General features: G+C 61.9%; 103 protein-coding genes, 1 tRNA gene, 4 pseudogenes and 1 riboswitch (2 of these 109 only partly in view). Of the genes and pseudogenes, 69 read left to right on the forward strand and 39 right to left on the reverse strand.

The features are described from left to right. Together U5O12_RS01130 and U5O12_RS01135 are read right to left on the reverse strand one after the other, a co-directional pair. Positions 1–950, reverse strand: the 5' portion of a protein-coding gene (locus U5O12_RS01130) for a hypothetical protein (RefSeq protein WP_322576859.1). Its footprint begins 505 nt before the window's first position; 950 of the gene's 1455 nt are visible here — the first part of the coding sequence; the start codon lies at positions 948–950; its stop codon lies beyond the left edge, outside the window. Then, on the reverse strand, positions 947–1375 hold the full coding sequence (locus tag U5O12_RS01135) for a type IIL restriction-modification enzyme MmeI (protein ID WP_322576860.1): 429 nt from the start codon (positions 1373–1375) through the stop codon (positions 947–949). The genes U5O12_RS01130 and U5O12_RS01135 overlap by 4 nt, the downstream gene beginning before the upstream one ends. A 57-nt stretch (positions 1376–1432) precedes the next feature. Between U5O12_RS01135 and U5O12_RS01140 the strand changes: the two genes are divergently transcribed. Next, entirely contained in the window at positions 1433–1864 is a 432-nt protein-coding gene (locus U5O12_RS01140; protein ID WP_322576861.1) for a PACE efflux transporter, read from the forward strand. Between the two features lie 11 nt (positions 1865–1875). Continuing rightward, on the forward strand, positions 1876–2271 hold the full coding sequence (locus U5O12_RS01145; protein WP_322576862.1) for a hypothetical protein: 396 nt from the start codon (positions 1876–1878) through the stop codon (positions 2269–2271). Between the two features lie 76 nt (positions 2272–2347). Here U5O12_RS01145 and U5O12_RS01150 read toward each other — a convergent pair whose 3' ends face one another. Both U5O12_RS01150 and U5O12_RS01155 read right to left on the reverse strand, forming a co-directional pair. Continuing rightward, positions 2348–3004, reverse strand: a complete 657-nt coding sequence (locus U5O12_RS01150; RefSeq protein ID WP_322576863.1) for a LysE family translocator — start codon at positions 3002–3004, stop codon at positions 2348–2350. A 35-nt stretch (positions 3005–3039) separates the two neighbouring features. Beyond that, positions 3040–3852: a helix-turn-helix transcriptional regulator gene (locus U5O12_RS01155; RefSeq protein ID WP_322576864.1), complete on the reverse strand. Its 813-nt coding sequence runs from the start codon at positions 3850–3852 to the stop codon at positions 3040–3042. A 95-nt stretch (positions 3853–3947) separates the two neighbouring features. On the opposite strand from U5O12_RS01155, the gene U5O12_RS01160 reads away from it, so the two are divergent. The 4 genes from U5O12_RS01160 (at position 3948) to kdpE (ending at position 11230) form a co-directional block, all read left to right on the forward strand. Then, positions 3948–5180, forward strand: coding sequence for an MFS transporter (locus U5O12_RS01160; protein WP_322576865.1), 1233 nt, complete (start codon positions 3948–3950; stop codon positions 5178–5180). 4378 nt (positions 5181–9558) lie between these two features. Next, positions 9559–9714 (forward strand): hypothetical protein, encoded by a 156-nt coding sequence (locus U5O12_RS01165; protein WP_322576866.1) that lies wholly within the window; start codon positions 9559–9561, stop codon positions 9712–9714. A 332-nt stretch (positions 9715–10046) separates the two neighbouring features. Beyond that, positions 10047–10523 (forward strand): sensor histidine kinase, encoded by a 477-nt coding sequence (locus tag U5O12_RS01170; protein WP_322576867.1) that lies wholly within the window; start codon positions 10047–10049, stop codon positions 10521–10523. A gap of 5 nt (positions 10524–10528) precedes the next feature. After that, entirely contained in the window at positions 10529–11230 is a 702-nt protein-coding gene (gene kdpE, locus U5O12_RS01175; RefSeq protein ID WP_322576868.1) for a two-component system response regulator KdpE, read from the forward strand. On the opposite strand, the gene U5O12_RS01180 is transcribed toward kdpE, so the two are convergent. Then, positions 11227–11730, reverse strand: a complete 504-nt coding sequence (locus U5O12_RS01180) for an Lrp/AsnC family transcriptional regulator (RefSeq protein WP_322576869.1) — start codon at positions 11728–11730, stop codon at positions 11227–11229. The two genes, kdpE and U5O12_RS01180, sit on opposite strands and share 4 nt — an antisense overlap. A 109-nt stretch (positions 11731–11839) precedes the next feature. On the opposite strand from U5O12_RS01180, the gene hppD reads away from it, so the two are divergent. From hppD to phhA, 5 genes are read left to right on the forward strand one after another with little or no spacing between them, the layout of a single operon-like run. Continuing rightward, positions 11840–12937 (forward strand): 4-hydroxyphenylpyruvate dioxygenase, encoded by a 1098-nt coding sequence (gene hppD, locus U5O12_RS01185; protein ID WP_322576870.1) that lies wholly within the window; start codon positions 11840–11842, stop codon positions 12935–12937. A gap of 27 nt (positions 12938–12964) precedes the next feature. Next, on the forward strand, positions 12965–13510 hold the full coding sequence (locus tag U5O12_RS01190; RefSeq protein WP_322576871.1) for a VOC family protein: 546 nt from the start codon (positions 12965–12967) through the stop codon (positions 13508–13510). Further along, entirely contained in the window at positions 13507–14793 is a 1287-nt protein-coding gene (gene fahA, locus U5O12_RS01195) for a fumarylacetoacetase (protein WP_322576872.1), read from the forward strand. The genes U5O12_RS01190 and fahA overlap by 4 nt, the downstream gene beginning before the upstream one ends. An 11-nt stretch (positions 14794–14804) precedes the next feature. Then, on the forward strand, positions 14805–15119 hold the full coding sequence (locus U5O12_RS01200) for a 4a-hydroxytetrahydrobiopterin dehydratase (RefSeq protein WP_416221414.1): 315 nt from the start codon (positions 14805–14807) through the stop codon (positions 15117–15119). Further along, a complete protein-coding gene (gene phhA, locus U5O12_RS01205; protein WP_322576873.1) occupies positions 15116–16027 on the forward strand; it encodes a phenylalanine 4-monooxygenase in 912 nt (303 codons plus the stop codon). Before U5O12_RS01200 ends, phhA begins: the two co-directional genes overlap by 4 nt. 171 nt (positions 16028–16198) lie before the next feature. On the opposite strand, the gene U5O12_RS01210 is transcribed toward phhA, so the two are convergent. Together U5O12_RS01210 and U5O12_RS01215 are read right to left on the reverse strand one after the other, a co-directional pair. After that, positions 16199–16720 carry an STM3941 family protein gene (locus U5O12_RS01210; protein WP_322576874.1) on the reverse strand — a complete coding sequence of 174 codons (522 nt, stop codon included), beginning with the start codon at positions 16718–16720 and terminating at the stop codon, positions 16199–16201. Positions 16721–16912: 192 nt separating this feature from the next. After that, positions 16913–17371, reverse strand: a complete 459-nt coding sequence (locus U5O12_RS01215) for an Lrp/AsnC family transcriptional regulator (protein WP_322576875.1) — start codon at positions 17369–17371, stop codon at positions 16913–16915. 129 nt (positions 17372–17500) lie between these two features. Here U5O12_RS01215 and U5O12_RS01220 point away from each other — a divergent pair, with 129 nt between their 5' ends. Beyond that, entirely contained in the window at positions 17501–19132 is a 1632-nt protein-coding gene (locus U5O12_RS01220) for an aminotransferase class V-fold PLP-dependent enzyme (protein WP_322576876.1), read from the forward strand. A gap of 44 nt (positions 19133–19176) precedes the next feature. Next, complete coding sequence (locus tag U5O12_RS01225; protein WP_322576877.1) at positions 19177–20961, forward strand: thiamine pyrophosphate-binding protein; 1785 nt, start codon at positions 19177–19179, stop codon at positions 20959–20961. Between the two features lie 415 nt (positions 20962–21376). Here the strand turns inward: U5O12_RS01225 and U5O12_RS01230 are convergent, their stop codons facing one another. Next, positions 21377–22288: a hypothetical protein gene (locus tag U5O12_RS01230; RefSeq protein WP_322576878.1), complete on the reverse strand. Its 912-nt coding sequence runs from the start codon at positions 22286–22288 to the stop codon at positions 21377–21379. A 130-nt stretch (positions 22289–22418) separates the two neighbouring features. On the opposite strand from U5O12_RS01230, the gene U5O12_RS01235 reads away from it, so the two are divergent. Both U5O12_RS01235 and U5O12_RS01240 read left to right on the forward strand, forming a co-directional pair. Beyond that, on the forward strand, positions 22419–23993 hold the full coding sequence (locus tag U5O12_RS01235) for a winged helix-turn-helix domain-containing protein (protein ID WP_322576879.1): 1575 nt from the start codon (positions 22419–22421) through the stop codon (positions 23991–23993). 53 nt (positions 23994–24046) lie between these two features. Continuing rightward, positions 24047–26200 carry an NAD(P)-binding protein gene (locus tag U5O12_RS01240; protein WP_322576880.1) on the forward strand — a complete coding sequence of 718 codons (2154 nt, stop codon included), beginning with the start codon at positions 24047–24049 and terminating at the stop codon, positions 26198–26200. Between the two features lie 132 nt (positions 26201–26332). Here the strand turns inward: U5O12_RS01240 and U5O12_RS01245 are convergent, their stop codons facing one another. The 6 genes from U5O12_RS01245 to U5O12_RS01270 form a co-directional block, all read right to left on the reverse strand. After that, a complete protein-coding gene (locus U5O12_RS01245) occupies positions 26333–27934 on the reverse strand; it encodes an ABC transporter substrate-binding protein (RefSeq protein WP_416221421.1) in 1602 nt (533 codons plus the stop codon). A 53-nt stretch (positions 27935–27987) separates the two neighbouring features. Beyond that, positions 27988–28974, reverse strand: coding sequence for a peptide ABC transporter ATP-binding protein (locus U5O12_RS01250; protein ID WP_322576882.1), 987 nt, complete (start codon positions 28972–28974; stop codon positions 27988–27990). Further along, entirely contained in the window at positions 28971–29948 is a 978-nt protein-coding gene (locus U5O12_RS01255; RefSeq protein WP_322576883.1) for an ABC transporter ATP-binding protein, read from the reverse strand. The genes U5O12_RS01250 and U5O12_RS01255 overlap by 4 nt, the downstream gene beginning before the upstream one ends. A 21-nt stretch (positions 29949–29969) precedes the next feature. Then, a complete protein-coding gene (locus U5O12_RS01260; protein ID WP_322576884.1) occupies positions 29970–30869 on the reverse strand; it encodes an ABC transporter permease subunit in 900 nt (299 codons plus the stop codon). Next, positions 30869–31879, reverse strand: a complete 1011-nt coding sequence (locus tag U5O12_RS01265; protein WP_322576885.1) for an ABC transporter permease subunit — start codon at positions 31877–31879, stop codon at positions 30869–30871. The genes U5O12_RS01260 and U5O12_RS01265 overlap by 1 nt, the downstream gene beginning before the upstream one ends. A 170-nt stretch (positions 31880–32049) precedes the next feature. Next, positions 32050–32484 carry an SWIB/MDM2 domain-containing protein gene (locus tag U5O12_RS01270; protein WP_094480519.1) on the reverse strand — a complete coding sequence of 145 codons (435 nt, stop codon included), beginning with the start codon at positions 32482–32484 and terminating at the stop codon, positions 32050–32052. A gap of 177 nt (positions 32485–32661) precedes the next feature. Between U5O12_RS01270 and rraA the strand changes: the two are divergent. Then, positions 32662–33184, forward strand: a pseudogene (gene rraA, locus U5O12_RS01275) (ribonuclease E activity regulator RraA). Here the strand turns inward: rraA and U5O12_RS01280 are convergent. After that, positions 33168–34124 (reverse strand): DMT family transporter, encoded by a 957-nt coding sequence (locus tag U5O12_RS01280; RefSeq protein ID WP_322576886.1) that lies wholly within the window; start codon positions 34122–34124, stop codon positions 33168–33170. The pseudogene rraA and the gene U5O12_RS01280 overlap by 17 nt on opposite strands. Positions 34125–34250: 126 nt before the next feature. On the opposite strand from U5O12_RS01280, the gene speB reads away from it, so the two are divergent. Next, the gene (gene speB / locus U5O12_RS01285) at positions 34251–35171 is read left to right on the forward strand and encodes an agmatinase (RefSeq protein ID WP_322576887.1); all 921 of its coding nucleotides are present in this window, start codon (positions 34251–34253) and stop codon (positions 35169–35171) included. Positions 35172–35180: 9 nt separating this feature from the next. Beyond that, the gene (locus tag U5O12_RS01290; protein ID WP_322576888.1) at positions 35181–36482 is read left to right on the forward strand and encodes an FAD-binding oxidoreductase; all 1302 of its coding nucleotides are present in this window, start codon (positions 35181–35183) and stop codon (positions 36480–36482) included. A gap of 20 nt (positions 36483–36502) precedes the next feature. Here the strand turns inward: U5O12_RS01290 and U5O12_RS01295 are convergent, their stop codons facing one another. Then, on the reverse strand, positions 36503–37990 hold the full coding sequence (locus U5O12_RS01295; protein WP_322576889.1) for a PLP-dependent aminotransferase family protein: 1488 nt from the start codon (positions 37988–37990) through the stop codon (positions 36503–36505). Positions 37991–38161: 171 nt separating this feature from the next. On the opposite strand from U5O12_RS01295, the gene U5O12_RS01300 reads away from it, so the two are divergent. The 18 genes from U5O12_RS01300 (at position 38162) to U5O12_RS01385 (ending at position 58160) form a co-directional block, all read left to right on the forward strand. Next, on the forward strand, positions 38162–39529 hold the full coding sequence (locus tag U5O12_RS01300; protein ID WP_322576890.1) for a glutamine synthetase family protein: 1368 nt from the start codon (positions 38162–38164) through the stop codon (positions 39527–39529). 26 nt (positions 39530–39555) lie between these two features. Continuing rightward, positions 39556–40950: an aspartate aminotransferase family protein gene (locus tag U5O12_RS01305; RefSeq protein WP_322576891.1), complete on the forward strand. Its 1395-nt coding sequence runs from the start codon at positions 39556–39558 to the stop codon at positions 40948–40950. A gap of 111 nt (positions 40951–41061) precedes the next feature. Continuing rightward, positions 41062–42222 carry an extracellular solute-binding protein gene (locus U5O12_RS01310; RefSeq protein ID WP_322576892.1) on the forward strand — a complete coding sequence of 387 codons (1161 nt, stop codon included), beginning with the start codon at positions 41062–41064 and terminating at the stop codon, positions 42220–42222. A gap of 87 nt (positions 42223–42309) precedes the next feature. After that, positions 42310–43410, forward strand: coding sequence for an ABC transporter ATP-binding protein (locus U5O12_RS01315; RefSeq protein ID WP_322576893.1), 1101 nt, complete (start codon positions 42310–42312; stop codon positions 43408–43410). 8 nt (positions 43411–43418) lie between these two features. Beyond that, positions 43419–44339, forward strand: a complete 921-nt coding sequence (locus tag U5O12_RS01320) for an ABC transporter permease (RefSeq protein WP_322576894.1) — start codon at positions 43419–43421, stop codon at positions 44337–44339. Between the two features lie 10 nt (positions 44340–44349). Then, positions 44350–45201: an ABC transporter permease gene (locus U5O12_RS01325; protein ID WP_322576895.1), complete on the forward strand. Its 852-nt coding sequence runs from the start codon at positions 44350–44352 to the stop codon at positions 45199–45201. A gap of 45 nt (positions 45202–45246) precedes the next feature. Next, on the forward strand, positions 45247–46716 hold the full coding sequence (locus tag U5O12_RS01330; protein WP_322576896.1) for an aldehyde dehydrogenase: 1470 nt from the start codon (positions 45247–45249) through the stop codon (positions 46714–46716). A 99-nt stretch (positions 46717–46815) separates the two neighbouring features. After that, positions 46816–48144 carry a type III glutamate--ammonia ligase gene (locus tag U5O12_RS01335; protein ID WP_322576897.1) on the forward strand — a complete coding sequence of 443 codons (1329 nt, stop codon included), beginning with the start codon at positions 46816–46818 and terminating at the stop codon, positions 48142–48144. A gap of 296 nt (positions 48145–48440) precedes the next feature. Further along, positions 48441–49772, forward strand: a complete 1332-nt coding sequence (gene aceA, locus U5O12_RS01340; RefSeq protein ID WP_322576898.1) for an isocitrate lyase — start codon at positions 48441–48443, stop codon at positions 49770–49772. A 274-nt stretch (positions 49773–50046) separates the two neighbouring features. Continuing rightward, positions 50047–51960, forward strand: coding sequence for a threonine--tRNA ligase (gene thrS / locus U5O12_RS01345; protein ID WP_322576899.1), 1914 nt, complete (start codon positions 50047–50049; stop codon positions 51958–51960). Between the two features lie 88 nt (positions 51961–52048). Next, the gene (gene infC / locus U5O12_RS01350; RefSeq protein ID WP_322576982.1) at positions 52049–52642 is read left to right on the forward strand and encodes a translation initiation factor IF-3; all 594 of its coding nucleotides are present in this window, start codon (positions 52049–52051) and stop codon (positions 52640–52642) included. Positions 52643–52838: 196 nt separating this feature from the next. After that, positions 52839–53042 (forward strand): 50S ribosomal protein L35, encoded by a 204-nt coding sequence (gene rpmI, locus U5O12_RS01355; RefSeq protein WP_094481090.1) that lies wholly within the window; start codon positions 52839–52841, stop codon positions 53040–53042. Between the two features lie 25 nt (positions 53043–53067). Further along, positions 53068–53427: a 50S ribosomal protein L20 gene (gene rplT / locus U5O12_RS01360; RefSeq protein ID WP_094480549.1), complete on the forward strand. Its 360-nt coding sequence runs from the start codon at positions 53068–53070 to the stop codon at positions 53425–53427. 137 nt (positions 53428–53564) lie between these two features. Next, complete coding sequence (pheS, locus tag U5O12_RS01365) at positions 53565–54635, forward strand: phenylalanine--tRNA ligase subunit alpha (protein WP_322576900.1); 1071 nt, start codon at positions 53565–53567, stop codon at positions 54633–54635. 53 nt (positions 54636–54688) lie between these two features. After that, positions 54689–57124 (forward strand): phenylalanine--tRNA ligase subunit beta, encoded by a 2436-nt coding sequence (gene pheT, locus U5O12_RS01370; protein WP_322576901.1) that lies wholly within the window; start codon positions 54689–54691, stop codon positions 57122–57124. Between the two features lie 34 nt (positions 57125–57158). Next, the gene (locus U5O12_RS01375; protein ID WP_105260972.1) at positions 57159–57494 is read left to right on the forward strand and encodes an integration host factor subunit alpha; all 336 of its coding nucleotides are present in this window, start codon (positions 57159–57161) and stop codon (positions 57492–57494) included. Positions 57495–57596: 102 nt separating this feature from the next. Beyond that, the gene (locus U5O12_RS01380) at positions 57597–58046 is read left to right on the forward strand and encodes a MerR family transcriptional regulator (protein WP_322576902.1); all 450 of its coding nucleotides are present in this window, start codon (positions 57597–57599) and stop codon (positions 58044–58046) included. Between the two features lie 37 nt (positions 58047–58083). After that, positions 58084–58160, forward strand: a tRNA-Pro gene (locus tag U5O12_RS01385). A gap of 95 nt (positions 58161–58255) precedes the next feature. Here the strand turns inward: U5O12_RS01385 and U5O12_RS01390 are convergent. The 8 genes from U5O12_RS01390 to U5O12_RS01425 are packed head-to-tail and all read right to left on the reverse strand — an operon-like array spanning position 58256 to position 63688. Further along, positions 58256–58585 carry a hypothetical protein gene (locus U5O12_RS01390; protein WP_322576903.1) on the reverse strand — a complete coding sequence of 110 codons (330 nt, stop codon included), beginning with the start codon at positions 58583–58585 and terminating at the stop codon, positions 58256–58258. Beyond that, the gene (locus U5O12_RS01395; protein ID WP_322576904.1) at positions 58572–59150 is read right to left on the reverse strand and encodes a thymidine kinase; all 579 of its coding nucleotides are present in this window, start codon (positions 59148–59150) and stop codon (positions 58572–58574) included. The genes U5O12_RS01390 and U5O12_RS01395 overlap by 14 nt, the downstream gene beginning before the upstream one ends. A 39-nt stretch (positions 59151–59189) precedes the next feature. Continuing rightward, on the reverse strand, positions 59190–60080 hold the full coding sequence (locus U5O12_RS01400) for a phosphatase PAP2 family protein (protein WP_322576905.1): 891 nt from the start codon (positions 60078–60080) through the stop codon (positions 59190–59192). 45 nt (positions 60081–60125) lie between these two features. Then, the gene (locus tag U5O12_RS01405; protein WP_322576906.1) at positions 60126–60707 is read right to left on the reverse strand and encodes a hypothetical protein; all 582 of its coding nucleotides are present in this window, start codon (positions 60705–60707) and stop codon (positions 60126–60128) included. Beyond that, positions 60704–62119: an exonuclease domain-containing protein gene (locus U5O12_RS01410; protein WP_322576907.1), complete on the reverse strand. Its 1416-nt coding sequence runs from the start codon at positions 62117–62119 to the stop codon at positions 60704–60706. The genes U5O12_RS01405 and U5O12_RS01410 overlap by 4 nt, the downstream gene beginning before the upstream one ends. A gap of 4 nt (positions 62120–62123) precedes the next feature. Beyond that, entirely contained in the window at positions 62124–62669 is a 546-nt protein-coding gene (locus U5O12_RS01415; RefSeq protein ID WP_322576908.1) for an NUDIX hydrolase, read from the reverse strand. A gap of 6 nt (positions 62670–62675) precedes the next feature. Continuing rightward, the gene (locus tag U5O12_RS01420) at positions 62676–63371 is read right to left on the reverse strand and encodes a fumarylacetoacetate hydrolase family protein (protein WP_322576909.1); all 696 of its coding nucleotides are present in this window, start codon (positions 63369–63371) and stop codon (positions 62676–62678) included. Positions 63372–63385: 14 nt separating this feature from the next. Continuing rightward, a complete protein-coding gene (locus U5O12_RS01425; protein ID WP_322576910.1) occupies positions 63386–63688 on the reverse strand; it encodes an antibiotic biosynthesis monooxygenase in 303 nt (100 codons plus the stop codon). Between the two features lie 72 nt (positions 63689–63760). Between U5O12_RS01425 and maiA the strand changes: the two genes are divergently transcribed. Then, positions 63761–64414, forward strand: a complete 654-nt coding sequence (maiA, locus tag U5O12_RS01430; protein WP_322576911.1) for a maleylacetoacetate isomerase — start codon at positions 63761–63763, stop codon at positions 64412–64414. Next, the gene (gene pgeF, locus U5O12_RS01435) at positions 64411–65223 is read left to right on the forward strand and encodes a peptidoglycan editing factor PgeF (protein ID WP_322576912.1); all 813 of its coding nucleotides are present in this window, start codon (positions 64411–64413) and stop codon (positions 65221–65223) included. The genes maiA and pgeF overlap by 4 nt, the downstream gene beginning before the upstream one ends. On the opposite strand, the gene U5O12_RS01440 is transcribed toward pgeF, so the two are convergent. Next, positions 65155–65472: a hypothetical protein gene (locus tag U5O12_RS01440; protein WP_322576913.1), complete on the reverse strand. Its 318-nt coding sequence runs from the start codon at positions 65470–65472 to the stop codon at positions 65155–65157. The genes pgeF and U5O12_RS01440 overlap by 69 nt on opposite strands. 92 nt (positions 65473–65564) lie before the next feature. Here U5O12_RS01440 and phaC point away from each other — a divergent pair, with 92 nt between their 5' ends. The 3 genes from phaC to phbB all read left to right on the forward strand — a co-directional run bounded on the left by phaC (position 65565) and on the right by phbB (position 69338). Beyond that, positions 65565–67298 (forward strand): class I poly(R)-hydroxyalkanoic acid synthase, encoded by a 1734-nt coding sequence (gene phaC / locus U5O12_RS01445; RefSeq protein ID WP_322576914.1) that lies wholly within the window; start codon positions 65565–65567, stop codon positions 67296–67298. Positions 67299–67336: 38 nt separating this feature from the next. Then, positions 67337–68515, forward strand: coding sequence for an acetyl-CoA C-acetyltransferase (locus U5O12_RS01450; RefSeq protein ID WP_322576915.1), 1179 nt, complete (start codon positions 67337–67339; stop codon positions 68513–68515). 85 nt (positions 68516–68600) lie between these two features. Continuing rightward, positions 68601–69338 carry an acetoacetyl-CoA reductase gene (phbB, locus tag U5O12_RS01455; RefSeq protein WP_322576916.1) on the forward strand — a complete coding sequence of 246 codons (738 nt, stop codon included), beginning with the start codon at positions 68601–68603 and terminating at the stop codon, positions 69336–69338. Positions 69339–69429: 91 nt separating this feature from the next. On the opposite strand, the gene U5O12_RS01460 is transcribed toward phbB, so the two are convergent. Further along, positions 69430–70185 (reverse strand): hypothetical protein, encoded by a 756-nt coding sequence (locus U5O12_RS01460; protein ID WP_322576917.1) that lies wholly within the window; start codon positions 70183–70185, stop codon positions 69430–69432. Positions 70186–70369: 184 nt separating this feature from the next. On the opposite strand from U5O12_RS01460, the gene U5O12_RS01465 reads away from it, so the two are divergent. Then, entirely contained in the window at positions 70370–71662 is a 1293-nt protein-coding gene (locus U5O12_RS01465) for an HD-GYP domain-containing protein (protein ID WP_322576918.1), read from the forward strand. Continuing rightward, complete coding sequence (locus U5O12_RS01470; RefSeq protein WP_322576919.1) at positions 71659–74088, forward strand: EAL and GGDEF domain-containing protein; 2430 nt, start codon at positions 71659–71661, stop codon at positions 74086–74088. The genes U5O12_RS01465 and U5O12_RS01470 overlap by 4 nt, the downstream gene beginning before the upstream one ends. Here the strand turns inward: U5O12_RS01470 and U5O12_RS01475 are convergent. From U5O12_RS01475 to zapB, 3 genes are all read right to left on the reverse strand, one after another. Beyond that, positions 74085–74900, reverse strand: a complete 816-nt coding sequence (locus tag U5O12_RS01475; RefSeq protein WP_322576920.1) for a sulfite exporter TauE/SafE family protein — start codon at positions 74898–74900, stop codon at positions 74085–74087. The two genes, U5O12_RS01470 and U5O12_RS01475, sit on opposite strands and share 4 nt — an antisense overlap. Before the next feature lie 245 nt (positions 74901–75145). Then, positions 75146–75490: a cell division protein ZapA gene (locus tag U5O12_RS01480; RefSeq protein ID WP_322576921.1), complete on the reverse strand. Its 345-nt coding sequence runs from the start codon at positions 75488–75490 to the stop codon at positions 75146–75148. Beyond that, the gene (zapB, locus tag U5O12_RS01485; RefSeq protein WP_322576922.1) at positions 75487–75711 is read right to left on the reverse strand and encodes a cell division protein ZapB; all 225 of its coding nucleotides are present in this window, start codon (positions 75709–75711) and stop codon (positions 75487–75489) included. The genes U5O12_RS01480 and zapB overlap by 4 nt, the downstream gene beginning before the upstream one ends. Before the next feature lie 36 nt (positions 75712–75747). After that, a riboswitch (cobalamin riboswitch) is annotated at positions 75748–75984 on the forward strand. Between the two features lie 71 nt (positions 75985–76055). Between zapB and U5O12_RS01490 the strand changes: the two genes are divergently transcribed. From U5O12_RS01490 to U5O12_RS01600, 22 genes and pseudogenes are all read left to right on the forward strand, one after another. Then, complete coding sequence (locus U5O12_RS01490) at positions 76056–77903, forward strand: TonB-dependent receptor domain-containing protein (RefSeq protein ID WP_322576923.1); 1848 nt, start codon at positions 76056–76058, stop codon at positions 77901–77903. Between the two features lie 8 nt (positions 77904–77911). Beyond that, positions 77912–79350: pseudogene (locus U5O12_RS21090) on the forward strand (cobyrinate a,c-diamide synthase). Continuing rightward, positions 79347–80207, forward strand: coding sequence for an ABC transporter substrate-binding protein (locus tag U5O12_RS01505; RefSeq protein WP_322576924.1), 861 nt, complete (start codon positions 79347–79349; stop codon positions 80205–80207). The pseudogene U5O12_RS21090 and the gene U5O12_RS01505 overlap by 4 nt, the downstream one beginning before the upstream one ends. Further along, entirely contained in the window at positions 80204–80779 is a 576-nt protein-coding gene (cobU, locus tag U5O12_RS01510) for a bifunctional adenosylcobinamide kinase/adenosylcobinamide-phosphate guanylyltransferase (RefSeq protein WP_322576925.1), read from the forward strand. Before U5O12_RS01505 ends, cobU begins: the two co-directional genes overlap by 4 nt. A 167-nt stretch (positions 80780–80946) precedes the next feature. Beyond that, on the forward strand, positions 80947–81870 hold the full coding sequence (locus tag U5O12_RS01515; protein WP_416221415.1) for an ABC transporter substrate-binding protein: 924 nt from the start codon (positions 80947–80949) through the stop codon (positions 81868–81870). Further along, a complete protein-coding gene (locus U5O12_RS01520; protein ID WP_416221422.1) occupies positions 81870–82955 on the forward strand; it encodes a FecCD family ABC transporter permease in 1086 nt (361 codons plus the stop codon). Before U5O12_RS01515 ends, U5O12_RS01520 begins: the two co-directional genes overlap by 1 nt. A gap of 14 nt (positions 82956–82969) precedes the next feature. After that, positions 82970–83782: an ABC transporter ATP-binding protein gene (locus tag U5O12_RS01525; RefSeq protein WP_322576984.1), complete on the forward strand. Its 813-nt coding sequence runs from the start codon at positions 82970–82972 to the stop codon at positions 83780–83782. A gap of 64 nt (positions 83783–83846) precedes the next feature. Next, entirely contained in the window at positions 83847–84524 is a 678-nt protein-coding gene (locus U5O12_RS01530) for an energy-coupling factor ABC transporter permease (protein WP_322576927.1), read from the forward strand. A 12-nt stretch (positions 84525–84536) separates the two neighbouring features. After that, positions 84537–85106 carry a cob(I)yrinic acid a,c-diamide adenosyltransferase gene (cobO, locus tag U5O12_RS01535; protein ID WP_322576928.1) on the forward strand — a complete coding sequence of 190 codons (570 nt, stop codon included), beginning with the start codon at positions 84537–84539 and terminating at the stop codon, positions 85104–85106. 1 nt (position 85107) lies between these two features. After that, on the forward strand, positions 85108–86001 hold the full coding sequence (locus U5O12_RS01540; RefSeq protein ID WP_322576929.1) for a helical backbone metal receptor: 894 nt from the start codon (positions 85108–85110) through the stop codon (positions 85999–86001). A gap of 20 nt (positions 86002–86021) precedes the next feature. Then, the gene (gene cobW, locus U5O12_RS01545) at positions 86022–87083 is read left to right on the forward strand and encodes a cobalamin biosynthesis protein CobW (protein ID WP_322576930.1); all 1062 of its coding nucleotides are present in this window, start codon (positions 86022–86024) and stop codon (positions 87081–87083) included. 17 nt (positions 87084–87100) lie between these two features. Beyond that, the gene (gene cobN / locus U5O12_RS01550) at positions 87101–90844 is read left to right on the forward strand and encodes a cobaltochelatase subunit CobN (RefSeq protein WP_416221416.1); all 3744 of its coding nucleotides are present in this window, start codon (positions 87101–87103) and stop codon (positions 90842–90844) included. Between the two features lie 75 nt (positions 90845–90919). Further along, positions 90920–91949: pseudogene (locus tag U5O12_RS01555) on the forward strand (ATP-binding protein). After that, complete coding sequence (locus U5O12_RS01560) at positions 91928–92626, forward strand: vWA domain-containing protein (RefSeq protein WP_322576931.1); 699 nt, start codon at positions 91928–91930, stop codon at positions 92624–92626. Before U5O12_RS01555 ends, U5O12_RS01560 begins: the two are co-directional and overlap by 22 nt. Before the next feature lie 56 nt (positions 92627–92682). Beyond that, positions 92683–93033: a DUF1636 domain-containing protein gene (locus tag U5O12_RS01565; protein ID WP_322576932.1), complete on the forward strand. Its 351-nt coding sequence runs from the start codon at positions 92683–92685 to the stop codon at positions 93031–93033. A 298-nt stretch (positions 93034–93331) separates the two neighbouring features. After that, positions 93332–94006: an adenosylcobinamide-phosphate synthase CbiB gene (cbiB, locus tag U5O12_RS01570; RefSeq protein WP_322576933.1), complete on the forward strand. Its 675-nt coding sequence runs from the start codon at positions 93332–93334 to the stop codon at positions 94004–94006. 4 nt (positions 94007–94010) lie between these two features. Then, positions 94011–95000 (forward strand): aminotransferase class I/II-fold pyridoxal phosphate-dependent enzyme, encoded by a 990-nt coding sequence (locus U5O12_RS01575; protein WP_322576985.1) that lies wholly within the window; start codon positions 94011–94013, stop codon positions 94998–95000. A gap of 2 nt (positions 95001–95002) precedes the next feature. Then, positions 95003–95800 carry an alpha/beta hydrolase gene (locus U5O12_RS01580; protein WP_322576934.1) on the forward strand — a complete coding sequence of 266 codons (798 nt, stop codon included), beginning with the start codon at positions 95003–95005 and terminating at the stop codon, positions 95798–95800. Continuing rightward, entirely contained in the window at positions 95797–97398 is a 1602-nt protein-coding gene (locus tag U5O12_RS01585; protein ID WP_322576986.1) for a cobyric acid synthase, read from the forward strand. The genes U5O12_RS01580 and U5O12_RS01585 overlap by 4 nt, the downstream gene beginning before the upstream one ends. Before the next feature lie 23 nt (positions 97399–97421). Then, complete coding sequence (gene cobT / locus U5O12_RS01590) at positions 97422–98510, forward strand: nicotinate-nucleotide--dimethylbenzimidazole phosphoribosyltransferase (RefSeq protein ID WP_322576935.1); 1089 nt, start codon at positions 97422–97424, stop codon at positions 98508–98510. An 11-nt stretch (positions 98511–98521) separates the two neighbouring features. After that, positions 98522–99391, forward strand: coding sequence for an adenosylcobinamide-GDP ribazoletransferase (locus tag U5O12_RS01595; protein ID WP_322576936.1), 870 nt, complete (start codon positions 98522–98524; stop codon positions 99389–99391). Continuing rightward, positions 99388–99942, forward strand: a complete 555-nt coding sequence (locus U5O12_RS01600) for a histidine phosphatase family protein (protein ID WP_322576937.1) — start codon at positions 99388–99390, stop codon at positions 99940–99942. Before U5O12_RS01595 ends, U5O12_RS01600 begins: the two co-directional genes overlap by 4 nt. A gap of 16 nt (positions 99943–99958) precedes the next feature. On the opposite strand, the gene U5O12_RS01605 is transcribed toward U5O12_RS01600, so the two are convergent. Genes U5O12_RS01605 through U5O12_RS01620 form a run of 4 tightly spaced genes read right to left on the reverse strand, consistent with a single transcriptional unit; the run spans position 99959 to position 103081 of the window. Further along, entirely contained in the window at positions 99959–100762 is an 804-nt protein-coding gene (locus U5O12_RS01605; RefSeq protein ID WP_322576938.1) for a transporter substrate-binding domain-containing protein, read from the reverse strand. Positions 100763–100801: 39 nt separating this feature from the next. Continuing rightward, entirely contained in the window at positions 100802–101623 is an 822-nt protein-coding gene (locus U5O12_RS01610; protein ID WP_322576939.1) for an HDOD domain-containing protein, read from the reverse strand. 10 nt (positions 101624–101633) lie between these two features. After that, a complete protein-coding gene (nth, locus tag U5O12_RS01615) occupies positions 101634–102278 on the reverse strand; it encodes an endonuclease III (RefSeq protein ID WP_322576940.1) in 645 nt (214 codons plus the stop codon). Beyond that, positions 102278–103081 (reverse strand): HDOD domain-containing protein, encoded by an 804-nt coding sequence (locus tag U5O12_RS01620; protein ID WP_322576941.1) that lies wholly within the window; start codon positions 103079–103081, stop codon positions 102278–102280. The genes nth and U5O12_RS01620 overlap by 1 nt, the downstream gene beginning before the upstream one ends. Positions 103082–103203: 122 nt before the next feature. On the opposite strand from U5O12_RS01620, the gene U5O12_RS01625 reads away from it, so the two are divergent. Beyond that, positions 103204–104391: a PLP-dependent aminotransferase family protein gene (locus U5O12_RS01625; protein ID WP_322576942.1), complete on the forward strand. Its 1188-nt coding sequence runs from the start codon at positions 103204–103206 to the stop codon at positions 104389–104391. A 12-nt stretch (positions 104392–104403) separates the two neighbouring features. Next, on the forward strand, positions 104404–105132 hold the full coding sequence (locus U5O12_RS01630) for a YoaK family protein (protein WP_322576943.1): 729 nt from the start codon (positions 104404–104406) through the stop codon (positions 105130–105132). Positions 105133–105137: 5 nt separating this feature from the next. Here U5O12_RS01630 and U5O12_RS01635 read toward each other — a convergent pair whose 3' ends face one another. Next, positions 105138–105728, reverse strand: a complete 591-nt coding sequence (locus tag U5O12_RS01635) for a response regulator (protein ID WP_322576944.1) — start codon at positions 105726–105728, stop codon at positions 105138–105140. Positions 105729–105844: 116 nt separating this feature from the next. Between U5O12_RS01635 and U5O12_RS01640 the strand changes: the two genes are divergently transcribed. Together U5O12_RS01640 and U5O12_RS01645 are read left to right on the forward strand one after the other, a co-directional pair. Then, positions 105845–106492 (forward strand): DsbA family oxidoreductase, encoded by a 648-nt coding sequence (locus tag U5O12_RS01640; RefSeq protein ID WP_322576945.1) that lies wholly within the window; start codon positions 105845–105847, stop codon positions 106490–106492. 100 nt (positions 106493–106592) lie between these two features. Further along, the gene (locus U5O12_RS01645) at positions 106593–108149 is read left to right on the forward strand and encodes an alkaline phosphatase D family protein (RefSeq protein ID WP_322576946.1); all 1557 of its coding nucleotides are present in this window, start codon (positions 106593–106595) and stop codon (positions 108147–108149) included. A 287-nt stretch (positions 108150–108436) separates the two neighbouring features. Here the strand turns inward: U5O12_RS01645 and U5O12_RS01650 are convergent. The 5 genes and pseudogenes from U5O12_RS01650 to mfd form a co-directional block, all read right to left on the reverse strand. Then, a pseudogene (locus U5O12_RS01650) lies at positions 108437–109240 on the reverse strand (alpha/beta fold hydrolase); the annotation flags it as partial. 1414 nt (positions 109241–110654) lie between these two features. Beyond that, entirely contained in the window at positions 110655–111377 is a 723-nt protein-coding gene (gene serB / locus U5O12_RS01655) for a phosphoserine phosphatase SerB (protein WP_322576947.1), read from the reverse strand. A gap of 59 nt (positions 111378–111436) precedes the next feature. Beyond that, positions 111437–112003, reverse strand: coding sequence for a hypothetical protein (locus U5O12_RS01660; protein WP_322576948.1), 567 nt, complete (start codon positions 112001–112003; stop codon positions 111437–111439). Beyond that, a complete protein-coding gene (locus U5O12_RS01665; protein WP_322576949.1) occupies positions 112000–113406 on the reverse strand; it encodes an AAA family ATPase in 1407 nt (468 codons plus the stop codon). Before U5O12_RS01665 ends, U5O12_RS01660 begins: the two co-directional genes overlap by 4 nt. A gap of 164 nt (positions 113407–113570) precedes the next feature. Continuing rightward, positions 113571–114712 carry the 3' end of a transcription-repair coupling factor gene (gene mfd / locus U5O12_RS01670; RefSeq protein ID WP_322576950.1) on the reverse strand. Its footprint extends 2341 nt past the window's final position, so the window shows 1142 of its 3483 coding nt (coding positions 2342–3483); its start codon lies beyond the right edge, outside the window; it ends in the stop codon at positions 113571–113573.

Here is a 114712-nt window from a genome sequence, read left to right on the forward strand (position 1 = left end):
CCGTGCCAATATCCCCACAGGGCGCTTCGTAACCCGTATTTGTCATAACTCTGGAAGATTGACTCAGCGACACGTTGTAACGAATCGGGTGAAATCCACCATTGGCGTTGCATATCAAGTGGAGCAGGCGGTTGCGCAACCAATTTAGTCGCTGCACCACCTAACGTGGCTGGGCTGATTGCCTCCAGCTGGATCAGGTCCCATTTTTCATTGAAACTTGAATGCCCGAGGTATACAAGGTACTGTCCCAGAGCAAACGAAAGTGCACCGCGTAGCTTCTCGCGAAATGATGCGTCAGGGCATCCCTTGTAAAGGATGTACCCCGGCATTTCAATGTTCGCAATAGACTTTTTATGGAGTGTGCCAACGAATATATCCATGCCGTCTATACGAAGGTGTGCACAAGCTAGACTAGATGAGCGGCTCTCCACCGACGCATTCATCGAGATTTCAAAATCATCAGCACGGAATTTATTAGATATGGTTTCCGTATCTGTCGAATCCACAATATGGGGCCAGTGGTAAGCATTGGGAACGCTTTCAAGCCAGTCCATCGTGTATGCAGACTCACCGACCCTCGCCGAAGTCCAGGTTAGCGCGTGAATGGACGAAGTTTCTGTGGTTTGACCACCAGTTTCTGTGCTTGTGTAGGTTCTGCGCAGGCCCTGTGGCACTAGGCCAACTGCAGTTGCCGTGCCCAAATATTCGTTTTTAAAAGTGATCTGATTCGTTAACTCTTGCACGGTCCCCAAAGGTGGGTGAGTTGCAGTAGACCTACTATTGTTGCCTGAGGTCGTTTCGAGAATGAGGTTTAGCTCAGCATCGCGTCTGATGGTGAAGCTTGAAATTGGGCCGTGAAGTGGTCCCCAGTCTGCAATTGAGCAGTGTTTCGACTGAACGATCTCGCTGAAGCATTCCCATTCGATTGGGTGCTGAAACTGCTGATTCACGCCTGTCCCCTCCAGATGTCATGTTTTTGCTTCGCTGGTGCCAAAGCTTTCAATGTTTCCAGAATGCGGGGCAGGCTTTGCTTCTGGGGGCCACGGCCCTCGGCAGAGGGTAGGGCGCGGGCGCGCAAGAGGCCGTCGTCAAAGCCTTTGGTGGCGGGGCTAGCCTTGACTTTTTTGGCCTCTAAAACAAAGTGGCCTTGGCGGTAGCAATCAATGCGGCCCGCGCTGGTGCTGCCGTCGCCGTGGCTAAAGGTGATGGGCCGCTCAAACATGTAGTCCAGCTCATGCGTGGGCGGGGCCACACCGATCAGGGCGCACAGCTCAATGAGAAAGCTTTGTGCGGTGGAGAGTTCAGAGGCGGTTTTGCCGGTCCAGCGGGCAATGAATTGCGAGGCTGCGGCTTGGTTGGTGTGGTGTTCTCCCATGCAGAAGATGATAGCGGCGTGCTTTTGCGAGATCCCGACCCCTTACCATGCACCCCCATGTCTCCCCTTCAACGTCGCATTCTCCAAGCCGCCCTGTACGAAAGCATTGCCATCGCGGTGGTCACGCCCACGCTGGCGCTGGCCTTCTCCCATCCCCCTGGTTCGGCCTTTGCGCTGTCTGCCGTCATGTCCAGCATTGCGCTGGCGTGGAACTACATGTTCAACAGCCTGTTTGAGCGCTGGGAGGCGCGGCAGACGGTGAAAGGGCGCTCGCCCGCGCGGCGGTTCGCACATGGCATCGGGTTCGAGGGCGGGCTCGCCATCATCCTGGCGCCGGTAATGGCCTACTGGCTGGACATCACCCTGTGGGCCGCGCTGGTGGCGGACTTCGGGTTGCTGCTGTTTTTCTTTGTCTACACCGTGGGCTTCACCTGGGCCTTTGACAAAATTTTCGGGCTGCCTGCGTCGGCCCAACCATCATCGACCTGAAGGAGTAAGCCATGCAAGGGATTGCCAACGCCTTGAAGTGGATCATGCTGGTGTCGGGCCTGCTGACCTGCACCATGTTCTATGCCGCCATCGACCCGCAGGGCGCGCTGCGCCAGACCTTTGGCACTACGCTGGAGGGGCCGCTGGCCAACATCGTGGTGCGCAACTGGGGCGTGCTGATTACGCTGGTGGGCGTGCTGTTGATCTACGGCGCCTACCGGCCCGCCAGCCGCCCGCTGGTGTTGGTTGTGGCCATCGTCAGCAAGCTGGCCTTTGTTGGGCTGGTGCTGGTGTATGGCCAAGCGTATCTGGGGACGGCTGGGCTGGCCGTTGGCTTTGACCTGGTGGTGGTGGGCCTGTTCATCGCGGCCCTGCTGCACATGCGCAAAGCGCCGTTGCAGCGCTAAATAAGCATCAAATAGGCCTCTAGACCCCGTGATATATGCGCGAGTAGCTTCTGTTTTTATAGCAATGTGCGGCCGCTCAGGCGGCCACCTTGTTCTTCAGGCGCAGCAGGCTCAGGCCCAGCAGCACAAACAGACCGCCCGAGACGCGGTTGAACAAACGCTGCTTGCGCGGGTTGGCCAGCTGGCCTTTGAAGAGGCGCGCCACCACCACATAAAACAAATGCGACAGCAATGACATCACCACAAAGGTGCAGGTCAGCACCGCCACTTGCTCCAGCACTGGCGCATCGGCGGTGATGAACTGCGGGAACAACGCCGAGAAAAACAAGATGGCTTTGGGGTTGGTCAGTGCCACGCCCATGCCTTGGCCATAGAGCCGGCGGGTCATGGCTTTGTCGGCCGGCGTGCCCGCCTCTGGGGTGGCCCCAGCGGCCGCAGCAAATGACACCGTTTGGCTGCGCCACTGCCTGATACCCAGGTAAATCAAATACAAGGCACCGGCCACCTTGAGCACCGTAAACGCCAAGGCCGATACCGCCAGGATGGCACCCATGCCGGCCATGGCCACGCCCGAGATGATGAACAGGCCCGTGGCATTGCCCAGCGAGCTGGCCACCCAGTCCCGCTTGCCATGCGCCATGGCGTTGGACACCGCCAGCAGCACACCTGGGCCGGGGCTGAAGGTGACCAGAAACGCGACGCCACAGAAGACCAGCCAGTTGGAGAAGTGCATGAAGATGTCCTTTGAAACGATGGAAGCTGCCGGGCTCAGCCAGTGACCTTGAAATGGCTGGGTGCCTTGCCCATGCTTTGCTTGAACATGGCAGAGAACGCGCTGTCGCTGGCGTAGCCCGCAGCCGCGGCCACCTGGGCAATGGGCACGCCACGCGCCAGCTGGGGCAGGGCGTGGGCCAGCACCGCCTGGGTACGCCATTGTTGGTAGCTGGTGCCCAGTTCGTCGCGGAACAGGCGGGCCACGGTGCGTTCGCTGGCGCCCACGTCTGCCACCCATTCCTTGAGTTGTGATTTTTCGGCCGGGTCGCGCAGCACGGCTTCGCACAGGGCGCGCAGGCGCTTGTCGCCGTGTTCGGGGTGGGGCATGGGCACACCCAGGGCCTGCGTGTCCGAGCGGGCCATCCCGTCGGCCGTTAGGGCCATGAGGGCGTCGTCCCGCGGGCCGGGCTCGCTGCCCTCCAGCGCATGCACCAGTTCGCGCAGCAGCTTGCTCACCACCAGCACACGGCACTCGGTCCAGCTGGCGGGCAGCACGCTGGGGTCCACGTCCACCGTGCGTAGCTCAGCGGTTTCCAGCACCACCACGTTGTGCTGCACGTGGGGCGGAATCCACACCGCGCGGCTGGGCGGCACGATAAAGGTCATTTGCCGTTCACCCTGTGTCACCGTCACCTGCATGAGGCCGCTGGCGCAGTAGGTGAACTGCGACCAGGGGTGCTGGTGGGGTTCGATGTGCGCGTCCATGGCCAGCGAGCGGGAACGGCTGCGCACCGGGCGCTGGGCCGTGGGGGGGCGCTGGGCCGAGGTGTCAAACGACACAGGTTGGAGCGGTGCCTTGCGTTTCATGGGCGTTGATCGTTGGGTCAGGTTTGGCGGAATTTCGACAATTATTGTCTTTTTGTCGTAATCAAGAAGTCGCGCCCGACCGTACGATGCCGCTCATGACCAGCGCAACCCTCACCACCGCCCCCGCCGCACCTTCCGTTCCCATCAAGCAAGACGCCACCGTGATTGGCCTGGTGGGCCTGGCCCATGCCAGTTCGCACTTTGGCCACCTGATCTTGCCGCTGCTGTTTCCGGTGTTCATGCAGGAATTCGGGTTCAGCTATTCGCAGCTGGGGCTGCTGATGACGGCTTTCTTCGTGGTCTCGGGTGTGGGCCAAGCCTGCGCAGGCTTTGTGGTGGACCGCTTTGGTGCGCGCCCGCTGATGTTCATGTCGCTGAGCCTGTTTGTGGTGGCCTGTGTGATCGCCTCGTTGGCGACTGGCTACCTGGGCCTGATGCTGGTGGCCGTGCTGGCAGGGCTGGGCAATGCCACGTTTCACCCGGTGGACTTCACCATCCTGAACCAGCGCGTGTCTGCGCCGCGTTTGGGTTACGCCTTTAGCGCCCATGGCTTGAGTGGCAATTTGGGGTGGGCATTGGCGCCCGTGTTCTTTGCGGGCCTGGGCGCGCTTATCGGCTGGCGGCAGACGTACCTGGCCGCTGCGGTGTTGTTTGTGGTGGTGATTGGGGTGCTCGCCTCGCAGCGCCAGCACCTGCTCACCACCGTAGCCCGCAAGCCAGAGCCAGTGGCGGGCGGACCCAAGGCCGAGCACAACATGGCCTTCATGAAGCTGCCGGTGGTGTGGTGGTGCTTTGGCTTCTTTTTGCTCTCCACCATGACGCTAGCCGTGGTGCAGAGTTATGCCGTGTCCATCCTCAAGGCCATGCACGGCGTGAGCTTTGAGGCGGCCACTTACACCATTTCGTCGTACATGCTGTGCGGCGCGGTGGGCATGTTCATTGGCGGCTTTGTGGCGGCCAAGTCCCAGCATTCCGACCGCGTGGTGGCCTGGGCCATGGCGGCCGGTGCGGTGCTGCTGGCCCTGTGTGGCACCGGCTGGCTGGGGGGCACCGGCACCATGGTGGTCTTGGCCATTACCGGCTTTGCAGTGGGCATTGGCGGCCCCTCGCGCGACATGATGATCAAGAAGGCCACGCCCAAGGGCGCAACAGGCCGCGTCTACGGCCTGGTGTATTCGGGCCTGGACACCGGCTTCGCCATTTCGCCGGTTGTCTTCGGCGTGTTTATGGACCGCGGCTGGTATGGCGCCACGCTCATAGGCGCGGCCCTGGTGCTGTTGCTCAGCGTGGTTGCGGCGCTGGGTGTGGGGTTGCGTACCGCCAAGTAAACCGCACGATATCCCGCAGCGGCGGGATCAGCAGCGTAAAGCCCGCGGATGCGGGCTTTCGCTTTCTGCTATCTAAACCCCGTTTCGGCCTGCACCTTATCGATTTGATGCAGGAGAAATGATGGAAACGGTGAACACATTGCATGTGGTCTACGGCCTGGGCGGCACCTGTGCTGCCTTGTTGGGCGATTGGTGTTGGCTGGTGGCGGGAGGATTTAAATGAGAGCTCGGCTTGGGGGCTGCTGGCCCTCTTTCGATGCTCGACGATTGGCCTTGGGTGGTTGGGCGTCTGAGTCGGGCGCAAAGGGGCTGCTGCGGCTGGAGGGCCTGTTCCGGGCGAGGCACCGCCGACAGTCAGCGGAGGCAGTCACGCTGGCGCTGTGGCCTACGCGTGGGGTGTGGGTGTTTTGTGCAGTGGCAAGGGTGCCGCCGGTGGGGCGTGTGGTGTGGTGGTGGTGTCCTGGGGGTTTGCGGGGTCGCTGGGTCGAGATGTGGGCGGCGGTGAAAACTTCGTGCGGCGGATTGGGTGGTGTTTGTGTTCGGGCTGCCGCGGGGGGTGGAACTTTGGGTCGACGGTCCGCGGTGTGTTGCGTGTGGGTGGGCAGGGGTGGGCGGGCGTGTCAGGACTGGCTTAAAAGGTCCGTGGGAGGTAGAAGAGTGGGCGAGGCGCCTGGGACGAAAGGGGCCGGTGGAAGACCAGGAAGAAAGCTGGGCGGTGGCGTAGGGCTTCAAGTGTGGGCGATGGGGTGGTCGGCGCCCTCGCTCGTTGACGGGCTGGGCTGGCGCCTGGGGCGGTCGTGGTGGAGGGGTGGGCGGGTGGGCGTGGGGCGATGACGGTGATGTTTGTGTGCCGTGGTGGCTTGCCGGAGAGAAATGGGACCCATTGGGATGGGTGTGGCGCCGCCGCGCCGAGGGCGGAAATGGAAGGGGGGAAACGGGCCCCGCGGCGTGCGGTGCGGCTTGGGTGCGGTGATGCTGTGCTGCGGGGGTGGTGGTGATGAGTGGGTGAGTGGTGTTTGGGGCGTGGGCCCGGCCTGTCGGTGCTGTCTTCGCTCGGAGGTTTTGCGGCCGTGTGGCGCCCCGATCGGGGAGCGGGGGAGGTGGTGGTGGCGGTGCTGGGGAGATGGGTGTGGGGGTGGAGGCCGGTGCGGCGGGCCCCCCGCCGGCCGCAGGAGGGGGGCGCGGCGCGCGGGCGGGCTGGGGGTGGGCGTGTGTGGGGTGCTGGGGTGGGGCCGCCGGCCCCCTGGCACCTTCGGCGGGGGCTGGTCGGGGTGCGTGTGGGCCGGAAGCGGGGGGGGGTGGGAGGTGTGGGCGTGGGGGGGAAATGCGAGAACGTGGCCACGGTCGCGCCGTGTGGGCCGCGGGGGTGGTGGGACGGGGGGTCTTGGGTGCCGTGGGTGAGGATGAAGGCGGTCGGTGTTGGTTTGGCGTGGCGGGCTGTGGTTCCCGTGCGCGGGGGTGGCGGGGGAGGAGCTCGTAAGGGAGAGGGGGCAGAAAGAGGGCAAGGTCGGGGTGGAGAGGGGAGGGCGATGTGGTGGGTCGGCGGCGTGGTGGCGGGAAGTAGGGGTGGCGGGAGGCGCTCGGGGCGGGGGGGAGTCGGGTGGCGACTGCCTCCGTCACTGGTGGTGCGGGTGTTGTCCGTGGTGGTGTGCGATTGGTGTGACGGCGAGTGTTTCTGGCGATGATGGATGGTGGAGGCGCGCGCGGAGCCCCATGAAGTGGCGTTGCTTTTGCTGGTGGCGCTGCTCGTGGTGGTCACGGTCCGCTGTGCCGTTTCTTTGGTGGGGCGGGGGGTGGCCCGTGGTAGCTCCTGCTTGCTTGCTGGTGTGCTGTCCCACTTGGGGCGTGTCGGGGAGGGTGGCCGGCGTGAGCGTGTGGGATGTGTTGCCGGGCGGGGTGGGGGGGGGCGATGTGGATGGTTGTGTGGAAGCCGGCCCCCCGGCCCGCGGCGGTGTTGGGCGCTGCGTGGCAGTGGCGGCGGCCTGGCGATGACGCGGGGCCGCAGCTCGGCGGCCAAGAAGGTGAGATCGAGCCGTGGTGGCCAAGAAGGGTGCCGCGCAGCCGTGGGGCATGGAGTGCGTGCCGAGGCGCCCGCTGGAGGGCGCGGTGGACGCGGCGAAGGTGGAAGCAGGCCCTGGGGTGTGGAGCGGAGGGGCGGGGCGCCGGGCCGTGGTGATGGGGCAGGTGTGGGATTGGGAGCTAAGGACATGTGGGCGGTATCAGGAACGGTTTGGCGGCTGCGCGATGGGCATAAGAGGTGATGTCTGGCGACAAGGGCCGCTGGCCGAGCCGGGTGGACGTTGGCGAGCCACGAAGACGCGGGTGGGCGAAGGCGGTGGAGTGGGCGGGTGGCGTGGCGGCCGATGTGGCGTGGCATGAAGGGCGGCGGCAAGAGGCCGGAATATGGTGGACGGCCCCGGTGGGAGATGTGGAGAGGCAGGCGTGTGTGCACGCGGTTCGTCGCTTGCGACGGTGGCGTTTTCGCCTTCGGCCTTTTGTGGCCTCGAGTTGGCGGCCTAATGTGTGGCGGGCGCCTGGCTTTTGTCGGCCGTGATTTTAGGTTGTGTGGTGTGTTCGGGCGTAAAGGGTGAGTGGTGGGTGGGCGTGTGCGCCGCTGGCTCTTGGTTGGGGGGTTGTCGTTGGTGGTTGCGTGGTGTGTCTGGTTTGGGTCTCAGAAAAAAAGGGGGTGGTTTTGGCCGGTCCCGGCGTGGCCCGTGGTGGTGGGTGGCGGCCGTTTCCAGAGGCCCTGGCAGCGCCGCGACGGCGGTCGGCTGGCTGTCGGCCAGAATTTAGCGCCAGGCCCTCGGGGTCGCCCCGGCCCCGGCCCGTGCCCAAAAGTGGGCGTTGGCGGCTCCACAGGGACCGCTGCCGGGTGGTGGGCAGCCAAGGCCGCCTGGGCCCTGCGCGCCGCCGCCCTACACCCGCGCCCGGCCGGTGGAGCTAGTGGCGCCGGCCGCGGGCTGGCCCGTGCCCCGCCGGGCGCAGTACGGGGTGGCGAGGCCCGCAGCGCGGAGCGGTGAGGCGCTGGTGGCACACACCCGAGTGGTGGTGGGGGTGCCGTGGTGTGCTGTGGGCGCTGGACGCAACGCGTTGGCTGCGTTGGTTGCGTGGGTAGGTGGGTGTGGTGGTGCCTGCTGATGGCATGGGCCCCGTGGGCGAAGGCACAAACCCAGGAAATGCCCGTCCCGAAGTGGGGTCCGGGCCGCGTGCGCGTGGCCCAGGAGGCGAGGCAGCAGGGCGGCAGCTGCGATTTGGCGCATGGGGCGTGGGTAAAACCTACGCATGTAAGCGCCGCACACGTGCGAGGGTGGGCGCGGGTGCTGGTGGGTGTGGTGGAAACCCATGGCCGCAAGGACACATGGGCTTAGACCGGCTGAAGTGCTGCCCGAAGGTCGCGGGGGTGGTGGAGTGGATTGTGCGGCCTGGCGGCAGCCCGACGGGTGGTGGCGGCTGGCCCAAGCGCGGCGCGCCAGGTGGGGGTGTGGGTGTGGGCGGGCCGTGGGCGGCGGTGGCTTGGGGGGCCGGGGCTAGGGGGTTGGGTGAATGAGCGGGCGGGTGGGGGGGGGTGGTGGGTGTCGGCGTGGGGGCGGGGGGGTCGGAGGCGCGCGCCGAACTGAGGCGGGGGCGTGGGGCGGGAGGGGCGCGAGTGGGTGGGGGTCGGCGCGAGGGCCCGGCGCGGATGGGGGGGGGGGTGGGCCAGGAGGGGCCGATGGGTGGCCGGGCGTGGCGGGCAGCTATGTGCGGGCTGGGCTTGGGGGGCGGAGGCGGGGGCGGGTGGCGTGGGGGTGGGGGGCGGTGGGGGGAAGTGCTGGGGGCGCGCCGTGGCGGGTGTGGGCCGCCGTCGGCCGGCGTGGCTGGGCGGGTAGCGCCCGCGCCGGTGCGTGGCGGGTTGGTGGGGGTAGGCTTGACTGATGCGTGCGGTGGGCGCTTGGGTCGGTGGATGCCTTGCGGTGGCGCCGATGGGCGCGTTATGGTGGTGGGTGGAGCGTGCCTGCTCCCCCGTGTCCGGCTTGTGTGGTTTGTGGCCATCGTGTGTTGTTTTTGTGGGGGTGGTGTGGGGGGTCAAGCTGGGGGGGGGCGGCGCGGAGCGGTGCTGTGGTGGTTTCGTTCGATTTTTTCTGTCCGCGTTGTGTTTGCGGTGAGTGAGTGGTTCTGGTTCCTGTGTGTGCTGGTGGTGGGTTTGCTGTTGGCAGCTCCGGCCAATTTGCGTTTCTCGGCGATGGGGTGCGCGCGAGCGGCGTGCGGCTGTTGGCTGCGCGACCGTTGCCGCGCTGATGAGAGGTGGTGGATTGGGGGAGGCGGCCGGGAGCGCATTGGGGGAGGCCAAGATGTTGTTGCAGATGGTCGCGACCAACCGTTGTCCTAGTGCAGGGGCCTCGTGCCAGCATTGCCGTTGGGCCTTCCACAACGGCCAGCGCGCTGGGGTGGCTACGTCCACCCCGGCTGGCATGTGCCGCTGAGCCCCATGCGGGTGCGCGGCGTGCTGGCGCTGCGCCCGGAGCAAGCACGTTGGTTGTCGATTCCCGAGAGGTGAGCAACTCGACCGCTGGCCAGGCAAATTGCGATTGATTGGAGCGTGTGCATATGTGGAAGTCGCGGGGGCGCAGTGGTTCAAATGGAGTCCGAGCGCCTGCGCAACACCCTGTGGGCTGCCATGTCGCACGATGTGCGCACGCCGCTGAGGCGCTGATTGGTCAAGGGAGTCGTTGGCCAGCTCGGAGCCACTGACCCCCAACCAAAAGGGGCTGCCGACGCTATCAGCCACGAGGCGCGCGAGCTAAGCGCGCTGGTGGGCAACCTGCTGGAGATGGCGCGCCTGGAGCGGCCAGGTGGAGCTGCGGCTGGGTGGAGTCGGTGGAGGAGGTGGTGGGCAGTGCGATCCGCGCAGCGCGGCATGCGCTGGGCCCACTGGCTGTGCACACCACGATTGCATCCGACCTTCCGTTGGTGGAGTTTGATGCAGGGTTGATCGAGCGTGTACTGGTCAATCTGATGGAAAACGCAGCCAAGTACGGCGTAAACACGCCGCCGAGCACGCCCGCTGTGGAGGTGTCGGCGCAGGCAGGCCAAGACAGTCTGGAGCTGCGTGTACGTGACTATGGTCCGGGATTGCCGCCGGCCAGCCTGGGGAAGGAAGCGGATTTGTTCGAAAAATTCACCCGCGGAAAAAATGAATCCACCACACGCGGTGTGGGGCTGGGTTTGGCCATTTGCAAAGCCATCGTTGATGCGCACAAAGGTCGTATTGCGGCCCGCAACGCCGATGGCGGTGGTGCAGAATTCACTATCACTTTGCCACGGCGATCTCCGCCGCTGGCGCCCACCGAAGCCGACGAACTCTGAGCCCCATGTCTACCCCTGCGCCCGTTGCCGTACTGATTGAAGACGAGCCCCAGATCCGCCGCTTTGTGCGCCTGGCGCTGGAGGCCGAAGGCTGGCAGGTGTTTGAGGCCGAGACTGCGCAGCATGGCCTGCGCGATGCCGCCACCCGCAAGCCCGACCTGCTGGTGCTGGACCTGGGCCTGCCCGATGGTGACGGGCTGGACGTGATCCGTGATGTGCGCAACTGGTCGGCGGTGCCCATTGTGGTGCTGTCGGCTCGCAGTGACGAGAGCGACAAGATTGCCGCGCTGGATGCGGGTGCCGATGACTACCTGACCAAACCCTTTGGCGTGGGCGAGCTGCTGGCCCGTGTGCGCGCCAATCTGCGCCGCCCGCGAGCCGCGAGTACCGAGGGCAAACCGGACGAGTCCTTGTTTGTATTTGGTGCGGTAGAGGTGGACCGCCAGGCCCGGCTGGTGCGCCGCGCGGGCACCGAGGTGCACCTCACTCCCATTGAATACCGTTTGCTGCTGGTGCTGGTGGCCAACGCGGGCCGCGTGCTGACGCACCGCCAGTTGCTGCGCGAGGTGTGGGGCCCGTCGCATGCCGCGCAGAGCCACTACCTGCGCATCTACATGGGCCACCTGCGGCAAAAATTGGAGGCCGACCCCAGCCAGCCGCAGCATCTGTTGACGGAAACCGCGGTCGGTTATCGGCTGATGGTCTAAGTGGTGCGCTTGAGGTGCTCCAAGGGCAGCTCCGTGCTGCTCTTGATGCGGGCCAGCACGATGTTGGAGCGGATGCTGCCCACGCCCTGGATGCGGGTCAGGCGGCGCAGCACTTGTTCGGACAGCACGCTTAAGCTCGCCGCCACGATCTGCAAGATGTAGTCCGATTCACCAGCCACCGAATAACACTCCAGCACCTCGGGAAAGCTGGCAATCTCGCGCTCAAACGCCAGGCCTTCGTCGCCGCTGTGGCGGGTCAGCGTCACATACGAAATAGCGCGCACGCCCAGGCCAATGGCGGCAGGTTCCAGCAGCGCCACATAGCGGCGGATGATGCCGCTGGCCTGCAGGCGCTGCACCCGGCGGCTCACCTGCGAGGCCGATAAATGCACCTGCTCCCCAATTTGCTGATGGGTGGCATGGGCATCGCGTTGCAGTGCAGCAAGAAGACTGATATCAAAGCTATCCAGCAGCGAATCTTCATATTTCTCTGTTTTCATGCACAAATTATGCATGGGCGGCACCTGCTGGGCCTGCAACTTGCACACCCTTTGCGTGTCCAATTGACCACAATCAAGGCTTCAAGAACAGCGTTTGAGGAGCACAGCCATGGCCAATGCAACAGGTGATTTGTTTGACAACCCGATGGGCCTGATGGGCTTTGAGTTTGTGGAGTTTGCATCGCCTCTGGCGGGCGTGATCGAGCCCATATTCGAACGCATGGGCTTCACGCTGGTGGCCAAACACCGCTCCAAAGACGTGGTGCTGTACCGCCAGGGCGGCATCAACTTCATCGTCAACCGCGAGCCCAAAAGCGTGGCCGGTTACTTTGCCGCCGAGCACGGCCCCAGCGCTTGTGGCATGGCCTTCCGTGTGAAGGACTCGCACCTTGCCTACAAGCGCGCACTCGAATTGGGCGCCCAACCTGTGGAGCTGCGCCCCGGCCCCATGGAGCTGAACCTGCCCGCGATCAAAGGCATTGGTGGCGCGCCGCTGTATTTGATTGACCGCTATGAAGACGGCAAATCCATTTACGACATCGACTTCGAATTCATCGAAGGTGTGGACCGCCACCCCGTGGGCCATGGCTTCAGCGTGGTCGACCACCTGACGCACAACGTGTACCGCGGCCGCATGGCGTACTGGGCAGACTTCTACAGCAAGTTGTTCAATTTCCAGGAAATCCGCTACTTCGACATCCAGGGGGAATACACCGGCCTCACCTCCAAAGCCATGACCGCGCCAGACGGCTTGGTCCGCATTCCGCTGAACGAAGAAGCGCGCCAGGGTGGCGGGCAGATCGAGGAATTTCTGATGCAGTTCAACGGCGAGGGCATCCAGCACATCGCCCTGCTGTGCGAGGACTTGCCCGGCGCCATCGACAAGCTGCAGATGGCGGGCATTCCGCTGCTCACCGCCCCCAACGACGTGTACTACGAAAACTTGGAAGCCCGTCTACCGGGGCACGGCCAACCGGTGGGTGAGTTGCAGGCACGCGGCATTCTGCTGGACGGAACCACCGAAGGCGGTCAGCCGCGCCTGCTGCTGCAAATCTTCTCGCAGCCGCTGCTGGGCCCGGTGTTTTTCGAGTTCATCGAGCGCAAGGGCAACTACCGCGAGGGCTTTGGCGAAGGCAACTTCAAGGCCCTGTTCGAGTCGCTGGAGCGCGACCAGATCAACCGCGGCGTGCTTGAAGCGGCCAAGTAAACCCGGACGGACCGAGGAGACAACACCATGAAAATCGACCGCATCCACCACGTGGCCTACCGCTGCAAAGACGCCAAAGAAACCGTGCTCTGGTACCAGAAGATGCTGAACATGGACTTTGTGCTGGCCATTGCCGAAGACGTGGTGCCCAGCACCAAGGCACCCGACCCGTACATGCACATCTTCATGGACGCGGGCATGGGCAATGTGCTGGCCTTCTTTGAGCTGCCCACGCAGCCCGAAATGGGCCGCGACCCGAACACGCCTGAGTGGGTGCAACACATTGCCTTCCGCGTGAAGGACCGGGCCGAGCTGCTGGAGTTCAAGGCGCACCTGGAGGCGCAGGGCGTGGATGTGCTGGGCGTGACCGACCACGGCATGTTCCACAGCATCTACTTCTTCGACCCCAACGGCCACCGCCTGGAACTGGCCTGCCCGGACCCGGAAGAGACCGCCAAGATCGCCCAGGCCGACGCCGTGAAATGGGCCATGCTGGAAGAGTGGAGCGTGACCAAGCGCGCGCCCAAGCATGCCGCCTTTCTGCACGCCAAAGAGCTGGGAGCCAAGGCATGAGCGCTGCGCTGACGATGCTGAACGCCACGCACGACCCCGCCACGCAGAGCTGGGTGGAGAGCGCCAACGCGCCGGGCACCGACTTCCCTATCCAGAACCTGCCGTTTGGCCGCTTCCGCCACAACCCGCTGGAACCCTGGCAGATTGGCGTGGCCATTGGCGACCGCGTGCTCAACCTGCACGCCACGGGCCTGATCGACCACAACGACATGCAGCGCCTGATGGCCATGCCCGTAGCCCAGCGCCGCGCGCTGCGCCTGGCCATTTGGGAAGGGCTGCGTGAAGGTTCTGCCCTGCAGAAGGTGTGGGCCGATGCGCTCTTGCGCCAGACCGAGGTGGAGCTGGGCCTGCCCTGCGCGGTGGGCGACTACACCGACTTTTACACCGGCATTCACCACGCCACCACGGTGGGCAAGCTGTTTCGCCCCGACAACCCGCTGCTGCCCAACTACCAGTGGGTGCCCATTGGTTACCACGGCCGGGCCAGCAGCATTGGTGCCAGCGGCCAGCAGTTCCACCGCCCGCGTGGGCAAACGCTCAAGCCCGGCGCCAGCGTGCCCGACTTTGGCCCCACCGCGCGGCTGGACTATGAATTGGAAATGGCGGCCTGGGTCGGCACGGGCAATGCGCTGGGCGCTCCTGTTTCCATAGCAGAGGCGGAGGAGAACATCTTCGGCATCACGCTGCTCAACGACTGGAGCGCACGCGATGTGCAGGCCTGGGAGTACCAGCCGCTGGGCCCGTTTCTGGCCAAAAACTTTGCCACCACCGTGTCGCCCTGGCTGGTGACCATGGAGGCGCTGGCGCCGTTCCGCGCCGCGTTTGAGCGGCCTGCGGCCGACCCGCAGCCCCTGGCCTATCTGGACTCCGCCCACAACCGCAGCGCAGGCGCTATCGACGTGCAGCTGGAAGTCTGGCTGCAAACCGTCGCCATGCGCGAGGCGGGCAGCGCGGGTGTGCGCCTGTCGCAATCGAACCTGCGCGACGCCTACTGGACGCTGGCGCAGCTGCTGACCCACCACACGGTGAACGGTTGCAACCTGCGCGGTGGCGATGTGCTGGGCACCGGCACCTTGTCTGGCCCCAAGCCGGAGCAGGGCGGCTCGCTGTTGGAGCTGAGCCAGGGCGGCAAGCAGCCCATCACCCTGCCCAACGGCGAGACGCGCACCTTCCTGCAAGACGGCGACACCGTAATCCTGCGCGGCAGCTGCGAACTCGCGGGCGCGCGCCGCATCGGTTTTGGTGACTGCCGTGGCACCGTGCTGGCCGCGCGTGCTCTGTGAAGGAGGTAACCGTGCAACGCATTGACCCCAATACCTTCAACACCCTGCAGCCCGAGTGGAGCCACTGGCACTTCAGCGCAGAGCGCGGGGGCCTGATGACGCGCACCCTGGTGTTTGCCGACTTTGCGCAGGCCTTTGGCTTTATGGCCCAGGTGGCGGTGATGGCCGAGAAGCGCAACCACCACCCCGAGTGGTTCAACGTCTACAACCGCGTCGATATCACGCTCACTACGCACGATGCGCAGGGCCTCTCGCAGCGCGATCTGGATCTGGCGCGCTGTATCGATGCGGTGTTTGCGGGCCGGCCTCAGGCGATGTCGCCATGAACGCCCAACCCGCCGCTGCCAAACACGGCCTCGCCGCAGGCCTGTCGCCCACGCGTACCGACTGGACCATCGACCAGGGCTGGAAAAACTACACCGCGCATGAGCACGCTACCTGGAAGACGCTATTCGAGCGCCAAACCGCGCTGCTGCCCCAGCTGGCCTGCCGCGAGTTTGTAGAAGGCATGCGTGCGCTGCCTCTCAGTGCAGACTCCATCCCCGAGTTCGCTGCGCTGAATGAAGTGCTAAAGCCCCGCACCGGCTGGCAGGTTGTGGCCGTGCCGGGCCTGGTGCCCGACGAAGTGTTTTTTGACCACCTGGCGAACCGCCGCTTCCCCAGTGGCAACTTCATCCGCAGCGCCGACCAGCTGGACTACCTGCAAGAGCCTGATGTGTTCCATGACGTGTTCGGCCACGTTCCCATGCTCATGCACCCGGTCATGGCGGACTTCATCCAGCTCTATGGAGAGGCGGGTTTGCGCGCCCAGCGCATCGGCAAACTCACCGAACTGGCGCGCGTGTACTGGTACACCGTGGAGTTCGGGTTGGTGAAGGAAAAGGTGAAGGCTGAGGCTGGCGTTGAAGATGCTTTGCGCATCTACGGCGCGGGCATCGCTTCCTCATTCACCGAGAGTGTTTTTTCGGTGCAAAGCCCATCACCGCACCGCATCGGTTTCGATCTGGAACGCGTGATGCGCACCAACTACCGCATCGACGATTTTCAGGAATGCTACTTTGTGTTGGACAGCTTGGACGACCTGCTGGCCTTGGCCCGCATCGACTTTGACCCCATTTATGAACGCCTGAACAGCGGGCCTAACTATGCGCCGGGGGATTTGCTAACCACCGACCGAGTGTTTCAGTGCGGGGATGGGGGTTATGTGCGGGGTCAGGCGACTGCGGTAGGCTGACTTTTAGAGAATTTGGCCTCTAGCCCTTGTAGATATTGCGTAAGCAACTACAAAAATAGTGGTGCTTCGGTGAAGTCGCAGAGGGTTGCGAGGTATGCGGAAGCTTACGTTGGGCCACTTCAGACCCGAACCGAGAGTGCTACCCCAGTTCGAATCAACTTGAGTCTGGTGTTAGGCATTTGGTATTTGTCTATCCATCTGCTGGTACTGGTGTACATGCGCAATCAATTCTTCGACAGGCATTGATAAGGTGACCTGTGGGATGGTTACCAAATAGCCAACCCATGACGAATTGGTCTTCATCAGTATTCGCTTGAATGCAGATACTTTTGCCAGGTATTCCTCTGGGTTCCGAAGCGATAAGCCCAGAAACTTTTGCTTTTGAAATGTGAAAATTCCAGCACTAACTATGTCTGACCATGGAATGAATCCAGCCGCTAGAGCTGACGCATTGTCCGTTATCCCGACGCTATCGATGATCACGGCTGGCTTATTTGAGAATAGTCGGGTTAGTGCAAATAGCCCTGTCTTACCGAAAAAAGCAACACCCAACAAAGCGATAACTTTTCCTGTGATTCCTATCTCTTTGAGCGGAAGCAAAAGCATCAATGAACCAGCAGCTAATAGCGTCAAGGACCCAAGAAGGTTCAGAAACGCACGACTGCGACTTGGGTAAATGATGGTGGGAGCCATGGTGGTACGCGTAATGCCTAGCTTAATGTCCAGAGTTCAGTGTAAATGCGTTGCCAGCTACCAAACATCCCCAAACGGGCGATTCACTGCCCCGACTTTCTGCAACGGGGGGAGATGGCACCTCCCGGTGCAATTGAGAATATTTTTAGAAATATCCGCCCCTAGCCACCGTGGATATTGCGCAAGCCGCTATCACAAAGGTAGCACCGTAGTGCTCTTGATCTCCTCCATCGAAAACGCCGAAGACACCCCCGCCAGTTGCGCGTTCTGGATCAGGCGCTTGTAGACGCGGTCGTAGCCTGCAATGTCGGCGGCTACGACCTTCAGCAAGTAGTCCACATCGCCGCTCATGCGGTGGAATTCCATCACCTCCGGCATGCTGGAGACCAAGGCGGCGAACTTGCGCAGCCAGGCTTCGTCGTGCCGGTTGGTGCGCAGGCTCACAAACACCGTCACCGGCAGGCCCGCCTGGGCGCGGTTGACGATGGCTACGCGCTTCTCGATCAGGCCGGATTCCTCCATGGCCTTCACCCGCTTCCAGCAGGGCGTGGCCGACAAGCCTACTGTCTCGCCCAGCTGAGCGGCCGAGAGCGTGCCGTCTTGCTGCAGTGCCCCCAGGATGGCGCGGTCCATGCGGTCTAGTTCTTTCATGCTGTTGTTTTGCTAAATTGGAGAATATTCATTCTACAAATGAGCGATATTGAGGTAAATGGAGAATGAATGTTCGGCACTTGCAAAACTAAGATTTGGAGCATTCCTGCCAGCTTTGTGAGAACCGCCATGCACGCACCCGCCCACGAGATTTACCTGGACTGCAACGCCACCACACCGGTGCTGCCCGATGCGCGAGACGCCGCCCTGCGGGCCCTGATGGGCCAGTTTGGCAACCCCAGCAGCAGCCACAGCACCGGCCTGCGCGCCAAGGCGCTGCTGGACGGCGTGCGGGCGCAAGCCGCGCGGGTGCTGGGCACGGGCGATGGGCAGTTGCTGTTTGTGAGCGGCGCAACCGAGGGCATACAGACTGCCGTGTTGTCGTCCCTGTGCGCGGTGCGTGCGCGGCGCGATGCGGGCGAGCCGGTGGACGGCCCGATTCTGTTGGGTGCCACCGAGCACAAAGCCGTGCCCCAGGCCGTGGCGCACTGGAACCGCCTGCTGGGCCTGAACTTGCCGGTGCTCACCGTGCCGGTCAACACCCAGGGCCTGCACGACATGGCCTTTTTGGCACAACACCTGCCGGGCGCGACGCTGCTGTGCACCATGGCCGCCAATAACGAGACCGGTGTGGTGTCTGACATCGCAGGGATCGAAGTCGCGCTGCAGGCCAGCGGCTCCTGCGCGCTGTGGCTGGTGGACTGTGTACAGGCGCTGGGCAAGCTGGACCTGAACCTTGCGGGCACCCGCATCGACTACGCGCCGTTCTCAGGCCACAAGCTGTATGCGCCCAAGGGCATTGGCATGCTCTATGTGCGCGCTGGCAGCCCCTACACCGCGCTGATGGCCGGTGGTGGACAAGAGGGCGGCAGCCGCGCCGGCACTGAAAACATGCCCGGCATTGCCGCGCTGGGTGCGGTGCTGGACGTGTTGGCGCAGGGCGGGGCAGGGGTGTTTCGCTCCCATGCCCAACTCGCCCGCGACCGGGCGCGCTTGGCCGATGCGCTGCGTGCGGCGTTCCCGGGGGTGGTGTTCAACATGCCGTTTGATGGCAGCCTGCCCACTACGCTCAACTTTTCGGTGCCCGGCATCAGCAGCAAAACCCTGCTCAATGTGTTTGATGCCGCGGGCATGCGCATCAGCGCGGGAAGCGCCTGCAGCGCGGCCAAGGCCGAGCCCAGCTATGTGCTGCAGGCCATGGGCTTGCCGGAGTGGCAAACCGAAGGGGCTGTGCGCTTGTCGATAGGCGCCACGGTGGATGACGCCTTTATCGACGAAGCCTGCGCTCGTATCGCCCGGTGTGGGCAGGTGTTGCGCGCGTCGGGTTGTGGGGACCGTGTGGCGTCGCCCGACCTGGTGCCGGTGGTACCGCCCCATGGGGCCAGCGCCAAGGCGTGCCCAGACGCTGCTGCGCAGCTGGGGACAGAAGTGGGTGCCGTGTCGGCCCCGGCGCTGTCTGCCTTTTTCCAGCTATACCCGGATGCCCGTTTGGTGGATGTGCGCGATGTGGCCGAGCACCAAGCGGGCCACAATCTGCTGCCCTGGCCCGACAGCCTGACCCTGCAAGCCCCGGCGCTGAACTTGCCGCTGGAGACCTTGCGCCGCAGCGGTCTGGCGGAGCTGCCGCAGGCAAGCGGACCACTGGTGCTGTTTTGCCGCAGCGGTGCCCGCAGCCAGCAGGCGGCTGCGTTGTTGCGCGCCCGCGGGCACGGCCAGGTGTGGCACCTGGAGGGCGGGCTGGCCTTGGCAGAAATGGCATAGGGTCGTGCGCAAAACGCATGCCTTGCAGCGGCACAATGGCGGACATGCAGACACACCATTCCTCCCCTGAAAAGTCATCCCCTCAACTCGCCGGCCACTTGCTGGTGCAGTGCCTGGTGGAACAAGGCGTGACCCACGCGTTTGGCGTGCCCGGCGAAAGCTACTTGGCGGTGCTGGATGGCTTCCATCTGTACCGCGACCAGATTCAGTTTGTAGTGAACCGGCAAGAGGGCGGCGCCGCCTTCATGGCCGAGGCCCATGGCAAGCTGACCGGGCGTCCGGGCATCTGCTTTGTGACGCGAGGGCCGGGCGCCACCAACGCCAGCATTGGCGTGCACACGGCGTTTCAGGATTCCACCCCCATGATTCTGTTGGTGGGCGACGTGGCCAGCGACCAGCGGGACCGCGAGGCGTTTCAGGAGATGGACTACCGCGTGATGTTTGGCCCCAGCGCGCTGGGCATGGCCAAACGGGTGGAGCGCATTGACGATGCGGCGCGCATTCCCGAGTACATAGCCCGCGCCTTTGCCACCGCCATGAATGGCCGCCCTGGCCCCGTGGTGCTGGTGCTGCCCGAAGACATGCTGACGCAAACCCTGGTGCCCGATGCACGCGGGCGACTGCCCCAACCGTTGCCGCGCGTGGAGCCGGTGGAGGCCTGGAGCGACCCCGGTGCCCTGCGGGATCTGCGCCAGCTGCTATTAAAAGCAGAGCGCCCCTTTGTCATTGCGGGTGGCGGTGGCTGGACGCCGCAGGCTGCGCAGGCCTTGCAGCGGTTCGCTGAAAACTGGCACCTGCCGGTGGGCAATGCCTTCCGCTTTCAGGACACCTTTGACAACCACCACCCACAGTACGCGGGCGACGTGGGCATCGGCATCAACCCCGCGCTGGCCAAGCGCATCCGCGAGAGCGACTTGATCATCGCCATTGGCCCGCGCTTGGGCGAGATGACCACGGGCGGCTACACCCTGCTGCAGGCACCCAAGGCCGCGCAGACGCTGGTGCATATCCACAGTGATGCCGAAGAGCTGAACCGCGTGTACCAAGCCGACCTGGCCATCCATGCCAGCATGCGCGCCGCAGCCCGCTCGCTGGAAGTGCTGACTGCGCCGGTGAACCTGCCTTGGGACGCCTGGACCGCAGGTTGCCACGCCGACTACGAAGCCAACCTGGTGCCCAGCACCATCAAGGACTTGCCGGCGGACAACGAGAACGGCCTGGTGGACATGCCCAGCGTGATTGCCACGCTGCAAAAGCACTTGCCGGCCGATGCAGTGCTGACCAATGGTGCTGGCAACTTTGCCAGCTGGCTGCACCGCTTCTACCGCTACACCGGGCTGGTGCACGGCCACAAGACCCAGCTGGCGCCCACCAACGGCGCCATGGGCTACGGCGTGCCGGCGGGCATTGCGGCGGCCATCACCAGCAAGGGAATCGCCGGTCAAGCCGGCGAGGGTCGTGTCGCCTTCACCATTGCCGGTGATGGCGACTTTTTGATGAACGGCCAGGAGCTGGCTACCGCCGTGCAGCATGGTGCCAAGAGCATCATCCTGCTGCTCAACAACGGCATGTACGGCACCATCCGCATGCACCAGGAGCGCGAATACCCGCAGCGTGTGGCGGGCACAGCGCTCAACAACCCCGACTTTGCGGCGCTGGCGCGCGCCTATGGCTACGCGGGCGTCACCATCCGCAAGAGTGCGGACTTTGAGGCAGAACTGCTGGCTGCACTGGCGCGGCCCAACGGCACCGTGATTGAGGTGGTGTTGGAGCCTGAACTGATCAGCACCCGCGGTACATTGGCCGCACTGACACAGGCTGGCGCTTGAGCAAACTGCGTTGCAACGATGAAGGCCATGCGCATGCACCCGCCTGACCCCAACGGATGCGGCGGCGTACCGTGGCTTGATCCTGCAAGTCCCAGGTGCTGCTTGCACCCGGACGCTTTCACCGACCAGTGCCACTGAGCGCACGGGTTTTTCCGCTCAGTTGGTGGGAAAACCGGCATGGCGCCTGGCGACGACGCCAAAGCAGTGGTGTTTGGCGCTGTGGGAGGCGGGCGCACTGGTGGGCTTGGGCGGTCTGTCGTTTGAGCCTCGCGAAAAGGCCCGCCATAAGGCCACCCTGTTTGGTATGTATGTGGATGCCCGGCGACCGCAGCTTGGGGCTGGGAATTTTCACGCTGATTTCGGCAACGCTCGACGAGGTGTTGACGTAGCCGCAGCGACACCCGGCTGGTGCAGCTCACCGTGACCGAGGGCACTGCCGCGGCGACGGGCTTGTATATGTCTTTGGGGTTTGTTCCGTTGCGGGACGGAGCCGGTCGCTGTGCGGGTCGGCAGCGCATATGTGGCCAAAGTCCTTTACATGCTGTGTGCCCCTTGCACCGGCAGCATCGTACCTGCCGTGCTGGCGGGTCTGGCCCGACAGAGGCGCTTGAAGTCTACTTCTGAAATGATAGCTGTTGACGCAGTATTCTGCGAGGGCTAGAGCTGGCTTTTTTAAGCAGAATGTGCCACCCGAAACAGGTCGCTTGACCGCTGTGGCCTGCGGCCGCTTTGGCTGGTTTGCCCCGCAGCTGGGCGCGCTCAAGGGCGGCAGCAGAATAAACGGGCCTGGGCCGGTTTCGTGCCACTGCGAGCAGGCCATCACATAGCTGGCGCCAACGCCAGGCTGTTCGGTGTCCACAATCATGGCAATGCGCATGCCGCTGAAGTCGGACTGGGTGTAAAGGCGCCGTACGCCGGTTGCGCCCTGCAATGTGCGGGTAAGTGGATGGATTGGGCCGGGCGACCAGCGTTTGCGCAGACCGTCTCGGCCAGCGTCGAGCCCGGTTCCTGGCGGCGTTTCGGTGCGGTACTGGGTGTGCAGGCCCTTGGCCGCAATCACCACCAGCGCTCCTGCCGCATTGCGGCCTACGGTCAGAAAGTCGGCTTCCAGCCCCAGGTTTTCCAAGCGTTGACCACCGCCATCAAAGCGGCTGTCGCCACCGTCGGCGATAAAACTCCATACGAGACCGTCCGGACCGATACTGAAAGCTTCTTCCTGGTTTTGGGCATTACGCATGACAACGGTTTGCTGCCATTGCACGCCTTGGGAGGGGCGCGGCTCGAAGGATTTGGGGTTCTGCATCGCAGTCAAGACAGTTTTTTGCATGGAGTGTTCTTTTCTTTCAACGACCTGTCCTTAGTTTGCGAGCTTGCTCCCCAAAAGTCCTCAATGAGTCCTTAAAATTCCTGAATTCACATTCGCAAAGCAGTCTTCAGGACTGCAAAGAAAGACCTCCTTGCCTCCAACAACCTCTGAAACCAAAACCGATTCCGGCGTCAGCGTTTTTGGGGCTTGTGCGCTGCAGCGGCATGAACGACGCTTGTTGCGGGATGGCCAACCGGTCATGGTGGGCGCCCGGGCGTTTGACGTGTTGTGCGTGCTGGTGGACCATGCGGGTGAACTGGTCAGCAAAAAACAACTGTTTGACGCTGTGTGGCCCGGCTTGGTGGTGGAAGAAAACAACCTGCAGGTACACGTCTCGAGCCTGCGCCGTATATTGGGTGCTGATGCCATTGCCACCGTGCCGGGGCGCGGTTACCGTTTCACCATGCGCATGGCCGAAAGTGTGGCCCCTTCAGTGGCCGCCTCGGGCGGTGCCCGCAGGGTTTCAGACTTGCAGTCCTACCGCAGGACGATCGCAGTTTTGCCCTTTGTGGACCTGAATGCCGACCCAGAGCAAGAGTATTTCTCGGATGGCCTGGCCGAGGACATCATCAGCCACCTGACGCGTTCCCCCTGGTTGCTAGTGGTGTCGCGCAACTCTTCATTTGCTTACCGCAAGTCTGCCGAGAGCAGTTTGTCCATTGGACAAGCCTTGGGTGCACGGTATTTGGTGCTGGGCACGGTACGCAAGGCTGGCGCGATGATCCGGATGACCGCTGAACTTGTGGACACTTCGACGTCCGAAACTTTGTGGTCGGATCGCTTTGACCGGCCCCTGAGCGACATGTTTGCCATTCAGGCCGAAATTTCGGCCCACATTGTCAGCGCCATTGAGCCGGTCTACCTGCACAGCGAGGAGAGGGCGGCCGCCGAAGTGCCCAACCAGAGCCTGGAGCACTGGGACTTGCTGATGCGGGCACGCTGGCATTTCTGGCGCACCACCCCCGACCATGTGGTGCAGGCGCAGGCCCTGCTAACACGGGCGCTGGAGATCAAGCCCAACGATTCGCCCACCATGTCGCTGATGGCCTTCACCCACCTGGCCAAAATCTGGGGTGCTTGGGCCGAGGATCCGCGCGCGACTGTGGCTGAAGCCAACCGCCTGGCGCTGGTGGCCGTGCGCAATGACGAGCGTGATGCTTTTGCCCACTTCACCTTGGGCACGGCCCTGTCGTGTGCGGGCCAGATGGAGGCGGCCATTGCCGAGCTGGAGTGTGCGCTAGCCCTGTACCCGCAGGCATCTGCCGCTGCCGGGGAGTTGGGCCGTTTGCTGGTGTTTTCAGGCCGTACCGAGGAGGCTGAGGAGTTCATCCTGCAGGCCATTGACGCGAGCCCGCACGACCCGCATCTGAGCTTGTGGATCCGCAGCCGTGCGCTCGCCTGCTTTATTGAAGGCCGCTATGCCGACGCGGTGCGCTACGCCCGCGAGGCTACGGCCAAGCGCGCCGACTGGTATTTCAACCACCTGCTGATGGCGGCCTGCCTGTCGGCAGTGGGGGACATGGCGTCTGCCCAAGACAGCCTGACCAAGGCGCTGAGCGGGCGGGGCTACAACCTGCAGTCGCTCATGTTTGGCCACCCCTTTGTAAAGGCCGAGCACCGGGAAAAGTTTCTCGGCGCACTGCGGGATGCGGGGTGGCACGCGTAAACTTTCAGGCTTTGTGGCGGCGCTGTGCTGCTGCTCTGTTCTGAAAGCCCGCCGTGCCCACTGCCTTCCCAGACGCCACTTCCGCATCTTCGCCCACCCAGCCCCGCAAAGTGGCCATTTTGGGTGGCGGCATCTCCGCACTCACCACCGCGTTTGAGCTGACCAGCCAGCCCGGCTGGGAGCAATCGCTGGACATCACGCTCTACCAAATGGGCTGGCGCCTGGGCGGCAAGTGCGCTACTGCGCGCGGCGAGCACATGCGCATCGAGGAGCATGGTATCCACGGCTTTCTGGGCAGCTACTACAACGCCTTGCCAGTGATGCGCCGTTGCTACGAAGCCTTGGGCCGCACGCCTGACCAGCCGCTGGCCACTTTTGAAGAGGCCTTCAAGCCCGAGAGTTTTGTGCTGATGTGGGAATACATCGACGGCAAGATGACCCGCTGGCCCTTCACCTCGCCACGCAATGCACTGGTGCCCGGCGACCCGGCCTCCATGGCCAAGTTGCAGACGGTGGAGCACTGGATTGCTGCTACCGCCGACGTGCTCGACGCTTTGCTGGACCACCATGCGCACGCCTATGCGGATCTGGGGCTGGTGAAGTCGGCCCAGTGGGCGTTGGGGCGCACGTTGGTCAAGGGTGTGGTGGCCATCTTGAAATCCGAGTCGGTTGTGTTGCACGGCGTGGAATCGGTGCTTTGGAAGGCGCTGGATGCGGCCTGGAACTGGGTGCGCGATGCCGCGGAGAACTTGGTGAAAGACAACACCGAATTGCGCCGCCTGCTGATCGTGGCCGAGTTCCTGCTGGCCATCGTGCGCGGCTGTATTGCGGATGAAGTGGCCACCAAAGGTTTTGACCCGCTGGACGAAGAAAACTTCAGCGACTGGTTGGTGCGCCATGGCGCCTCGGTCATGGTGGCGTCCAGCCCCATGGCACTCAACACGGTGAACCTGTCTTACCAGTACCCCAAAGGCGACACCGCCCGCACCGCGCTGATGGGCGCGGGCTGCTACCTGCACTGGACGCTGCGCAGCTTTGCCTATGCCGGCGCGTTCGCCTGGATATTTGAGGCGGGCACCGGCGAAACCGTGGTTGCGCCACTGTACGAGGTGCTGCGCAAGCGCGGCGTGAAGTTCGAGTTCTTCCACAAAGTCGAATCGCTCAAGCTTAGTGCGGACCAGTCGCAGGTGGACGCCGTGCACTTCGCCGTGCAAGCCACACTGAAAGACAAACATCGTCCCTATGAGCCGCTCATCTCGGTCAAGGGCCTGCCGGCCTGGCCGGGCCAGCCACGTCACGAGCAGCTGGAGCAGGGCGATGCACTGCGCGACGGGCGGGTGGACTTGGAGTCGTACTGGAGCGGCTGGCGGCCGGTGGCGCACCGCACACTGCGCGCGGGGGAAGACTTTGACCAACTGGTATTTGCCATCTCGATTGGCGCTGTGCCCTACCTGTGCCGCGAGCTGCTGGACGCCAGCCCGCAGTGGCGCACCATGGTGGACAAGGTGACCACGGTGCAGACCCAGACGATGCAGCTGTGGATGAACCGCAGCACCACCGAGCTGGGCTGGGACATCCCGTTCCAGAACCCGACCGACACGGTAATTGGAGCTACCTACCTCAATCCGCTGGACGGCCAGGTGGACTTCACCCACCTGCTGCAGTGGGAAGACTGGCCGCAGGACTCAGCACCCAAGTCGCTCTGGTACTTCAGTGGCGCCATGGCTGAGTACGAGCCCCCGCCACCGTTTACTGACACCGCTTACCCCGCGCGTGCCCATGCCCGGGTGCAGGCGCAGTGTGTGCAATATCTGCAGGCCAGCATGGGCCCTTTGTTGCCCAAGTCCACCACCAATGTCATCAACCCGCCAGGTGATCCCATGGGGCTGGACTTCAGCCTGCTGCGCACCGATCCGGCCCGGCCGGGGGAGGGCGTACAGCGCTTCAACCAGCAGTTCTGGCGCGCCAACATCGACCCGACCGAGAGTTATGTGACGTCGCCGCCGGGCAGCACCAAGGCGCGCCTGAAGGCCTGGGGCTGCGGTTTTGCCAACCTCACCATTGCGGGGGATTGGATCTACACCGGCCTCAATGTGGGAAGCGTGGAGGGCGCCGTCATGGGCGGGCGGCTGGCTTCGTTTGCGGTGTCTGGCTACCCGGCGCTCGCCGACATCACGGGCTTTCCAGCATCCCAGGCGCCGGTGTGACGGGGTATTGCTCGGTGGTTGATTGCTATTTATTTAGGAGCTGCTTGCGCATATTCTGCGTGCTCTAGAGGCCTAAAAGGCATAAAAAAGGGCCGGTGGATACCGGCCCTTTTTGCATCCTGCGGGGCAGGATTACTTGATGTCCACGCCGTAGAAGGTGTGGCGGCCGAAGGGGCTCAGCTTGAAGTCAACCACTTCCTTGCGCACGGGCTTCAGTTGCACTGCGTGGGCGATGGTGAACCAAGGCGCTTGTTCCTTGAAGATCACTTGCGCTTTTTCGTACAGTTTGGTGCGCTCGGCAGGGTTGGACACAACCTTGGCCTTTTGCACCAAGTCTTCAAACGGCTGGTAGCAGAACTTGGCCACGTTGGAGCCGTTTTGCTTGGCCGAGCTGCAACCCAGCAAGGTGTTCAGGAAGTTGTCTGGGTCGCCGTTGTCACCGGTCCAACCCAACATGCCCATCTGGTGCTCGCCCGCTTGCATGCGCTTGCGGTACTCGCCCCATTCAAAGCTCTTGATTTCGGCGGTCACGCCCACCTTGGCCAAGTCAGCTTGCATCAACTCCGCAATGCGCTTGGCATTGGGGTTGTAAGGGCGCTGCACAGGCATGGCCCACAGGTCGGTGCTGAAACCGTTGGGGTAACCGGCGGCGGCCAACAGCTTCTTTGCTTCTGCGGGGTTGAAGGCGTCGTCTTTCAGGGCCTTGTTGTACGACCATTGGCCTGGTGGAATCGGGTTGACCGCAGCCACACCGGTGCTCAGGTACACGGCGGAAACGATGGCCTTTTTGTCGATGGCCATGTTGATTGCCTTGCGCACGCGCACGTCGTCAAACGGTTTCTTGGTCGTGTTGTAGGCCAGGTAGCCGATGTTCAGGCCGGGTTGCTCCAGCACGGTGACGTTGGCGTCCTTGCGGATGGCGTCCAGATCAGCGGGGTTGGGGTAGGGCATGACATGGCATTCACCCTTTTGCAGCTTGGCCCAGCGCACCGATGCATCGGGTGTGATGGAGAAGATCAGGTCATCGATCTTGGCTTTGCCTTTCCAGTACAGCGGGTTGGCCTTGAAGCGGATGATGGAGTCCTTCTGGTACTGCACCACTTGGAATGGGCCGGTACCCAGGGGGTCTTGGTCGATCTTTTCAGGGGTGCCAGCCTTGAGCATGGCAATCGCGTATTCCTTGGACTGGATGCCGGCGAACTGCATGGCCAGGTTGGCCAAGAAGGGCGCTTCGGGTGCATTCAGTGTGATCTTGACGGTGTACTCGTCGACCTTGTCCACGGACTTGAGCAGCTTGGGCATGCCCATGTCGCCGAAGTACGCGTGGTTGGGGCTGGTGACTTTGAAGAAGGGGTCGTTTTCTTTCCACTGGCGCTCAAACATGAACAGCACGTCGTCAGCGTTGAAATCGCGGCTGGGCTTGAAGTTCTTGTTGGATTGCCACTTCACGCCCTTGCGCAGCTTGAAGGTGTATTCCAGGCCATCTTTGGAGATCGTCCAGCTTTCGGCCAGCGAAGGCTCGACCTTGGTGCCGCCGCGTTCGAAGTGCACCAGGTTGTCGTAAATCTGTTCTGTCACGTCAAACGACGTACCCGTGGTGTTGACACCGGGGTAGAAGTTTTCCGGGCTGCCTTCCGAGCAGTACACCAAGGTCTTGGCGGCAACTGGCGCGAGTGCCAGAGCAGCGGGCAGTGCCAATGCACACAGCAGCGCACTTTTGGTGCGGCGTGTCATGGCTTTCTTCAGGTTCAGGTTCATGGGAGTGACTCCTCAGAGGTTGATGCTGCCTATGCAGCGGGTTGGCTAAAAAGGGAAGCTTCGTGACAAGCAACTTGCCTGCCAGCCAAAGTTTGCAGTGCCGGGCGCTCGGCGTGGCAGCGTGCAGTGGCGTGGGGGCAGCGGGTGGAGAACACGCAGCCGGCTGGTGGGTTCAGTGGCGAGGGCAGCTCGCCCTTGAGCACGATGCGCGGGCCTTTGGCGTGCATGCCAGGGGTGGAGGCCATCAGCGCCTGGGTGTAGGGGTGCAGAGGCTGCTCAAAGACGGTGGTCTTGTCGCCGTGCTCTACCACCTGGCCCAAATACATCACCATCACGTCGTGGGCGATATGGCGCACCACACCCAGGTCGTGCGAGATGAACAGGTAGGCCAGGCCCAGCTCGTTTTGCAGGTCGGCCAGCAGGTTCAGCACCTGCGCCTGGATGGACACGTCCAGGGCCGACACCGGCTCGTCGGCCACCACCAGCGCCGGGTCCAGCATCAGGGCGCGTGCAATGGCAATGCGCTGGCGCTGGCCGCCCGAGAACATGTGCGGGTAGCGGTCGTAGTGCTCGGGGCGCAGGCCCACCTTGGCCAACATGGCGCGGGCTTTCTCCTGCCGCTGGGTGGCGGTCAGGTCGGTGTTGATTTCCAGCGGTGCTTCGAGGATTTGGCCAATGCGCTTGCGCGGATTCAGCGAGCCATAAGGGTTCTGGAACACGAGCTGCACCTTCTGGCGCAGTGCGGCTTTGTTGCGTGGGTCGGTGGCATCCACACCACCCAGTTGCAGGCTGCCCTCGGTGGGCGACTCAATCAGCGAGACCATGCGTGCCAGGGTGGATTTGCCACAGCCGGACTCGCCCACCACGGCCAGGGTACGCCCGGCCTGCACGCTGAAGGACACGCCGGAGACGGCCTGCAGCTTGTCGGGCGCGCTCATGAAACCGCGGCGGATGGTGTAGACCTGCCGCAGGCCTTTGGCCTCGACCACGGGGGTGTTGTTGGGCGCGGTGCTCATGCCATCACCTCCTGTGGGCCCAGCGCAAAGTGGCAGCGTACGCTGCCGCCTTGCCAGGGGCTGAGTGTGGGGCGCTGGGCGCAGGTGCCTTCACGTGCGTGGCTGCAGCGCGGGGCAAACAGGCAGCCGCTGGGGCGGTCGTGCAGACCGGGCACCATGCCCGGAATGGTGTTGAGGCGGCTTTGGTGCAAGCTGCGTTCTGGCATGGCCGAGAGCAGGGCTTCGGTGTAGGGGTGGGCGGGCGCCGCAAACAGGGCGTCTGCAGTGCGTTCTTCCATCACCTGGCCGGCGTACATCACAGCCACGCGCTGCGCCATGTCCGACACCACACCCATGTTGTGGGTGATCAGCACCAGGGCCATACCGCGATCCTTTTGCAGGCTTTTGAGCAGGTCCAGAATCTGCGCCTGGATGGTCACATCCAGCGCGGTGGTGGGTTCGTCGGCGATCAGCAGCTTGGGATTGCAGGCAATCGCCATGGCAATCATCACGCGCTGGCTCATGCCGCCCGAGAGCTGGTGCGGGTAGACCTTCAGGCGGCTCTCCGGTGCGGGAATGCCGACCTGTTCGAGCAGCTCGATGGAGCGTTTGTGCGCAGCCTTGCCGTCCATCCCAAGGTGCAGCTTGAGCGTTTCGGCCAACTGGTAGCCCACGGTGAAGCAGGGGTTCAGGCTGGTGGTGGGGTCCTGAAAAATCATGGACATGTCTTTGCCGGTGAAGCGACGGCGTTCGCGGTCGCTCAAGCCCAGCAGGTCGTGGCCATCAAAGCGCAGTTTCTTGGCCTGCACGCGACCGGGAAAGGCCACCAGGCCCATCAGCGCCATCATGGTGACGCTTTTGCCCGAACCGGACTCACCCACCACACCCAACACTTCTCCAGCCTCTAGTGTGAGGCTGACATCCTGTACCGCATGCATCACGCCGTTGTGCGACGGGAACTCGACAGACAGGTTTTCAATTTCTAGCAATGCCATAGGCCTTGTTCTCTTTTCGGCTTAACGTTTGAGTTTGGGGTCCAGCGCGTCGCGCAGTCCATCCCCAAGCAAATTGAACGCCAGCACCGTGATCAAAATGGCCAGACCGGGAAAGGTCACGACCCACCAGGCGCGCAGCACGAACTCGCGTGCATCGGCCAGCATGGTGCCCCATTCGGGCGAGGGCGGCTGTGCGCCCAGGCCCAGAAAGCCCAGCGCAGCCGCATCCAGAATGGCGGTGGAAATTCCCATCGAGGCCTGCACAATCAGCGGTGCGGTGCAGTTGGGCAGCACTTCCTTGAACATCAGGCGCAGGTGACCGGCGCCGGTCATGCGTGCGGCAGTCACGTAGTCGCGCGAGGTCTCGGCAATCACGGCGGCGCGGGTGATGCGCACATAGTGCGGCAGCACCACAATAGCCACCGCCAGCATGGCGTTCACCAGGCCAGGCCCGAGGATGGCCACGATCACGATGGCCAGCAGCAGGCTGGGCAGGGTGAGGATGATGTCCATGGCCCGCATGATGGCGATCTCCAGCAGGCCCTTGAAGTAACCCGCGACCAGGCCCAGCACGGTGCCCATCACCACGGAGAGAGACACCACGGCAATGCCGATGACCAGGGACAGGCGGGCGCCGTGCATGAGGCGCGAGAGGATGTCGCGGCCAATGGCGTCGGTACCCAGCAGGTGGGCCGACGAGCCGCCCTCTTGCCAGGCGGGGGGCTTCAGAAAGGCGGCGTTGTTGGTCAGGTCGGGAGCGTAGGGCGCCAACCAGGGGGCAAACAATGCCATCAGCAGCACGAACACCACAATGGCGAGGCCTGCCATTGCGCCCTTGTTGACACTGAAATAGCGCCAGAACTCTTGCAGCGGATGGGCGGGTTGTGACGCCACCGGCGTGTGAATAGCGGTCGTGGTCATTACTTTTGGTGGCGAATGCGAGGGTTGATGATGCCGTAGGTGATGTCCACCAACAGGTTCACGGTCATGACCACAATGCCCAGCAACAGCATGCCGCCTTGCAGCACCGGGTAGTCGCGGCGTGCAATGGCTTCAATCAGCCATTTACCTACGCCGGGCCAGGAAAAAATTGTTTCGGTCAGGATGGCGCCGGTGAACATGTGGCCCACCTGCAGGCCAATCACAGTGACCACAGGAATCAGAGCGTTGCGAAAGGCGTGCACCGCCACCACGCGCAGGCCGGTCAGGCCCTTGGCTTTGGCGGTGCGGATGTAGTCTTCGCCCATCACCTCCAGCATGGCCGAGCGCGTCATGCGCGCAATCACCGCCAGCGGAATGGTGCCTAGCACGATGGTGGGCAGGATCAGGTGCGACAGGGCGGAGAAGAAGGCGCCCTTGTCTTCAGACAGCAGGCTGTCGATGAGCAAAAAACCGGTGGTCGGCTCAATGAAGTACTGCACGCTGATGCGGCCCGATACGGGGGTCAGGTCCAGCTGCACCGAGAACAGCAAGATCAGCAGCAAGCCCCACCAGAAGATAGGCATGGAGTAGCCCGTCAGCGCAGCCCCCATGACGCCGTGGTCCAACACTGAATTGCGCTTGACGGCCGCCAGAATGCCCGCCGGTATACCCAGCAGCAGTGCAAACAGGATGGCACACAGGGCCAGTTCGATGGTGGCGGGGAAAAGCGTGGCAAATTCGGTCAGCACCGACTCGCGGGTGATGATGGATTTACCCAGGTCACCCTGCAGCACTTTGCCGATGTAGATGCCGTACTGCACCATGATCGGTTGGTCGAGGCCGTACTCCTTGAGCAGCACGGCATGGCGTGCTGCATCAATGCCGCGTTCACCGGCCAGGGTTTCAATGGGATCGCCCGGAACAAGGCGGATCAGGAAGAAGGCGAGCAGCGTCATTCCAAAGAATGTCGGAATGACCAGGCTCAAACGGGTAAAGATGAATCTCAGCATGAGGGGGTGGATTCTAGGCATGTAGGACAGTGCTGAACCGTGATCAGCACCAATAACAACTAGCGACTTTCCCTTATGAGGTCAGGCACCAGTCACCCAAGCGACAGCAATGTTGATGCCAACAAAAAAAGGCCGGAAAGTTCCGGCCTTTTTTAGCGGCGATTCGCGGATTACTTGAGGTGCTTGCCGATCAGGCCAGCCATCTCAAACATCGAGACCTGCGCTTTGCCGAAGACTTCCTTCAGCTTGGCGTCGGCATTGATCATGCGCTTGTTCACTGCGTCCTGCAGCTTGTTCTTCTTGATGTATGTCCACAGCTTGCTGACCACTTCGGTGCGGGGCAGTGCTGCTGCGCCGACCACGGCTGCCAATGCGGAGCTGGGCGTCAGGGCCTTCATGAACGCGGCGTTCACGGTGCGCTTCTTGGCGGGAGCCTTTTTGGCAGCGACCTTTTTAGCGGGAGCTGCTTTTTTGGCGGGGGCCGCCTTCTTGGCGGGAGCTGCTTTCACAGCGACTTTCTTCGCGGGAGCGGCTGCCTTTTTAGCAGGAGCCGCTTTCTTTGCGGGAGCGGCTTTTTTTGCCGGTGCTTTTTTCGCAGTTGCCATGATTGATTGTCCTTCTAGAAGATTGATTAATCACCAGCAAAAAACTGCTTCTTCACTGGTACTGCGGATGCTAATGGCAAAAAAGCACGTTTCCAAGGGAGAAACGGCATTTTTCCCTCTGGGATGTTGTTTTTTTCATTGGAGAATGGCTCTGTATCTTGTTATGGAGCCTCTTTCATGCCGATTGCCTTTGCCACCTGTGATCTCTGTGATGCCTACAAAGCCGATACCAGCGGCGATTTTCGGGTGTTGCCCCCTGTGTTTCGTGATTTTGGTGCCGTGCGCAAATTCGCAGGCCCAGTGGTCACCGTCAAGTGTTTTGAGGACAACACCTTGGTCAAGGCGGCTGTGGATGCGCAGGGCTGGGTGGAAACGCCTGCCGGGCCGGGTGGCGCAGGTTTTGGTGGTGGATGGTGGTGCTTCGCTGCGCAAGGCCTTGCTTGGGGGCAACCTGGGCGCAGCTGCTGCACGCAATGGCTGGGCGGGTGTGGTGATTGACGGCTGTGTGCGTGACACCGCGGAGCTGGCTACGCAGGCGGTCGGCATACGCGCGCTGGCCACCATGCCCATGCCCACCGAGAAACGCAATCAGGGCGAGGTTGGCATCGCAGTGCAAGTGCAGGGCGTGTGGGTACGCCCCGGCGACTGGTTGTACGCGGACGAGGACGGTATCGTGGTTTCGGCTACGGCGCTGGTGTAGCGGCTGTATTGCGCGAGGGCAAGGTGGCTAGCACCACGCCCAAAAGGGCCACGGCAAACGCGAGCAGCTGCATACCGCTGAGGCTTTCGCCCAGCACCAGCACACCCACCAGCGCGGCCGAGATCGGCAGCATGACCGTGAACACTCCAGCGCGGGCGGCCGGCACGGTCTTCAGGCCGGTCATCCACAGCCACACGGTCCACACGCTGGCTGCCAATGCATAAAACACCAGCAACACCCAGGAGCCCGTGGCCACGCCGCCAAAGTCGAAACGCCAGGCGGCATAAACCCCCATCGGTGTCATCAGCACAAAGCCCCAGAGGTTGATGAGCGCAGTAATGCGTTTGGGCGAGAGGGCACCGGTCAGCTTCTTGCCAATCACGGCATAGGCCGCTTCACACAGCACCGCACCAAACACCAGCAGGTTGCCCAGCAGTGCCTTGTTGTGTGCCAAATCGGCCTCTGTACCCGATGGAGATTGCGCGGATGGCTCCTGTTTTGATAGCGCTAGTAGGCCAATACCAACAGCACCACAAGCCACCGCCAGCCAGGTGCGCAGGCCAATGCGCTCGCGCAGAAAGATCCAGCTCATGAGCGCCACCACGGCAGGAATGCTGGCCATGATGACGCCGGCGGACACCGCGCTGGTCATGCTTACGCCAAACAACATGCAGATGGAGAACAGGAAGTTGCCCAGAAGCGACTCGAGAAAAACCAACGCACGGGTGTGTGGCGTCATGGTGGGCTCGTTGGCGGGGCGTTTGAGCCAATGCAACATGGCCAGGCCGCCGATGCCAAAGCGCATCCAGGCGAGCAGAAAAATCGGCAAGGCCGCGACCAGCGGCTTGGACAGAGCCACATAGCTGCCCACCAGCGCCATGCTGAGTGCAAGAAAGAAGTAGGCCAACAGGCGGCTAGGGGCAGCGGTGGAGTGGGGCATGCAGGGCAGGGAGTGGAAACGGCAAGCGTGCAAGCCTACACCATGCGCAGCGCGCCAAGTGGCCCCATCGCAGACATCAATTTGCGTTAATGTGCCAACCATTGTGTTCAATCTACGAGGATCGCCATGGCTATTGGAGAGTTTGCCTACGCCAACAACAGCAACCGCTTTCTCGCGTCTGCACCACTGCAGACGCAGCCGTTTGCGCTGGTGGGTGTGCCCTTTGACGGTGCGGTAACCAACCGCCCCGGTGCGCGATTTGGCCCGCAAGAAATTCGCCGTGCCTCGTTGATGTTGTGCGATGGCTTGCACCCGGTGTTTGGTGTGTCGCCGCTGGAGGTGCTGGGCGACGCCGGTGACCTGCGCCTGCCCAACGCGTGCGCGCTGGCCCAGGTACGCGAGGCCATCCAAGCCCAAGCCGCAGCGCTGATGGCGCGCCACCACTGCGTGTTTCTGGGCGGTGACCACTCTATTACCCTGCCACTCTTGCGCGCATTGCATGCGCAGCACGGGCCGGTCGCACTCATCCACTTTGATGCCCACTGCGACACCTGGGAAGACCATTTTGGCGAGCCCTCAGGCCACGGCACCTGGACCTACGAGGCTCTGCAAGAGGGCTTGGTAGTCCCCCAACAAACGGTGCAGATTGGTTTGCGCTCCAGTGGCACCCGCGCGGCCCGCGAGTATGTGCAGGACCAAGGCGGCTTGATCTTTACAGCGCGCGCCCTGCGTGGCTTCGATGGGGCCGGGCTGCAGGGCGTGGTGCAACAGATCCGGGATCGCATTGGCCAGCAGCCCTGTTACCTGACGCTGGACATTGACTGCCTGGACCCAGCTTTTGCGCCTGGCACGGGTACGCCCGAGCCTGGCGGCATGAGCAGCTCGCAGGTGTTGACGCTGCTGGAAGAGCTGGCAGATTTGAACTTTGTGGGCATGGACTGTGTGGAAGTGGCCCCGGCCTATGACCATGCCGAGTTGACCAGCAACGCGGCCGCCACCTTTGTCTGGACTTACCTCGCCTCCCAAGTTGCCAAGCGCGTTGTCTGAGGGGACCCCATGCTGCTGCAGTCCGACACCCAACTGAACCAAAAGAGTTATTACGAAGCCAGCGTAGAACGGCCTGCTGCCTTGCCGCCTTTGCAAGGCGAGGTGCGCGCCGATGTGCTGGTGGTGGGTGGAGGTTTTGCCGGGCTGTCCTCCGCCATCGCGCTGGCCCAGCGGGGCTACCGGGTGGTGCTGCTGGAGGCGGACCGCGTGTGCAGTGGTGCCTCTGGGCGCAATGGCGGTCAGTTCATTGTGGGCTTGGCCAGTGGGCAGGGCCCGTTTGAAGACCAATTGGGCCTGGCCGCGGCCCGGCAGGTGTGGGACATGTCGCTCGACGCGATTGCCCTGCTGGAGCAACGGGTGCGCCAGTTCGACATTGCCTGCGACCTGCGCAAGGGCTACATCACGGTGGCGGACTCGCCGCGCAAGGCCCGTGCGCTTGAGGCCGAGGTCGACTTGCTGCGCACGCGTTATGGATTTGAGTCGGCGTTGTACACGGGCAGTGAGGTGCCTCAGCACATTGGTAGCACGCGTTACTGTGCGGCGGCGGTGGAAGACACGTCCGGGCATTTGCACCCGCTCAAATACGGCCTGGGTCTCTTGCGCGCGGCGTTGGCATTGGGCGTGCAAGTCTACGAGCACTCGGCGGTGACCCAGTTGCAACGCGGTGAGCCACTGATAGCACGCACTGCGCAAGGCTCGGTCACGGCACGGTTTGGTGTGTTGGCGGGCAATTGCATGCTGCCCGAATATGGTCCTCAGGTAGCGCCTGACATTGCCCCGCGCACCATGCCTGTGGGTACCTACATCATTGGTACCGAGCCCCTGAGCGAGGCGCAATGCCATTCCCTGATTCCTTCGGGCGCCGCGGTGTGCGACAACAACTTTGTCCTCGACTACTTTCGCTGCAGCGCCGACCACCGCATGTTGTTTGGTGGGCGTGTGAGTTACTCCACGCGCACGCCACCTGGCTTGCAGGCGCTGATGGCGCAGCGCATGGCCAGCATCTTCCCTGCGTTGCAGAAGGCCGCTGTGGAGTTTGTCTGGGGGGGCTTTGTCGACATCAGCATGAATCGGGCACCAGATTTTGGACGCCTGGGGGCCAACCTGTATTACCTGCAAGGATTTAGCGGTCACGGTGTGGCGCTGACTGGTCTGGCAGGGCAGTTGGCGGCGGAGGCCATTGCTGGGCAGGCCGAGCGCTTTGATGTGTTTGCCCGTGTGCAGCACCGGCCCTTCCCGGGCGGCGCGTTGTTGCGCACTCCCAGTCTGGTGCTGGGCATGCTGTACCACCAGTTGATGGACCGGTTGTAAGTCAATCGCGCTTTATCGGTCTACGTTTTCTTTCTACTGCGGCTGGCCGCCAGCGCACGCTTGACGGTGTCGGCCAGCACCGGCCCCCAGTGCGCAATGTCTTCCAGCGTGGCGTAGCCATAGCCAATCACCAAACCCTTTGCGTCGCTGCGCTGCAGGCAGTAGGCAGATAACGCGCGTACCGTCATGCCCTGCTGGGCAATGCGCAACGCCAAGGCCTGGTCGTCCATCGTGGTGGGCAGGCGCAGGCACAGGTGCAGGCCCTGCTCGGCACCGCTGATGTGGGCCTGCGGGCCAAGGCAGGGCTGCAGGGCGTCCAGCAGCTGCTGGCGCCGCTGCGCATAGCTGTGGCGTGCCTTGCGCAGCGCGCTGGCAAAGTGGCCCAGCTCAATGAACTCTGCCAGTGCCGCCTGCAGCGGCAGCTGGCCGGGGCGGTTCAGGTCGTAATGCGCTTGGCGAAATGCGCCCGCCAGTGCCTTGGGGACCACCAGATAGCCGAGCTTGAGGCCCGGGTACAGCACTTTGGAGAACGAGCCCAGGTAGAGGACGCGCTCGTCTGGCGACAGGCCCGCCAACGACGACATGGGTGGGCCGCTGAAACGGAATTCGCTGTCGTAGTCGTCTTCCAGAACCCATGCTTGGTGTTTCTGGGCCAGTGCCAGCAACTGCTGGCGCCGCGCCAGCGACATGACCGCACCCGTGGGGTATTGGTGCGACGGTGTGGTGTAGATCAGCCGGGGCGCGTGCCGCTCATCGGCAGCAGTCGGGGCCATGCCATCGGCGTCCACCAGCACACCGTGGGTGCGCAGGCCGTTGGCCATAAAGGCCTTGACTGCGCCCCAGTAGGCCGGGTCTTCCAGCCACACGGTATCGCCATGGTCTGCCAGCATCTGGGCACACAGCTCCAGCGATTGCTGGGTGCCGCTGGTGATGATGACCTGGTCCATGTCCAGCGGCACGCTGCGCGAGATACGCAGGTAGTCGGTCACGGCCCGGCGCAGTGGCGCGTGGCCACCCGAGTAGCAGTAGTCCAGCATGTCGGGGTAACTCATGCGCCAGTGCTTGTTTTGCAGGCGCTGCCACAGCGCCACTGGAAAGGCGCTGAAGTCGGCGACCCCAGGCGTGAAGGGCTGGATCTCCAGCGCGGCCGAGGTGAACTGCGTGGACAGCGCAGTGCCGCGGCGCGAGAGCCGTGCCACTGCATGGGTGGTCCGGCCCGCACGGCCGCGCTGGCTTGGGCTGGGCAGTTGCTCATTCACGTAAGTGCCACTGCCCACCCGGCTAACCAGGTAGCCCTCGGCGCTGAGCTGGTTCAGCGCGGCCATGACTGTATTGCGCGAGAGTTGCAAGTCCTGGGTGAGTTCGCGGCTGGAGGGAAGGCGGTCGCCACCGGCCAGGTGGCCCTGCAGGATGGCCCGGCGCAGGCTCTCGTAAAGCCGCCGGTTCAGGGGTAGGGCAGCTGCCCCCGGGCTGTGGTGCATATCGGTCAAAAGCAGTTCAGACAGCATGGTGTGAATCCATTGAGGTGCAGCAGAGCGATTGAAGTGGCACCATCAGGTTTTATCAAATGGCTCTGTTTTTCAGCCAATTCTGCCGCAGAATGGTTCAACAGCGCGCACTGCTACAGTGGCTCAGGCCCAACAATGACCACCCCAGGGTGCGCCGCAAGGAGATGGAGAATGACTGAAAACAAGACAATGACCTTCAATGACCTGGAGCAATGGCTGAATGAGCGCCGGGTCACCGAGGTGGAGTGCCTGGTGCCTGACTTGACCGGTGTGGCGCGCGGCAAGATTCTGCCGCGCGGCAAGTTCACCGAAGACCGTGGCATGCGCTTGCCCCAGGCCATTGTGGCCATGGGCGTGACCGGTGAATTCCCCGAGAGCGGCCCCTACTACGACGTGGTGGACCCCACTGACAAGGACATGCAGCTGCGCCCCGATCCGTCTTCCGTGCGCATTGTTCCCTGGGCCACCGACCCCACCGCGCAGGTGATCCATGACTGTTTTGACCACGAAGGCAAGCTGGTGCCATTTGCACCGCGCAGCGTGTTGCGCCGGGTCTGCGACCTGTTTGCGGCCGAAGGCCTGCAGCCCATCGTGGCGCCCGAGCTGGAGTTCTATCTCACGGCCCGCAACACCGACCCCAACACCTTGTTGCGCCCCCCGATCGGCCGCAGTGGCCGGGCCGAGACCTCGCGTCAGGCCTACAGCATTGACGCAGTGAACGAGTTTGACCCGTTGTTTGAAGAGATCTACGACTACTCCGACAAGATGGAGCTCAACGTGGACACCTTGATTCACGAGGTGGGCGCGGGCCAGATGGAAATTAACTTCTTCCACAACAAACCCATGGGCCTGGCCGATGAGGTGTTTTTCTTCAAGCGCACCGTACGCGAGGCTGCACTGCGCCACGACATGTATGCCACTTTCATGGCCAAGCCGATTGCCGGTGAGCCCGGCAGCGCCATGCATGTGCACCAGAGCTTGATTGATGTGGCTACGGGCAAGAACGTATTCAGCAACGAAGATGGCACGCCGTCTGAGGCTTTCATGCACTACATCGGTGGCCTGCAGCGCTACATTCCGGCAGCCATGGTGCTGGTGGCGCCCTACGTGAACAGCTACCGTCGCTTGTCGCGCAACACCGCTGCGCCTATCAACATCGAGTGGGGCTACGACAACCGCACCGTGGGCATCCGATCGCCCATCTCTTCGCCCGCCGCCCGCCGCGTGGAAAACCGCGTGATTGGTGCCGATGCCAACCCCTACGTGGCCATGGCCATGACGCTGGCGTGCGGCTACCTGGGATTGAAGAACAAGATCAAGCCCAAGCCAGAAATGCGCGGAGACGCCTACTTGTCGCCCTACGCCTTGCCCCGTAGCCTGGGTGAAGCGCTGGACTGGTTGCGCAAGGAGTCTGACCTGCACGAGGTGCTGGGCAAAGAGTTCATCACCGTGTACTCCGAGATCAAGGAACTCGAATTTGACGAGTTCATGAAAGTGATTTCTCCCTGGGAGCGTGAGCACCTGTTGCTGCACGTGTAAGCCATTCAACCTTCGAGCCGAACGCCATGAACACAGTCGTCGATACCGCACTCATCCAGTCCTTGGACAGCGCGCACTTCTTGCATCCTTTCACCGACTTTAAAGACCTGTCCAGCCGTGGCGCACGTGTCATCACGCGGGCGGAGGGCATTTACGTCTGGGATTCGGAGGGCAAGAAGATCCTGGACGCCATGAGTGGCTTGTGGTGTGTGAACGTGGGTTATGGCCGTAAAGCACTGGCCGACGCGGCCCACCAACAGATGATGGTGTTGCCTTACTACAACAGCTTCTTCCAGACCACCAATGTGCCGGCGGTGCAGCTGGCGGCCAAGCTGGCCAGTCTGGCGCCCACGGTGGGGGACCGCAGCTTCCAGCACGTGTTCTATTCCAGCAGTGGCAGCGAGAGCAATGACTCCAATGTGCGCATGGTGCGCCGTTACTGGGACCTGCTGGGCCAGCCGCAGCGCAAGGTCATCATCAGCCGCCATAACGCTTACCACGGCAGCACCATGGCAGGCGCCTCGTTGGGGGGCATGAGCGGCATGCACGCCCAAGGCGATCTGCCGATTCCCAATATCACGCATATCGAGCAACCTTACTTTTTCGAGAACGGCAAGCCGGGGGAGACTGCTGACGAGTTTGGCGTGCGTGCAGCGGGCTGGTTGGAGGAAAAGATTCTTGCCGTAGGCCCGGACAAGGTGGCTGCCTTCATTGCAGAGCCGGTGCAGGGCGCGGGCGGCGTCATCATCCCGCCCGCCACCTACTGGCCCGAGATCCAGCGCATCGTCGACAAATACGGCATCTTGCTGATCAGCGACGAGGTGATTTGCGCCTTTGGTCGCCTGGGCCATTGGTTTGGCTACGAAAAATTTGGATACAAGCCGGACCTGGTCACCTTTGCCAAGGCGGTGACCAGTGGCTACATCCCCTTGGGCGGCGTGATGGTGGGCAACCGTGTGGCCAAGGTGCTGATCGAGCAGGGCGGAGAGTTCAACCACGGCTACACCTACAGCGGCCACCCCGTGGCCTGCGCGGTGGCACTGGCTAACTTGGACATCATGGAGCAGGAGCAGCTCCCCCAAAAGGTGCATGGCGACATTGGTGCCTACTTTGCCCAGCGGTACGCGGAGCTCAATGACCATCCGCTGGTGGGCTTGGCCGAGACCTGCGGCTTTGTGGGCGGCTTGGTGCTGGTCAAAAACAAAAAGACCAAGGAACGCTTCCAAGAAAACGATGCGGTGGGCATGTTGTGCCGCGGCCATTGCTTTGGCAACGGTTTGATCATGCGTGCCGTGGGTGACCGCATGATCATTGCGCCGCCGCTGGTGATGACCCGCAGCGACATTGACGAGATGATGCGCCTGATCCACCTGGCGTTGGACTTGACACACCGGGACCTCAAAGTGCGTGGATTGGTATAGGGCGACGGATTTGCACTTCTATAATCTTTTTTGGTCTGAAATTTGCTTATTCACACCAAGCCGTTTTGATTGTCTTTAACCCAACTCTCTTTTAGTGGAGACAAATTCGCCATGAAAAAATACCTCTGGTCTTTTGCGCTGACAGCAGTAGCTTTGGCTGCTTGCGGTAAAAAAGAAGAAGCCCCTGCTGCTGCGCCCGCTGCTGCACCGGTGGCCAGCGCGCCAGCCGCGCCAGTGAATACGGAGGAAAAAGTCCTCAACATCTATAACTGGCCCGACTACGTTCCAGAGGGCATGATTGCCGCGTTTGAAAAAGAATCCGGCATCAAGGTGAACTACGACACCTTTGAGACCAATGAAGCATTGCAAGCCAAGCTGGTGGCCGGCAATACCGGCTACGACATCGTCGTGCCCGGCACCGTGTTCGCCAAAGGCCAGATCGAGGGTGGCCTGTTGCAGCCCCTGGACAAGGCCAAGATCCCGAATTTGGCCAACCTGGACCCAGCCATCATGGCGACCCTGACCAAGGCCGATCCCGAGAACAAGCATCTGGTGCCTTGGGCCTGGGGGTTCACCACCGTCGGCATCAACAAAACCAAAGTGACCAAGGCTTTGGGCAGCATGCCCATGCCCGAGAACGCCTGGGACCTGGTGTTTGATCCCAAATACACGGCCAAGCTGAAGTCCTGCGGCATCGCCTATCTGGATTCGCCCACTGAAATCATGCCCGTGGCGCTGCATTACGTGGGCAAAGATGCGTATTCCAACAACCCCGACGACTACAAGGTGGCGTCTGCCATGTTGGCCAAGGTGCGCAAGGATGTGCGTCTGTTCAGCTCCACCATGATCGACGACATCGCAGGTGGAAAAGCCTGCGTGGCGGTGGGCTGGTCTGGTGACATCAACATCGCCGCGGGCCGCGCCAAAGAAAATGGCTCTAAGGACGAAATCGAATCGATGCTGCCCAGCACTGGCGCCTTGATCTTCTTTGACACCATGGCCATCACCAAGGATGCCAAGCATCCCAACAATGCGGCTGCGTTCATCGACTTTTACCTGCGTGCCGAAAACGCTGCTTTGATGTCCAACGAAATGAGTTACCCCACAGGTAACAAGGCCGCCATCGACAAGATCAAGCCAGAAATCGCGGGCAACAAGACCATTTTTGTGGAGTCCGATTACTTCTCCAAGATGATTCCACCGAGCAGCTTCAGCAACGAAGCGCGTGAAGCATTGGCGACCGCCTACAACACTTTCAAAAAAGGTAAGTAAAAAATTGGCTTGATGCCAGTCGGGGCTGTTTGTACGCAGGTATAAACAGCCCTTTTTATTGTTTGCAACCAATGCAAAGGCTCTGAAATGACAGTGCAATCCGGAAAACCAGGTTACCTGGTGACAGAGAAGCTGGTGAAGCGTTTTGACGAAGCCACCGCTGTGGATGAGGTGTCCTTGTCTATCGCGCAGGGTGAAATTTTTGCGCTGCTGGGCAGTTCAGGGTGCGGCAAGTCCACGCTGTTGCGTATGTTGGCGGGGTTTGAGTCGCCCACTTCGGGCCGGATTTTGCTGGGCGGACAGGACGTGGCCAAGCTCGCTCCTTATGACCGGCCCATCAACATGATGTTCCAGAGCTATGCGCTGTTTCCGCACCTGGATATCTGGGAGAACGTTGCCTTTGGCCTCAAGCGCGAAGGCTTGCCTAAAGACGAGATCAAGCAGCGTGTGGGTGAAATGCTGGACTTGGTGCAACTCGGCACGTATGCCAAACGCAAGCCGCACCAGCTCTCTGGCGGACAACAGCAACGCGTGGCGCTGGCCCGTAGCCTGGCCAAGCGCCCCAAGCTGTTGTTGCTGGACGAACCGCTGGGCGCATTGGACAAGAAGCTGCGCGAACAGACGCAGTTTGAGTTGGTCAACATCATCGAAAAAGTGGGCGTGACCTGTGTGATGGTGACCCATGACCAAGAAGAGGCCATGACCATGGCCGGCCGGATCGCCGTGATGAGCAAGGGCCGTGTGCAGCAAGTGGGCTCACCCGAAGAGGTGTACGAACACCCGGCCAACCGCTTCGTGGCCGACTTCATTGGCAATGTGAATATTTTTGAAGGCCGCCTGAGCATCGACGAACACGATCGCTGCGCTGCGGTGACTGGTATCGGGGAGATCCATGTGGGTCACGGTGTCAGCGGTACGTTGAACATGCCGGTGGGCATTGCGGTGCGACCCGAGAAAATCGAGATCAGCAAGGTGCGCCCTGAAGTGGGGGTGAACCTGTTCACCGGCAAGGTCAAGGAGATTGCCTACTTCGGCTCCTACAACACCTACATCGTGGTGGCCACTGACGGCACCAAGGTGAAGATCACTGAGGCCAACACCTCACGCCAGGAGCTCAGCGACATCACCTGGGAAGACAATGTGTACTTCTGGTGGGGTGACCGTTCCGCCATCGTGTTGCGCGATTGAGGCACACCATGGCACAACTCTCTCTTCCCATGCCAGGTCGTCGCCTGGTCATTGGCGTACCTTACGCTTGGCTGGTGGTGTTCTTTCTGCTGCCCTTTCTGATCCTGCTCTACATCAGCTTTGTGGACATGGGCAGCGATATCCACCCCTTCAAACCAATTTGGGACAGCACCACCGGACTGCTCAAACTCAAGTACGAAAACTACTGGTCCATCTTCCGCAGCAGTGAAGACGGGGCCTTGTTCCAGACCATTTACATCGAAGCCTATTTGCGCTCCATCTGGTATGCCTTGTGCACTGCGGTGCTGTGTCTGTTGATTGGCTACCCGTTTGCCTATTTCATCGCCCGCTCGGCCCCCAGTGCGCGCCCGGCACTGTTGATGATGGTGATGTTGCCGTTCTGGACGTCTTTCCTGTTGCGCGTCTATGCCTGGAAGGGCATTTTGGCGGACCAAGGCGTGGTCAACCAGGTGCTGATGGCGCTGGGCTTGATCAGCGAACCGATCCAGATGCTGTACACCAATGTGTCCATGCTGGTGGGTATGACCTATGTGTACCTGCCCTTCATGGTGCTGCCGCTGTACGCCAACCTGGTCAAGATGGATTTCCGTCTGCTGGAAGCCGCCTACGACCTGGGCACTACACCGTTCAAGGCCTTCTGGCTGGTGACGGTGCCGCTGTCCAAGGCCGGTATTGTGGCGGGCTTCATGCTGGTGTTCATTCCTGCGGTGGGCGAGTTCGTGATTCCCTCGCTGCTGGGCGGGCCGGAGAACATCATGATCGGTCGCGTCGTGTGGGACGAAATGTTCACCAGCAACAACTGGCCCCGCGCCACCGCACTGGCGGTGGTGATGATTGCGCTCATCATCGTGCCGCTGGCCGTTTACTACCACTACACCGGCGATAAAGAGTCGTCCGGCAAGGCATGAAGGGCAGGCCATGAAACCCTGGATTGAAAAACACTTTGGCAAGGGCTGGATGGCCTTGGTCTACCTGTTCCTGTACATGCCGCTGATATTCATGGTGGTGTTCTCGTTCAACAGCACCCGCCAGGACGCGAACTTCACCGGCTTCTCGCTGCGCTGGTACGAGGCGCTGACGCGCGACACCAAGATCGTCGAAGGCTTCTGGCTGTCTATCCAGGTGGCGACGATTACTGGTGTGTTGTCAGCCGTGCTGGGCACCTTTGCGGCCTTTGTGTTGGTGCGCTATCGCCGCTTTTTGGGGCGAACGGTGTTTTCTGGCATGGTGAATGCACCGCTGGTCATGCCTGAGGTGGTGATTGGCCTGTCGCTGCTGCTGCTGATGGTGGGCGCACAAAACCTCATGGGTTGGCCGGAGCGCGGTATGTTGACCATTATTTTGGGCCACACGCTGTTGGGCATGGCCTACGGCATGGTGGTGGTGCAGTCGCGCTTGCTGGAGGTGAACCGCTCGCTCGAAGAAGCCGCCATGGACTTGGGCGCCAAGCCCTATGAGGTGTTCTTTCTGGTGACCCTGCCCAATATCGCGCAGGGCATTCTGGCAGCCGTCCTGTTGTCGTTCACTCTGTCGTTTGACGATGTGGTGATTTCGGAATTCCTCTCCGGTCCTGGTGTTAGCACCTTGCCGCAGGTCATCTTCAGCTACGCACGCCGCGGCATCAACCCGACCATTTATGCGGCCGCCACGCTACTCATCTTCACGGTGACCATCGTCATCATCAGCTACAGCGTGTGGGTGGCGCGGCAGACGCGCAAGCGCGAGCGCGAAATCGCCGCCGCCACCCGGGCCGAAAGCGCCCCGCGCTGACAACCCGCCGCCCCGCTGCGGGCGGCCAACAAGAACGAGGACGACATGAGCCAACTGCAGTTTGACGGGCGTGCCGTGATTGGCGGCCAGCGCGTGGCCGCCCTGAGTGGCGCGACTTTCCAGAGCATTTCGCCGGTAGACGGGCGGGTGCTGACCGAGGTCGCGCAGTGCGGTGCAGCGGACATTGACCGTGCAGTGGCTGCTGCCCGTGCCGCCTTTGACGACAAGCGCTGGCGTGGCCTGCCGCCTGCGCAGCGCAAGCGCGTCATGGTCAAGTTTGCCGACCTGCTGTTGGAAAACGCAGATGCCTTGGCCCTGACCGAAACGTTGGACATGGGCAAGCCCGTAAAGTACGCACGGGCCGTGGACGTGAACAGCGCAGCCAACTGCATCCGCTGGTACGGCGAGGCGGTGGACAAGGTCTACGACGAAATTGCCCCCACGGCTGACACGGCGCTGGCCCTGATCACCCGCGAACCCGTGGGTGTGGTGGGCGTGGTGGTGCCCTGGAACTACCCCATGATCATGGCTGCCTGGAAGATTGCGCCGGCGCTGGCCGTGGGCAACAGTGTGGTGCTCAAGCCCAGCGAAAAATCGCCGCTCACCGCGCTGCGTCTTGCGGATTTAGCGCTGGAAGCCGGCATTCCCGACGGCGTGTTCAACGTGGTACCAGGCTTTGGCCCCGAGGCTGGCTCGCCGCTGGCGCTGCACATGGACGTGGACTGCATTGCCTTCACTGGCTCTACGCGCGTGGGCAAGCAGATCCACGTGATGGCTGGGCAGAGCAACCTCAAGCGCGCCTGGACCGAGCTGGGCGGCAAGTCGCCCAACATCGTGTTTGCCGATTGCCCAAACCTCGACAAGGCGGTAGAGGCGGCCGTGGGCAGCATCTTCTTCAACCAGGGCGAAAGCTGCAATGCACCTTCGCGCCTGTATGTGCAGGACAGCATCAAGGAAAAATTCCTGGAGAAGGCGCTGGCACTGTTGCCCGCCTATGCGCCGGCCAACCCCACCTTGCCCGACACCGTGATGGGCGCGCTGGTGGACACCACACAGATGAGCACCGTGTTGCGCTACATCGAAAGCGGCAAGGCCGAGGGCGCCAAGCTGCTGGCCGGTGGCGAGCAGGTGCTGCAGTCCACGGGCGGTTGTTATGTGCAGCCCACGGTGTTTGACGGTGTACGTGGCGACATGACGATTGCGCGTGAAGAAATTTTCGGACCCGTGCTGTCGGTCTTGTCGTTCAGCGACACGGCCGAGGTGGTGCGCATGGCCAACGCCAGTGTTTATGGCCTGCAGGCCGGTGTTTGGACCAGTGACCTCAACAAGGCGCACGGCGTGGCACGCGCGCTGCGTGCTGGCACGGTGCATGTGAACCAGTACGATGAAGACGACATCACGGTGCCGTTTGGCGGCTACAAGCAGAGTGGGGTGGGGCGCGACAAGTCCCTGCACGCTTTCGACAAGTACACCGAGACCAAGACCACCTGGGTGCGCATCGACAGCCCCGTGTGAGTCCTGTGCCCAGGCCGCAGCAGCGGCTAGGATGGTGGTCGATTACTCCTTATTTGATAGCTGCTCGCGCATATTCCACGGGGGCTAGAGGCCAATTACATGCATAACTACACCGAAACCATCCGTTCCTTGCAAGCGCAGGGTGTGCATTCCGTGCTCACCCAGTTTTGCGACCTGCATGGCGTGGCCAAGGGCAAACTGGTGCCACTGGAGAAGTTGCAAGAGTGGGTGGAGGTAGGCGCGGGCTTTGCCGGCCCCAGCATCTGGGGCACGGGGCTGCCGCGTATGGGCCCGCGCAGCGAGTACTACGGGCGGGTGCAGCCTGAGTCTTTGCAGCCGCTGCCTTTCATGCCCGGCGTGGCGCGAGCGGTGTGCGATGGGTTTGCCGGTGGCGAGGCGCTGGACACCTGTTCGCGCCAGGTGCTCAAAGCGGCCGTGGCGCAGCTGGAGGCACGTGGCTGGCGCATGTGGGTGGGCATCGAGCCGGAGTTCTTTTTGCTGCGCCAGGTGAATGGCGTCTGGCAGGTGGCCGACGGGCAGGACCAACTGGACAAGCCTTCGTACGACCTCAAGTCCATCCACCGTAACGCGGCCTATCTGGAAGACATGCGCAGCACGCTGGTGCAGCTGGGCTTTGAGCTGCAGCAGATCGACCACGAAGATGCATGCGGCCAATACGAAATCAACTATCGCTTTGACCACGCACTGGCCGCAGCCGACCGCTACATGCTGTTCAAGCTGGCCGCCCATGCGGTGGCTGAGCGCCACGGCATGGTCTTCAGCGCCATGCCCAAACCGCTGGCGCACGCGCCGGGTAGTGGGCTGCATTTCCATATCAGCATCACCGATGCCGAGGGGCGCGCGGTGTTTGCCGATGCCCAGGGTGACTTGGGCCTGAGCCCTGCGGGCCACCAGTTTGCCGCCGGCCTGCTGCACCATGCCGATGCGCTGGCTGCGTTGTGCGCCCCCACGGTCAACAGCTACAAGCGTCTGGCTTCCAGTGACAGCGCGTCGGGCACCACCTGGTCGCCGGTATGGAAGGCCTATGGCGACAACAACCGGACTTGCTTGGTACGGGTGGTCGATGGGCGACTGGAGTGGCGCCTGCCCGATCCCTCATGCAATGTATATGCCGCCATTGCTGCTACCTTGGTGGCGGGCCTGCAGGGCATAGATCGGGGGCTTGCTCCGCCAGCACCCGTGGCTGACGATCTGTACCAGCGCGCCCAGGCTGGGCAGGCCTTGCCACCTGCACTGCCCGCGGACCTGCGCGCGGCGCTGCAGGCGCTGGAGCAGGACACGGTGTTGCGCCGTGGCGTGGGCGAAGCCTTTTGTGCGCAGTTCCTGCAGCTCAAGCGAGACGAGTGTGCTGCTTACAGCCAGCACATTAGCCCTTGGGAGATGGCGCGCTACGCGCAGGCTTTCTGATCCTGTTCTGGCGTAGTGCATGCCATCGGGGCTGGCGCATTTCGATATGCGTCAACCCTTTTCTTATTGTGGAATGCTATTCGATTTTGCTGCAGATTTGTATTTCACATACAAGCCAATTGTTTTGTATTGAGAAATCGACATCCTAAGTCATTGATTTGTAATGAATAAATTTATGTCTTATATAAGACATAAGATTAAAAATATGTCTTATATAAGACATAGAATTCATCCATGGGCACCAGAATTGCAAGGCAAACGGTGCGCAGCCAATCAACCAACCTAGGAGTGTTCTCATGACGCAAAACCTCAACTCGCAACTGAGCCGCGAACAACAAATTGCCGCACTGGAAAAAGACTGGGCGACCAACCCCCGTTGGAAGGGCGTGAAGCGCGGTTACAGCGCCGCTGACGTGGTGCGTCTGCGTGGTTCGCTGCCTATCGAGCACACCTTGGCCAAGCGCGGTGCCGAGAAGCTGTGGGAAAAAATCAATGGCGGCGCCAAGAAGGGCTACGTCAATGCTTTCGGCGCTATTTCCGCCGGTCAAGCCATGCAGCAAGCCAAGGCTGGCTTGGAAGCCGTGTACCTGTCGGGCTGGCAGGTCGCCGCTGACGGCAACACCAGCGAAACCATGTACCCCGACCAGTCGCTGTACGCGTACGACTCGGTGCCCACCATGGTGCGCCGTATCAACAACACGTTCAAGCGCGCGGACGAAATCCAGTGGGGCCGTGGCATCAACCCCGGTGACAAGGAATTCATCGACTACTTCTTGCCCATCGTGGCCGACGCTGAAGCTGGGTTTGGCGGCGTGCTGAACGCGTTCGAACTGATGAAGAACATGATCCAAAGTGGCGCTGCTGGTGTTCACTTTGAAGACCAACTGGCTGCCGTGAAGAAGTGCGGTCACATGGGTGGCAAAGTGCTTGTGCCTACCCAAGAAGCCTGCGAAAAGCTGATCTCCGCACGTTTTGCGGCCGACGTGATGGGCGTGTCCACCATCGTGCTGGCCCGTACCGATGCGGAAGCCGCCAACCTGATCACCTCTGACCACGACGCCAATGACAAGCCTTTCTTGACCGGCGAACGCACCCAAGAAGGCTTCTACCGCGTTAAGAATGGTCTGGAGCAAGCCATCAGCCGTGGCGTGGCCTACGCCCCCTACGCTGACCTGGTGTGGTGCGAAACCGGCGTGCCAGACATCGGCTTTGCCCGTGAGTTTGCGCAAGCCGTGCACGCTGCCTGCCCCGGCAAGCTGCTGTCCTACAACTGCTCGCCTTCCTTCAACTGGAAGAAGAACCTCAACGACAAGCAAATCGCTTCGTTCCAGGAAGACCTGTCGGCTCTGGGCTACAAGTACCAGTTCATCACGCTGGCCGGTATCCATATCAACTGGTTCAACACCTTCCAGTTCGCCCACGCCTACGCCAACGGTGAAGGTATGAAGCACTACGTGAACATGGTGCAAGAGCCAGAATTCGCAGCACGCGACAAGGGCTACACCTTCGTGTCGCACCAGCAGGAAGTCGGCGCCGGTTACTTCGACGACGTGACCACCGTGATCCAAGGCGGTTCTTCTTCTGTGAAGGCGCTGACCGGTTCTACTGAAGAAGAGCAGTTCCACTAAGCTGCCTGTTTGCAGCATTGGGCCGGACTTTCGTGAGGGGAGTCCGGCCCTTTTTCTTGGTGCGTTCGCACTGGGGTTAAAATCCCCAGATCAACTTTGTATAAGAGCGAGAAAGGCAGTTTGGTTATGACACCGCGAACTACACCGGCGACATTCATCAGCGAATAAGGCCGTAGTCCGCGCGCCTTGTGCGCAAGCAGCTACCAAATTCATAGTAAAGCGCGGACCGTTCCGCGCTTTTTCTTTTTGCTCCCGACGCTTTGTTAGGCACACCATGATTCAAATTACGCTCCCAGACGGTTCCCAACGTGAATTTCCCGGCCCGGTTACCGTGGCCGAAGTCGCTGCCTCCATTGGGTCTGGCCTGGCCAAAGCTGCGCTGGCCGGTAAAGTGGACGGCAAAGTCGTCGACACCAGCTTCCAGATGACAGCCAATAGCGCGCTGTCCATCATCACCGCCAAGGATGCGGATGGTCTGGAAGTCATTCGCCACTCTACGGCCCACTTGCTGGCCTATGCCGTCAAGGAGCTATTTCCGGACGCGCAGGTGACCATCGGTCCCGTCATCGAGCACGGGTTTTTCTACGATTTTTCGTACAAACGCCCGTTCACCCCGGAAGACTTGGCCGCCATCGAGAAGAAGATGACGCAGCTGGCCGCGCTGGACGAACCCGTGGTGCGCCGCGTGTTGCCGCGTGACGAAGCGGTAGCCTATTTCAAGAGCTTGGGCGAACACTACAAAGCCGAGATCATCGGCAGCATCCCGAGCAACGAAGATGTGTCACTCTACCGCGAAGGTAAGTTTGAAGACTTGTGCCGTGGCCCGCACGTACCCAGCACCGGCAAGCTCAAGCACTTCAAGCTCATGAAGGTGGCCGGTGCTTACTGGCGCGGTGATCACAAAAACGAGATGCTACAGCGCATCTACGGCACGGCTTGGGCCACCAAGGATGAGTTGCAGCAGCATTTGACGATGCTGGAAGAGGCCGAGAAGCGCGACCACCGCAAGTTGGGGCGAGAGTTGGATTTGTTCCACATCGACGAGCACTCGCCCGGCACTGTGTTTTGGCACCCCAAGGGCTGGACGCTGTGGCAGGGTGTGGAGCAGTACATGCGCAAGGTCTACCAGGACAACGGCTACCTGGAGGTCAAGGGCCCGCAGATCATTGATAAGAGCCTGTGGGAAAAGACGGGCCACTGGGACAAGTACCGCGAGAACATGTTCATCACAGAGTCAGAAAAGCGCGACTACGCCCTGAAGCCGATGAACTGCCCCGGTCACATCCTGATTTACAAACATGGCATCAAGAGCTACCGCGACCTGCCGCTGCGCTTTGGTGAGTTCGGCGCCTGCCATCGCAACGAGCCGTCGGGTGGCCTGCACGGCATCATGCGCGTGCGTGCCTTCACCCAGGACGATGGCCACATCTTCTGTACCGAGGACCAGATCCAGTCCGAGGTGGTTGCGTTCACCACATTGCTGCAAAAGGTCTACAAGGACTTTGGCTTCACCAACATCATCTACAAACTGTCGACGCGCCCCGAAAAGCGTATCGGTAGCGAAGAGAGCTGGGATCGTGCAGAGAATGCGCTGGCTGAAGGTTTGCGCGCCTCCGGTTGCGATTTTGAGTACTTGCCCGGCGAAGGTGCGTTCTACGGCCCCAAGATCGAATACACGCTCAAAGATGCGCTGGGTCGTCCTTGGCAGTGTGGAACCATCCAGGTGGACCCCAACTTGCCTGAGCGTTTGGATGCTGAATTCGTGGGAGAAGATGGCGCGCGCCACCGCCCCATCATGCTGCACCGCGCCATCGTCGGTAGCTTGGAGCGCTTTATTGGAATCTTGATCGAAGAGAGTGCCGGCGCCTTGCCTGCCTGGTTGGCGCCAGTGCAGGTCGCGGTGCTCAATATCACCGATGCGCAGGCTGAATACTGCCGTTCCGTGGCCAAAACGCTGCAAAATCAAGGGCTTAGGGTCAATTTAGACCTGCGCAATGAGAAAATAACCTATAAAATACGGGAGCATTCGATGCAAAAGCTGCCGTATTTGGTCGTCATAGGCGACAAAGAGATGGCAGCAGGCGCCGTCGCAGTGCGCGCCCGGGGTGGTCAAGACCTCGGTGCAATGTCTCTTGATGCCTTTGTACAAAGAATCACGAGCGACATTGCCAACAAATCAGTGGCTTGAGGTTGTACCCAAGAAACCCCGGTTTGACGGCGTGTACTGTGCGGCAATCGCTACTGTTTGTGTAGCAAAAATTGTGAAGGATTGAGCCATCGCTACTGAATTTCGTGACCGCCGTCAGCGTGAAGAACGCAAACACCGTCTTAACCGGGAAATCATGGCCCCAGAGGTTCGCCTTTCTGGCCCAGAGAACGAACCCCTCGGTGTCGTGAGCCTGATGGAAGCCCTGCGCATGGCAGGTGAGCTGGACGTTGATTTGGTTGAAATTGCGGCCACCGCCAACCCGCCCGTGTGCCGGTTGATGGACTACGGCAAGTTCAAATACCAGGAACAGAAAAAAGCGGCGGAAGCGAAAGCCAAGCAGACGGTCATTGAGATCAAAGAGATCAAGTTCCGTCCGGGTACTGATGACGGCGACTACAACATCAAGATGCGCAACATTCGGCGCTTCTTGGCCGATGGCGACAAGTGCAAGATCACTTTGCGTTTTCGGGGCCGCGAAATCACGCACCAGGAAATTGGCTTGGCGATGTTGCAGCGCATGCGAGACGAACTGGGTGACACCATCCTCGTAGAGCAGTTCCCGAAATTGGAAGGTCGCCAGATGATCATGATGATTGCACCGGGCCGTAAAAAGCCAGGCGGCCAAGCCAAACCAGCGGCGGATACGCCCGCGGCGGCTTAAAAGGATTCTTCCTGTCAGTACGGTCACTGGCAGGAATGAAGCGGCAGATCGCAAGGTCTGCTGCAAGTGGAGTGCCGAAAGGCGCCACTTTAAAAGTGGTGGGTTTAACAACTCGCCACACAAGTGGCTCGGGGCCAACAAGGCTGGAAGTCTTTTTCCAGACGCCTCACGAGCACAATTGAAAAGGAGCATGAACATGCCCAAAATGAAGACCAAGAGCGCGGCGAAGAAACGCTTCCGCGTCCGTCCAGGTGGCACCGTCAAGCGGGGTCAAGCCTTCAAACGTCACATCTTGACCAAGAAGACCACCAAAAATAAACGCCACTTGCGCGGCTCTACTGGAGTCCATGAGACCAATATGGGTCACATGGCACAGATGCTGCCCGGTCGTGGTATTTAATTAACGACGAACAAGGAGTAATCTCATGCCTCGCGTCAAACGTGGTGTAACGGCTCGCGCCCGCCATAAAAAAGTTCTGGCCCTTGCAAAAGGTTTCCGTGGTCGCCGCGGTAATGTCTTCCGGATTGCCAAACAGGCAGTCATGAAGGCTGGGCAATATGCCTACCGTGACCGTCGTACCAAGAAGCGTGTCTTCCGTCAGTTGTGGATCGCGCGTATCAACGCAGCGGCCCGCCAATGCGGTCTGACATACAGCCAGTTTGCCAATGGTCTGAAGAAAGCGAACATTGAGATCGACCGTAAGGTTCTGTCCGATATCGCGATCCATGACATGGCTGCTTTTGCTGGCATCGTGGAGCAAGTGAAAGCCAAACTGGCTGCTTGAGTTCGCGGCGGAGTGCTACTGATTTTGTAGCGTTCTGCGCACCAGAAACAAGGGCTAGCGCTTGAAAAAGCACTAGCCCTTTTTCTTGAAGTGGCCCAGCGCCATTTCCAACGACATCCAAAGTCACACAAGAATTTATGACCGAGTTGAACGCCATCGTTGACACCGCCAAAGCCGCTTTCGCGCAGGCCGTGACGCCCGCCGATCTGGAAAATGCCAAGGCCCTGTTTCTGGGCAAGTCCGGCCGTATGACCGAGCTGATGAAGGGCATGGCGGCCCTGAGTGTCGAAGAGAAGAAATCAACCGGTGCAGCCATTAACGTGGCCAAGCAGGCCATTGAAGCCGCGCTGACCGAGCGTCGCCAGGCGCTGGCTGATGCCGAACTGCAAACGCAGCTGCAGGCGGAGGCGCTGGACGTGACTCTGCCAGGCCGCCAGCGCGGGCAGGGCGGCTTGCACCCTGTATCGCTGACGTTGGAGCGCATTGAAGCCATCTTTGGATCGATGGGCTTTGAAGTGGCCCAAGGCCCTGAAATCGAAACCGACTGGTTCAACTTCACCGCGCTCAACACGCCGGAAGACCATCCAGCGCGTTCCATGCACGACACCTTTTATGTAGAAGGCGGCTCGGAAACTGCGCCCAATTTGTTGCGCACCCACACCAGCCCCATGCAGATCCGCTATGCGGTGCAGCATGTCAAAACGCATCGCGCTGCGGCCGGTGCCGCCTCTGATGGACTCTTCTCCGGCGACATGCCCGAAATCCGTGTCATCGCTCCCGGCCGCACCTACCGCGTGGACAGCGACGCCACGCATTCGCCCATGTTCCACCAGTGCGAAGGCCTGTGGGTGGGTGAGAACGTGAGCTTCAAAGACCTGAAGTTCGTATTCACCGATTTTTGCCGTACCTTTTTTGAGTCGGATGATTTGGTGCTGCGCTTTCGCCCCAGTTTCTTCCCGTTCACTGAGCCCAGCGCCGAGATCGACATCCAGTTCCAGGCAGGCCCCTTGGCGGGCCGTTGGCTGGAAGTGGCCGGCTCCGGCCAGGTGCACCCCAATGTGATCCGCAACATGGGCCTGGACCCTGAGAAGTACATCGGTTTTGCCTTTGGCATGGGCCCCGACCGCCTGACCATGCTTCGCTATGGCGTGAATGATTTGCGCCTGTTCTTTGACGGGGATATTCGTTTCTTGTCGCAGTTCCAGTAAGCCTACAAGTACGCCTCATCCGTTCACCGCCCCCATTTCTCGCCCGATCGACCATGCAATTTTCCGAATCCTGGCTGCGCACTTTCTGCAACCCTTCCATCTCCACCGCCGAGCTGGCCGAAACGCTCACCATGGCAGGCCTGGAAGTGGAAGAACTCAAGCCTGTGGCCCCGCCGTTCACCAAAATCGTGGTCGGTGAGATCAGGGAAGCCGAGCAGCACCCCAATGCCGACCGCCTGCGTGTCTGCAAGGTCGATGTGGGACAGCCCGAGCTGCTAAGCATCGTCTGTGGCGCGCCGAATGCCCGCGTAGGCATTCGCATTCCCTGCGCCTTGGTGGGTGCCGAGTTGCCGCCCGGTGAAGACGGCAAACCCTTCTTGATCAAAGTGGGCAAGCTGCGTGGCGTGGAAAGCCAGGGCATGCTGTGCTCAGCCCGCGAGCTGAAGCTCTCTGAAGACCACGGCGGTCTGCTGGAGCTGCCGCTGGATGCCCCGTTGGGCCAAGACATCCGCCAGTACCTAGACCTGGACGATACGCTGTTCACCCTCAAGCTCACGCCCAATTTGGCACACAACCTGAGCGTTTTTGGCGTCGCCCGCGAAGTGGCGGCGCTGACCGGCGCGCCGCTGATCACCGCGCCCATCGCGCCCGTGGCCGTGACCAACCAGGACAAGGTGGCAGTCAAGATCAGCGCGCCTGATTTGTGTGGCCGTTTCTCCGGTCGCGTGGTGCGCAACGTCAACACCAAGGCCAAGACACCCCAGTGGATGGTTGACCGCCTGGCCCGTTGCGGTCAGCGCAGCGTGACGCCGCTGGTAGACATTTCCAACTACGTGATGTTCGAACTCGGCCGTCCGTCCCACATCTTCGATTTGGACAAGATCCATGGTGGCCTGGATGTGCGCTGGGGCAAGCCGGGCGAACAGCTCAAGCTGCTCAACGGGAACACCGTCACGGTGGACGATAAGGTGGGCGTGATTGCGGACGATACCCAGGTAGAGTCTCTGGCCGGCTTCATGGGCGGTGACGCCACTGCCGTGTCGGACGACACCAGGAATATCTATGTCGAAGCCGCTTTTTGGTGGCCCAAGTCGATTGCTGGCCGCTCGCGCCGCTTCAACTTCTCTACCGATGCAGGTCATCGCTTTGAGCGCGGTGTGGACCCGGCACTCACCGTGGAGCACATCGAACGCATCACCCAGTTGATCATCGACATCTGCGGCACGCCGTCCACCACTTGTGGCCCCGTGGATGACCAGAAGTCAAACGTGCCGACTCTGGCGCCAGTTACTTTGCGTGTTGCACGTGCCGTCAAGGTTATTGGCATGCCGCTGACGCAGGCCCAGTGCGTGGACGCCCTGAAGCGTCTCGGCTTGCCTGTGACGGAGGGCGAGGGCACGGTCACTGTCACGCCGCCGTCTTACCGTTTCGACCTGCAGATCGAAGAAGACCTGATTGAAGAAGTAGCGCGTATGGTGGGCTACAACAACCTGCCGCACACACCGCCGCTGGCGCCCATCACGGCCAAGATTCGCGCAGAAGCCGAGCGCAGTCCTTTTTCCGTGCGCCGTGCGCTGGCCGCCCTGGGTTACCAAGAAACCATCAATTTCAGCTTTGTGGAAGAGCGCTGGGAGCATGAGCTGGCCGGCAACCCCAACCCCATCAAGCTGCTGAACCCGATTGCCAGCCAGATGAGCGTGATGCGTTCCTCACTGATTGGCTCGCTGCTGCAGGTGCTGCGCTTCAATGCTGCCCGTAAGGCGCCACGGGTACGCGTGTTCGAGCTGGGCCGCGTGTTCCTGCGCGATGCTTCGGTCAAAAGCACCGACAGCACCGTAGAAGGATTTGACCAGCCGATGCGCGTCGCGGGTTTGGTGAGTGGCAGCGCCGATGCCTTGCAGTGGGGCCGCAAAGAGCAGGGCGTTGATTTCTTCGATGTCAAGGGCGATGTGGAAGCCTTGCTGGCTCCTTTGAAAGCCGAATTTGCACCCGGCACCCATCCCGCCATGCACCCAGGCCGTTGCGCTCAGGTGCTGCTGGATGGCAAGGTGATTGGCCATGTGGGTGAATTGCACCCCAAGTGGCGCCAGTCGTATGAACTTGCGACTGCTCCTGTGGTGTTTGAACTGGCACTGGATGCAGTATTGGCCCGCCCTGTTCCCGAGTTCAAGCCGGTGGCCAAGTTCCAAGCTGTACAGCGTGACATCGCGGTGGTGGTCGATGACAACATCACCCACGCCGCCATGATGGCTGCCGTGTGGGCGGCACCTACAGCGGGGCTGCTGCGTGATGCACAACTGTTTGATGTGTACCGGCCCAAATTGGCGAAAGACGCAGTCGCATCAGACGGTGCCACTGACCGCAGTTTGGCCGTACGCCTGACGTTGAATAGTGATGAATCTACGCTGACCGAAGAACAGATTGATGCGTCGGTGAAAGCCGTGGTGGACCAATTGGTCGCGGCCGTCGGTGCCCGCCAGCGCGTCTAACCTGACCCATCCACGAGACAAGGTTCTAGCCACCATGGATTTTTCTGTTGAAAGCCTGGAGACGCCCGCGCTGACGAAAGCCCAGCTGGCCGACATGCTGTTCGAGCAAATCGGGCTGAACAAGCGCGAGTCCAAGGACATGATCGACGCGTTTTTCGACCTGATTGCGGCGAGCCTGGTGGATGGCACCGATGTGAAAATCTCTGGCTTTGGCAACTTTCAGATCCGCACCAAAGCACCACGACCCGGTCGTAACCCGCGCACTGGGGAGGCGATTCCTATCCAGGCGCGCCGTGTGGTGACCTTTCACGCCAGCCACAAACTCAAAGAGCAAATCCAGGACGAAGGCAAAACGGCCAGCGCCGTTTAGCAACACCTGTGAGCCATTTGGCAGTTCGCTGCCAAATGGTCTTTGCATGCAGGCAAAACTTAGAGTAACCTCTGCGCTTTGTCTCGTACAGCATTGATTTCAATGGAGAAAACGCTCCCTCCCATTCCCGCCAAACGCTATTTCACCATCGGTGAGGTGGGAGATTTGTGCGGCGTCAAACCTCACGTGCTACGGTATTGGGAGCAGGAGTTCACGCAGCTGCGGCCCATGAAGCGCCGTGGCAACCGCCGCTACTACCAGCACCACGAGGTGTTGATGATCCGTCGGATCCGTGATTTGTTGTACGACCAAGGCTTCACCATCAGCGGAGCGCGCAACAAAATGCAAGAGCTCTTGCAAACCGAGCGCGACAAGAAGCGCAATGGCGAGGTCATGCTGGACGGATTGGAAGTGGTTGAAGTCGACGACATGGACTTGGACGACTTTGAAGACAGCCAATTGGCTGATGCACCTGATTTGCCTGCGATGGAGTTGGTACAACTCAAGCGCGAATTGTTTGAGATTCGCGAACTTCTTGCCGAAGCGGCCTGAAAGCGCCAAAAACAGAGGTTATAATTTGAGGCTCGATCGGTGTGTGGCGCAGCCTGGTAGCGCACTTGCATGGGGTGCAAGGGGTCGAAGGTTCGAATCCTTTCACACCGACCATTAGATATGTCAAAAGCCTTCAAGCAGTAATGCTTGGAGGCTTTTTTCATGGAAGAGTTTCGGACGATTATTTGCCACCCATGCTCGAGGCCCGCTTAGACCAAAGCGATGGCTGTGACGAACAAGGCCTTGACGCTTAGCCAGGTCAACAACACCAACAGCCACGTTTTCCATCGAACCCGCGCACCGTTCAGTGTGTTTTCTGCGAGGGTGAACACCGTGGCGGCGACCAGTCCAAATGCGATACCCAAAGCCAACCGAACGGAGAGGCGTTGCCACAGCCCGTCCAGGCCGTCGTCCACCGGCTGAAAGACGCTGACCACCACACCAAATACCAGCCAGCGCACAAGATAGCCCCACCACCGGGTCCAGAGCCCCGCGCCAACTTGTGGCCAAGGGGGAGGGGACAGGTCAGATTTTTCCATCGCTTGGCTCCTGGTAGAAGCAGCGCGCGCAGGCCTGCTGGTAGCGCTCATTCCCGCCAATTTCCACCTGTTCGCCCTCGCGCACCCGCTTGCCTTCGGCATCGACGCGGATGTTCATGGTGGCTTTGCGGCCACAGGCGCAAATAGTCTTGATCTCTTCAATGTCGTCTGCGAGTGTCAGAAGGTAAGCGGCCCCAGGGAATGGGTTGCCTTGAAAGTCGGAGCGCAGACCAAAACAAATGGTGGGTATGTCCACAGTATGGGCAATTTGGTGCAACTGGCGTACCTGCGTGGGAGTCAAAAATTGCGATTCATCGATCAGCACACAGGCCAGTTGCGTGTGTGGGCTTAGCAGCGCCCAAAAGTCGGTGTGGGCATCAAACACGCTGGCCTGGCGTTGAATGCCCAGGCGTGACGCGATGCTGCCGTGGCCGCTACGGTCATCAATGCCCGCGGTGAAGAGCTGCACAGTCTGTCCTTGCTCTTCGTAGTTGTAGGCAATTTGTAGCAGTGACGTGGATTTGCCGGCATTCATTGCCGAGTAGCGGAAAAACAGTTTGGCCATGGTGCGCGGGGGAGCGGTGCAGGAAGTGATTGGTGGATATCAGGGATGGGGGGGTGTTTTGCGGCCGGACGAGAGTCGCACGGACCGCAACACCCAAGGAACACACAGGGCCACAAACGCCCCGCTGACCACTCCCTTGGTCGCCGCCCACAGCGAGGGCTCCCACTGCAACTGCAGCCCCAGGGTTTTGAGCAGTTTTTGCTCACCCCAAAACAGCACTGCCCCCAGCAGGGCCGCAGTGATGGTGCGTGTGGGGCCGCTGGGTGCTGCAAACTGCGTGTGCCCCCGGTCCCAGTGCAAGCATGCAGTAGCCACAGCCAGCCAGGTTGCCAGCATGGGCACGTAATCTGGCGGCTGACCGCCCGGCCAAGTGAACAGCGCCAAGACCGTGACACCCCCAATGGCTGCCAGCTGCAAAGGCAATGAGCGCTGCAGCGGGCTGGGTTGGCGCTGCGCCCATGCAAACACCAGCAGGCTGGCGCCACCCAGCAAGGCACCCGCCAGCACATCTTCCAGGTCATGCACGCCCAGGTACATGCGGCTGAACATCACGCCCAGCGCAATGGCGCTGCATAGCCACCAGACCCAGGTTCTCCGCACTTCCCACGCCAGCCACATCCACAAGGCCACGGCCATTTGGGCGTGGCCACTGGGCAGGCCGTAGCTCGCACCCACCAGGTCGTCCAAGCGAATTTCCAGCGGCGGGCGCGGGTCCTGAAACAGGTCTTTCGCATAGGCGTTGAGCAGGGCGTTGCTGGCCACAACTACCAGCAGGCGAAAGAAACGCTCCTTGTTCCACACCCAGTAGCCAATCGACATGAAGAACATCAGAAAGGTGGCATAGCCGAGCCAGGAAAAAGCCATGGCCAGCTGCGTGCCTGTGGCCGACCGCAGCGGTAGCACCCATTGAAGGTCATGCAGAATGTTCATTTTTTGCTCCTGTTTTTATAGCTGTTCGCGCAGTATCCATGGGTTCTAAAGACCTTTTTTATCCTCAAACAAGGCGACCGCGTTGTTGGCAACCTGCAAGGTGTCGTAGTAGGCATAGGCGCCCACGCTGACTGCGCCCAGCAGCGGCACAAAACGCGAAGCGCCTTTGCGCAGCGCAGCGCCAGCCAGTGCGACACCCAGCTTCTGTGCCAGCACCTGAAGTACTTTTTGTGTGGTGGGTCGCACCACCACGCGTTCACCCATGCGTACGGCCAGGTCGCGAAACAGCTGGGCTGAGATTTGTTTGAACAGGCAGTAGAGCAGATGCTCGCGCCGCAGGCGGTGGTGCTGGCCGTAGACGGCGGCGATGTCGGCCACCATTTGGGCCTGCAGCTTCCACACACCCACCATTTCTGGCAGCACGGTCACCCAGCCCAGTACCCCTGGCGGTAGCGATAGCGAGCCAGCCAGCAGGCTGGCACGGCGTGCCGCTGTGCGGGCAATGGCGTGGGCCCGAACGGCGGGTTGCGTTTGCGCCGCTTCGTCGCTGGGTGGTACCCGCACCACCAGATCCACAATGGCATTCGTCAGCTGAGCACGCAGGGGCTCGGAGGCGGCTTGGGTCATGGCTGCACCTGTGGCAAGTGGAATACCGCACGTTCACGCCCCAAAGGGGGCGCCAACCGTTTCACCAAAAGGCGGTAGGTGTCCAGATCGAAAGCCAGCACCTGCTGGCGGCTCTGCTGCACATCGGCCAAACCGTCGTCATCGTGCACGGTGGCGATGTGGCACCAGCGGTCAAACACATGGATGTCGGTGCGCCCGGTCGGTGCGTGGTGCTCACGCACGCCCACGCGCCCTGGGTGCGGCCAAGCCTGCAGGCGATGCTGTGCCATGGCCATTTCCAGGCGCACGCGGTGCAGGGCGACAGGCTCGTGGCCCGCACACACGCCTTTGCATTTACCAATTTGGTGGGAAAAACAGGCGCCCTTGCCCGACTCCAGCCCGAGCGCCTGGGGGCACAGCTGGTGGGTTTCGACCAGCAAACGGAGGGCGTCCATGGCTTGCCGTTTGGAGCGGTACACGCCGTAAAGCTGCCCCATGGCCGCGGCGTCCACCTCGTCCATGCGCACCAGTTGCACCAACGGGCGTGCGTTGGGGTTGTCGTGCAGCATCCAGGCGCTGAGTTGGCGCTCTTTGCGCAACTGGCGGTTGTGCAGAGGTTGCAACTCTTTGACCAAGCGCGACTCCAGCAACAGCGCACCCAATTCACCGGCAGTCTCGCGCCATTCCACCCGGCGGATTTCTTGCAGGATGCGCATCTCGCGTGCGACTTTGCAAGCACTCTGGAAATGCGACAACACGCGGGTGCGCATGTTTACGCTTTTACCCACGTAGAGCGGAATGCTGCCTTCGCCGTAGAACAAGTACACCCCAGGGGTATCGGGAATGTCCTCCATCGGAGTTTCCAGCAGAGGCGGCAAGCTGGCGCTGCCTTGCAATAAGGCCTTGGCCTCGCGCTGCAGCACCTCAGCGCCCAGCTCGGCTTGGGCCAGCTGCAGCCATTGCAAGACCACGTCCACATCGCCCATGGCGCGGTGGCGGGCCTGGGTGTGCAGGCCGTGGCGCTGCATGATGGCATCCAGCCCATGCCCCTTGTGCTGCGGGTACAGCTTGCGCGACAGGCGCACGGTGCAGAGTGTCTTGATATTGAGCGGCTTCTCCAGCCGGGCCAGCTCGTTCACCACAAACCCGTGGTCAAACCGTACGTTGTGGGCCACGAACACCGCGCCGTCCAATAGCTCCAGCAACCGGGGCGCCACCTGGGCAAAGGTGGGTGCGTCTTCCACCATGTCGTTGGTGATGCCGGTGAGGCTCTGGATGAACGAAGGGATGGAGACCTCAGGGTTCACCAATGTGCTCCAGCGCGCCACCTCCACGCCATTCTCCACCCGCACCGCGGCAATTTCGGTGATGCGGTCATGTACCGCGCTGCCCCCGGTCGTCTCCAGGTCCAACATGACAAAACAGGGCAGCATGGGGCTAGACAATGTCTATGGTGTGGATGCCGTACTGGCCGCTGCGTCGGTCGGCAAAGTAGTGCTCCAGCGTTTCTTTGACGGTGCGAAAGGCAATTTCGTCCCAAGGAATTTCGTCCTCGGTAAACAGTCGCGCCTCAATGGTCTCGGTGCCGGGGTTGAATTGGTCGCTGGTCAGGCGGGCTCGGTAAAACAGGTGCACTTGGCCTACACGCGCCACGTTCAGCAGGGTGAACAGGCCTTCCAGCTCAAACTGGGCGCCGGCCTCTTCATCGGTTTCCCGCGCCGCACCTTCGGCTGTAGTCTCGTTGAGCTCCATAAACCCAGCGGGCAGCGTCCATTTGCCAAAACGTGGCTCGATATTGCGTTTGCACAGCAGTACTTGGTCGCCCCAGTGCGGCACGGTGCCCACTACATTTAGTGGGTTCTCGTAGTGGATGGTGCCGCAGGCCGGGCAGACGGCACGTTCCTTGGTGTCACCGTCATCGGGCACGCGGTAGACCACGGCGGTGCCGCATTGTTTGCAATGGCGAATGGGGGCGCGCAGCATGGGCAATCAGACCAACTGCACGCGCAGGGGCTGCAGGCCCTCCACGCGGGCCAGCAACACGTCACCATGCACCACGGCGCCCACACCTTCGGGGGTGCCAGTGAAGATCAGGTCGCCGGGTTGCAGCGTCCAGGCGGCGGACAGTTGCTCGATGGTCTCGGCAATGTTCCAGATCAGCTTGGCGATGTTGCTGCGCTGGCGGTCCTGGCCATTCACCTGCAGCGCAATGGTCGCGCTATGGATGGCCGGCACCTGGCCCGCGGGGGTGATGGGGCCAATGGGCGCGGAGAAGTCAAAGCCTTTGCCGATGCACCAAGGGCGGCCTTGTTTCTTCATCTCGTTTTGCAGGTCGCGGCGCGTCATGTCCAGGCCCACGGCATAGCCGTAAATGTGCCGGTGGGCGTCGGCCGCGGCAATGTGGGCGCCACCTTTGCCAATGGCCACCACCAGCTCCACCTCGTGGTGCAGGTTGCTGGTCAGCGTGGGGTAGGGCATGTCCACGGTCTGGCCGGCTTCGGCCACCAGCGCGGCGTCGGCCGGCTTCATGAAGAAGAAGGGTGCCTCGCGGCCGGTGTGGCCCATTTCCTTGGCGTGCTCTTCGTAGTTGCGACCCACGCAGTACATGCGGTGGATAGGAAAGCGGGCCGATTCACCCACCACGGGGATGGAGGGAATGGCGGGGGGCGTGACTACAAAGCTCATGGCGCGTAACTCCCTCAGGCCGACTTCACCACCAGGTCAAAGTGCTCTACCACGGGTGGGCTCGCAAAGAAGGGGCCCACAATGGCGCGCCACTGCGGGAACAGCGGGCCCTCGCGGAAACCCACGGTGTGGTCTTCCAGCGTGGCCCAGAAGATTTGCAGGATGTAACGCTCGGGGCTCTCTAGCCCCCGGTTCACCTTGTAACCCTGGAAGCCCTTGGCCTGGGAGATGACGTCGCGCAGGCCGCGGGCAATGGCTTCGTCAAAGGCGGCGTTCTGGCCGGGGTGGATACGGATGTCGGCAAGTTCCAGAATCATGGGGGCTCCAGGCGTGGGAATGTCAGTGGGAGGGTCTCCAATGGTAACGGCTTCGGGTTTATCCTCGCGGGCATGAAGCTGTACAACTACTGCCGATCATCCGCCTCGTTCCGGGTGCGTATCGCGCTGAACCTCAAAGGGCTGCCGTTTGACTACCTGCCCGTGCACCTGGTGCGTGGCGAGCAGTTGCAGGAGGGGCACCGCGCATTGTCAGCCGACGGCCTGGTGCCCGTGCTGGAGGTGGACGGCCACACACTGACCCAGTCCATGGCCATCATCGAATATTTGGACGAAACCCGCCCCGCGCCGCCGCTGCTGCCGGCCAGCGCGCTGGGCCGAGCCCAGGTGCGGGCACTGGCGCAAACCATTGCGTGCGAGATCCACCCGCTCAACAACCTGCGCGTGCTTAAGTACCTTAGCCATACGCTGCAATGCACGGAGGAGGAAAAGAACACCTGGTACCGCCACTGGGTGCGCCAGGGGCTGCTCGCGTTTGAGCGCCAGTTGTACCGGCTGGAGGCCTCGGGGCTGCGCTCCAGCGCCTTTTGTTACGGCGACTTGCCCACCTTGGCCGACTGCCTGCTGGTGCCACAAATTTTCAACGCCCGGCGTTTTGACACCGATCTGGATGGCTTGCCGCTGACGATGGCGGCGTTTGACGCCTGTATGGCGCTGCCCGCGTTTGACACGGCCCAGCCCAGCCGCTGCCCGGACTTCACCCCATGAATGACAAAAACCTACACCAACCCCCAGACTGGCTGGTGCCCAACTGGCCCGCCCCCGCCCAGGTGAAAGCCCTGTGCACCACGCGCAGCGGCGGCCAATCCCGCCTGCCCTACGACCTGCTGAACCTGGGCACCCATGTGGGCGACGAACTTGAGGCTGTGCTGGCCAACCGTGCGCTGCTCCAGCACGCGCTGGGTGTGCGCCCCGTGTTTCTGGAGCAGGTGCATGGCACGCAGGTGCAGACGCTGGCGCCCGATACATCCGATGGCACCCTGGCCGACGCCTGCTTGGCCACCCAGCCCGGCGTAGCCTGCACCATCATGGTGGCGGACTGTCTGCCCATTCTGCTGTGCGACGCCAGTGGCACCTGGGTCGCTGCCGCCCACGCGGGGTGGCGCGGCTTGGCCGGGCAGGGCGGCGTCGGCGTGGTGGAGACTACGCTGGCCGCCATTCATGAGGGAAATCGGGCTTTGGGGCCCGTGGATAGTGCACAAGCAGCTCCTGAAATCATAGCATGGCTGGGCCCTTGCATAGGCCCCACGGCGTTTGAGGTGGGGGATGACGTGCGCCAAGCGTTTGCAGAGAACATGCCCGCCGCAGGGGATTGTTTTGTGCCGGCCAGTCCCGGCAAATGGTGGGCCAACCTGCCTGCTCTGGCGCGACAACGCCTGCAGGCTGCGGGCATCACGGCGGTTTATGGCAATGACGGCAGCACGCCATGGTGCACCGTCAGCAATCCGTCACGGTTCTTTTCCCACCGGCGTGACCGGGTCAGCGGGCGCCTGGCTGCCTGCATCTGGCTGGGCTGAGTCCTTGGGGTCGGAAGCCGCAGCGGCAGCATGGGCCGCAATGGCTGCTTCGCGTTCTGCCATTTCCTTTGCCCGGATTTTGCGTTTGCGCCCGGGTGTGCCCATGAAATAGAGCATCAAGGCGATGGGCAGCAGTCCATACAAGACAAAGGTGACGATGGCGCCCAGCACGGTGCCATTGGAGTTGGTGGCTTCGGCCACACTCATCATGAGGGCTACATAGAGCCATGCGATGGGAATGATGTACATAGGGTTTCTCTTGGTGTAAGTCAGGATAACGCAGGTCTCGGACTGCCATACTTGGGCGTTAGACTAGACACACTAATATCCAAGGTGATGGCGTGACCCAACCCAATTCCGACTTTTTGGCCCAGGCAACGCAACAATTTCAGCAGGCTTTCACCCAGAGCTGGTCCAAAGCCCTCGAATCCTTTCAGGGCATGGACCTGGGATCGGCCGGGGCGGGTTTCCCCGCCATGGCGGAGAAACCACCCGAAATCCACTTCGCTCCCGAAAAACTGCAGGCTTTGCAGCAGCAGTACCTGCAAGAGGCCATGGGCCTGTTCAGCCAGGGCTTGAACCACCCCACCCAAACCCCGGCCAGCAACGACCGCCGCTTTGCCGCGCCCGCTTGGGGTGACAACCCCATGGCCGCCTATGCCGCCGCGGTGTACCTGCTCAACGCCCGCACCCTCATGGGTCTTGCCGAGGCCGTCGACGCAGACGCCAAGACCAAGAGCCGCATCCGGTTTGCGGTAGAGCAGTGGATGGCCGCTGCCGCGCCGAGCAACTTTTTGGCTTTCAACGCCGAGGCACAGAAAAAAGCCATCGAGACCAAGGGTGAGAGCATTGCCAAGGGCCTGAAAAACTTGGTGCATGACCTCCAGCAGGGCCATGTGTCCATGACAGATGAAAGCCTGTTCGAGGTCGGGAAAAATGTGGCCACCACCGAAGGCGCTGTGGTGTTCGAGAACGAGCTGTTCCAGCTCATCGAATACAAGCCGCTGACGGCCAAGGTCTACCAGAAGCCGTTTTTGCTAGTGCCGCCCTGTATCAACAAGTTCTATATCCTGGACTTGCAGCCCGAAAATTCATTGATCCGTTACGCAGTGGAGCAGGGTCACCGCACGTTCGTGGTGAGCTGGCGTAACCCTGATGCCACGCTAGCGAACAAAACTTGGGATGACTACATCGAAGGTGCTGTCATCAAGGCTATTGGTGTAGCCCAGGACATCAGCGGCTCGCCGACCATCAACGCTCTGGGCTTTTGTGTGGGCGGCACCATGCTGGGTACCGCGCTGGGCGTGCTCGCTGCGCGTGGTGAAAAGCCGGTGGACAGCGCCACCTTCCTCACCACCTTCCTCGACTTCTCGGATACCGGCATCCTCGATGTGTTCATTGACGAGGCCATGGTCAAGTACCGTGAAGGCGAGCTGGGCAAGGGCGGCCTGATGAAGGGCCAGGACCTGGCCAGCACCTTCAGCTTCTTGCGCCCTAACGACCTGGTGTGGAACTACGTGGTGGGCAACTACCTCAAGGGTGAGACTCCGCCCCCGTTTGATTTGCTGTACTGGAACAGCGACAGCACCAACCTGCCTGGTCCGTATTACGCCTGGTACTTGCGCAACACCTACCTCGAAAACAATCTCATCAAGCCCGGCAAGCTCACCGTCTGCGGTGAGAAGCTGGACCTGCGTGCCGTAGACATTCCGGTCTACATCTACGGCTCGCGGGAAGACCACATCGTGCCCATCGGTGGCGCGTACGCCTCCACGCAAATCCTGCCCGGCAAAAAGCGCTTTGTGCAGGGCGCATCGGGTCACATTGCGGGTGTCATCAATCCGCCTGCCAAAAACAAACGCAGCCATTGGATACGCGCCGACGGCAAGTTGCCCAAGACGCACGCACAGTGGCTGGAGGGTGCCACCGAACACCCCGGCAGCTGGTGGACCGATTGGTCGCAGTGGCTCAAAGGCCATGCTGGCAAGCAAATTGCTGCACCCAAGAGTTATGGCAAAGGGAAGTACAAAGCCATAGAGGCGGCTCCTGGTCGTTATGTCCAAGCCAAGGCTTGAGGTTTTTTGATTTACTAAGAGAGAGAAGGAGACACCTGATGGAAGATATCGTCATCGTTGCTGCAGCCCGTACTGCAGTTGGAAAATTTGGCGGCTCTTTGGCCAAAACCCCTGCCACCGAGCTGGGCAGCATCGTCATCAAGAGCCTGTTGGAGCGCAGCGGCTTGCCCGTGGATGCCGTGGGTGAAGTGATCCTGGGCCAGGTGCTGGCCGCAGGCGTGGGCCAGAACCCCGCGCGCCAGGCGGGCATCAAGTCCGGCCTTGCCAAAGAGACACCTGCCCTGACCATCAACGCCGTGTGCGGCTCCGGCCTCAAGGCCGTGATGCTGGCCGCCCAAGCCGTGGCTTGGGGCGATAGCGAAATTGTGATTGCCGGTGGCCAGGAAAACATGAGTGCATCGCCCCACGTGCTGCTGGGCAGCCGTGACGGCCAGCGCATGGGCGACTGGAAGATGGCAGACACCATGATCACCGACGGTCTCTGGGACGTCTACAACCAGTACCACATGGGCATCACCGCCGAGAACGTGGCCAAGGCCCAGGGCATCACCCGCGAACAGCAGGACGCGCTGGCGCTGGGCAGCCAGCAAAAGGCCGCTGCTGCACAAGAGGCTGGCAAGTTCAAGGCCGAGATTGCTGCGGTCACCATTCCCCAGCGCAAGGGCGACCCGGTCGTGTTTGACACCGACGAATTCATCAACAAAAAAACCAATGCCGAAGCGCTGGCGGGCCTGCGCCCCGCGTTTGACAAGGCCGGCAGCGTGACGGCGGGCAATGCGTCGGGCCTGAACGACGGCGCTGCCGGTGTGATGGTGATGACGGCCAAGAAGGCCGCCGCCTTGGGCCTGACACCCCTGGCCCGCATTGCAAGCTTTGGCACCACGGGTCTGGACCCTGCCCTGATGGGCCTGGGCCCCGTGTCCGCCACCCAGCGCGCCCTGGCGCGTGCCGGCTGGAAGGCACAGGATGTGGATCTGTTTGAACTCAACGAAGCGTTTGCAGCGCAAGCCTGTGCAGTAAACAAGCTGCTGGATATTGACCCCGCCAAGGTGAACGTGAACGGCGGCGCCATCGCCATCGGCCACCCCATTGGTGCGTCCGGTGCCCGCATCTTGGTGACGCTGCTGCACGAAATGCAACGCAGCGGGGCCAAGAAGGGCGTGGCTTCCTTGTGTATTGGCGGCGGCATGGGAGTTGCGCTCGCGGTTGAGCGATAGGCATGAAATGGACTGCTGGCGCTCATGGAATATGCGTCAGCAGCTCCTTGTTTGATAGCAAATTAACTTAAAAAGAGGATACACAATGAGCCAAAAAGTAGCGTACGTCACCGGTGGCATGGGTGGCATCGGTACCGCCATCTGCCAACGCTTGCACAAGGATGGGTTCAAGGTGATTGCCGGCTGCGGCCCTACGCGTGACCACGCCAAATGGCTGGCCGAACAAAAAGCGCTGGGCTACACCTTCTTCGCCTCGGTGGGCAATGTGGGCGACTGGGACTCCACAGTGGAGGCCTTTGGCAAGACCAAGGCTGAGCACGGAACCATTGACGTGCTGGTGAACAACGCCGGCATTACCCGCGACCGCATGTTCCTGAAGATGAGCCGCGAAGACTGGGATGCGGTGATCGAAACCAACCTGAACTCCATGTTCAACGTCACCAAACAAGTGGTGGCTGACATGGTGGAAAAGGGTTGGGGTCGCATCATCAACATCTCATCGGTCAACGGTGAGAAGGGGCAGGCTGGCCAGACCAACTACTCGGCCGCCAAGGCCGGCATGCACGGCTTCTCCATGGCGCTGGCACAAGAGTTGGCCACCAAAGGCGTCACCGTGAACACGGTGAGCCCGGGCTACATCGGCACCGACATGGTGAAGGCGATCCGTGAAGATGTGCTGGCAAAGATTGTGGCCACCGTGCCGGTCAAGCGTTTGGGCGAACCCTCCGAGATCGCGTCCATCATTGCCTGGCTGGCGTCTGACGAGGGTGGGTATGCCACGGGTGCAGACTTCTCCGTCAACGGTGGTTTGCATATGGGCTGATGATTCCCTGATTCCCTGGCGCTGGCTGGGGACGTGCCAAAAGGCCCGCTCTGTGCGGGCCTTTTGCATGGCGCGGTGATCCGTGTGACGCTCAGGGCAGCGACAACGTGAGGTTGTAAATGCTGGTCAGGTGGGGACCCAAAACTATACGGTCGTCCACAGGTGGAAGGTAAGACAAACTGACCGCGAGTGGTGCAATCATGGGCGGTGTGGTCGGGCCCAGCACGACGTGGCGCGGCAGAAGCCAACGCTGCAGGGTGTCGTGTTCCAGTTTCAATTCTTCACTGACAAGAACGACTCGCTTCGGCGTCAATCGCGCCACTTCCAACTGGTATCGCCCCGCAAGGCGTCCTTCAAGGGCCACCTGCAGCTGCCAATCGCCCTGCATTTGCTCAGTCGCTGTGACATTGCGGACAGTAAACGCCCCTTTCACGGCAGCGGCATGGCGCGCCGCAGATGCTTGCTGCTCGGCACGGTCACTTTGTACTTGCGCAACCTGGCGTTCACATTGGGCGGGTGAGACGCCACTGCCGTCGCCGAACAAGGTTTTGCGTTCTTCGACCCGGGTGCACCAACTGGCATTGCCTGTGCGCCGAGCCAGCTCCTGGTAACACGCTGATCGGTAGTAATAGGTGCGCCCCCCAAAGGGCAGGGCCATCCAAGCGCCATCGGTGAGTCCGCTGACATGGCTACGGGAAGACATACGCGCACACGCAGCTTCGAGCTCGGAAGTGCTGTATCGGTCGAGGTTTTGGGCCAGGTCGGCATCGCTGGCTGCCAGTGCAGGCGCGATCCACAGCGCGTACAGCAGGCACCACACAGGGCTGGGCGTGAAGCGTGGTGACATGGGAACCCCTCTGGACGTGGGCCTGTGTTTGCGGCCCGTGTTGAATTCCATTGTGCACGGCATATCTGGATACGCACTGTTGCAGATATACAGAAACTGCTGGCCAAAGAAGCGTTTTCCCCTAGATACGTGGGGTATGCTCAGAACAGTTGACAGACACGAGGCGTATCGCAAGCAACCAAATATGACTATTGAAGATTCCGTTTGGATAGATGTAGGGGCGCTGCGCGTTGGGCTTTACATCGAATTGGATGTGGGCTGGATGTCCCATCCTTTCCCCACGGGAAGTTTCAAGATCAGTTCGCAGAAGCAGATCGAGACCTTGCAGAGCCTGGGTCAAACGCGCATTCGTTGCATCCCCTCCAAAAGTGATCCGGATCCCGCTGCGGAACAAGCTCAGGCCCGTGGCCATGCACAAGCAGCAGCCCTGGATGAGCGTCAACTTGCTGTCTTGCGTGAAAAAGAACAGCGTCGCTTGCGGGCTGCGGCCCTTGCAGCCCAAGACCGCAGTTTGGTGGTCTGTGAACGGCGGTTTGGCGAATCGGTAAGGCTGTACCGCAAGGTCGTGGACCAGGTGCAGACCCAGCCCAAGGTGGTGGCCGAACAATGCCAGACCATGGTGAATACCTATGTGTCGGAGTTGTTGGACAAGGGCGAAGCCTCCATTCGTTTGCTGTCAGAGGCGGCAGGTGACAAATCGTCCATGCACCCGGTCAATGTGACCATTGTGTCCCTGTTGCTGGGCAAAGCCATGGGCCTGCAAGCGGCTGAGTTGCATGACCTGGGAATGGCAGCCTTTTTGCATGACATTGGCAAGGTCAAGATTCCCGACCGCGTGCGCTGGGTCGAAGAAAATTTTTCCACCGCGGAATACCGCGCCTACCAAGAGCATGTGGCCCAGGGCGCTTTGCTGGCCAAGGCCATGGAGTTGCGCCCCGGTGCCCAGCTGGCGCTCGCACAGCACCACGAGTTGGCTGACGGCAGCGGCTTCCCGTCCCGCATCAAAGGCGATGCCATGTCGGTGGCAGGTCGCATACTGGCATTGGTCAACCGCTACGACAACCTTTGCAACCCCAGCCGCCCGGCAACCGCACTCACGCCCCACGAGGCCTTGTCCCTGATATTCGCGCAGCTCAAAACCCGTTTTGATGCTGCTGCGCTGAGCGCCTACATCCGGATGATGGGCGTGTATCCGCCAGGCTCGGTGGTGCAACTGATCGATGACCGTTACGCCATCGTGGTGTCGGTCAACTCGGCCCGACCGCTCAAGCCGCGTGTGATCTTGCACGAGCCCAGTGTGCCCAAACATGAAGCCTTGATTCTGGACCTGGAGCACGCTCCTCAGCTGGGTATCCGGCGCAGCCTCAAGCCGGCCAATCTACCGCCTTCAGCGCTGGACTACTTGGCCCCACGCCAGCGCATCTGTTATTTCTTTGAACAGGCCCCAGACCCCGAGTCGCCTGCGCCGATGGCATGAGCGATGCGGGTTTGGCAGAGCTGCTGGACGCAACGCTTGACGCCATCTGGTTGGTAGACCCCAAGACTCTGCGAATCACGGCTGTCAATGCCGCAGCTGCGCAACTTGTGGGTTTGCCAGTGCAAACGCTGGTAGGCATGCCCGCCATTGCGTTGGCCGTCACACCCGAAGACATGTTTTTCTGGGAGGACGTGGCTGCAGGTCTGGCCCACAGCATTCACTCCAATGCGTTGTTGCGCACGGGTGACGGTGATGCCATTGCGGTGGAGCGCAAGGTCAGTCGAATCTGGCTGACTCCTGACACGCCGTGTTATCTGGTCGCCCTGCGTGACATGCGCGCCGAAAAAGCCGCAGAAGAAACCCTGGAGCATCGGGTCTCGGAACTCAGCGCTACGCTGGAATCAACCGGCGACGGAATTGTGGTCATGGACCTGCAGGGGCGCATCCGCAACTTCAACCAGCGGTTTGCGGAAATGTGCGGGTTGCCAATTGAACTCCACACCGCCCAGACGCCTGAGCAGGTCATGGAGTACTTCCAAAGCCAGGTGCTGGACCAAGAGGCTTATCAGGGTGCCGCTTTGGCCCTGGAGGCGGATGCATCGGCCGAACAGGTCGACCTGTTGCGCCTGCGCAATGGGAAAACACTGGAGCGCCGGTCGGTGCCCCAGCGCAGCCGCAACCGGGTGCGTGGGCGGGTCTATTCTTTTCGCGACATCACGGCACAAATGCAGTCGGAAGGGCAGCTGCGCTTGGCGGCCAAAGTGTTCGACTCCAGCCCGGAAGCGGTGTTTATTACCAACGCTGCATTTGACGTGTTGCAGGCCAATCCGCGCTGTGTTGCTTTGGCAGGGCATGCCAGCGGGCAACTGCTGGGTTCATCCGCACGGCAGTTTTTTCACGACCCCGAGCGGTCCGAACTGTTTGCCGAGATCGAACTGGCTCTGCTAGCCCGCGGATTCTGGGCGGGTGAAGTCTGGCGCAAGGTGGCAAACACCGCAGTTGCGGTGGAGGTGTCCTGGGTCGCTTTGCTCGATGCACAGGGCCAGCTCAGCCATACGGTTGTTTTTTTCAAGGACATGACGGAGCGCTTGGAGGCGCAGCGCCGTATTGAAAAGCTGGCCTACCGCGACGTACTGACCGGTTTGCCAAACCGCCTGTTGCTAGGTCAGCGTGTGGAGTTTGCGCTGCGTTTGGCAGAACGAGGTGGTGGCCACTTTGCCATTCTGTTCATTGACCTGGACCGTTTCAAAAACATCAACGATTCGCTGGGCCATGCCTTTGGTGACCGTGTGCTGATTGAAGTGTCGGACCGCATCCTGCATTGCATGCGGGATGTGGACACGCTCAGCCGCATGGGCGGCGACGAGTTCGTGGCCTTTCTGCAAGATGCCGATGCCATGGGTGCTGAAGTCGCAGCACGGCGTATTCTGGATGCACTGGCCCAATCGTTCGAGGTCGACGGGATGAATTTTTCGTTGGGCTGCAGCATTGGCGTGGCCATGTACCCGGCTGATGGACGCACGCTGGACGACCTGATCAAGTGCGCCGACACCGCCATGTACCGGGTGAAGGAGCGGGGTCGCGGCAACTTCCGCTTCTACCAGCCTCAGATGAATGTGGACCTGCTCTCGCGCATGAAGATGGACCACGCCATGCGCCGTGCCATGGAGTCGGGCCTGTACCGCCTGCACTACCAGCCGCAAGTTGCGTTGGACGACGGACGCCTGCTGGGGGCCGAGGCTCTGGTGCGATGGACCGATCCGGAACTGGGCGTGGTGTCACCTGCTACCTTTATCCCACTGGCTGAGGAGTCGGGCTTCATCATCACCATTGGCAGCTGGGTCATGCAGGAGGCGGTGCGCCAGGCTGTGGCTTGGCAGCGTGCCGGACGGCCGCTGGTGGTGTCGGTCAACGTGTCGGCTTTGCAGTTTCAGCAGCCTGATTTTGTGGAGCGCGTCGCCTCCTGTATTGCCGATGCCGAGCTCAACCCGGCACTGCTGGAGCTGGAGCTCACCGAGTCCATCCTTGTGCAAGACGCGAATGAGGCATTGGCCCGCCTGCACGCGCTGGCGGGCTTGGGCGTGAGCCTGGCGATTGATGACTTTGGCACCGGCTACTCCAGCCTGGCCTACCTGAAGAAATTCCCTATCTCCAAGCTCAAGATCGACCGCACCTTTGTGATGGGCTTGCCCGAGGACGAGAGTGATCGGGCGATTGTGGGTGCTACCGTGGCGATGGCGCGCGCGCTCAAGCTTTCGGTGGTGGCGGAAGGGGTGGAAACTCAGGCCCAGTGCGACTACCTGCGGGAACTGCAGTGCGCCTCCTTCCAGGGTTTTCTGTGTTCACCGGGGCTGCCGGCGGCTGAGTTTGAGGCGCTGGCTGCGCGACTCACTCCGCCGCCACTGCCTGGCGCCTTGGGCTTTTAGCCGCTCAGGCCCTTGTAGAGCATGTAGGCCGCCAGCAGGTACAGCACCATGGCAAAGGTGCGCTTGAGTTTGGCAATCGGCAGGCGGTGGGCGGTGCGGGCACCCAATGGGGCGGTCAGCACGCTGCAGCAGGCAATGACCAGCAAGCCCGGCAGCCATACATAACCCAGCGACCAAGCGGGCAACCCCTCAACGCCTTGGCCGCTCCAGACATAACCCGCAGTATTGGCCAGGGCAATCGGAAAGCCCAGCGCCGCACTGGTGGCTACGGCATTGAGGATGGGCACGTTGAACGCCACCATAAACGGCACACTGACAAAGCCTCCGCCAGCGCCTACCAACCCCGACAGAAACCCGATCACGCTGCCAGTGGCAGTCTGCCCGGCAATGCCGGGCATTTGCCGACTGGGTTTGGGTTTTTTGTCCAGAAACATTTGTGTGGCCGAGTAGCCCACGAATGCCGCAAACAAAAGTGCCAGCGTGGTGCCCTTGAGCAGGGCGAAAACACCCAGACTGGCCAGCGCCCCGCCCAGCACAATGCCAGGGGCCAGGCCCTTGACCAAGTCCCAGCGCACGGCGCCGCGCTGGTGGTGGGCGCGCACGCTGGAGATGCTGGTGAACATGATGGTGGCCATGGAGGTGGCAATGGCCATCTTGACGGCCAGATCGGCTGGAATGCCGCGGGCCGACAGAATCAGAGTAAGAAAGGGGCCGATCAACATGCCGCCACCAATGCCCAGCAGTCCCGCCATAAAACCGGTGGCCAAGCCCAAAGCAGCCAACTCGCCAATGAGCAAAGGTTCGAATGTCATGCGGGGGTGTAGAGAAGTGTTAGGTGCCTGTGAAGGCCACCGGACCGGCATCCTGAACCGGGGTTCAGTTGGGCGAGGTCAGCACCAACATTGGGTTCATCTAACGCGAGATGATCACGCTCGCTGGGCAATGTTCCAAGCCCTGGCTCAATGAGCATTGGTTCAAGGAAATATAAAGCCCGGCAGCTTCACAGACCGCTCTATTGTAGGCCGGCCTGCGAACGCACGCAGGCGTCAAGGTGATTTCAGAGCAGCCGGCCGTCTTCGCCAAGCGCGGCATCCAGGCGTTCGAGCAAAGAGTTCAGCAGCAGGCTGCCGTCTCCGGCGGGATTGCTGGCCAGGCTGGCCGCAACGGGCGCTGTCTCCGTGGTCGCGGGTGTCGCAGCCGTGGGGCGTTCGGACAGGTCGAAGGCCAGGTTCAATGCCGCCAGTACGGCGATGCGGTCACGGGCGCGCACCTTGCCCGCATCGCGGATTTTGCACATGGCGGTGTCCACACGCTCCACGGCTTCCAGCAGGCGGGCATCACCGCCTTCGGGGCAGCCCAGCAGGTAGCTCTGCCCCATGATTTGAACTTCGAGTTGTTTCATGGTGCGTCTTTGTGCGTGGCCAGGGCGTCGGGCAGGCGTTCCAGCAGCGCATCGACCCGCGCACGCGCAGCATTGAGTCGGGACTTGAGCCCGTCGCGCTCATGGGTCAGGGTCTCTACCTGCGAAGCCAACAGGGCGTTGGTGCGCTGCAGCTCCTCGTAGCGCACCAGCAGGCGCTCCACGCGTTCGGCGATTTGGTCGATGGGGGTCTGGTTCGACATAGATCGCACATTGTAGGGTGGGCGCAAGCTGGGGCAGCGTAAAATCCGCCCGTTGGTGCTCGCGGTGTGGTTCACATGCCGCAGTTCAACGGGAAGCAGGAGGGTGATGCTGGCACCAGCGAACCTAACCTGCGCTGCCCCCGCAACGGTAAGTGGACGTGTCACCCGACACCGCTTTCATCACAGTCACTGAGTGCTTTGAACACGCATTTGGGAAGACGATGGAGGTTGTTTCCACCAGCCCGGATACCGGCCAACACGGTGGAGCTGCGCCTGGCGCAACTCCGTGACGCTCATGCCCTGGCGGGGAAGCCGGGGAGAGCTCCTAGTCGGGTTTTTATTTCATGTCTTTTGTGTTTTCCAAAGCGCGATCCTTGGCGCTGGGTTTGGGCTTGTCCCTGGTTATTTCGTCCTGGGCGCAATCGCAAGAGGTGCGTCAACTGCAAGAAGTGGTGGTCACTGCCACACGCACCGAGATGCGTGCAGACGAGGTCATGTCCGATGTGACTGTGATTGACCAAGAAGAGTTGCGCCGCAATGTAGGGCGCTCTGTGTCTGAAGTGCTGGCACGCACGGCGGGTGTGCAGACATCCTCCAACGGTGGCCTGGGCAAGACGTCCAGTATCTTTATCCGCGGCGCCGAAAACCGCCATGTTTTGCTGCTGATAGACGGTGTGCGGTATGGATCTTCTACCTCGGGCACAGCCAACTTCGACAGCATTCCCTTGGAGATGATTGAGCGTATAGAGGTATTGAAAGGACCCGCTTCTGCGCTGTATGGCAGTGACGCGGTGGGTGGTGTGGTGCAGATATTCACCCGCAAAGGCCGGGAAGGATTCCACCCCTACGCCAGCCTAACCGCAGGCGAGTGGGACCGCGCTGAGCTTGCGACGGGCTTCAGCGCGGGCACGCAGACACTCCGCTATGCCTTGGGTGTGCAAACCCAGAGTGAGGGCGGCTTTTCTGCCACCAACCCCCGCCTGGGTTCTACCAACACCTCTGGCTTTAATGCCGACCGCGATGGTTATTCCCAAAATTCGGTGCAAGGCAGTGTGAACTGGCAGTTTGCGGAAGGCTGGAGTCTGGAAGGCTTGCTGGTGCAAGCAGACGGGGTGAACCACTATGACGGTGGACGCAACCCCTTTGACGTGCGGGGCGAGTCCACCAGTGCCATCCGCAAAATCGGGTTGGCGGGGCAAATTTTCCCGGCCTGGAAGTCCCGTTTTGAGTTGAGCACCAGTGCTGACAAATCCACCAACCTGACCAGCACCTCCACCAGCCGCTTCAACACCGAGCAGCAGCAGTGGAGTTGGCAGAACGAAGTGGCCACACCGGTGGGCAAGGTGTTTGCAGGTGTGGAGGCCCTGCGTGAAATGGTGGATGGCACCCAGCGTTACACGGTGAATGACCGGACCACCCAATCGACATTTTTGGGGCTGTCTGGCAGCGCGGGCGCACACAGCTGGCAAGCCAATGCGCGTCACGACCGCAACACCCAGTTTGGCTCGGCCTCCACGGGTTTGGTGGGCTATGGTTACAAGGTAACGCCCGACTTGCGCGTGCATGGTGCGTACGGCACCAGCTTCAAGGTCCCCAGCTTTAACACCCTGTATTGGTTTGACCCGGTGCCCACCAACTTTCAGGGAAACGCCACAACGCAGCCCGAACGAGGTGAAAACGCCGAGGTGGGCGCCAGCCTGGCGATCGGCAACCAGTTGCTGAGTTTGGTGCACTATGAAAACCGGATTCAGGGCTTCATTACCCGTGAGCCGACCGTCAGCAATATTCCCTATGTCAATCTCGATGGATGGACGCTTGCGTTGCAAGGCGAGGGTGGCCGATGGACGTACCGCACCGCGCTGGATTTTTTGGACGCGCGCAACCAGTTGACGGGGAAGAAGCTGGTGCGTCGTCCTGACCTGCAACTCAGCGGAACCCTGAGCTACGCCGTAGACAACTGGACGCTGGGCGCAACCCTGCTGTCCACCTCGGACACGTTTGACAATGCCACCAACACCGTGTCTTTAGGCGGCTACACCACGCTGGATGTGTTTGCGGCCAAAAAGATCCGCAAGGACTGGTCGGTTGAAGGCCGTGTGATCAACTTGGGTGACAAGTTCTACCAAACCGCATTGGGCTACAACCAGCCGGGCCGGGCCGCCTACATGACCTTGCGCTACCAACCCCAATGAAAGCTTCCATGGCCGCTGCGACCTGCCCTGCCCTTCTGATTGCTGCGCCCGCCTCCGGGCAGGGCAAGACGACCGTCACGTCGGCGTTGGCGCGGCTGCATACGCGGCAGGGGCGCAAGGTGCGGGTGTTCAAGTGTGGGCCGGATTTTCTGGACCCGTACTGGCACACGCTGGCCAGTGGCGCGCCGGTGTACCAGATGGATTTGTGGATGACGGGGGAGGCGGACTGCCGGGCCCGCTTGCACGCCGCTGCGCAGGAGGCCGACCTGATCATCGTGGAAGGTGTGATGGGCCTGTTTGACGGGGACCCGAGTGCTGCCGATTTGGCGGTGAAGTTCGGCCTGCCGGTGTTGGCGGTGGTGGATGCCTCTGCCATGGCGGGCACCTTTGGCGCACTGGCCTATGGGCTGCAGCATTACCGGCCTGGTTTGCCGTGGGCCGGTGTGTTGGCCAACCGGGTGGCCAGCGAGCGCCATGCAGCCATGTTGCAGGGTAGTGTGCGGGAGCCGGAGCACTTTCATGGGTGCGGTGATGCGCAACGCCGCAATGACCTTGCCGGAGCGGCACTTGGGGCTGACGGTGGCGAGTGAGGTTACCGATGCGATGGAGCGGCTGGACGCTGCGGCGGATGCGTTGGCGCAAACGCAGTTGGGACGCATGACCTTGGAGGATTTACAGCGGTGGGCGGTGGTGTTTACCCCCGTTGGGGTTGCCGGCGCGCAAGAGGGTGTGAGGGCAAAGGCTGTTTTGCTCCGTGTCACCGCGGAGCCCGCGATGCGGGCGGCTCCGGTACACTGCGCAGAACAGCCTACATGCCCACCTTCCTTCTTTGGCGGGTAAACGTATTGCCGTGGCTCGCGACGCGGCCTTTTGTTTCATCTACGCTGCCAACTTGGACACCCTGCGTGCGCTGGGCGCAGAGCCGGTGTTTTTCTCGCCACTCCAAGATGCTGAATTGCCGCCCTGTGATGCCTTGTGGATTCCCGGAGGCTACCCGGAGCTGCATGCCCAGACGATTGCGGACAACATCTCTTTGGGTGAAAGTCTGGCGGCGCATATTGCCGCCGGTAAGCCCGTATGGGCCGAATGCGGCGGCATGATGGCCTTGTTTGACACCCTGGTCACCGCCGATGGTGCCCGCCACGCGCAGTGGGGCTTGCTGCCGGGGGAAGTCACCATGCAGAAGCGTTTGGCTGGTCTGGGTCCCCAGCAACTCAAGCTGCCAAGCGGCACTCTGCGTGGCCACACATTTCATTACTCCACCACCAGCACCCCGCTACAAGCCGCGACCCGCACCGCCAAACCCGACCACGATCCTTTGCCAGACGCTGGCGAGGCCGTGTGGCAGCAGGGCGCCGTGCGGGCGAGCTACTTCCATGCCTGGTTTCCGTCCTGCCCCGCCGCAGTGGTTGAGCTGTTCACGGCGCCAGAGGGGGCACTTCTATGACGCAGGACCTTTTGCATTTCCACCGCGGCCCGCAGCGCATCGTCTGCCTTACCGAGGAAACCACCGAGTGGCTGTACCTGCTGGGGCAGGAGCACCGCATCGTGGGTATTTCTGGCTACACCGTGCGGCCGCGCCGCGCGCGTGAGGAGAAGCCCAAGGTCAGCGCTTTCTTGAGCGCCAAGACCGACAAGATCATGGAATTGTGCCCTGACTGCGTGCTGGGTTTTTCAGACCTGCAGGCGGACATCGCCTCAGACCTGGTCAAGCGCGGCGTGCAGGTCACCATCTTCAACCAGCGCAGCGTGGCAGAGATTTTTTCCATGCTCTACCAGCTGGCCGCCATGGTGGGTGAAGCAGAGCAGGGCGCCCAGCGCATTGCAGCCATGCAGGCCGATTTGCGGGCCATGCAGGCGGCGGTGGCGGCCAAAGTGGCTGCGGGTGCGCGCAAGCCGAAAGTGTTTTTTGAAGAGTGGGACAACCCGCACATCAGCGCGATCCGCTGGGTGTCGGAGCTCATGGGCATTGCCGGTGGGGAAGATTATTTTCCCGAGCTGTCGTTGCAGCGCATGGGTAAGCAGCGGATCATTGCCGATGGCGCTGAGATCATCCGCCGCAACCCCGACATCATTCTGGGATCGTGGTGCGGCAAAAAATTTCGGCCTGAGAACGTGGCGGCGCGTGAGGGCTGGGGTGTGGTCAACGCAGTACGCCACCAGCAACTGTTCGAGATCAAGTCGCCCGACATCCTGCAACCGGGTCCTGCGGCTTTGACAGATGGTGTGCGCAAGATGCATACGCTGTTCATGCAGTGGATGGACGCTGACCAAGCAGGACGGTTTGGAGCAAGAGTGTCATGACGATTGCCAAAAGCGAACTGATCTTGGGCGGCCAGAAAAGCGGCAAGTCGCGCCGTGCCGAGCTGTTGGCCCGGCAGTGGCTGGATGCGGCGCCTGACCATGAGGCCGTGCTGATCGCTACCGCCCAACCGTGGGACGAGGAAATGCGCCAGCGCATTGCCCGTCACCAGGCTGACCGCGCCGAGCGTGTGCCCGGCATGCGCACGGTGGAAGAACCCTTTGCATTGGCCGAGGCCATCCGCCAGCACAGCAATGCCCGCACCCTGGTGGTGGTGGATTGCCTGACGCTGTGGCTGACCAACCTGCTAATGCCTGCAGAAAATGCATCAAATAGTGCTGTAGCCCCCATGGATTCTGCGCGAATAGCTTCTCTTTTGATAGCAATTCAAGAGTCTGCGGGCCCGGTGGTGCTGGTGGGCAACGAGATTGGTCTGGGTGTGATTCCCATGGGGCGCGAGGTGCGCGCCTTTGTGGATGCGCTGGGGCGTTTGAACCAGGATGTGGCCGCGGTGTGTGAGCGCGTGACCTTGATGGCGGCTGGGCTGCCTCTTTATTTGAAGGGTGCCCCATGATGTTTTGGCTCTCAGGTATCTCTCGGCACCTTGGTGGGCGGGCCGCAGGCGCAGTGCCCAAGGGCTTTGCTGCGTGTCCCCCGCCCGCGTTGCGGGCTCCTCCTTTACCTCCGCAAAACCCTTGGACACTGCGCCTGCTGAAACGTTGGCGGCAAGGCGGGGCGCCCATGCGTTTTGCGGAGGTAAAGGAGGAGCCCGCGCAGCAAAACGTATGGGTGCCTCGCCTGACGACGGTGCTTGCGTTGGTATGCATGGTTCCTCAAGCAGCCCAAGCCCTGCAAGTCACCGACGACCGAGGTGTCACCCTCACGCTGCCAGCCGCCCCCCAGCGCATCGTCAGCCTGTTGCCCTCGTTGGCAGAGACCGTGTGTGAGCTGGGTCACTGCCCGCGCATCGTGGGCGTGGACCGGTATTCCACCTACCCGGCCAGCCTGCAAAAGCTGCCCCAGGTGGGCGGCGGCTTGGACCCGAACATCGAAATGATCGTCGCGCTCAAACCTGACGTGGTGCTCATGGCCAAGTCGTCGCGCGCGGGCGAACGGCTGGAGTCGCTGGGCATCAAGGTCTTTGCACTGGAGCCCAAAACCCATGCGGATGTGCAGCGCGTGATGCTCAAGCTCGGCCAGTTGCTGGAGGTGCCGGACGCCCAGCGCATCTGGCGCGCGATTGATGCGGGCGTGTCGGCGGCTGCACAGTCGCTGCCGGCCAAAGCGCGCGGCGCCAAGGTGTACTTTGAGGTGAACGAAGGGCCATATGCGGCGGGTGAGTCATCCTTCATAGGGGAAACGCTGACCCGGCTGGGTGCCAAAAACATCGTGCCTGCCAAGCTGGGCCCCTTCCCCAAGCTCAACCCCGAATTCATCGTGCGGGCCAACCCGGATGTGATCTTGATCGGCCAGCGCAGCGCCGGCGCCCTGATGGCCCGGCCGGGCTGGCAAAGCATTCGCGCGCTGCGTGAAAACCGCGTTTGTATTTTCCCCACCGACGAAGCCAATGTGCTGGTGCGCCCCGGCCCGCGCATGGCAGAGGCCGCGCGCATCATGGCCAAGTGTCTGGAAGTCAAGTCACCTGCCAGCGGAGGCAAGCCGTGATCAACCCTTGGGTACGCTGGTTGGCTCTGGCTGGCGTGCTGGCGGCACTGGTGCTGCTGGCGGTGGGTGTGTGCGTGGGCAGCACGGGGTTCGAGAACCTGCTGACCCCTTTGCTGCACCCCGAGCAAGACCCTGCTCAGACCGCCATGGCGCAGCAAATCGTCTGGCAGATCCGCTTGCCGCGCACAGCGGGTGCCTGGGCGGCCGGTGCCTTGTTGGGGCTTGCGGGAGCCGTGGCGCAAGGCCTGTTTCGCAACCCGCTGGCGGATCCGTATCTGCTGGGCAGCGCCTCGGGCGCCTCGCTGGGCGTTGCGTTGGCACTCGCCGCGCTAGGTGGCGGGGCCGGCATGTTGGGTGGTGGCAGCGCCGGCAGCATGATGAACGGTGCAGTCGCAGTCAGCGTGTTTTCCAGCGGCGTGTGGGTGCGCATCGGCTTGACCGGGGCGGCCTTTGTGGGTGCTGTAGCGGCCGTGTTGCTGACCCTGTTGCTAAGCCGTGGTGTGGGTCACACCTTGCGCCTGTTGCTCGCGGGGGTGGTGGTTGGCGTGGTGCTGGGCGCCACCACGCACCTGGTGCTGCTCTTCACCCCCGACTCGCTGCAGGCCATGCAGGCTTTCATGCTGGGGTCGACCGCCTTTGTGGGCTGGACCTCGTTCAGCCTCATGGCGGGCGTCTGGTTGGTGTGTGTGTTGGCCGCGTGGCTGCTGGCGCGGGTGCTCGATGGCTTGAGTTTGGGCGACGCGACGGCACTCAGCCTGGGCTTGCCGGTCGCACCCATGCGCGCAGCTTTGGTGGCGGTGCTGGCGCTGGCCACCGGCACGGCCGTGGCGCAAACCGGGCTGATTGCCTTTGTGGGCTTGGCCGCGCCGCACCTGGTGCGCTCGGTGGTTAAGACCACGCACGCGCACCTCATGCTGCTTTCCAGCTTGGTAGGCGGCGTGTTGCTCATGGGGGCGGACACCCTGGCGCGCGGCGTGCTCGCACCGCAGGAGTTGCCCGTGGGCGTGCTGACGGCGGTGCTGGGCGGCGGCTACCTGCTGTGGCTGATGCACCGGGGCGGCCGGCACAGCGGAGGTGCCGCATGAGCCAGAAAGATGCTATGAAAAATATAGCTATCCGCGCAGATTCCATCAGCGCCAGCCTCGGAAATGGCATCGCAAAGCAGCAGGTGCTGCACGGCGTGTCGCTGGACATTGCCGCAGGCCAATGGACCAGCATCGTCGGCCCCAACGGCGCGGGCAAGTCCACTTTGCTGCGGTGTCTTGCCGGTGTGCTACCCCACAGCGGCACGGTGTCATTGTTTGGCAAACCCCTGCGGGCCTTGCCGCAGCGCGAGCGCGCCCGCCAGCTGGCCTGGCTGGGCCAGAACGAAACCTCTGCCGACGATTTGACCGTGTGGGATGTGGCCCTGCTGGGCCGCCTGCCGCACCAGGCCTGGCTGGCCCCGGCCAGTGCCGCGGACCATGCCGCCGTGGAGCAAGCCCTGCGCGCCACCCAGGCTTGGGACTGGCGCTGCCGCCCGCTGGGCCACCTGAGCGGCGGCGAGCGCCAGCGGGTGCTGCTGGCCCGCGCGCTGGCCGTGCAAGCCCAGGTGCTGCTGATGGACGAGCCCCTGGCCAACCTGGACCCGCCGCACCAGGCCGACTGGCTGGACGTGGTGCGCGCCCTGGTGGCGCAGGGCACCACGGTGGTCAGCGTGCTGCACGAAATCAGCATGGCCCTGCATGCCGACCAGGTGGTGGTGATGGCGCAAGGGCGGGTGACCCACCATGGAGCCAGTGACGATGCCAGCACCCACGCAGCCTTGGTGGATGTGTTTGACTACCGCATCGCCATCCACGCCATTGACGGGCAGTGGGTCGCGCTACCGGCCATGCGTAAGAGAGGTATCGAACTGAAAATACCTCGCTGAAAATACCTCGCGCCATTGCTTTTTTGTTAGTTGTTCATATTTTTCATTCACAAGGAGTTAGACCATGCATATCGAACCTGGACTGGTGGATGGAACCAAAATTTTCCTGAGCTACGCCACCGGCACTGCCGCCGCTGTGTACGCAAGCAAACTGGCCGTGGATGCGGTCAAGAAGGATGGCGTCCTGTCTCTGTTGTTGCGCAGCCTGCTGTGCGTCGCTCTGGTGTTTTCTTTCTTCGAGTTGCTGCCGCACCACCCGGTGGGCGTATCCGAAGTGCATTTGATTCTGGGCACCACCTTGTTGCTGGTGTTTGGTGTGGCGCCTGCCGCCTTTGGGCTTGCGGGTGGTTTGGCCATCCAGAGCCTGTTTTTTGCGCAGCAGGACTTGCCGCAATACGGCATGAATGTCACCACCTTGCTGGTGCCATTGTTTGCCACCCATGCGCTGGCGCGCCGCATTGTTCCCGAGAGCATGGCCTACGTGGATATCAGCTATCAGCAGGCATTCAAGCTGTCCGTGGCCTACCAGGGCGGCATCGTCGCGTGGGTGAGTTTTTGGGCTTTGTATGGCCATGGCTTCAATGCAGAGAACTTTGCCCAGATTGGAAGTTTTGGTGCTGCCTACATGACTGTGGTACTGCTGGAGCCCCTGGTGGACCTAGGCGTGCTCGCCGCGGCCAAGGCCTTACATCGCCTCAAAGGCAGTGTGTTGGTTGAGCAGCGCCTGTACAGCGCCGCCTGATAGGACCGCACCGTGGAAATTGAAACCCCTCCCGTCGAATACGAGCGCGTTATTCCCACGGCCGAGCGTCGCGGCCTGGTGCTCATACATACCGGAAATGGCAAAGGCAAAAGCACCGCCGCATTCGGGATCGCATTGCGCGCGCATGGGCGCGGCAAGGCCGTCAAGGTCTACCAATTCATGAAGGTGCCCAGCGCGCGCTTTGGCGAACACCGCTTATTCGAGCAATTGGGCATTCCCATCGAGGGCCTGGGTGATGGCTTCAGCTGGAAGAGCAAGGACCTGGACCACTCGGCCCAGCTGGCGCTGGACGGCTGGGCCAAGGCGGAGGCCACGATTCGTGCCGGTGAGCACTTCATGGTGGTGCTGGACGAAATCATGTACCCGCTGCGCTATGGCTGGATTCCGCTGGACACCATCCTCCGCTGCCTGCGCGAGCGCCCGGCGCATGTGCATGTGGTGCTGACCGGCCGCAATGCACCGGTCGAGCTGGTGGATCTGGCGGACACGGTGACCGAGATGACGCTGGTCAAGCACCACTTCAATGCAGGGGTGCCTGCCCAACGCGGCATCGAAGACTGAGATGTCGGTCGCCACCTTGCGATTCGTAACGGGCAGCGCCAGCGTCGCCTGGCGCAGGCTGCCCAGCGTGTCCCCGTTCGTCGCCATCGGGCTTCTGTCAGGCCTGGCCGCTGCGCAGGGTGTGCCTACGGTACAGCCTGTATCGCGTATCGTCACGCTGTCGCCCTCTTTGACGGAGGCGGTGTGTGCGCTGGGCCGCTGCGCCCAGCTTGTAGGGACGGACCGACATTCCAGTTGGCCTGGCAGCGTGCAGAGCTTGCCCAAAGTGGGGGGGCTGGAGGATGCGCAGATTGAGCGCATTGTGACCCTGCGGCCGCAGATGGTTTTGCTGGGGCCGCGCAGCCGGGCCGCAGAGCGGCTGCAGGCGCTGGGCGTGCCGGTGCTGACCTTGGATGCCCGTACCCATGCAGATTTGAAGCGCATGCTGTTCAAGCTGGGCGAGACTTTGGGGGAACCGCTGCGTGCAGCCGAGTTGGTGGCGCGCCTGGACGCCGAGATGGATGCTGCTGCAACACGTTTGCCCGCCGCCTTGCGCGGGCGCACCGTGTATGTGGAGGTGGGGCCCGCACCCACCGCTGCCAGCGAGAAAAGTTTCATTGGTGAAACCGTGGCCCGCCTGGGCCTGGTGAACGTGGTGGGTGGCGAGCTGGGCCTGTTCCCCAAGATCAACCCCGAACTGCTGCTGCGCCGCCCGCCCGACTTGATCATTGGCCCGCGCGCCACGCTGGCCAATCTTGCCGACCGTCCCGGCTGGAGCACCTTGCCCGCAGTGCGTCAGCAGCAGCTGTGTCTGCTGGACGCGGATCGCATGGACCTGCTGTCGCGCCCCGGCCCCCGCCTTGGCGAGGCCGCCCAGATGCTGGTGGACTGTCTCAAGGCCTTGCCGCCCCGTTAATCCTTATCCGAGAAAAATCTATGCAAACCCGAAAAATCCCCGCCACCATCGTCACCGGCTTCCTCGGCAGCGGCAAGACAACGCTCTTGCGCGAGCTGCTGGCCAACGCCCAAGGTCGCCGCATTGCCGTCATCGTCAACGAGTTCGGCGAACTTGGCATTGATGGTGAAATGCTGCGTGGCTGCGGCATTGGCTGTGATGAGAACGGTGAAGAAAACGGCCAGCTGTACGAACTGGCCAACGGCTGCCTGTGCTGCACCGTGCAGGAAGAATTTGCCCCCGTGATGGAGCAGTTGGCCAAGCGCCGCGACCAGATCGACCACTTGATCATCGAGACCTCGGGCCTCGCGCTGCCCAAACCGTTGGTGCAGGCCTTTCAGTGGCCGGCGCTGCGCAACACCTTTACTGTGGATGCCGTGGTGACCGTGGTGGATGCGCCCGCGGTGGCCGCCGGCGACTTTGCCGATGACCCCTTGGCCGTGGACGCCCAGCGCCGTGCTGACGAGAACCTGGACCACGATTCCCCGCTGCACGAACTGTTTGAAGACCAGTTGGCCACGGCCGACCTGGTGATCGTGCACAAGACCGATGGCGTGACGTCCGCCCAATTGGTGGAGGTCGAAGCGGCTATTCGCAAGGAGACCCAGCCGGGCGTGAAGCTGGTGCATGGTCAGCATGGCCGCATTGCCATCGACCTGCTGCTGGGCCTGGAGCGCGCGGTGGAAGACCAGATCGACAGTCGCAAAACCCACCACGATGAGGAAGAAGACCACGACCACGATGCCTTTGACTCCGTGCAGGTGACGCTGGATGTGCCCAGCCGCGACGGCCTGCTGGTTGCCTTGAGGGATTTGGTGGGGCGCCATGAGATCTACCGCGCCAAGGGCTTTGTGGCCTTGCCCGGTGCGGCCATGCGCCTGGTGGTACAGGGCGTGGGCACGCGTCTTGACAGTTACTTTGACCGCGCTTGGGCCAACGGCGAAGCACGCCAGTCGCGCCTAGTGCTGATTGGCTCCGAACTCAATGGCCCGGCGCTGCAGGCCGAGCTGAACGCCGCGCTGGCTGCGCCCGTCGCAGCGTAACCAGAGAACCGCCCACCATGCATCTGCTCTCCACCCGCCCCGGAGGCCACGTCGAAGACGGAGGTCAGGGCGTGGTGCGCGTGGAGCAGACGCGAGGGGACATCGTGGTGCTGAGTGCGGCGGACACCACGCTGGCCTTGCTGTCAGACGCTGCGCGTGCGCTGTCCAACGACTTCCCCACGGTGCGCCTGGCCAACCTGATGTGGCTGCGCCAGCCTGCTTCGGCAGACATGTATGTGGACGAGGTGCTCCAGCACGCACGCGTGGTGGTCATCGACCACCTGGGCGCTGCCAGCGATTGGGCTTATTTGGTGGAGCAGGTACGCGAACTGGCGCAGCAACGCGGCCAGTGGCTGGCCCTGTTTTCGGGCGATGCCAGCGAAGATCTGCAACTGTTGCTGCGCAGCACCGCCGCGCATGAGGACTGCCGCCACCTGTGGCGCTGCCTGCGCGAGGGCGGGCCGGACAACGCGCGCAGCTTCTTCGACCTGATTGGCCATGCCGCGTTTGGTGTCGGCGAGAGACCCGCAGCGCCTGCCGTGCTGCCTCCCGCGCTGCTGGTGCCGCCCCACGGCGCAGTGGCCGCATTGCCTTGGCATGCTGGCGCCCCGGTGGTCCTGCTGGCGTACTACCGCGCGCACTGGCAGGCTGGCAACACGGCGGTGTTTGACGCCATGCAGATTGCGCTGTCGGCTGAGGGGCTCAACAGCCTGGCCGTGGCGGTGGACTCGCTCAAGAACCCAGCCAGCCTGGCGCTGCTGCAGTCGCTGGCCACAGAGCACCGCGTGGGCGTGGTGCTCAATGCCACCAGCTTTGCATTGAGTGCTATCGACAGTGGTGACAGTGATGGAGTAGACGGACCGCCACTGCAGGCTTTGGCGGGCGATGCGCCTGTGCTGCAACTCATCACCGCCGGCTGCGCACGAGAGCAGTGGCAGACCGACCCGCATGGTCTGGCCCCGCGCGACTTGGCCATGCAGGTGGTGCTGCCCGAGGTGGACGGCCGCATCGGCACCCGCGCCATCAGCTTCAAGGGCTTGGCGTGGCGCGACGAACGCACTGAAGTTGACGTGGTGCGCTACCAGGCCGAGCCCGAGCGCATTGCTTTTGTGGCCGAGCTGGCGCGCCGCTGGTGTGTGCTGCGCGACAAGCCCAATGCGAACAAGCGCGTGGCGCTGATCCTGGCCAACTACCCCAATGACGACGCGCGTCTGGCAAACGGCGTGGGCCTGGATACCCCGGCTTCCACTGTGGCCCTGCTGCGCGCCATGCAGGACGGGGGTTACGCCACTGGCGATTTGCCCGAGGGTGGTGACGCGCTGATTGCAGCACTGGTGGCCGGCGTGACCAACAACCTGGACGCCAACGACCACCGCCCCGCAGGCCAAAGTTTGACGATGGCCGACTACCTGCAAGACTTCAACCGCCTGGACGCCGCCAACCGCGACGCCGTCAACGCCCTGTGGGGCACGCCCGAGCAGGATCCCATGGTGCGCAGCGGCCGCTTCATGGTGTCGGGCTACCGCTATGGCAACGTATTTGTCGGCATTCAACCCGCGCGTGGGCGTGACCTGGATCTGGTGGCCAGCTACCACGATGCGGACCAGGTGCCCACACACAACTACCTGGCCTTCTACTTCTGGCTGCGCCGCCAGTTTGCGGTGGATGCGGTGGTGCATGTGGGCAAACACGGCAATTTGGAATGGCTGCCTGGCAAAAGTGTGGCGCTGGGTGCCAACTGCTGGCCCGATGCCATCCTCGGCCCGCTGCCGCACCTGTACCCTTTCATCGTCAACGATCCGGGCGAGGGCAGCCAGGCTAAGCGCCGCACCCAGGCCGTCATCATCGACCACCTGATGCCCGCGCTGACGCGGGCCGAGACCTATGGCCCGCTGCAGAAGCTGGAGCGGCAGATGGACGAGTACTACGAGGCGCTCTCGCTGGACCCGCGTCGTGCGCAGCGCCTGCGTGGCGACATTCTGGATCGTGTGCTCACGGAAAATCTGCACACCGATTTGGGTTTTGCCAAGCCCGCCGATGACGCGGGCCGCGAGGCGCTGCTGCAGCGGCTGGACGCCTATCTCTGCGAGATCAAGGAATCTCAAATCCGCGATGGACTGCACATCTTGGGCACCTCGCCACAAGGCCGCCAGCAGATTGACACCCTGGTGGCGCTGGCGCGCTTTCCCGGTGGCACGTTGGCCGGGCAGCGCAGTTTGTTGGTAGCGCTGTCACAAGACCTCGGTTTGGAAGGCGTGGACGGATTCAATGCCTTGAGCCCCGAATGGTCCACGCCGTGGAATGGCCCACGCCCCGCCGTGTTGCAGGCACAAAGTGATGACGCCTGGCGCCATGCCGGCCATACGCGGGAGCGGCTGGAGCTGCTGGCGCGGCAACTGGTGATAGATAGTGTGGTGGCGGATATGGCGCTGGATGACGCCACCTGGTCGCACGCGGCCCCGGTGTTGCAGCGCATGCGCAATGTGCTGCGTCCGCGTCTGGAGGCCTGTGGTCCGCAAGAGATCGCACAGTGCCTGCGCGGGCTGTCGGGCCGTCTGGTGCCCCCCGGCCCCAGTGGCGCGCCGTCGCGCGGCCGGCCCGATGTACTGCCCACGGGGCGCAATTTCTATTCGGTGGACACGCGCGCCGTGCCCACCCAAACCGCCTATGCCATGGGCGCGGCGGCGGCCGAGCGCGTGATTGAACGCCATTTGCAGGACCACGGCACCATGCCCGGCCAGGTAGGCTTGTCGGTGTGGGGCACCAGCACCATGCGCTCGGGCGGAGAAGACATCGCCCAGGCCTTTGCACTGCTGGGCGTGCGGCCCAAATGGGCCGATGGCAGCAGCCGGGTGGTGGATATTGAGGTGCTGCCCATGTCGGTGCGCAACCGCCCGCGGGTGGATGTGACGCTGCGTGTCTCGGGCTTCTTCCGCGATGCCTTCCCCAATGTGATCGACCTGTTCGACACCGCCGTGCGCGCCGTGGCCGCTATCTCCGAAGAAGATGAGCCCGACGACGTAAACCCCGTCCGCGCGCGCGTGCAACGCGAGGCGGCCGATGCGCAAGCCAAGGGCTTGAGTGCCTTGGTGGCGGAGCGGCAAGCCACATGGCGTGTGTTTGGCCCACGCCCCGGCGGCTATGGTGCAGGCCTGCAGGAAGTGATGGCCAGCGGCCGCTGGAACGATGGTGCCGACCTAGCCCAAGCCTATTTGCGCGCCGGTGCCTTTGCCTACGGGCAGGGCGAGCACGGGGCTGCAGCGCGCGGCAGTTTTGAGCAGCGCCTGGCTGGGCTGGACGCTGTGCTGCACAACCAGGACAACCGCGAGCACGATGTGCTGGACTCGGACGACTACTACCAGTTCCAGGGCGGCATGGCGGTGGCCGTGCAAGCCCTGACCGGCGAGGCGGCGGCGCTCTACCACGGTGACTTTAGTGTGCCCGGTGCGCCGCGCATCCGCACGCTGGGCGAAGAGGTGGCGCGTGTGGTGCGCTCGCGTGCGGTCAACCCCAAATGGCTGGAGGGCGTGCGCCGCCATGGCTACAAGGGCGCCTTTGAGATGGCGGCCACGGTGGACTACCTGTTTGCGTTTGATGCCACCACAGGTGTGGTGGGCGACCACCAGTACGCGCTGGTGGCCGATGCCTATCTGCACGACGACACCAACCGCGACTTTGTGCGGCAGCACACCGGCGCGCTGCGTAGGTTGGCGAGCGCCTGCTGGACGGACATGGCGCGGCCTGTGGGCCGAGCCGGGTGACCAGCGCGAACGCATCGAAGACCATTTGCTGGCGCTGGAGCGCCGTTTAGAAGAATTTGGAGAAGGACCTCTGGCATGAACACCTCCACCAAGACCCCGGCCTTTCCTTTCACCGCGTTGGTCGGCCAACCGCAGCTGCAGTTGGCGTTGCAGCTCGCCGCCATCGACCCTGGCATTGGCGGCGTCCTCATCAGCGGGCCCCGTGGCACGGCCAAATCCACCGCAGCACGCGCGTTGGCCGCGCTGCTGCCTGGCGCCCCGTTTGTGACGCTGCCACTCGCTGCCAGCCTGGAGCAGCTGGTGGGCACGCTGAATGTGGAAGACGTGCTGCGCGACGGCCAGGTGCGCCTGGCGCCCGGTTTGGTGGCGCGCGCGCATGAGGGAGTGTTATATGTGGACGAGGTGAACCTGCTGCCCGACGCGCTGGTGGACGCGCTCCTGGACGTGGCCGCCAGTGGCGTCAATACGGTAGAGCGCGACGGCATTTCACAGCAGCACGCCGCGCGATTTGTGCTGGTGGGCACCATGAACCCGGAGGAGGGCGAACTGCGCCCGCAGCTGCTGGACCGCTTTGGGCTGTCCGTCGCGCTGGCCAACCCGACGGATGCACAGCAGGCCGGCCATCGCGCGCGCGACTGGGCTTTGATGAAAACCCCGCCCGCTGGCGGAGCAGCATGCGGAAGAACAGCGCGCACTCAGCGTCGCCTTAGTGGTCGCGCGCGCTGCGTTGCCGCGTCTGACCTGGCCGGATGAGGTGCTGCACCACGCTGCCGCCTGTGCGATCAACGCCGGTGTTGACGGCATGCGGGCCGACCTAGTGATGCTACGCGCGGCTCGCGCGTTGGCCGCCTTGCAAGGGCGTGGGGAAGTGACAACGGGCGATGTGGACGCGGTGGCCGATTTGGCGCTAGCACATCGGCGGACGGAAGGCGGTGCGGCCCAATCGCCCCTGCAGACATCCTCTGCACCAACAACACCGAAGCTCCCACCACAAAGCGAACAACCCCAATCTGCCCGACAAGGCGACTGGGGTGCCATGCCTGCGCAGCCCGAGGGCACCACCAAAGTCCAGCCCATCGCAGGATGGCCACCAAAAAAAGCCTAGGCCACCCCAGCCGCCACCCGCGCAACGGGCCTGGCAGCTGGCGGTGGCCTCCACCCCCGAATCTCTCTGCATCTGCGGCGCCCGGTGCGCGCCAGCACAGTGCTGCCATTGCCTGGCTGCCCACGTTGGTGGCCAAGGGGCCCGAACCGCTGCAGCGTACACACCTGCGCTACCAGCCCATTGCCGTGCGCGCGGGCCGGTTGCATTGCATCGTGTTGGACACTTCCGGCTCCATGCGCCAGCGCGGACGTCTGGCCCTGGCCAAGGGGCATGCGACGTTCATGATCGAGCAGGCCGCGCGTCAGGGCGACGATGTGGCGCTGTTGCGCTTTGGCGGGCAGGGCGTGGAGCTGCTGTTGCCGCCGGGCCGTGCGCGCCTGTCGGGCAGCCAGCGTCTGCGCCCGGTCGGCGGGGGCGGCGGCACGCCGCTGGCTGAAGCACTGGGGCAAGCGGACCGGCTGCTGCAGCGCACGCTGCGCATGAGCGGCCCGATGGAGCGCTGGCTGTGGCTGCTGACCGATGGCCGCTCGATGGAGCACCCCCGCAAGCCACAACTACCGCAGCACCTCGTCATCGTGGACTTTGACGACCCCACCAGGAATCTGGGCCGCTGCGCCGCCTGGGCCGCGCAATGGGGCGCTGACTACCAGCGGGCGTCTGCCTCATCGATAGACTGAATACCGATCCATGACCCCTACCGAAATCATTGTCTGCACTACCTGCCGTCCGCCCGGTGCCTCGCGCAGAATTGCCAGCCGAAGGCCAAGCGCTGTTCGAGGCCGTGCAAGACGCACTGCTGCGCCTTGAGCTGGATACCGGCGAGCATCAGGGACTGCAACTGCGAGGACTGGCCTGCATGAGTGGCTGCGGCCGGGCCTGTACCGTCACCCTCCAGGCGCAGGGCAAGTTCACCTACTACTTTGGCGATCTGGCGGGAGATGCGGAGACAGCAACCCAGGTCATTGCCTGTGCGCAACTCCACCACCAAAGCTCCGATGGAAACCTGGCCCGCAACACGCGTCCGGAGCGGCTACGCAGTGGCATTCTTGCCCGATTGCCCCCCGTGGGTCAGGAAGCGGCATGACGTTGCCTGCCCGCGCTCGCCATTGCGGTGGCCTTGCCAATGGCGCTGCTGGTCGATCGCTGGTGGGGCGAACCGCCTCGCGCCTGCATCCCGTTGTGTGGATGGGGAGCTACCTGGGCGCCCAGGGCGCCCGGGTACAGCGCCACACACACCCAGCACCCCGAAGTGCGGGATTTGAATGCTTTTTGTGCTTGGCGCCCTCATATGGTGTGCGGGAGCAGCTCTATGGTTTTGATAGCGTCTTTGTTGCGCTGCGTGCGGCCTACTGGTGCTGCCCTGGTGGGCGGCTGGCGTAGTCATGGGCTTATTGCTCAAACCCATGCTGGCCTGGGCCATGCTGAAAAGTGAAGTGCACGCCGTGGAGGCGGCCTTGGCACAGGGGCTGGACGCGGGGCGTGCGCGCCTGGCTTGGTTAGTGAGCCGTGGCGTGGCCGACCTGAGCGAAGTGCAGGTGCGCGAGAGTGCGATTGAAACCCTCGCAGAGAACCTCAACGACTCGGTGGTCGCCCCGGTGTTTTGGTTTCTGCTCTTGGGTCTTCCGGGTGCCGTGTTGTACCGCTTCGCCAACACGGCCGATGCCATGTGGGGCTATCCCGGCATCTACAAAGGCTGCAATTGGGCTTGGGCTGGTAAGTGGGTGGCCTGCGCCGATGATGTGCTGAGCTGGTTGCCGGCGCGCTTGACTGCGGTGTTGCTGTTGGCTGTTGCTGGCCAGCGCGGCTGGGCTGTGCGTGGCTATTTGCGCTCAGAAGCGCGCCAAACGCCATCGCCCAACAGCGGCTGGCCCATGGCAGCCATGGCGTTGGTGTTGGACGTGAGGCTGTGTAAACCTGGCGTGTATGCGCTTAACGCCCCAGGCCGCGAAGCCACCAAACAAGATACGCTGGATGCGCAGGTTTATGCGTCAAAAGTGGTCGTGGCCCTTGTGGTTATTGCGCCAGTAGCTCTGTTTTTCATAGCGTCGGGAGCCTGATGTGATGCTACACACCCGCACCCACGGCGGACCCGATGCACAGGGCGCACCGCTGTACGACTTTTCCACCAACAGCAACGCTTGCGGGCCATGCCCGCAGGCGCTGGCTGCTGTGCAAGCGGCCGACGCCACCCGTTACCCCGATGCCAGCTACACCGCGTTGCGCGCAGTGTTGGCCGACTTTTATGCGGTGGCGCCCTGGCGCATCGTGTTGGCGGGTAGCGCCAGCGAGTTCATTTTTCGCATCACGGCCTGGGCGCGGCAGCAGGGTGCGCGCACGGTGGGTCTGCCCACCCACGCCTATGGTGACTACGCGCACGCAGCGCAAGCCTGGGGCCTGGGGGTGGCCGAAGCGAGCGCACAGGCCGACCTGGTCTGGGCCTGCGAACCTTCCAGCCCGCTGGGGCAGGCGCACAGCCAGGCGTTGGGTGATGTCCTGAATCGTGCCGATGGCACGGTGGTGCTCGACAGCGCTTATGCGCCCCTGCGCCTCTCGGGCCTGCCCACTGTGGACGATGTGCAGCGCCAGCAACTCTGGCAGCTGTTTTCGCCCAACAAGTCCCTGGGCCTGACGGGCGTGCGGGCGGCCTTTGCCATTGCGCCCTTGGGCGCAGAGGCGGCGGTGCAGCAGCTGGAAGCCCTGGCGCCTTCGTGGGTGCTGGGTGCCCATGGCGCTGCCTTGCTGATGGCGTGGACACATGCCGACACGCAACGCTGGCTGGAGGATAGCCTGCGGACGCTGGTCGGCTGGAAGCAACGCCAGACCGACCTGCTGCACGCCGCAGGTTGGACCGTGCAACCCAGCGATACGCCGTTTTTCTGCGCACGTCCGCCCGCAGCATGGGATACGGTTAGCCTGTGCGTTGCACTACGCGTGCATGGCATCAAGCTGCGCGATGCCACCTCGTTTGGCCTGCCGGGTTGGGTGCGGCTGGGTGTGTTGCCGCCTGCCGCGCAGGATGCGCTGATGCAACAACTTTTATACGGAGATTGACCATGCGAGTTGCTTTTGGCTTGGGTCGGTGGGTGGCTCGCTGGTGTTGGGCGTTGGCATTGCTTGGGGTGGCGCCTGCCGCCTGGGCGCAGGCCAAGCCATGCGCCATGGTGTTGATGCATGGAAAGTGGGGACATCCGAACAACCTGTCGGCCTTTGCTCGCACGCTGGATGCAGCGTGTGACACCAAGAGCCTGGAGATGCCCTGGTCACGCCGGCGCAATTACGACCAACCCTATCCGGTAGCCATTGCTGAAATCGCTGCGCAGATCAAAGCGTTGCGGGAGAAGGGCTACAGCCGTGTCCTGCTGGCGGGCCACAGCTTTGGCGCCAACGCCGCGCTGGCCTACATGGCCACGGAGGGCGATGCCGATGGTGTTGTCGCTTTGGCACCCGGGCACTCGCCGGCCTATACCTACAGTCGGGGCATTGGCAAGACCGCTGTTGACCAGGCGCGGCAATGGGTGCAGGACGGCAAGGGCGGTGATTTTCTGGAAATGGAAGACTTCAACCAGGGAAAAGCCCGCCCTGTGCGTATGCGTGCCGATGTGGTCCAGAGCTACTTTGACCCCGAGGGCTTGGGCCATATGCCTTTGAGCGCCTCGCGATTCAAAAAGGCAGTTCCATTTCTATGGGTGATAGGCACCGCCGACCCGCTCTATGCCGCAGGGCCCGCGTATGCGTATGACAAGGCGCCCCAACATCCCGCCAGCCAATACCTGGTGGTGGAGGCCGACCACATGGGCACACCAGATGTGGGTGCTGCCCAGGTGCTGGCATGGGTGAAGGGATTGCCGTGAGTGCCCATTGCATCATGGTGCTGGGCACCACCAGCGGTGCCGGTAAAAGCTGGCTCACCACGGCGCTGTGCCGCTACTACGCGCGCCAGGGGCTGAAAGTCGCGCCCTTCAAGGCGCAGAACATGAGCAACAACGCGCGCGTGGTTGCCTCTGAGAATGGGCAGGGCGAAATCGGCTCTGCGCAGTACTTCCAGGCCCTGGCCGCGAACGTGGTGCCCGATGTGCGCATGAACCCACTGCTGCTCAAACCTGAGCGCGACACGCACAGCCAGGTGGTGCTGATGGGGCAGGTGAGTGCGGAGCTGAGCGCCATGCCCTGGCGCGGCCGCAGTCTCAAGGTGTGGCCACAGATTGCACAGGCCTTGGACGATTTGCGCGCAGAAAACGATGTGGTGGTGATCGAGGGGGCGGGGTCGCCTGCCGAGATCAACCTTTCGGCTAGCGACATTGTGAACATGCGGGTTGCCAAGCACTGCGATGCGGCCTGCCTGCTGGTGACAGACATTGACCGGGGGGGCGCGTTTGCGCACCTGTACGGCACCTGGGCCTTGCTGCCCGAGGACGAGCGGCGCTTGATCAAGGGTTTTGTACTCAACAAGTTCCGGGGCGATGCGGCGCTATTGGCGCCCGCACCCCAGATGCTGCAGGACCTGACCAGCATTCCCACAGTGGCCACCTTGCCGATGTGGTGGCAGCATGGCTTGCCCGAGGAAGACGGTGTGTTTGACGACCGCAGTGTGGCCAAGGGCGCGGTTAACCTGACGGTGGCGGTGGTGGCCTATCCCCGCATCAGCAATCTGGACGAGTTTCAGCCGCTCAAAAATATTCCTGGCCTCAAGCTGCAGTGGGTGCGTTCGCCTTCCGAGCTGGCGGGGCTCAAGTCGACTGACTGGATCATCTTGCCCGGCTCCAAGCACACCAGTGGCGACTTGGCTTGGTTGCGTTCGCAGGGGCTGGATGCGGCGATTGCCAAGCATGCGGAGCAGGGTGGGGCGGTGCTGGGCATTTGCGGCGGCTTGCAAATGCTGGGTGAGGCCTTGATTGATCCCCATGGCATTGATGGCAATGCGCCGGGGCTGGGCTTGTTGCCGGTGGTGACGGTGTTTGCGGAGGACAAGACGGTTCGGCATACCTCGACTGCATTTCTTCCTTCATTTCGCTCGCACGCCGACGGGGGGCAGGCCGGGGGCCTCATACTGCCAAACGCGCAGAAATCGGCCCCCGGCCTCCCCCCCATCGGCGTGGATCCGGGTGTGCCCGCGCTTCGTCCTGAAGCTTCTCCTTGGGCCGCTTTGGCTGGTGTATCTGTGACAGGTTACGAGATTCACCACGGCCAGACCGCGCCGCATGCGGCTATGGCGGCGGCTGGCAATGCGCCTATCGCCGTGCTGCCGGACGACCTGGGCTGGACCAACCCGCAGGGCAATGTGCTGGGCCTGTACTTGCACGGTCTGTTTGAGGATGCGGCCGTGCTGCAGGCACTGTTTGGTGCCCAGCTGAACGGCACCGTGCCTACGCTGGAGACGGTGTTTGACGGGCTGGCCGATTTCATTTCCGAGAACTTTGCACCCGGCGTGCTGCAAGGTTTGTTGCGCTAACTTTTTCTGACCAAGGACACACCATGACTTTCTCTTTGCCAACCCTTGCCGACATCAACGACGTCGCGCTTACCGATGCGCTGCAGCACACCCTCAACAACAAGACCAAGCCCCTGGGCTCACTGGGCCGTTTGGAAGACGTAGCGCTGAAGATTGGCCAGATTCTGGGCAGCACTGCGCCGGTGCTGGACCAGCCGCAGATGGTGGTGTTTGCGGGGGACCATGGGCTCACCGCGCGCGGCATTTCGGCGTTTCCGAGTGACGTGACCTGGCAGATGGTGGAAAACTTTCTGGCCGGCGGGGCGGCGGTCAGCGTGCTGGCCAAGCAGAACGGTATTGCGTTGACGGTGGTGGACTGCGGTGTCAAGCGCGACTTTCTGGCGGGCTTGCCTGCCGGCACGCAGCGCGCCGGTTTGCAGGTGCGCAAGGCGCAAGGGGCGGAGCTGGGAACGGCGGATTCGTCGGCCCAAGCTGCCATGACCCCCGCGCAGCGCGATGAAGCGCTGCAACACGGCATGGACCTGGTGAAGGGCTTGCCGGGCAACGCGCTGTTGCTGGGCGAAATGGGCATTGGCAATACTTCGGCCGCGTCGTTGCTGCTCTCGCGTCTGGCCGGGCTGGACATTGCGGTGTGCACCGGCGCGGGAACAGGCCTGGATGCACCGGCGGTGCAACGCAAGACCGAGGTGTTGCGCGAAGTGCTGGCCCGTCACGCTGACGCCACTTCGCCATTGGACGCGCTGGCTGCCCTCGGCGGTTTTGAAATTGCGACCATGGTGGGCGCGGTACTGCAGGCCGCGCAGGAGCGCCGGGTGATCGTGGTGGACGGCTTTATTGCCACCAGCGCGGTAGTGGTGGCGCATGCACTGCAGCCGTTGGTGCTGCAGCGCTGCGTGTTTGCGCACCGCTCGGGCGAGCGCGGTCACGAGTTCATGCTGCAGCACCTGGGTGTGCAGGCACTGCTGGACCTGGGCCTGCGCCTGGGCGAGGGCTCGGGCGCGGCGCTGGCCTGGCCGCTGCTGCAGTCGGCCTGCACCATCCTGCGTGACATGGCGAGCTTTGCCTCGGCTGGGGTGTCCGAAAAGTCGGCTGAGGCTGTGACCACGCACTGAGCCAGAACCCCGTGTCGCAGTTCCTTCGCCACTACCTGCTGTCGCTGCAGTTCTTCACCCGCATACCAGTGACCGGCCGGCTGGCGGACTGGGTGGGCTTTAGCCCGGCCATGCTGCGCGCCAGTGCGGCGCACCTGCCCGGTGTGGGCTGGCTGGTGGGGGGCGCGGTGGCATTGGCGACCTGGTTGTTGCTGGCGCTGCTGCCAGCCAGCCCGTTCGCACCCCTGGTGGCTGCCGTGCTGGGCACAGTGCTTAGCGTGTTGATGACGGGTGCCTTCCACGAAGATGGCCTGGCCGATGTGGCCGATGGCCTGGGCGGCACGCTGAGCCGTGAGCGGGCGCTGGAGATCATGAAAGACTCGCGCGTGGGCGCCTTTGGCGCCATTGCCGTGGTGCTGGCGCTGCTGGCCAAGGTGAGTCTGTTGGCGCTGCTGGGCTCGGTGCACGGCGCGGTGCTGTGTGTGGCGCTGTTCGCGGGCCATGTGGTGTCACGCTTTTGGCCGCTGCTCACCATCCGCCTGCTGCCGCATGTGGGCGATGTGGCCGGCTCCAAGTCCAAGCCGCTGGCGGACCAGATCAGTCTGGCTAGCCTGTGGGTCGCAGGTTTATGGTCTTTTGGTGCTCTAGCCCTTGTGATGATTGCGCAAGCAGCTATGGTTTTGATAGTGCCGTCGCTCCCAGCTCCCGCGCTGGCCCTGTGGCTGGCTGCCGGTGTGCTGGGCAGTGGTTTGGCCTGGCTGGGCATGCTGCGCTGGTTTGCACGCCGCCTGCAGGGCTTCACCGGCGACTGCCTGGGCGCGACGCAGCAGGTCTGCGAGCTGGCGTTTTACTTCGGTCTGTCGCTGGCCTGGGGCGCGGTGTCCCGTGGCAGGCTGGCGTGACATTCTGGGTGGTACGCCATGCGCAGCCGCGGGTGGCACCCGGCATTTGTTACGGGGCGCTGGATGTGCCGGCCGAGCCCGAGGCCACGGCGCGGGCCGCCCAGGCGTTGGCACACGAGCTGCCGCAGGGTGCTCAAGTGTTTGTCTCGGTGCTACAAAGATGTGAGCTGTTCGCGCAGCATCTACGGGGGCTGCGGCCTGATTTGACCTTTAAACCCGAGCCCCGGCTGGTGGAAATGCACTTTGGCATGTACGAGGGTGTGGCCTGGGCCGACATTGACAAGGACGCGATGGATGCCTGGACGGACAACTTCTGGGCGCACCGCTTTGGCGGGCAGGAGTCGGTGGCCGAATTCATGGCCCGAGTGGCAGAGGTGTGGGATGCCTGCCAGCCCGCCCGCACGGCGGGTCAGGTGCAGGTGTGGATTACCCATGCCGGGGTGGCGCGTGCCGTGAGCCTGCTGGCTCAGGGCGTGCGCCGCATTGAGCGGGCCGACCAGTGGCCCAGTCAGGCTCCGGCGTTTGGCCAGTGGTTGCGTGTGTTGCCTTGATCCTGAAAGGCCCAACTCAGTCGGGCATTTGCTCCATGGCCTGGCGCTCCAGTTTGCGATAAGCCGCACTGTTACGCACCGCCTCCACAGCCCGCCAGATACGCTGTGCTTGGTCGGGCTGCCCGGCCAGCACATGGTGTGAGAGCATCAGGTAATAAGGCTTTTCTGTCAGGGGCAGGGGCAGTTCCTCCAACTGGTTGGCAAATTCAGGCTGGGCGAACAACATCGTGGCGTCGCTGCCCCCCATGGCCACAGCTGCTACCCGACCCGCCATGAGGCGTCGCGCCAAGGCCAGTGCACCCTGGTTGCCTTCGTCCACCGCCACGCCCCAATTCCGTAGTTGCGCGCCAATCGAATAGCCCAGTTGCACGCCCACAGGGCCGTCGAGGTGACTGATTTGTTTGCCATCCCATTGCACTGCCGCGCCTTTGCGTTTGATCAGCACATAGCGGTCGGTGTGCATGCGTTTGGCTGGGTCAGCCACCTTGCCGCCCGGGTAGGCGCCAATGTCGAGCCGATCAGGGCTGAAACTTGCTGCAAAAGCGCCGTCGACTTCGTTGGCTTGCAGGCTCGCCAGACAGCGCTTCCAGGGAAGGGCTTGGTAGGTAAAGGTTTGGCCTACCCGTTGGCTCACCTGCTGCAGGAGCTCAAAGTTGAGCCCCTTGCCGTCTGCCGTGCGCCAGGGTTGGATGGTGGCGCTCTCAAAACACAGTCGCAGTGGGGCGTGTGCTGCTGGCAGAGGGCTGGGTTCGGTAGCCAAGGCGCCACCCACCACCAGCCAGTTGGCCAACAGGTGGAGAAGCCAAGGCCGGGCGCTCATGCCAAAGCCGACCCAATGGGGCTGGCACCCAAGATTGCGTCAGGCCAGCAAACTGGAGACATCGCTGAATGTTTCGGGGTCTGGCACGCGGCTGTGTACACCCTCCACCGAGAGCTGGAGGTAGTGTTGCAGTGCTGCCGGTAGTTGCAACACCGCTTGGCGCACGGTGGCGTGGCTGCTGGCTTGGTCTGCCAGCCAACCAGCCAAATGAACCACGGCGCACAGTTTGGAGACTTGCGCCGCTGCCAAGGCGTCTGCGCCGTGCCCCAAGGCTTGAACCACTTCATCCGGAAAGTCCCAGCGTTTGGCCACCTCGGCGGTGATCTGACCCTCGTCAAAGCCCAGCAAGTTCCGCTCCCGTTGCCAGCGCTCGCCCGGTGCGCTGGGCTGCTTTTCGATAGCCTCCAGAACCTGCGGTTGGTGCTGGGCAATCATCAGTTCTCCCAGGCGCAGCATCATGGCCGTTAGCCACGCCTGTTGCTCATCGATATGCACCTCGCCCGCCAGAAACTTGGCGTAACCCGCACAGACCATGCTGTAGCGCCAGAACTCCAGCCGGTTGACGCCGGACGGCAGGGTAAACACTTGCGCCATGCAAATGCCCAGCGCGCGGGCACGAATTTGCGACATGCCCACCACACTGACCGCGTTGTCCAGCGTGGTGACGGAGCGAGACAAGCCAAACATGGCGCTGTTGGCCATGCGCAGCAGGGTGGCGGTCAGGGCGGGGTCTTTGGCGATCACATCGCGTACTGTCACCACATCAGCGTCTTCGTCGTTGAGGGTGCGGATCAGCGCATGTGCCACCTCGGGCATGACCGGCAGCTTGACCGTTTGGATAAAGGCACTGATATCAGGCATGGGGCAAGGCTTACCGGGTGGGGGCGGGTGTCTTGAGTGTATAGCCGCAAGTGTGGGACACGCTACATTGCCAGCACAAGGGTTTGCGTGCTTGGCAGACGTAACGGCCATGCAAGATGAGCCAGTGGTGGGCATCGACCAGGTACTGCGCAGGGATCCGTTTGAGCAACTTCTGCTCCACTTCCAGCGGCGTCTTCCCCGGTGCCAAGCCGGTGCGGTTGCCCAGACGAAAGAGATGGGTGTCCACCGCCATGGTGGGCTCGCCAAAAGCCACGTTGAGCACCACATTGGCGGTCTTGCGGCCTACGCCCGGCAGGGCCTCCAGTGACTCGCGCGTGCGGGGCACCTGGCCGGCGTGCAGATTTACCAGCATCTGGCAGGTTTGCAGCAGGTGTTTGGCCTTGCTGCGGTACAGGCCGATGGTTTTGATGTGCTGCTCCAGCCCTTCCAAGCCTAGGGCCAGGATTTTCTGGGGCGTGTTGGCCACCACAAACAGGCGCCGGGTGGCCTTGTTGACCCCCACATCGGTGGCTTGGGCCGACAACAACACCGCTGCCAGCAACTCGAACACCGAGCTGTATTCCAGCTCGGTTTGCGGATGCGGATTGGCCGCCCGCAGGGTGGAAAAAAAGGTTTCGATATGGGCAGGGGTCACTAGGCGGTCACATCCAGGAAGGTGTTGGTATCCGGGAACTTGGTGCGCAACCAGTCGGCGTCCAGCATCAGCGCGGCAATCACATCAGCGGGCAGCCCGTCCACAGTGTCCGGGCCAGCGTCTTCGGTTTCAGCCAACAAGCCGGCCAAGTGCACCACCGCCCCCAGGCGCGAAAATGCTTGCTCGGTGATGGGGTCGGCCGAGCGCTGGAGGGCCAGCACCATTTGCATGGGAAAGTTCCAGCGGCGGGCCAGTTCGGCGGTAATTTGCCCCTCTGTAAACCCGATCAGGCGCTTCTCGCGTTGCCAGCGCACACCGGGCATGTGGGGAAGCTTTTCAATCTCTCGCAGGGTGGCGGGGTCGGCCTGGGCAATCAGCAGCTCGCCCAAACGCAGCATCATGCCGGTCAGCCAGGCCAGTTGGCCGTCAATCCCCAGTCGGTTCGCCAGCCACTGGGCATAACCCGCACAAGCCATGCTGGAGCGCCAGAATTCTTTGCGGTCCAAATCTGGCAGGTTGGGGAAGGATTCGCTCAGGCAGGCGCCCAGCGCCAGTGTGCGGACCTTGGCCATGCCCACCATGGTGATGGCATCGTCCAGTGTGCCCACACCACGCGGAAGGCCAAATTGGGCGCTGTTGGCCAGGCGCAGCAGCTTGGCGGAAAGTGCAGGGTCTTTGGCAATCAGGTCTCGCACCTGGCCGACCGAAGCGTCGTCGTCATTCAGGGTCTGGATCAGCGCGTGGGCGACCTCCGACATCGATGGCAATTTGATGCTTGCGAAGAAAGATTCGAGGTTGACCATGGACTCTCCAAAAAAGCGGGTGACCCAATCGGTGACAATTTACCCCAATCCCACAGGCTGGCTGACCAATTGGCCGGACGCCCGGAATTATTTTTTGCCCTTGTAAGCCGAAAGAGAGCGCCATGCAATTTGCAGATCGTCTGAACAATGTTGAAACCTCCGCCATTCGTGAGCTGTTCAAGCTGCTGGGCAAGCCCGGCATCATCAGTTTTGCCGGCGGTTTTCCCGATCCTGCCCTTTTTGATGTCGAAGGCATCCGCGAGTCCACTGATGCCGTGCTGAAAAACCATCCCGGCCCGGTGTTGCAATACGGCGCTACCGAGGGCTGGCAGCCGCTGCGCGAGGGCATCAGCACGCACATGGCCAGCAAGGGCGCCACCGTGGCGCCTGACGGACTGATCGTCACCACCGGCAGCCAGCAGGCGCTGGATCTGATTGGCAAGACCATGATCTCGCCCGGCGACAAAGTCATCATGGAAGCTCCCACCTTTCTGGCCACCATCCAGTGCTTTCGCCTGTACGGCGCGCAGGTCATCGGCGCGCCGATTGATGCCAACGGCGTGGACGTGGACAAGCTCGAAGCCCTGATTGAAGAGCACAAACCCAAGCTGGTGTACCTGATTCCCACCTTTGGCAACCCCAGCGGAGCGATGCTGAGCCTGGAGCGGCGCAAGCGCATTCTGGAGATTGCGGTGCGCACCCAGACCCTGGTGGTGGAGGATGACCCGTACGGCGAGCTGTTTTTTGGCCAGGAGCCACCGCCTAGCCTCTTGGCGCTGAGTGACAGCGTGCCCGGCAGCCGCGACTGGCTGGCGCACTGTGGCTCGTTTAGCAAGGTGCTGAGCCCTGGTTTGCGGGTGGGCTGGTTGATTGCACAGCCCGCATTGTTGAGCCGCGCCACCATGTGCAAGCAGTTCAGCGACGCCCACACCAGCAACTTGACCCAGGCCACCGCCGCCCACTACCTCACGCTGAACCGCCTGCCCACGGCCCTGAAAGCCGTGCGCGCCACTTACGCAGAGCGTGCCCGGGTGATGGCCGAATGCCTGCAGCGTGAGCTGGGTGATGCCATTGCCTTTGACCAACCCCAAGGCGGCATGTTCTTCTGGGCGCGTTTGACGGGCGCGCAGGGCAAAGAGCAAAACGCCAGCCAATTCGCCCAGCGTGCGATCGAGAAGCTGGTGGCATTTGTGCCGGGCGCACCGTTTTACGCGCACGACCCAGACCCCAGCACCTTGCGCCTGAGCTTTGCAACAGCCGATGTGGCCAAGATCCAAGAGGGCATTGCCCGTTTGGGCCAAGCCCTTTAAGCGGCCCCGCGTGTGACCTGGACCGATCTGGAACGCTCAACCCAGGCCAACATCGGCTTGGGCTCTGCCTTGGCCTTTGTGGCGGGGGCCACCAACGCAGGGGGCTTTCTGGCGGTGGGAACCTATACCTCGCACATGACAGGTGTGGTGTCCTCGGTAGCCGACTATTTGGTGCTGGGGCAATGGTCTGTGGTGCTGATCGGTGTGTGTTCGCTGGGGGCTTTTTTGGCTGGCGCCATGACCACAGCGTGGATGGTGAACTGGAGTCTGCAGCGCAAACTGCGCAGCGCCTTTGGCCGCCCCTTGCTGCTGGAGGCCATTCTCTTGCTGTGTTTTGGGGTGTTTGGTTCTGCGGCCGAGGCCAAATTTTGGTTCTTTGAACCGCTCACCATCGTGCTGCTGTGTTACCTGATGGGTTTGCAAAATGCGGTGGTGACCAAGATTTCCAAGGCCGAAATCCGCACCACCCACCTGACCGGGCTGGTCACCGACCTGGGGATCGAATTGGGCAAGCTCGTGTACATAAATGGCCATACCGACACGCCAGTGCGCGCCAACCGCGAGCGGTTGCGGCTTCAGTTGCGCATGGTGGCCTGTTTTTTTGGCGGTGCGCTGGTGGGCGCCATGGGATTCAAATGGGTGGGCTACAGCACCACGGTACCGCTGGCCTTGATTCTGATGGCCTTGGTCTGGCGCCCCCTGTGGGCCGACTACATGGCTTGGCGCGCGCGCCAGGGCTAGGCCACTTAGAGTTTGGTGATTTTGGTGGCGGGCACCATGCCCGGCGTGCCCTGCAGGTGCACCACCAGCTCACCCTGGCGAAAAATCACGTCTTTTACGGTTTCGTACCGTCCCTGGTACAGCACCGCTTCGCCCGCCTGGAACTTGGGCAGGGGCGGCAGCGCAGGCCGGGCCGGGGCAGGCTGCAGTTTGCGGGCTACCTGGGGGTGCATTGGCGCCATCTGCGCAAGAGCTTTGGCCATTGCAGCCTTGATGTCCCCAGCGGTAAAAGGCTTGGCCAACTGAAACAGGGCCCCGGCACGCTGCGCCTGTTCGGACATTGTGGGGCTCATGTGGGAACTCATCAGCCCGAGTTGGCATTGCGGATTGAGCTTTTGCAGTGATTGGTGCAAGGAGAAGCCGTTGACGGTGTCTTTGGAGTAACAGTCCGTCAGCAACAGGTGGGGCTGGTGCTCCGCGGCCACTTCCAGCGCGGCGTGTGGCGTGCCGGTGGTCTTGATGCAGGACGGCTCGAAGCCGTATCCTTCAATGAGCTGGCGCAAAAAGGTTTGGATTGCGGGGCTGCTGTCGGCCACCAAAAAACGGATTGCGGGCATGAAAACGAGGGAGACTCTCAGGGGACCGGGACATGTCCCCGGAACCCACGGTAATGGATAACCCTAAGCATAATGGCGCGGCCGCGATTTTTTGATTGCACCCTGAAGGAATTTTGATGTACGCCCCTCTAAAAATCGACTTTGTGTCCGATGTGTCTTGCCCGTGGTGCGCCATTGGCCTGCAGAGCCTGCAAACCGCCTTGGAGCGCCTGGAAGGTGAAGTGCAGGCCGATATCCGTTTCCAGCCGTTTGAGCTGAACCCCAAGATGGTCCCGGAGGGGGAGGACATCACCGAACACCTGCACAAGAAGTATGGATCCACCCCCGAGCAGGCCGCTGCCGCGCGCGAAAACATCCGCCAGCGCGGCGAGGCCCTGGGCTTCACCTTCAACATGGACAAGCGCGGCCGTATCTACAACACCTTTGATGCACACCGCCTGTTGCACTGGGCCGAAACGTCGGGTCAGCAATTGGCGCTGAAGAAAGCCTTGTTTGCCGCTTACTTCACCCACGGCGAAGACCCCAGCAACCACGAGGTGCTGTTGCGCGCCGTGCAGGCGGCGGACCTCGATGTGGACGAGGCCCAGCGCGTGCTGGCCACCGATGACTACGCGGCGGAAGTGCGCGAGCAGGAGCAGTTTTACCTGGACCAAGGCATCCATTCCGTGCCTGCGGTGGTCATCAACGATCGCCACCTGATCTCCGGTGGCCAGCCGCCCGAGGTGTTTGAACAGGCGCTGCGCCAGATTGCGGCGGCTGGTTGATGCCCCCACGCTTGTCACTGCGTGTACTGCGCTGCCCCCCAAGGGGGCAAATTTCCCTCGGGGCGGCCCAGCGGAAAATTGCCCCCACGGGTCGGTTCTGATGGACCGGCGGCAACTCCTGGTCGGGGCTGCCGCTAGCGCGAGCAGCCTGTGGCTGCCGCGCAGTGCCTGGAGCCAGCCCAAGCTGCAGGACAACCCTTTCTCCTTGGGGGTGGCCAGCGGCTCGCCCACCCACGACGCGGTGGTGCTGTGGACGCGGCTGGTGACGGAGCAAGTCCCAGCGCTCGGTCCTGTCACGGTGCGTTGGGAGGTGGCGCACGACGCACAGTTCCAGCGCCCGGTGCAGTCCGGCCAGGCGCAGGCCTTGCCCGCGCTGGCGCACTCCGTGCACGTGGAGGTGCAGGGCCTGGAGCCCGACCACTGGTACCACTACCGCTTCATGCTCGGGGCTGCAGTCAGCACGGTGGGGCGCACGCGCACCTTCCCGGCACCGGGCGCGGCAGCCCAACGGCTGCGCTTGGGCTATGCCTCCTGCCAGCACTGGGAACATGGCTACTACAGCGCCTACCGCCACATGCAGGGCGAGCAGCTGGATGCCCTGATGTTTCTGGGCGACTACATCTACGAATACGGTGGCAGCAGCAAGGCCGTGCGCACCGTGCCCGCTGCGGCCACCCTCACGCTGGACGACTACCGCGCCCGCTACGCCCTCTACAAAAGCGACCCCCACCTGCAGGGCATGCACGCCGCTTGCCCTTGGTTGCTGACCTGGGACGACCACGAGGTGCAAAACGACTACGCCAGCAGCACCCAGGGCAGCCGTGGGCCCGAGGGCATTGACTTCGCCGCCCGCCGTGCCGCCGCCTACCAGGCCTATTACGAACACATGCCACTGCGCGCCGCCGTATTGGGCCGGGCACTCAACGGAGTGTGGGGGCCGAGCCGCGAACTGCGACTCTACGACCGCGTGCCATTTGGCAACTTGGCAACCTTGCATTTATTGGACGACCGCCAGTACCGCGATCCGCACGCCTGCACCAAGGGCGGCGGCCCGGGTTCCAGCACGGTCAACCCCGCCAGTTGCGCCGGGCTGGCCGACCCACGGCGCACGCTGTTGGGCGCGGCACAAGAGCGCTGGCTGGAGCAGTCCTTGGCCGCTGGGGGTGGGCAGTGGACCGTGCTGGGCCAGCAAACGGTGTTTGGCCAGCGGGACTTCAAGCCCGGCGAGGGGCTCAGTGTGTCCAACGACGGCTGGGACGGCTACGCCGCCGCCCGCACGCGCGTGACCGACGCGTTGCAGCAGCACCGGGTCCGCAACCCGGTGTTTCTGGGCGGTGATGTGCACTCCAACTGGGTGGGCCATGTGAAGGCCGACTACGCCCGTGCCCAGAGCAAGGCCGTGGGGGTGGAGCTTTGCGGCACCAGCATTACCTCACGCGGCGGCGGCAACGACGGCTTGCCAGACACCTTGGCAGAGAACCCGCACTTTGTGTTTGCCGATCGCGAACGGCGCGGCTACGGGGTGGCCGAATTCACACCCAAGGGCTTGACCGTGAGCTTGCGCACGGTGGACGACGCTACACAGCCGGACTCTGGTGTGCAGACCTTGGCGGCTTTTGCTGTGGAGCCGGGGCGGGCGGTGGCGCACCGGGTCTGAGAACTATGCCTGGGCGGCCAGCGGTTGCATAATCCAGTCAAACCAGCAACGGATACCAATGCACAGTAGACCACCGACTACTTAGGACTGAAGTAGAGCCGTTTTCTCAGAGTTGAGGGGCATTTGACGCCACAGCCAGGACAAACTGCTCTGGTCCAGAAGGTCTTCCAGAACGTGCCGCATGACGATATTCCATCGTTTTTTGCTTCAGCCTTCGTATGTGCCCTCCATCCATGACGGAGGGTACAAGTAAGCTTTTGTTCCTTTGAGGTTAAGCTTTCTGAGCTCTACTTGAGCCAGTCAAGAATTACCTTGGTTGTTTCCTCCGGCATTTCTTCCTGAATCCAGTGACCGGTGTCGAGGCTGACAACTTCAACGTTTGGTACAAAGTCACTGAGGTTCTGAGATTTTGGTATCACATCACGTTCGCCATAGATCATCAGTGCGAAATGCGGAACGATCGGATCAACTTCCGCCAGAAGTTGCCAGTTGCGGTCCAGATTTCGGTACCAGTTGATGCTGCCCGTGAAGCCAGAGACCTCAAACGCGGCGTCGAGGACGGACAGTTCGGCATCGTTCATGATCGGCTCGCCGGCAGCCATCTCGGCATTTGCCAAATTGATCATGAGCATCCCCGATTTCGGGGGCTGTTGGGGCTCGTTTTTCCGATAGATATTGTGCAAGAACTGACGTCTGTTCTGGTCCAGAATCGCATCTGCCACACCGGGGTTCCTGTTGAAATGCACCATGTAGTTGTCAGGCCCCAAGAAGCTTTCGATCAACTCAACCCAAGGGATGTCCCCCCGAGCTTGATAGGGGAGCGCCAGCGCTATGACCTTACGGACACTCAGTGGATGTAGCAGCGCCATGCCCCATACGACATTAGCCCCCCAGTCATGTCCAACGAAGATCGCATCATCGTATCCAAAGTGGTCAAGGACTGCGACAAGGTCCCCGGTCAGATGTGCAAGGTCATAGGCGATCACGTCGGTTGGGCACGCAGAATGTCCATAACCGCGCTGGTTTGGAACGATGACGTGGTAGCCGGCGGCCGCAAGCGCGGGCATTTGATAGCGCCAGGAAAAGGCGTGCCCCGGCCAACATGAAAGACGTCGGGTTTAGTTTTTTTTCCAGTTGAATCTTCCCCACGTGACAGAGATATGGTGGGTTGAGGAAAGTCTTGAGATAAACATTATTTTTGGTTGGATGGGCGATTGATGCTGCGCTCACATCACGCCTCAAGGTAGAGGGGTATTGCGGACACCAACTGGTGCGACTGTGCCTAAGATGCAAAGGTGTAAAAATGGAACTTTACGTGGACCAGTGAATGAATGCTCCCACGAAAGAGAATGGCGAAGGCGCGACGGGTATAACATTGCTGAGTGAGAAAGGTAGGCGCCCGCAGAGTTGCGCGAATCGCGCTGCGGATGGTTTTTTATTGACTTGAGCCGGCCGTGGCGGCGGGTGCAGCTTGTCCGCGGTCTGTTCAGACGCACACGTCTGTAGTACCGAAGTTTTTGCTTTGTGGAGGTTTGCGTGAGCGGGAATTCGTAAATTTTGAGATAGGGACTTGAAAGATGAAAGGTCGCTGGAAAATTGTGTTTTCGCGTTGCTGCTTTGGAGACGCGCAGGTGGACGAACATGGCGGATGGACTTGTGCGGAATTGAGGGGCTGGCGTGCGGTTAATTCGCGATGGAAGGACACCGCAGTAACGTGTGGTGGAGCGCAGGCATGTTGATCCTGCCCCGGTTCTGGTGGTTGGGTCTGCGCGTGCGATGGATTGGGATGGATAGAGAGCCGCACTGTATTGAAGGAACAACGTTTCGAAAGCGGAAGGTCGTATGGGCTGCTGCTGGTTCCGTGGACACCGACCTAAGCTTTAAAAAGCTCCCTCAAACTGTGTCGGACTGATGCACCCCAGCGTCGAATGCTTGCGCGTAGAGTTGCAAAACTGTTCAATGCAGTCAACACATCAGCACTGGCCTGCTCTCGTGTTCAATAGAGCGTTTTGGCGATGCGCTCGGTCTTCAACGAACTGAAGAAGCGCTCCTTGGCCGGATTGCCCCAAGACCTAGCCTGCAAGTTTATGTTTTATGGGATCCCTGCCCTTCAGGTAATTGCTGGAAGTGCTCGCTTGTGTAATGGCTACTCTGGTCTGATTGCGGCAACAGCGCCACTGGTTTGCGACCCGAGCTCGTGCGGAGACAGTGTTTTTCACGTCGCTCATTTCGTTGATACTAATTGCCAGTGGAAATCCCCAATTTGGGTGATTCTGCGAATGACCGCTTCCGTTAAGGTTTGTAGGACCCCCGCCCGCAGTGGCGCGCCGATGACAACCCTACTACCGTGAGGGGCGGGCGTCGTATAAACCTTAACGATTGTGTGAATTCACCAATCAGCCGCATTTCACTGGTTTTGGCATACCAGATCCGTTCGCTGATGTGGTCCAGTTAGGCGTTATAAGAGGTCATGTGGCCGAACAATGTTGAGGATCTTCAAGCGGTTTACACCAGCACCTGCAACAAGCGGTCCAGCCCGCCTTCGTTGATCGCCACCTGGGCCTGTGCTCGGACCGCCGGTTTGGCATGGAAAGCCACAGAGAGCCCTGCAGCGCCCATCATGGGTAGGTCGTTGGCGCCATCACCCACGGCAATGCATTGCGCGGGTTCTATGCCCAAGAGGGATGCCACTTCCAGCAACGTGCGGCGTTTTTCGGCGCCGTCACAAATATCGCCCCAGCTCTGCTGCACCAGCCCGCCGGTCAACACGCCGCAGTTCGGGCCAGAGGCAATTTCCAGCACATTGGAGCGGGTGTAGTCGATGCCCAGCAGCGCGCGCACATGCTCGGCAAAGTAGGTAAAGCCACCGCTGACCAGCAGCACCTTGAGCCCGGCCTGCTTGCAGGCGGCCACCAGTGCGGCGGCGCCGGGGTTGAGTTGCAGGCGTTCCTGTTTGACAGACTCCAGGTCCGCCACCGTGACGCCTTTGAGCAGCGCCACCCGGCGGCGCAGGCTGTCCTTGAAGTCGGTGATCTCACCGCGCATGGCGGCCTCGGTGATGGCCGCCACCTCGGCCTTGCGGCCCACGGCGTCGGCAATCTCGTCGATGCACTCGATGTTGATGAGTGTGGAGTCCATGTCAAAGGCGATCAGCTTGTAGTCGGCAAGCTTCAGGGCGGCGGGCAGGTTCTGGACGACAAGGCCGGGGGAGCGTTCGGTGCTGGGCATGGGTATATTTGCTATGGTTTCAGGAGCTGCTTGCGCAATATCTACAGTGTTGTAGTTCTTCAGATAGACGCAACGATTGCGGCAATCGGCAAAGAGCCATGGCTACGGTCGTAACGCATGTGCGGGCAGTCAGCTTGAAGCTTCGGGATAGTCCAGTTCGGGACAGTTGGGGTGCTCATTGCCTTGAGCGCGAAGGGCAGATTCATCACCGTTACCGAGCCAAATTGGGCAGACGGTAGGTCAGTCTTTCCCGCGCAAACCATGCGGTGCACAAAGTGGCAAAACGCGAGGGATGCGCCTAATTGCTTGCGTGCCGTGCTGGGTTGCGTGCTCTTTAATTCCACAAGTAAAAATTGAGGTACGTTGGCGGCTTTGTTCCAACTGACGACAATGCTGTCGCAACGTTTTTGCGCATGGTTGTGAGGGCTTTTGAAACACGGCCAGTCACCTCCAGGGAGCTTCTCCAAGCGAATCGCTTTGTGAGAGCTCAGGCCGCGCGTACTAAGTTGAAATGCCGCTTGCCCCGGTTCTTGAATAATGTAATCTCCGCCTATGGCAGATGGTACTTGGCAAATTCGACCGTCCAGCAAATCTTGTAAAGCCCCGAAGTACTCAGCTTCTGTCATGCATGGCCTCTAGACTTTTTGGCTGTCTTTGGCGTGGCAACGGATTGTGCCGGTGCAGCGCCTTCCACGGCATTTTGACGGGCGAAATAGATATCTTGTGCTGCTGTGTTCAGGCTTTGAATGCTGGCGTCAAACAAATCGGTGCGAATGCCGCCTTCCGCAGACACCTGCATGTTATGTGCTCCACCGGCATTGAACTCATAGGCCGACACTTGTGATGTTTTCAGCCACTGCGTGTCCGGTAGAGCATATTGGGTCGCCAATTCGTCACGCCCCTCAAAGCTCTGATTTCCCAGCATGATCAAGTTCCCCCAAGCCCGTACCATGTAGTCCGAATGTGTGCTCACGACCACATTAATGCCCCGATTCACTAACTGCGCTAATAGTTGTGCAATTGCGAGTTGGTTTTGGGGGTGCAAATTCAACTCAGGCTCATCAATCATGAGCCAATCACCTTTACGGGCGAGATGGTTCAAGTAGGACCACAATCCAAAAAAAGTTTTGACGGTAGACGATCCCAAGTGCAGCCCCAAATCCGCTCCACTTCGCAGCGGTGCGATGCTGATGTCGCCGTATCGGTCCACCTTGTATTTGGCTTTCAATACTTCCTTTTGCAGCCAGGTTGCTAGATCTGCAAACTCGCTGACCTGTCGCTTCATTTCTGGTTGGCTATTCAGAAAATCGATGTAGTCATGAATGGGCTGCGGATAGCGAGACACGATGATGTCTTTGAGGAGTTCATTGGTGTCTAGGGTTTGGCTTGTCACGTGGCGCAGCAGCGCAGCCCGACGTGAGTTCAATTCACGGAAGAAAAGATTGATGCCAGATCGCTCGGCGGGCAGCAAAAAGTCACGCCCTTTGCGCTGTGGCAAGTACAGTTGCATGAGCAGTCGGTGCAAAGCATCCTCAACTTGCTGCACAGAAGCCCATTTCCCGGCGATAGAAATGGTTGTTTGATTTTCTGTCGTGCCTTTGAGGTGGATAACACCTTCGTCTGAACTGCCCCAACTAAATTTGAGACTAACAGGAGGGTTCGCAGTAATTTCACCAATGTCGAGTTCAATAGCGAATGTTGCCGCTTCTGTAAGCGTGCTTTCCGCCACAAAAAAGCGCTGAAGGGTCGCCTTCAAACCATGAGCTATTGCTCTTTCGGCATGTCTTATCGCTGTGGTTCCTAGCAAAGTGTCTGTTGCTACAGAGAAATGCTTCTCCTGTAGAAGTTCTTTTGCATGTTCCTTTGCAAAGGGAAAATGAGCCACAAACCGGGAGTCCATCAATGCGTTGAGGACATACAAGGCGTAGGTCTTGCCAGTATTGTTGGCTCCACACAAGAGCGTGAGTGCTTTCGGCTCGATAACGACAGTTTTCTTGATTGGGCCAAAGCCCTCAATACTTAGTTTCATCGGAACTCCTTGTCGTTTTTTGCAGTGTAATCAGTCGCGCAGCATGTCTCGCGACTATCCGTTTCCATTGGCAGGGGACGATTGGGTAGGACATTGTGTTCATTGTGATTGCTATTATTCTTATAGCGATACATCGAGTTCCGATAATGCGGCATGACCATTTCTTAAACCTTTGCTGCTGTTCCAACTATAGGCTGCCCTAGAGACTTCAAAGTGTCCCGCACCATCTGCGCCCGATCTTTCACCTCCAACAGCTCGCGCTCGATGCGCAGCTTCTCGTTGCCTGCCAGCTTGATGTGTTTGTTCTTCTGGATCAGGCCGATGATCTTCATTGGGTCGATCGGCGGGTCTTTCTTGAAGGTGATGGTGATCACGCCGGGGGCTGCGTCTACTTTCACCACGCCATAAGGCTTGGCAATCACGCGCAGGCGATGCACGTCGATCAGCGTCTGGGCCTGGGCCGGCAGCTTGCCAAAGCGGTCCACGATCTCTTCCAGCAGGCCATCCACCTGGTCGGTAGTTTTGGCCGTGGCCAGCTTTTTGTAGAACGACAGGCGCAGGTGCACGTCGCCACAGTAGTCGTCTGGCAATAGCGCGGGCGCGTGCAGGTTGATCTCGGTGGTGACGTTGAGCGGGCTCAGCAGATCCGGCTCAATGCCGGCCTTCAGGCAGCGCACGGCCTCGCTCAGCATCTCGTTGTAGAGCTGAAAGCCCACTTCCAGCATGTTGCCGCTTTGGTTTTCGCCCAGCACCTCGCCGGCACCACGAATCTCCAGGTCGTGCATGGCCAGGTAAAAGCCGCTGCCCAGTTCTTCCATCTGCTGGATCGCGTCCAGCCGCTGCTGGGCCTGCTTGGTCAGCCCTTCGATGTCGGGCACCATGAGGTAGGCATAGGCTTGGTGGTGACTGCGGCCCACGCGGCCCCGCAGCTGGTGCAACTGGGCCAGGCCAAACTTGTCGGCACGGCTCATCACGATGGTGTTGGCACTCGGCACGTCAATGCCGGTCTCAATAATGGTGGAGCACAGCAGCAGGTTGAAGCGCTGGGCCACGAAGTCACGCATCACGGCCTCGAGCTGGCGCTCGGGCATCTGGCCGTGGGCCACGGCAATGCGGGCCTCTGGCAGCAGCTCCTCAAGCTTCTGGCGGCGGTTTTCGATCGTTTCCACCTCGTTGTGCAGGAAATAGACCTGGCCGCCGCGCTTGAGTTCGCGCAGCACGGCTTCGCGGATCACGCCATTACCTTCCGAGCGTACAAAGGTCTTGATGGCCAGGCGACGCTGCGGCGCGGTGGCAATGACGCTGA

Origin of the sequence: Rhodoferax sp. (assembly GCF_034519335.1) — a bacterium.
GTDB lineage: Bacteria > Pseudomonadota > Gammaproteobacteria > Burkholderiales > Burkholderiaceae_C > Allorhodoferax.

Bases quoted from the DNA above. Each gene is read 5' to 3' on its own strand.
- U5O12_RS01450 (WP_322576915.1), top strand. From the start codon at position 67,337: ATGGAAGATATCGTCATCGTTGCTGCAGCCCGTACTGCAGTTGGAAAA.
- phhA (WP_322576873.1), top strand. From the start codon at position 15,116: ATGAACGCCCAACCCGCCGCTGCCAAACACGGCCTCGCCGCAGGCCTG.
- U5O12_RS01320 (WP_322576894.1), top strand. From the start codon at position 43,419: ATGGCACAACTCTCTCTTCCCATGCCAGGTCGTCGCCTGGTCATTGGC.
- pgeF (WP_322576912.1), top strand. From the start codon at position 64,411: ATGAATGACAAAAACCTACACCAACCCCCAGACTGGCTGGTGCCCAAC.
- U5O12_RS01310 (WP_322576892.1), top strand. From the start codon at position 41,062: ATGAAAAAATACCTCTGGTCTTTTGCGCTGACAGCAGTAGCTTTGGCT.
- U5O12_RS01395 (WP_322576904.1), bottom strand. From the start codon at position 59,150: ATGGCCAAACTGTTTTTCCGCTACTCGGCAATGAATGCCGGCAAATCC.
- U5O12_RS01220 (WP_322576876.1), top strand. From the start codon at position 17,501: ATGCACGCACCCGCCCACGAGATTTACCTGGACTGCAACGCCACCACA.
- U5O12_RS01665 (WP_322576949.1), bottom strand. From the start codon at position 113,406: ATGAAACTAAGTATTGAGGGCTTTGGCCCAATCAAGAAAACTGTCGTT.
- U5O12_RS01480 (WP_322576921.1), bottom strand. From the start codon at position 75,490: ATGAAACAACTCGAAGTTCAAATCATGGGGCAGAGCTACCTGCTGGGC.
- hppD (WP_322576870.1), top strand. From the start codon at position 11,840: ATGGCCAATGCAACAGGTGATTTGTTTGACAACCCGATGGGCCTGATG.
- U5O12_RS01330 (WP_322576896.1), top strand. From the start codon at position 45,247: ATGAGCCAACTGCAGTTTGACGGGCGTGCCGTGATTGGCGGCCAGCGC.
- U5O12_RS01280 (WP_322576886.1), bottom strand. From the start codon at position 34,124: ATGCCCCACTCCACCGCTGCCCCTAGCCGCCTGTTGGCCTACTTCTTT.
- U5O12_RS01295 (WP_322576889.1), bottom strand. From the start codon at position 37,990: ATGCTGTCTGAACTGCTTTTGACCGATATGCACCACAGCCCGGGGGCA.
- rplT (WP_094480549.1), top strand. From the start codon at position 53,068: ATGCCTCGCGTCAAACGTGGTGTAACGGCTCGCGCCCGCCATAAAAAA.
- cobU (WP_322576925.1), top strand. From the start codon at position 80,204: ATGACGATTGCCAAAAGCGAACTGATCTTGGGCGGCCAGAAAAGCGGC.
- pheS (WP_322576900.1), top strand. From the start codon at position 53,565: ATGACCGAGTTGAACGCCATCGTTGACACCGCCAAAGCCGCTTTCGCG.
- cbiB (WP_322576933.1), top strand. From the start codon at position 93,332: ATGGGCTTATTGCTCAAACCCATGCTGGCCTGGGCCATGCTGAAAAGT.
- U5O12_RS01390 (WP_322576903.1), bottom strand. From the start codon at position 58,585: ATGGAAAAATCTGACCTGTCCCCTCCCCCTTGGCCACAAGTTGGCGCG.
- U5O12_RS01325 (WP_322576895.1), top strand. From the start codon at position 44,350: ATGAAACCCTGGATTGAAAAACACTTTGGCAAGGGCTGGATGGCCTTG.
- aceA (WP_322576898.1), top strand. From the start codon at position 48,441: ATGACGCAAAACCTCAACTCGCAACTGAGCCGCGAACAACAAATTGCC.
- speB (WP_322576887.1), top strand. From the start codon at position 34,251: ATGGCTATTGGAGAGTTTGCCTACGCCAACAACAGCAACCGCTTTCTC.
- U5O12_RS01475 (WP_322576920.1), bottom strand. From the start codon at position 74,900: ATGACATTCGAACCTTTGCTCATTGGCGAGTTGGCTGCTTTGGGCTTG.
- U5O12_RS01300 (WP_322576890.1), top strand. From the start codon at position 38,162: ATGACTGAAAACAAGACAATGACCTTCAATGACCTGGAGCAATGGCTG.
- cobT (WP_322576935.1), top strand. From the start codon at position 97,422: ATGACTTTCTCTTTGCCAACCCTTGCCGACATCAACGACGTCGCGCTT.
- U5O12_RS01540 (WP_322576929.1), top strand. From the start codon at position 85,108: ATGTCGGTCGCCACCTTGCGATTCGTAACGGGCAGCGCCAGCGTCGCC.
- U5O12_RS01405 (WP_322576906.1), bottom strand. From the start codon at position 60,707: ATGACCCAAGCCGCCTCCGAGCCCCTGCGTGCTCAGCTGACGAATGCC.
- U5O12_RS01305 (WP_322576891.1), top strand. From the start codon at position 39,556: ATGAACACAGTCGTCGATACCGCACTCATCCAGTCCTTGGACAGCGCG.
- U5O12_RS01620 (WP_322576941.1), bottom strand. From the start codon at position 103,081: ATGGTCAACCTCGAATCTTTCTTCGCAAGCATCAAATTGCCATCGATG.
- U5O12_RS01635 (WP_322576944.1), bottom strand. From the start codon at position 105,728: ATGCCCGCAATCCGTTTTTTGGTGGCCGACAGCAGCCCCGCAATCCAA.
- U5O12_RS01465 (WP_322576918.1), top strand. From the start codon at position 70,370: ATGACTATTGAAGATTCCGTTTGGATAGATGTAGGGGCGCTGCGCGTT.
- U5O12_RS01580 (WP_322576934.1), top strand. From the start codon at position 95,003: ATGCGAGTTGCTTTTGGCTTGGGTCGGTGGGTGGCTCGCTGGTGTTGG.
- U5O12_RS01460 (WP_322576917.1), bottom strand. From the start codon at position 70,185: ATGTCACCACGCTTCACGCCCAGCCCTGTGTGGTGCCTGCTGTACGCG.
- U5O12_RS01525 (WP_322576984.1), top strand. From the start codon at position 82,970: ATGAAAAATATAGCTATCCGCGCAGATTCCATCAGCGCCAGCCTCGGA.
- U5O12_RS01415 (WP_322576908.1), bottom strand. From the start codon at position 62,669: ATGCTGCGCGCCCCCATTCGCCATTGCAAACAATGCGGCACCGCCGTG.
- U5O12_RS01660 (WP_322576948.1), bottom strand. From the start codon at position 112,003: ATGACAGAAGCTGAGTACTTCGGGGCTTTACAAGATTTGCTGGACGGT.
- U5O12_RS01315 (WP_322576893.1), top strand. From the start codon at position 42,310: ATGACAGTGCAATCCGGAAAACCAGGTTACCTGGTGACAGAGAAGCTG.
- U5O12_RS01610 (WP_322576939.1), bottom strand. From the start codon at position 101,623: ATGCCTGATATCAGTGCCTTTATCCAAACGGTCAAGCTGCCGGTCATG.
- U5O12_RS01400 (WP_322576905.1), bottom strand. From the start codon at position 60,080: ATGAACATTCTGCATGACCTTCAATGGGTGCTACCGCTGCGGTCGGCC.
- U5O12_RS01180 (WP_322576869.1), bottom strand. From the start codon at position 11,730: ATGAAAACAGAGAAATATGAAGATTCGCTGCTGGATAGCTTTGATATC.
- U5O12_RS01515 (WP_416221415.1), top strand. From the start codon at position 80,947: ATGCGTTTTGCGGAGGTAAAGGAGGAGCCCGCGCAGCAAAACGTATGG.
- U5O12_RS01505 (WP_322576924.1), top strand. From the start codon at position 79,347: ATGACGCAGGACCTTTTGCATTTCCACCGCGGCCCGCAGCGCATCGTC.
- rpmI (WP_094481090.1), top strand. From the start codon at position 52,839: ATGCCCAAAATGAAGACCAAGAGCGCGGCGAAGAAACGCTTCCGCGTC.
- U5O12_RS01420 (WP_322576909.1), bottom strand. From the start codon at position 63,371: ATGAGCTTTGTAGTCACGCCCCCCGCCATTCCCTCCATCCCCGTGGTG.
- fahA (WP_322576872.1), top strand. From the start codon at position 13,507: ATGAGCGCTGCGCTGACGATGCTGAACGCCACGCACGACCCCGCCACG.
- U5O12_RS01215 (WP_322576875.1), bottom strand. From the start codon at position 17,371: ATGAAAGAACTAGACCGCATGGACCGCGCCATCCTGGGGGCACTGCAG.
- U5O12_RS01190 (WP_322576871.1), top strand. From the start codon at position 12,965: ATGAAAATCGACCGCATCCACCACGTGGCCTACCGCTGCAAAGACGCC.
- U5O12_RS01625 (WP_322576942.1), top strand. From the start codon at position 103,204: ATGCAATTTGCAGATCGTCTGAACAATGTTGAAACCTCCGCCATTCGT.
- U5O12_RS01225 (WP_322576877.1), top strand. From the start codon at position 19,177: ATGCAGACACACCATTCCTCCCCTGAAAAGTCATCCCCTCAACTCGCC.
- phbB (WP_322576916.1), top strand. From the start codon at position 68,601: ATGAGCCAAAAAGTAGCGTACGTCACCGGTGGCATGGGTGGCATCGGT.
- U5O12_RS01250 (WP_322576882.1), bottom strand. From the start codon at position 28,974: ATGAGCACCGCGCCCAACAACACCCCCGTGGTCGAGGCCAAAGGCCTG.
- U5O12_RS01490 (WP_322576923.1), top strand. From the start codon at position 76,056: ATGTCTTTTGTGTTTTCCAAAGCGCGATCCTTGGCGCTGGGTTTGGGC.
- U5O12_RS01135 (WP_322576860.1), bottom strand. From the start codon at position 1,375: ATGGGAGAACACCACACCAACCAAGCCGCAGCCTCGCAATTCATTGCC.
- U5O12_RS01265 (WP_322576885.1), bottom strand. From the start codon at position 31,879: ATGCTGAGATTCATCTTTACCCGTTTGAGCCTGGTCATTCCGACATTC.
- U5O12_RS01245 (WP_416221421.1), bottom strand. From the start codon at position 27,934: ATGACACGCCGCACCAAAAGTGCGCTGCTGTGTGCATTGGCACTGCCC.
- U5O12_RS01605 (WP_322576938.1), bottom strand. From the start codon at position 100,762: ATGAGCGCCCGGCCTTGGCTTCTCCACCTGTTGGCCAACTGGCTGGTG.
- U5O12_RS01440 (WP_322576913.1), bottom strand. From the start codon at position 65,472: ATGTACATCATTCCCATCGCATGGCTCTATGTAGCCCTCATGATGAGT.
- serB (WP_322576947.1), bottom strand. From the start codon at position 111,377: ATGCCCAGCACCGAACGCTCCCCCGGCCTTGTCGTCCAGAACCTGCCC.
- U5O12_RS01575 (WP_322576985.1), top strand. From the start codon at position 94,011: ATGCTACACACCCGCACCCACGGCGGACCCGATGCACAGGGCGCACCG.
- U5O12_RS01270 (WP_094480519.1), bottom strand. From the start codon at position 32,484: ATGGCAACTGCGAAAAAAGCACCGGCAAAAAAAGCCGCTCCCGCAAAG.
- U5O12_RS01155 (WP_322576864.1), bottom strand. From the start codon at position 3,852: ATGAAACGCAAGGCACCGCTCCAACCTGTGTCGTTTGACACCTCGGCC.
- U5O12_RS01210 (WP_322576874.1), bottom strand. From the start codon at position 16,720: ATGGCTCCCACCATCATTTACCCAAGTCGCAGTCGTGCGTTTCTGAAC.
- U5O12_RS01260 (WP_322576884.1), bottom strand. From the start codon at position 30,869: ATGACCACGACCGCTATTCACACGCCGGTGGCGTCACAACCCGCCCAT.
- U5O12_RS01380 (WP_322576902.1), top strand. From the start codon at position 57,597: ATGGAGAAAACGCTCCCTCCCATTCCCGCCAAACGCTATTTCACCATC.
- U5O12_RS01425 (WP_322576910.1), bottom strand. From the start codon at position 63,688: ATGATTCTGGAACTTGCCGACATCCGTATCCACCCCGGCCAGAACGCC.
- kdpE (WP_322576868.1), top strand. From the start codon at position 10,529: ATGTCTACCCCTGCGCCCGTTGCCGTACTGATTGAAGACGAGCCCCAG.
- U5O12_RS01140 (WP_322576861.1), top strand. From the start codon at position 1,433: ATGTCTCCCCTTCAACGTCGCATTCTCCAAGCCGCCCTGTACGAAAGC.
- U5O12_RS01375 (WP_105260972.1), top strand. From the start codon at position 57,159: ATGGATTTTTCTGTTGAAAGCCTGGAGACGCCCGCGCTGACGAAAGCC.
- U5O12_RS01290 (WP_322576888.1), top strand. From the start codon at position 35,181: ATGCTGCTGCAGTCCGACACCCAACTGAACCAAAAGAGTTATTACGAA.
- maiA (WP_322576911.1), top strand. From the start codon at position 63,761: ATGAAGCTGTACAACTACTGCCGATCATCCGCCTCGTTCCGGGTGCGT.
- cobW (WP_322576930.1), top strand. From the start codon at position 86,022: ATGCAAACCCGAAAAATCCCCGCCACCATCGTCACCGGCTTCCTCGGC.
- U5O12_RS01160 (WP_322576865.1), top strand. From the start codon at position 3,948: ATGACCAGCGCAACCCTCACCACCGCCCCCGCCGCACCTTCCGTTCCC.
- U5O12_RS01560 (WP_322576931.1), top strand. From the start codon at position 91,928: ATGGCCACCAAAAAAAGCCTAGGCCACCCCAGCCGCCACCCGCGCAAC.
- U5O12_RS01410 (WP_322576907.1), bottom strand. From the start codon at position 62,119: ATGCTGCCCTGTTTTGTCATGTTGGACCTGGAGACGACCGGGGGCAGC.
- U5O12_RS01645 (WP_322576946.1), top strand. From the start codon at position 106,593: ATGGACCGGCGGCAACTCCTGGTCGGGGCTGCCGCTAGCGCGAGCAGC.
- U5O12_RS01230 (WP_322576878.1), bottom strand. From the start codon at position 22,288: ATGCAAAAAACTGTCTTGACTGCGATGCAGAACCCCAAATCCTTCGAG.
- zapB (WP_322576922.1), bottom strand. From the start codon at position 75,711: ATGTCGAACCAGACCCCCATCGACCAAATCGCCGAACGCGTGGAGCGC.
- U5O12_RS01530 (WP_322576927.1), top strand. From the start codon at position 83,847: ATGCATATCGAACCTGGACTGGTGGATGGAACCAAAATTTTCCTGAGC.
- U5O12_RS01145 (WP_322576862.1), top strand. From the start codon at position 1,876: ATGCAAGGGATTGCCAACGCCTTGAAGTGGATCATGCTGGTGTCGGGC.
- U5O12_RS01150 (WP_322576863.1), bottom strand. From the start codon at position 3,004: ATGCACTTCTCCAACTGGCTGGTCTTCTGTGGCGTCGCGTTTCTGGTC.
- U5O12_RS01335 (WP_322576897.1), top strand. From the start codon at position 46,816: ATGCATAACTACACCGAAACCATCCGTTCCTTGCAAGCGCAGGGTGTG.
- pheT (WP_322576901.1), top strand. From the start codon at position 54,689: ATGCAATTTTCCGAATCCTGGCTGCGCACTTTCTGCAACCCTTCCATC.
- thrS (WP_322576899.1), top strand. From the start codon at position 50,047: ATGATTCAAATTACGCTCCCAGACGGTTCCCAACGTGAATTTCCCGGC.
- U5O12_RS01640 (WP_322576945.1), top strand. From the start codon at position 105,845: ATGTACGCCCCTCTAAAAATCGACTTTGTGTCCGATGTGTCTTGCCCG.
- U5O12_RS01470 (WP_322576919.1), top strand. From the start codon at position 71,659: ATGAGCGATGCGGGTTTGGCAGAGCTGCTGGACGCAACGCTTGACGCC.
- cobN (WP_416221416.1), top strand. From the start codon at position 87,101: ATGCATCTGCTCTCCACCCGCCCCGGAGGCCACGTCGAAGACGGAGGT.
- U5O12_RS01255 (WP_322576883.1), bottom strand. From the start codon at position 29,948: ATGGCATTGCTAGAAATTGAAAACCTGTCTGTCGAGTTCCCGTCGCAC.